General features: G+C 70.5%; 103 protein-coding genes (2 of these 103 running past the window's edge). 72 read left to right on the top strand and 31 right to left on the bottom strand.

The window, feature by feature from the left end:
* Together H9622_RS04220 and H9622_RS04215 are read left to right on the top strand one after the other, a co-directional pair.
* Positions 1–1,369, top strand: partial view of an ABC transporter ATP-binding protein gene (locus H9622_RS04220; RefSeq protein WP_404802844.1) — the 3' portion only. Its footprint begins 98 nt before the window's first position; the window shows 1,369 of its 1,467 coding nt (coding positions 99–1,467); its start codon lies off the left edge, out of view; it ends in the stop codon at positions 1,367–1,369.
* Positions 1,366–2,172: an energy-coupling factor transporter transmembrane component T family protein gene (locus H9622_RS04215; protein ID WP_191764530.1), complete on the top strand. Its 807-nt coding sequence runs from the start codon at positions 1,366–1,368 to the stop codon at positions 2,170–2,172. The genes H9622_RS04220 and H9622_RS04215 overlap by 4 nt, the downstream gene beginning before the upstream one ends.
* A 9-nt stretch (positions 2,173–2,181) precedes the next feature.
* On the opposite strand, the gene H9622_RS04210 is transcribed toward H9622_RS04215, so the two are convergent.
* Positions 2,182–2,712 (bottom strand): SRPBCC domain-containing protein, encoded by a 531-nt coding sequence (locus H9622_RS04210; RefSeq protein ID WP_191764528.1) that lies wholly within the window; start codon positions 2,710–2,712, stop codon positions 2,182–2,184.
* A 93-nt stretch (positions 2,713–2,805) separates the two neighbouring features.
* On the opposite strand from H9622_RS04210, the gene H9622_RS04205 reads away from it, so the two are divergent.
* The 3 genes from H9622_RS04205 to H9622_RS04195 are packed head-to-tail and all read left to right on the top strand — an operon-like array spanning position 2,806 to position 6,332.
* On the top strand, positions 2,806–3,564 hold the full coding sequence (locus H9622_RS04205) for a response regulator transcription factor (protein ID WP_191764526.1): 759 nt from the start codon (positions 2,806–2,808) through the stop codon (positions 3,562–3,564).
* A 9-nt stretch (positions 3,565–3,573) separates the two neighbouring features.
* Positions 3,574–5,232 (top strand): sensor histidine kinase, encoded by a 1,659-nt coding sequence (locus tag H9622_RS04200; protein ID WP_191764524.1) that lies wholly within the window; start codon positions 3,574–3,576, stop codon positions 5,230–5,232.
* Positions 5,229–6,332 (top strand): hypothetical protein, encoded by a 1,104-nt coding sequence (locus tag H9622_RS04195; protein WP_191764522.1) that lies wholly within the window; start codon positions 5,229–5,231, stop codon positions 6,330–6,332. The genes H9622_RS04200 and H9622_RS04195 overlap by 4 nt, the downstream gene beginning before the upstream one ends.
* Positions 6,333–6,357: 25 nt before the next feature.
* Here H9622_RS04195 and H9622_RS04190 read toward each other — a convergent pair whose 3' ends face one another.
* Positions 6,358–7,083, bottom strand: coding sequence for a phosphotransferase (locus tag H9622_RS04190; protein ID WP_191764520.1), 726 nt, complete (start codon positions 7,081–7,083; stop codon positions 6,358–6,360).
* A gap of 4 nt (positions 7,084–7,087) precedes the next feature.
* On the bottom strand, positions 7,088–7,432 hold the full coding sequence (locus H9622_RS04185) for a DUF488 domain-containing protein (RefSeq protein ID WP_191764518.1): 345 nt from the start codon (positions 7,430–7,432) through the stop codon (positions 7,088–7,090).
* Between the two features lie 109 nt (positions 7,433–7,541).
* On the opposite strand from H9622_RS04185, the gene H9622_RS04180 reads away from it, so the two are divergent.
* The 4 genes from H9622_RS04180 to H9622_RS04165 are packed head-to-tail and all read left to right on the top strand — an operon-like array spanning position 7,542 to position 10,362.
* A complete protein-coding gene (locus tag H9622_RS04180) occupies positions 7,542–8,303 on the top strand; it encodes an SDR family NAD(P)-dependent oxidoreductase (protein ID WP_191764516.1) in 762 nt (253 codons plus the stop codon).
* 13 nt (positions 8,304–8,316) lie between these two features.
* Positions 8,317–9,105 carry an enoyl-CoA hydratase/isomerase family protein gene (locus H9622_RS04175; protein ID WP_191764514.1) on the top strand — a complete coding sequence of 263 codons (789 nt, stop codon included), beginning with the start codon at positions 8,317–8,319 and terminating at the stop codon, positions 9,103–9,105.
* Complete coding sequence (locus H9622_RS04170; protein WP_191764512.1) at positions 9,102–9,956, top strand: SDR family oxidoreductase; 855 nt, start codon at positions 9,102–9,104, stop codon at positions 9,954–9,956. Before H9622_RS04175 ends, H9622_RS04170 begins: the two co-directional genes overlap by 4 nt.
* 22 nt (positions 9,957–9,978) lie before the next feature.
* A complete protein-coding gene (locus H9622_RS04165) occupies positions 9,979–10,362 on the top strand; it encodes a VOC family protein (protein WP_191764510.1) in 384 nt (127 codons plus the stop codon).
* A gap of 42 nt (positions 10,363–10,404) precedes the next feature.
* On the opposite strand, the gene H9622_RS04160 is transcribed toward H9622_RS04165, so the two are convergent.
* Together H9622_RS04160 and H9622_RS04155 are read right to left on the bottom strand one after the other, a co-directional pair.
* Positions 10,405–11,043, bottom strand: a complete 639-nt coding sequence (locus tag H9622_RS04160; protein WP_191764508.1) for a LysE family translocator — start codon at positions 11,041–11,043, stop codon at positions 10,405–10,407.
* Between the two features lie 18 nt (positions 11,044–11,061).
* Positions 11,062–12,009 (bottom strand): hypothetical protein, encoded by a 948-nt coding sequence (locus H9622_RS04155; protein ID WP_191764506.1) that lies wholly within the window; start codon positions 12,007–12,009, stop codon positions 11,062–11,064.
* Positions 12,010–12,067: 58 nt separating this feature from the next.
* Here H9622_RS04155 and rlmN point away from each other — a divergent pair, with 58 nt between their 5' ends.
* Positions 12,068–13,312: a 23S rRNA (adenine(2503)-C(2))-methyltransferase RlmN gene (gene rlmN, locus H9622_RS04150; protein WP_191764504.1), complete on the top strand. Its 1,245-nt coding sequence runs from the start codon at positions 12,068–12,070 to the stop codon at positions 13,310–13,312.
* On the opposite strand, the gene H9622_RS04145 is transcribed toward rlmN, so the two are convergent.
* Positions 13,293–20,015 carry a PD40 domain-containing protein gene (locus H9622_RS04145; RefSeq protein WP_191764502.1) on the bottom strand — a complete coding sequence of 2,241 codons (6,723 nt, stop codon included), beginning with the start codon at positions 20,013–20,015 and terminating at the stop codon, positions 13,293–13,295. The genes rlmN and H9622_RS04145 overlap by 20 nt on opposite strands.
* A gap of 410 nt (positions 20,016–20,425) precedes the next feature.
* Between H9622_RS04145 and H9622_RS04140 the strand changes: the two genes are divergently transcribed.
* Together H9622_RS04140 and H9622_RS04135 are read left to right on the top strand one after the other, a co-directional pair.
* Positions 20,426–21,439 carry an aldo/keto reductase family protein gene (locus H9622_RS04140; RefSeq protein WP_191764500.1) on the top strand — a complete coding sequence of 338 codons (1,014 nt, stop codon included), beginning with the start codon at positions 20,426–20,428 and terminating at the stop codon, positions 21,437–21,439.
* A 3-nt stretch (positions 21,440–21,442) separates the two neighbouring features.
* Positions 21,443–21,919 (top strand): NUDIX domain-containing protein, encoded by a 477-nt coding sequence (locus H9622_RS04135; protein ID WP_191764498.1) that lies wholly within the window; start codon positions 21,443–21,445, stop codon positions 21,917–21,919.
* Between the two features lie 72 nt (positions 21,920–21,991).
* Here H9622_RS04135 and H9622_RS04130 read toward each other — a convergent pair whose 3' ends face one another.
* The 4 genes from H9622_RS04130 to H9622_RS04115 are packed head-to-tail and all read right to left on the bottom strand — an operon-like array spanning position 21,992 to position 25,603.
* Entirely contained in the window at positions 21,992–22,522 is a 531-nt protein-coding gene (locus H9622_RS04130; protein ID WP_191764496.1) for a ribonuclease H family protein, read from the bottom strand.
* A gap of 10 nt (positions 22,523–22,532) precedes the next feature.
* Positions 22,533–23,006: a GbsR/MarR family transcriptional regulator gene (locus H9622_RS04125; RefSeq protein WP_191764494.1), complete on the bottom strand. Its 474-nt coding sequence runs from the start codon at positions 23,004–23,006 to the stop codon at positions 22,533–22,535.
* 21 nt (positions 23,007–23,027) lie between these two features.
* A complete protein-coding gene (locus H9622_RS04120; protein ID WP_191764492.1) occupies positions 23,028–24,647 on the bottom strand; it encodes an ABC transporter permease in 1,620 nt (539 codons plus the stop codon).
* Positions 24,644–25,603: an ABC transporter ATP-binding protein gene (locus H9622_RS04115; protein ID WP_191764490.1), complete on the bottom strand. Its 960-nt coding sequence runs from the start codon at positions 25,601–25,603 to the stop codon at positions 24,644–24,646. The genes H9622_RS04120 and H9622_RS04115 overlap by 4 nt, the downstream gene beginning before the upstream one ends.
* A 165-nt stretch (positions 25,604–25,768) precedes the next feature.
* Here H9622_RS04115 and H9622_RS04110 point away from each other — a divergent pair, with 165 nt between their 5' ends.
* The 13 genes from H9622_RS04110 (at position 25,769) to H9622_RS04050 (ending at position 41,785) form a co-directional block, all read left to right on the top strand.
* Positions 25,769–26,407, top strand: a complete 639-nt coding sequence (locus H9622_RS04110) for a GntR family transcriptional regulator (protein ID WP_191764488.1) — start codon at positions 25,769–25,771, stop codon at positions 26,405–26,407.
* On the top strand, positions 26,404–27,930 hold the full coding sequence (locus tag H9622_RS04105; RefSeq protein WP_191764486.1) for an MmgE/PrpD family protein: 1,527 nt from the start codon (positions 26,404–26,406) through the stop codon (positions 27,928–27,930). Before H9622_RS04110 ends, H9622_RS04105 begins: the two co-directional genes overlap by 4 nt.
* Entirely contained in the window at positions 27,930–28,829 is a 900-nt protein-coding gene (gene prpB, locus H9622_RS04100; protein ID WP_191764484.1) for a methylisocitrate lyase, read from the top strand. The genes H9622_RS04105 and prpB overlap by 1 nt, the downstream gene beginning before the upstream one ends.
* 23 nt (positions 28,830–28,852) lie before the next feature.
* The gene (locus H9622_RS04095) at positions 28,853–30,043 is read left to right on the top strand and encodes a bifunctional 2-methylcitrate synthase/citrate synthase (protein ID WP_191764482.1); all 1,191 of its coding nucleotides are present in this window, start codon (positions 28,853–28,855) and stop codon (positions 30,041–30,043) included.
* A complete protein-coding gene (locus H9622_RS04090) occupies positions 30,040–30,495 on the top strand; it encodes a hotdog fold thioesterase (protein WP_191764480.1) in 456 nt (151 codons plus the stop codon). Before H9622_RS04095 ends, H9622_RS04090 begins: the two co-directional genes overlap by 4 nt.
* A 48-nt stretch (positions 30,496–30,543) precedes the next feature.
* The gene (locus H9622_RS04085) at positions 30,544–30,735 is read left to right on the top strand and encodes a hypothetical protein (protein ID WP_191765610.1); all 192 of its coding nucleotides are present in this window, start codon (positions 30,544–30,546) and stop codon (positions 30,733–30,735) included.
* A 307-nt stretch (positions 30,736–31,042) separates the two neighbouring features.
* Positions 31,043–37,111, top strand: coding sequence for a pullulanase-type alpha-1,6-glucosidase (gene pulA / locus H9622_RS04080; RefSeq protein WP_191764478.1), 6,069 nt, complete (start codon positions 31,043–31,045; stop codon positions 37,109–37,111).
* A 155-nt stretch (positions 37,112–37,266) separates the two neighbouring features.
* Positions 37,267–37,440 carry a hypothetical protein gene (locus H9622_RS04075; RefSeq protein WP_191765662.1) on the top strand — a complete coding sequence of 58 codons (174 nt, stop codon included), beginning with the start codon at positions 37,267–37,269 and terminating at the stop codon, positions 37,438–37,440.
* A 106-nt stretch (positions 37,441–37,546) separates the two neighbouring features.
* Positions 37,547–37,879, top strand: a complete 333-nt coding sequence (locus H9622_RS04070) for a YciI family protein (protein ID WP_191764476.1) — start codon at positions 37,547–37,549, stop codon at positions 37,877–37,879.
* Positions 37,880–37,953: 74 nt separating this feature from the next.
* Entirely contained in the window at positions 37,954–38,571 is a 618-nt protein-coding gene (locus H9622_RS04065) for a DUF1349 domain-containing protein (RefSeq protein WP_318247021.1), read from the top strand.
* 136 nt (positions 38,572–38,707) lie between these two features.
* On the top strand, positions 38,708–39,886 hold the full coding sequence (locus tag H9622_RS04060; protein WP_191764474.1) for an acyl-CoA dehydrogenase family protein: 1,179 nt from the start codon (positions 38,708–38,710) through the stop codon (positions 39,884–39,886).
* A gap of 1 nt (position 39,887) precedes the next feature.
* A complete protein-coding gene (gene mmsB, locus H9622_RS04055) occupies positions 39,888–40,793 on the top strand; it encodes a 3-hydroxyisobutyrate dehydrogenase (protein WP_191764472.1) in 906 nt (301 codons plus the stop codon).
* 215 nt (positions 40,794–41,008) lie between these two features.
* Positions 41,009–41,785, top strand: coding sequence for an enoyl-CoA hydratase (locus H9622_RS04050; RefSeq protein WP_191764470.1), 777 nt, complete (start codon positions 41,009–41,011; stop codon positions 41,783–41,785).
* 6 nt (positions 41,786–41,791) lie between these two features.
* Here the strand turns inward: H9622_RS04050 and H9622_RS04045 are convergent, their stop codons facing one another.
* Positions 41,792–42,328, bottom strand: coding sequence for a MarR family winged helix-turn-helix transcriptional regulator (locus tag H9622_RS04045; RefSeq protein WP_191764468.1), 537 nt, complete (start codon positions 42,326–42,328; stop codon positions 41,792–41,794).
* 242 nt (positions 42,329–42,570) lie between these two features.
* On the opposite strand from H9622_RS04045, the gene H9622_RS04040 reads away from it, so the two are divergent.
* The 5 genes from H9622_RS04040 to H9622_RS04020 are packed head-to-tail and all read left to right on the top strand — an operon-like array spanning position 42,571 to position 47,960.
* Complete coding sequence (locus H9622_RS04040) at positions 42,571–43,347, top strand: electron transfer flavoprotein subunit beta/FixA family protein (RefSeq protein ID WP_191764466.1); 777 nt, start codon at positions 42,571–42,573, stop codon at positions 43,345–43,347.
* A gap of 13 nt (positions 43,348–43,360) precedes the next feature.
* Positions 43,361–44,326 (top strand): electron transfer flavoprotein subunit alpha/FixB family protein, encoded by a 966-nt coding sequence (locus H9622_RS04035; RefSeq protein WP_191764464.1) that lies wholly within the window; start codon positions 43,361–43,363, stop codon positions 44,324–44,326.
* A 7-nt stretch (positions 44,327–44,333) separates the two neighbouring features.
* On the top strand, positions 44,334–46,106 hold the full coding sequence (locus H9622_RS04030) for a cytochrome b/b6 domain-containing protein (RefSeq protein ID WP_191764461.1): 1,773 nt from the start codon (positions 44,334–44,336) through the stop codon (positions 46,104–46,106).
* Between the two features lies 1 nt (position 46,107).
* A complete protein-coding gene (locus H9622_RS04025; RefSeq protein WP_191764459.1) occupies positions 46,108–46,917 on the top strand; it encodes an MBL fold metallo-hydrolase in 810 nt (269 codons plus the stop codon).
* The gene (locus H9622_RS04020) at positions 46,914–47,960 is read left to right on the top strand and encodes an MBL fold metallo-hydrolase (RefSeq protein ID WP_191764457.1); all 1,047 of its coding nucleotides are present in this window, start codon (positions 46,914–46,916) and stop codon (positions 47,958–47,960) included. The genes H9622_RS04025 and H9622_RS04020 overlap by 4 nt, the downstream gene beginning before the upstream one ends.
* Here the strand turns inward: H9622_RS04020 and H9622_RS04015 are convergent, their stop codons facing one another.
* Together H9622_RS04015 and H9622_RS04010 are read right to left on the bottom strand one after the other, a co-directional pair.
* Positions 47,961–48,815, bottom strand: a complete 855-nt coding sequence (locus H9622_RS04015) for a fumarylacetoacetate hydrolase family protein (protein WP_191764455.1) — start codon at positions 48,813–48,815, stop codon at positions 47,961–47,963. It lies immediately after the preceding gene.
* On the bottom strand, positions 48,815–49,840 hold the full coding sequence (locus H9622_RS04010) for a cupin domain-containing protein (RefSeq protein ID WP_191764453.1): 1,026 nt from the start codon (positions 49,838–49,840) through the stop codon (positions 48,815–48,817). Before H9622_RS04010 ends, H9622_RS04015 begins: the two co-directional genes overlap by 1 nt.
* Positions 49,841–49,983: 143 nt before the next feature.
* On the opposite strand from H9622_RS04010, the gene H9622_RS04005 reads away from it, so the two are divergent.
* Positions 49,984–50,757 (top strand): IclR family transcriptional regulator, encoded by a 774-nt coding sequence (locus tag H9622_RS04005; protein WP_191764451.1) that lies wholly within the window; start codon positions 49,984–49,986, stop codon positions 50,755–50,757.
* A 24-nt stretch (positions 50,758–50,781) separates the two neighbouring features.
* Here H9622_RS04005 and H9622_RS04000 read toward each other — a convergent pair whose 3' ends face one another.
* A complete protein-coding gene (locus H9622_RS04000; RefSeq protein ID WP_191764448.1) occupies positions 50,782–51,672 on the bottom strand; it encodes a LysR family transcriptional regulator in 891 nt (296 codons plus the stop codon).
* Positions 51,673–51,793: 121 nt separating this feature from the next.
* On the opposite strand from H9622_RS04000, the gene mdlC reads away from it, so the two are divergent.
* From mdlC to H9622_RS03970, 6 genes are all read left to right on the top strand, one after another.
* Complete coding sequence (mdlC, locus tag H9622_RS03995) at positions 51,794–53,371, top strand: benzoylformate decarboxylase (protein WP_191764446.1); 1,578 nt, start codon at positions 51,794–51,796, stop codon at positions 53,369–53,371.
* Between the two features lie 12 nt (positions 53,372–53,383).
* Entirely contained in the window at positions 53,384–54,499 is a 1,116-nt protein-coding gene (locus H9622_RS03990; RefSeq protein WP_191764444.1) for an ABC transporter ATP-binding protein, read from the top strand.
* Positions 54,496–56,316 (top strand): ABC transporter permease, encoded by a 1,821-nt coding sequence (locus tag H9622_RS03985; RefSeq protein ID WP_191764442.1) that lies wholly within the window; start codon positions 54,496–54,498, stop codon positions 56,314–56,316. The genes H9622_RS03990 and H9622_RS03985 overlap by 4 nt, the downstream gene beginning before the upstream one ends.
* 47 nt (positions 56,317–56,363) lie before the next feature.
* Positions 56,364–57,467 carry an ABC transporter substrate-binding protein gene (locus tag H9622_RS03980; protein WP_191764441.1) on the top strand — a complete coding sequence of 368 codons (1,104 nt, stop codon included), beginning with the start codon at positions 56,364–56,366 and terminating at the stop codon, positions 57,465–57,467.
* 78 nt (positions 57,468–57,545) lie between these two features.
* Complete coding sequence (locus H9622_RS03975) at positions 57,546–58,841, top strand: MFS transporter (RefSeq protein WP_191764439.1); 1,296 nt, start codon at positions 57,546–57,548, stop codon at positions 58,839–58,841.
* A 9-nt stretch (positions 58,842–58,850) separates the two neighbouring features.
* Entirely contained in the window at positions 58,851–59,603 is a 753-nt protein-coding gene (locus H9622_RS03970; protein WP_191764436.1) for an IclR family transcriptional regulator, read from the top strand.
* 37 nt (positions 59,604–59,640) lie between these two features.
* Here H9622_RS03970 and H9622_RS03965 read toward each other — a convergent pair whose 3' ends face one another.
* Positions 59,641–60,852 carry an FAD-dependent monooxygenase gene (locus H9622_RS03965; protein ID WP_191764434.1) on the bottom strand — a complete coding sequence of 404 codons (1,212 nt, stop codon included), beginning with the start codon at positions 60,850–60,852 and terminating at the stop codon, positions 59,641–59,643.
* 215 nt (positions 60,853–61,067) lie between these two features.
* On the opposite strand from H9622_RS03965, the gene H9622_RS03960 reads away from it, so the two are divergent.
* From H9622_RS03960 to H9622_RS03915, 10 genes are all read left to right on the top strand, one after another.
* The gene (locus tag H9622_RS03960; protein WP_191764432.1) at positions 61,068–62,306 is read left to right on the top strand and encodes a CaiB/BaiF CoA transferase family protein; all 1,239 of its coding nucleotides are present in this window, start codon (positions 61,068–61,070) and stop codon (positions 62,304–62,306) included.
* On the top strand, positions 62,306–63,175 hold the full coding sequence (locus tag H9622_RS03955; RefSeq protein WP_191764430.1) for an HpcH/HpaI aldolase/citrate lyase family protein: 870 nt from the start codon (positions 62,306–62,308) through the stop codon (positions 63,173–63,175). Before H9622_RS03960 ends, H9622_RS03955 begins: the two co-directional genes overlap by 1 nt.
* Complete coding sequence (locus H9622_RS03950; RefSeq protein ID WP_191764428.1) at positions 63,172–64,044, top strand: cyclase family protein; 873 nt, start codon at positions 63,172–63,174, stop codon at positions 64,042–64,044. Before H9622_RS03955 ends, H9622_RS03950 begins: the two co-directional genes overlap by 4 nt.
* Positions 64,041–65,465: an MmgE/PrpD family protein gene (locus tag H9622_RS03945; RefSeq protein ID WP_191764426.1), complete on the top strand. Its 1,425-nt coding sequence runs from the start codon at positions 64,041–64,043 to the stop codon at positions 65,463–65,465. The genes H9622_RS03950 and H9622_RS03945 overlap by 4 nt, the downstream gene beginning before the upstream one ends.
* 64 nt (positions 65,466–65,529) lie before the next feature.
* Complete coding sequence (locus tag H9622_RS03940) at positions 65,530–66,717, top strand: acyl-CoA dehydrogenase family protein (protein ID WP_191764424.1); 1,188 nt, start codon at positions 65,530–65,532, stop codon at positions 66,715–66,717.
* A gap of 5 nt (positions 66,718–66,722) precedes the next feature.
* Positions 66,723–68,117 carry an MmgE/PrpD family protein gene (locus H9622_RS03935; protein ID WP_318247020.1) on the top strand — a complete coding sequence of 465 codons (1,395 nt, stop codon included), beginning with the start codon at positions 66,723–66,725 and terminating at the stop codon, positions 68,115–68,117.
* Positions 68,114–69,262 carry a beta/alpha barrel domain-containing protein gene (locus H9622_RS03930; protein WP_191764422.1) on the top strand — a complete coding sequence of 383 codons (1,149 nt, stop codon included), beginning with the start codon at positions 68,114–68,116 and terminating at the stop codon, positions 69,260–69,262. Before H9622_RS03935 ends, H9622_RS03930 begins: the two co-directional genes overlap by 4 nt.
* The gene (locus H9622_RS03925; RefSeq protein WP_191764421.1) at positions 69,259–70,476 is read left to right on the top strand and encodes a CaiB/BaiF CoA transferase family protein; all 1,218 of its coding nucleotides are present in this window, start codon (positions 69,259–69,261) and stop codon (positions 70,474–70,476) included. Before H9622_RS03930 ends, H9622_RS03925 begins: the two co-directional genes overlap by 4 nt.
* Positions 70,473–71,276 (top strand): enoyl-CoA hydratase/isomerase family protein, encoded by an 804-nt coding sequence (locus H9622_RS03920; RefSeq protein WP_191764419.1) that lies wholly within the window; start codon positions 70,473–70,475, stop codon positions 71,274–71,276. Before H9622_RS03925 ends, H9622_RS03920 begins: the two co-directional genes overlap by 4 nt.
* Before the next feature lie 4 nt (positions 71,277–71,280).
* Positions 71,281–72,756 (top strand): aldehyde dehydrogenase family protein, encoded by a 1,476-nt coding sequence (locus H9622_RS03915; protein WP_191764417.1) that lies wholly within the window; start codon positions 71,281–71,283, stop codon positions 72,754–72,756.
* A 5-nt stretch (positions 72,757–72,761) separates the two neighbouring features.
* Here H9622_RS03915 and cofE read toward each other — a convergent pair whose 3' ends face one another.
* Positions 72,762–73,535 carry a coenzyme F420-0:L-glutamate ligase gene (gene cofE, locus H9622_RS03910; RefSeq protein WP_191764415.1) on the bottom strand — a complete coding sequence of 258 codons (774 nt, stop codon included), beginning with the start codon at positions 73,533–73,535 and terminating at the stop codon, positions 72,762–72,764.
* A gap of 8 nt (positions 73,536–73,543) precedes the next feature.
* The gene (locus tag H9622_RS03905) at positions 73,544–74,050 is read right to left on the bottom strand and encodes a GNAT family N-acetyltransferase (protein WP_191764413.1); all 507 of its coding nucleotides are present in this window, start codon (positions 74,048–74,050) and stop codon (positions 73,544–73,546) included.
* Between the two features lie 153 nt (positions 74,051–74,203).
* Here H9622_RS03905 and H9622_RS03900 point away from each other — a divergent pair, with 153 nt between their 5' ends.
* The gene (locus H9622_RS03900; RefSeq protein WP_191764411.1) at positions 74,204–74,764 is read left to right on the top strand and encodes a thioesterase family protein; all 561 of its coding nucleotides are present in this window, start codon (positions 74,204–74,206) and stop codon (positions 74,762–74,764) included.
* A 61-nt stretch (positions 74,765–74,825) separates the two neighbouring features.
* Here H9622_RS03900 and H9622_RS03895 read toward each other — a convergent pair whose 3' ends face one another.
* Positions 74,826–75,140, bottom strand: coding sequence for a hypothetical protein (locus H9622_RS03895; protein WP_191764409.1), 315 nt, complete (start codon positions 75,138–75,140; stop codon positions 74,826–74,828).
* Between the two features lie 80 nt (positions 75,141–75,220).
* The gene (locus H9622_RS03890; protein ID WP_191764408.1) at positions 75,221–75,535 is read right to left on the bottom strand and encodes a DUF7882 family protein; all 315 of its coding nucleotides are present in this window, start codon (positions 75,533–75,535) and stop codon (positions 75,221–75,223) included.
* A gap of 128 nt (positions 75,536–75,663) precedes the next feature.
* Here H9622_RS03890 and H9622_RS03885 point away from each other — a divergent pair, with 128 nt between their 5' ends.
* Positions 75,664–76,434, top strand: a complete 771-nt coding sequence (locus H9622_RS03885) for an EAL domain-containing protein (RefSeq protein ID WP_191764406.1) — start codon at positions 75,664–75,666, stop codon at positions 76,432–76,434.
* Between the two features lie 10 nt (positions 76,435–76,444).
* On the opposite strand, the gene H9622_RS03880 is transcribed toward H9622_RS03885, so the two are convergent.
* Positions 76,445–76,705 carry a hypothetical protein gene (locus H9622_RS03880; RefSeq protein ID WP_191764404.1) on the bottom strand — a complete coding sequence of 87 codons (261 nt, stop codon included), beginning with the start codon at positions 76,703–76,705 and terminating at the stop codon, positions 76,445–76,447.
* 49 nt (positions 76,706–76,754) lie between these two features.
* On the opposite strand from H9622_RS03880, the gene H9622_RS03875 reads away from it, so the two are divergent.
* Positions 76,755–77,060, top strand: coding sequence for a DUF7882 family protein (locus H9622_RS03875; protein WP_191764402.1), 306 nt, complete (start codon positions 76,755–76,757; stop codon positions 77,058–77,060).
* On the opposite strand, the gene H9622_RS03870 is transcribed toward H9622_RS03875, so the two are convergent.
* Positions 77,052–79,004, bottom strand: coding sequence for a bifunctional diguanylate cyclase/phosphodiesterase (locus tag H9622_RS03870; protein WP_191764400.1), 1,953 nt, complete (start codon positions 79,002–79,004; stop codon positions 77,052–77,054). The genes H9622_RS03875 and H9622_RS03870 overlap by 9 nt on opposite strands.
* Positions 79,005–79,268: 264 nt before the next feature.
* Between H9622_RS03870 and H9622_RS03865 the strand changes: the two genes are divergently transcribed.
* Together H9622_RS03865 and H9622_RS03860 are read left to right on the top strand one after the other, a co-directional pair.
* Complete coding sequence (locus H9622_RS03865; protein WP_191764389.1) at positions 79,269–80,000, top strand: hypothetical protein; 732 nt, start codon at positions 79,269–79,271, stop codon at positions 79,998–80,000.
* 81 nt (positions 80,001–80,081) lie between these two features.
* The gene (locus tag H9622_RS03860; protein WP_191764387.1) at positions 80,082–83,831 is read left to right on the top strand and encodes a proline dehydrogenase family protein; all 3,750 of its coding nucleotides are present in this window, start codon (positions 80,082–80,084) and stop codon (positions 83,829–83,831) included.
* A gap of 67 nt (positions 83,832–83,898) precedes the next feature.
* Here the strand turns inward: H9622_RS03860 and H9622_RS03855 are convergent, their stop codons facing one another.
* Positions 83,899–84,924, bottom strand: coding sequence for a LacI family DNA-binding transcriptional regulator (locus H9622_RS03855; RefSeq protein ID WP_225221544.1), 1,026 nt, complete (start codon positions 84,922–84,924; stop codon positions 83,899–83,901).
* A 170-nt stretch (positions 84,925–85,094) separates the two neighbouring features.
* On the opposite strand from H9622_RS03855, the gene H9622_RS03850 reads away from it, so the two are divergent.
* The 10 genes from H9622_RS03850 (at position 85,095) to H9622_RS03805 (ending at position 96,738) form a co-directional block, all read left to right on the top strand.
* Positions 85,095–86,066 (top strand): sugar phosphate isomerase/epimerase family protein, encoded by a 972-nt coding sequence (locus H9622_RS03850; RefSeq protein WP_191764383.1) that lies wholly within the window; start codon positions 85,095–85,097, stop codon positions 86,064–86,066.
* Entirely contained in the window at positions 86,063–87,808 is a 1,746-nt protein-coding gene (locus tag H9622_RS03845; protein WP_191764381.1) for a dihydroxyacetone kinase family protein, read from the top strand. Before H9622_RS03850 ends, H9622_RS03845 begins: the two co-directional genes overlap by 4 nt.
* Positions 87,809–87,811: 3 nt before the next feature.
* Positions 87,812–88,270 carry a ribose-5-phosphate isomerase gene (locus tag H9622_RS03840; protein ID WP_191764379.1) on the top strand — a complete coding sequence of 153 codons (459 nt, stop codon included), beginning with the start codon at positions 87,812–87,814 and terminating at the stop codon, positions 88,268–88,270.
* Complete coding sequence (locus H9622_RS03835) at positions 88,267–89,220, top strand: 3-hydroxyacyl-CoA dehydrogenase family protein (RefSeq protein ID WP_191764377.1); 954 nt, start codon at positions 88,267–88,269, stop codon at positions 89,218–89,220. Before H9622_RS03840 ends, H9622_RS03835 begins: the two co-directional genes overlap by 4 nt.
* A gap of 196 nt (positions 89,221–89,416) precedes the next feature.
* On the top strand, positions 89,417–90,781 hold the full coding sequence (locus tag H9622_RS03830) for an ABC transporter substrate-binding protein (RefSeq protein ID WP_191764375.1): 1,365 nt from the start codon (positions 89,417–89,419) through the stop codon (positions 90,779–90,781).
* Between the two features lie 71 nt (positions 90,782–90,852).
* Positions 90,853–91,779: a carbohydrate ABC transporter permease gene (locus H9622_RS03825; protein ID WP_191764373.1), complete on the top strand. Its 927-nt coding sequence runs from the start codon at positions 90,853–90,855 to the stop codon at positions 91,777–91,779.
* Positions 91,776–92,705, top strand: coding sequence for a carbohydrate ABC transporter permease (locus tag H9622_RS03820; RefSeq protein ID WP_191764371.1), 930 nt, complete (start codon positions 91,776–91,778; stop codon positions 92,703–92,705). The genes H9622_RS03825 and H9622_RS03820 overlap by 4 nt, the downstream gene beginning before the upstream one ends.
* Positions 92,706–92,756: 51 nt before the next feature.
* Positions 92,757–94,268: an arabinosylfuranosidase ArfA gene (arfA, locus tag H9622_RS03815; RefSeq protein ID WP_191764369.1), complete on the top strand. Its 1,512-nt coding sequence runs from the start codon at positions 92,757–92,759 to the stop codon at positions 94,266–94,268.
* 49 nt (positions 94,269–94,317) lie between these two features.
* The gene (locus H9622_RS03810; protein WP_191764367.1) at positions 94,318–95,700 is read left to right on the top strand and encodes a glycoside hydrolase family 5 protein; all 1,383 of its coding nucleotides are present in this window, start codon (positions 94,318–94,320) and stop codon (positions 95,698–95,700) included.
* A 12-nt stretch (positions 95,701–95,712) separates the two neighbouring features.
* Entirely contained in the window at positions 95,713–96,738 is a 1,026-nt protein-coding gene (locus H9622_RS03805; protein WP_191764365.1) for a LacI family DNA-binding transcriptional regulator, read from the top strand.
* 65 nt (positions 96,739–96,803) lie between these two features.
* Here H9622_RS03805 and H9622_RS03800 read toward each other — a convergent pair whose 3' ends face one another.
* From H9622_RS03800 to H9622_RS03790, 3 genes are all read right to left on the bottom strand, one after another.
* The gene (locus H9622_RS03800; RefSeq protein ID WP_225221543.1) at positions 96,804–98,378 is read right to left on the bottom strand and encodes an alpha/beta hydrolase; all 1,575 of its coding nucleotides are present in this window, start codon (positions 98,376–98,378) and stop codon (positions 96,804–96,806) included.
* Between the two features lie 386 nt (positions 98,379–98,764).
* Complete coding sequence (locus H9622_RS03795) at positions 98,765–99,646, bottom strand: PIG-L deacetylase family protein (RefSeq protein ID WP_191764363.1); 882 nt, start codon at positions 99,644–99,646, stop codon at positions 98,765–98,767.
* An 80-nt stretch (positions 99,647–99,726) separates the two neighbouring features.
* On the bottom strand, positions 99,727–100,383 hold the full coding sequence (locus H9622_RS03790; protein ID WP_191764361.1) for a DUF4386 domain-containing protein: 657 nt from the start codon (positions 100,381–100,383) through the stop codon (positions 99,727–99,729).
* Between the two features lie 96 nt (positions 100,384–100,479).
* Between H9622_RS03790 and H9622_RS03785 the strand changes: the two genes are divergently transcribed.
* From H9622_RS03785 to rocD, 5 genes are all read left to right on the top strand, one after another.
* Entirely contained in the window at positions 100,480–100,914 is a 435-nt protein-coding gene (locus tag H9622_RS03785; protein ID WP_191764358.1) for a hypothetical protein, read from the top strand.
* Positions 100,914–101,129, top strand: a complete 216-nt coding sequence (locus H9622_RS03780; RefSeq protein ID WP_191764356.1) for a helix-turn-helix transcriptional regulator — start codon at positions 100,914–100,916, stop codon at positions 101,127–101,129. The genes H9622_RS03785 and H9622_RS03780 overlap by 1 nt, the downstream gene beginning before the upstream one ends.
* A gap of 1 nt (position 101,130) precedes the next feature.
* Complete coding sequence (locus H9622_RS03775) at positions 101,131–102,162, top strand: NAD(P)-dependent alcohol dehydrogenase (protein ID WP_191764354.1); 1,032 nt, start codon at positions 101,131–101,133, stop codon at positions 102,160–102,162.
* A 131-nt stretch (positions 102,163–102,293) separates the two neighbouring features.
* A complete protein-coding gene (gene ddaH / locus H9622_RS03770) occupies positions 102,294–103,178 on the top strand; it encodes a dimethylargininase (RefSeq protein ID WP_191764352.1) in 885 nt (294 codons plus the stop codon).
* Positions 103,179–103,191: 13 nt separating this feature from the next.
* Complete coding sequence (gene rocD / locus H9622_RS03765) at positions 103,192–104,418, top strand: ornithine--oxo-acid transaminase (protein ID WP_318247019.1); 1,227 nt, start codon at positions 103,192–103,194, stop codon at positions 104,416–104,418.
* 2 nt (positions 104,419–104,420) lie between these two features.
* Here rocD and H9622_RS03760 read toward each other — a convergent pair whose 3' ends face one another.
* A complete protein-coding gene (locus tag H9622_RS03760) occupies positions 104,421–105,164 on the bottom strand; it encodes a FadR/GntR family transcriptional regulator (RefSeq protein WP_191764349.1) in 744 nt (247 codons plus the stop codon).
* Positions 105,165–105,230: 66 nt separating this feature from the next.
* Entirely contained in the window at positions 105,231–106,802 is a 1,572-nt protein-coding gene (locus H9622_RS03755; RefSeq protein ID WP_318247018.1) for a molybdopterin-dependent oxidoreductase, read from the bottom strand.
* Between the two features lie 83 nt (positions 106,803–106,885).
* Between H9622_RS03755 and H9622_RS03750 the strand changes: the two genes are divergently transcribed.
* The 3 genes from H9622_RS03750 to H9622_RS03740 are packed head-to-tail and all read left to right on the top strand — an operon-like array spanning position 106,886 to position 110,330.
* A complete protein-coding gene (locus H9622_RS03750) occupies positions 106,886–108,562 on the top strand; it encodes a circularly permuted type 2 ATP-grasp protein (RefSeq protein WP_191764347.1) in 1,677 nt (558 codons plus the stop codon).
* Positions 108,556–109,488, top strand: coding sequence for an alpha-E domain-containing protein (locus H9622_RS03745; RefSeq protein ID WP_191764345.1), 933 nt, complete (start codon positions 108,556–108,558; stop codon positions 109,486–109,488). The genes H9622_RS03750 and H9622_RS03745 overlap by 7 nt, the downstream gene beginning before the upstream one ends.
* The gene (locus H9622_RS03740) at positions 109,485–110,330 is read left to right on the top strand and encodes a transglutaminase family protein (RefSeq protein WP_191764343.1); all 846 of its coding nucleotides are present in this window, start codon (positions 109,485–109,487) and stop codon (positions 110,328–110,330) included. Before H9622_RS03745 ends, H9622_RS03740 begins: the two co-directional genes overlap by 4 nt.
* A 151-nt stretch (positions 110,331–110,481) precedes the next feature.
* Here H9622_RS03740 and H9622_RS03735 read toward each other — a convergent pair whose 3' ends face one another.
* Both H9622_RS03735 and H9622_RS03730 read right to left on the bottom strand, forming a co-directional pair.
* Positions 110,482–110,628 (bottom strand): hypothetical protein, encoded by a 147-nt coding sequence (locus H9622_RS03735; RefSeq protein WP_191764341.1) that lies wholly within the window; start codon positions 110,626–110,628, stop codon positions 110,482–110,484.
* Positions 110,629–110,698: 70 nt separating this feature from the next.
* Positions 110,699–111,520: an alpha/beta hydrolase fold domain-containing protein gene (locus tag H9622_RS03730; RefSeq protein ID WP_191764340.1), complete on the bottom strand. Its 822-nt coding sequence runs from the start codon at positions 111,518–111,520 to the stop codon at positions 110,699–110,701.
* Between the two features lie 127 nt (positions 111,521–111,647).
* On the opposite strand from H9622_RS03730, the gene H9622_RS03725 reads away from it, so the two are divergent.
* Positions 111,648–112,892: a D-arabinono-1,4-lactone oxidase gene (locus H9622_RS03725; protein ID WP_191764338.1), complete on the top strand. Its 1,245-nt coding sequence runs from the start codon at positions 111,648–111,650 to the stop codon at positions 112,890–112,892.
* Positions 112,893–112,922: 30 nt separating this feature from the next.
* Here the strand turns inward: H9622_RS03725 and H9622_RS03720 are convergent, their stop codons facing one another.
* Both H9622_RS03720 and H9622_RS03715 read right to left on the bottom strand, forming a co-directional pair.
* On the bottom strand, positions 112,923–114,272 hold the full coding sequence (locus H9622_RS03720) for an MFS transporter (RefSeq protein WP_191765598.1): 1,350 nt from the start codon (positions 114,270–114,272) through the stop codon (positions 112,923–112,925).
* A gap of 5 nt (positions 114,273–114,277) precedes the next feature.
* On the bottom strand, positions 114,278–114,742 hold the full coding sequence (locus tag H9622_RS03715) for a MarR family winged helix-turn-helix transcriptional regulator (protein ID WP_191764336.1): 465 nt from the start codon (positions 114,740–114,742) through the stop codon (positions 114,278–114,280).
* Between the two features lie 93 nt (positions 114,743–114,835).
* Between H9622_RS03715 and H9622_RS03710 the strand changes: the two genes are divergently transcribed.
* A protein-coding gene (locus H9622_RS03710) for an alpha/beta hydrolase (protein WP_191764334.1) crosses the window boundary here: on the top strand, positions 114,836–115,343 show its 5' portion. 344 nt of this gene lie beyond the right edge of the window; the window shows 508 of its 852 coding nt (coding positions 1–508); the start codon lies at positions 114,836–114,838; the stop codon falls past the right edge of the window.

Raw genomic sequence — 115,343 nt, 5'->3', positions numbered from 1 at the left:
CGAGCCCGGCGAGCGCGTGCTGCTGCTCGGAGCGTCGGGCGCCGGGAAGTCGACCCTGCTCGCAGGCATCGCCGGTCTGCTCGGCGGCGCTGATGAGGGTCATGAGTCGGGACGGCTCCTGATCGACGGCGAGCGGCCCGACGCGCATCGCGGTCGCGTCGGCCTGGTGCTGCAGGATCCGGACGCCGGCGTCGTGCTGTCGAAGGTCGGCGACGACGTGGCGTTCGGCTGCGAGAACCTGGGCATTCCCGCCGCTGAGATCCCCGGACGCGTCGCCGAGGCGCTGGCGGACGTCGGACTCGACGTGCCGCTCAGCCGTCCGACCAAGGCGCTCTCCGGAGGTCAGAAGCAGCGGCTCGCCCTGGCCGGGGCGCTTGCCATGCGCCCGGGTGTGCTGCTGCTGGATGAGCCGACCGCGAACCTCGATCCCGACGGGGTCCGCGAGGTGCGCGACAGCGTCGAGCGCGCGGTGTCGCAGACCGGTGCCACGCTCGTCATCATCGAGCACCGCACCGCGGTCTGGGCGGATCTGATGACGCGCGTGATCGTGGTGGGCGCCGACGGCGGCCTCCTCGCCGACGGACCGCCCGACGTCGTGTTCTCGCGGCTCGGCGACGCGCTCGCAGCCGCGGGCGTGTGGGTGCCGGATCATCCGATCGACCTTCCTGCGCTCGACCGCCGCGCGGATGGTCCGGCAGCGCTCGAAGCCGCCGGGCTCGCGATCTCCCGGGACGGGCGCACACTCGTGCGCGCGGGGCTGGACCTGCGCGTTCCGAAGAGCCGAGCGACCATCGTCACCGGGCCCAACGGCGCCGGGAAGTCCACGCTCGCGCTCACGCTGGCCGGTCTTCTGCCCGAGTTCGACGGCACCGTGCAGGCGGCGCCCGAGCTCGCGGCGAAATCGGGCCGTCGTCCGTCGGAGTGGAAGTCGCGCGAGCTGCTCACCCGGATCGGCACCGTGTTCCAGGAGCCCGAGCATCAGTTCCTCGCCTCGACCGTGCGTGACGAGCTCGCGATCGGACCGCGTGCGCGGGGGGTGGAACGCGCCGCCGTCGATGTCATCGTCGAGGAGCTCCTCGAGCGACTGCACCTCGCAGCGCTCGCCGAGGCGAACCCGTTCACGCTGTCGGGCGGCCAGAAGCGGCGTCTCTCCGTCGCCACCGTGCTCGCCGACGCGCCGCCCGTGATCGTGCTCGACGAGCCGACCTTCGGTCAGGACCGCCGCGGCTGGATCGAACTCGTCCGGCTGCTGCAGTCCGAGATCTCTGCGGGCACCACGGTGATCGCAGTCACCCACGACGCCGAGGTCGCGCGTCATCTGGGTGGCCACCGCATCGAGCTCGCCGCGCCTGCAGGAGTGCTGCGATGACGGCCCTCGACGCCGGCGCGGCCGGCGCGATCACCCGCGAAGAGAAAGCGGCCTGGCTCGACGGCGTCAATCCCGTGACCAAGGTGGTGCTCGCGCTGCTGCTCTCGGTGCCCCTGTTCGCATCGATCGACGTCGTGAGCGCTCTCGCCGCCATCGCGCTGCAGCTCGCCTGCGTGCCGCTCACGGGCCTGCCGATCGCCACGGTCGCCAAGCGGCTGCTGCCGATCGCGCTGTTCGCGCCCGTGGCGGGAGTGAGCATGCTCCTGTACGCGGAGCCCGGCGGACAGATCTACGCAACGTTCTGGTACGCCACGATCAGCGACGACTCCATCGCCCTCGCGATCGCGGTCAGTGTGCGAGTCGTCGCCCTCGCCCTGCCGACCATCCTGCTGTTCGGCCGCACCGACCCCACCGAACTCGCCGACGCCCTCGCCCAGGTCGCGAAGCTTCCTTCACGCTTCGTGCTCGGTGTGCTCGCCGGCACGCGCACGCTCGGGCTCTTCCTCGACGACTGGCGCAGCATGCAGCTCGCACGCCGCTCCAGGGGGATCGGCGACACCGGCGCCGTGCGCCGGTTCTTCTCGATGGCATTCGTGCTGCTCGTGTTCGCGGTGCGTCGAGGCGAGAAGCTCGCGACCGCCATGGAGGCGCGCGGGTTCGGGTCGGGCATCCCCCGCACGTGGTCGCGCCCGTCACGGCTGCACGCTCGTGACGCCGTCGCGCTGCTCGGCGGCATCGTCATCATGGCGCTCGCCATCACCGCAGCCGTCGCGACCGGCAGCTTCCGCTTCGTGTGGTCCTGACCCGCGCGGTCAGCCGGCGGCGACGAGCGTCTGATAAGCCGGCTGCATGGCGGGGAAGTAGGCCTCCCACGCGATGGTCGAGGCATCCCGCCCCTTCGTCACCGCCACCAGCCGATCGAGGTAGTACTCCCAGCCCGGGCCGATCGAGCCGACGTCCTCGCCGGGGTTGAGCCGCTGACCGAACACCAGGAGCGTCGCCTCGCCCTTGTCGACGAGCTCGAACCACAGGTGCCACGAGCCGGTCGCGGCCGAGGTGTCGCCGGCGAACCGGCGCGGGGGATCGCACTCGAGGATCGTGTACTCCTCGGGCGGGACATCCTCGCCCTCGGCGGTCATGAAGAATGCGACGCGACCGGTCTTCGGGTCGCCCTCCCACCGGCCGATCCACCGCTCCAGGCGGGCGGAGTCGGTGAGCTCTCGCCAGAGCTCGGGCGCGTGCAGCGGGAAGGCCCGCGTGAGCACGAGGTTCGGGTGGCCGTCGATGTCGGTGACGGTGCCGGTGATGGCGGGGCGCGCGTTCTTCTCGGTGCTGTCGGTCATGTCGCGTTCCATGCTGGCACTCGCTGGCCGGGCGCGCTACGGTCCGTGCCCGGCGGTGTATAACGGATCCAGGCCAGCCGCGGAGGAGTCACAGTGAACGCCGCCATCACGTCGTCCACCGCAGTGGTCATCGAAGACGACGAGATCGTACGGGAACTCCTCGTCGACATCCTCGACGGTGCGGGGCTGCACACGATCGCCGTCGACAACGGCGCCGACGGTGTGCGGGCCGCCGTCGAGCACAACCCCCTCATCACGACCGTCGACATCAACATGCCGGGCATCGACGGCCTCGAGGCCACCCGGCGCATCCGCGCGCGGAGCGCGACGCACATCATCGTCGTGTCGGCGCTCACCGATGAGGCCGACGCCGTGCTGGCGCTGTCGGCGGGGGCGGATGACTTCGTCGCGAAGCCGTTTCGCGCCCGCGAATTCCGCGCCCGCATCGACTCGGTGCTCCGGCGCGTCCGCCAGCCCGACGCCGCGGCTGCGTCGACGCAGCGCACGGATGCAGCGGACGACACCGTGCTGCGGCACCAGGATCTCGTGGTCGACCGCGCAACGCGGGTCGTGCGCCGCGACGGAGCCGAGGTGGCGCTCACGCGCACCGAGTTCGACATCCTCGTCGCCCTCCTTCAGACCGGGCGCCGTGTGCGAGCCAAGAGCGAGCTGGTCATGGTGGTGCGCGGCGACCGTCAGGACGCGGCGCCGATCACCGACGTCGATCTGCGCACGATGGAGACGCACATCGCCAACCTCCGGCGCAAGCTCGCCGAAGACTCCGTGGCCCCGCGGTACATCGAGACCGTGCGAGGCGTGGGCTATCGGCTCACCGAGGACGAGTCGGCTTAGACTGCGGCCATGGGGGCCTGGGACACGACCGGTCCGGTCAGGCTGAGCTCTCCCGCGCTCGACCTCGCCGAGGCGGACGCCCGTGTGCGCTCCATCTGGATCTGGCAGCTCGCGCTGTGCGCCGTGACCGGGATCGTCATCGTGGGTGTGGCGATCCTCGACGCGAGCGTTCTCGCGATCGGGTCGGTGGCGATCGGCACCACGGGCATCTTCCTGACGACCATCGGGTCGCTCATCGTCCCGTGGCGCGGCCTGCCCGACTCCGCGCCCGCCGTGCTGCCGTACCTCGACATCGTGTGGATCGCCCTTCTCACCTTCAACACCGACCTGCGCCTCTCCCACCTCTGGGTCTTCCCGATCGCGTGGCTCGCGACGCAGTTCGGCCTGCTGCGGCTCGCGGGGGGTCTGGCGGTCGTCGCCGTCGCCGCCCTCGTCGAGGTGCTCGTGAACGAGGTGTCGCGCGCCAGCGCGCTGCGCGTTCTCATCGCGCTCCTCGCACTCGCGTTCATCGGGATCACCGTCAACAACGCGGCGCGCCAGGCGGCCGCCTACCGCACGCTCCTGCGCCGGCAGGCGCGCCGGTCGACGGCGTCGCTCGAGCAGGTGTCGATCGAGAAGCGCCGGGTGAGCGACACGCTCGACGACGTCAGCATCGGCATCGCGCGCGTCGCCCCGGATGGCGAGCTCCTCTCGGCCAACGCCGCCTATCGCGGGCTGTACGCACTCGACGTCGCCGACCCCGGCCAGCCGGCGCACTCAGTCGAGTACGACTCGCTGCGCGGCACCGCCCTGCGCACGCGCGATCGCACGTTCGCCCGCGCCGCGCGCGGCGAGTGGCTCGATGAAGAGCGGATCTGGCTCTACGACCCCGACGGCCGCTGGCATGCGCTGGCGGTCACGACGCGACCGCAGCCGGCGCACGGCGAGGAGGAGCCGAGCACCGTGCTGATCGTGCGCGACGTCACCGACGTGCTGCAGGCGCAGCAGCGCCGCGACGCACTGGCCTCGGTGGTCTCGCACGAGCTGCGCAATCCCCTCACGGCCCTGCTCGGCCAGGTGGATCGGCTGCTCGACCGCGACGACCTGGACGACGACGCGGTCCGCCGCATCCGCATCATCGAGGAGTCCGGCGAGCGCATGCGCAAGCTCGTCTCGACCATCCTCAGTGCGCCGGTCGAGCAGGTCGCCGACCCCGACCGGGGCCCGCGGGCCGTGACCGACCTGCGCAAGATCCTCGACGCCTCGGTCGACTCGTTCGAGCCGCTCGCGGCGGAGCGCGACATCGCTCTCGACCTCGCTCCGGGGGATCCGTTGGAGGTGTGGGCGGATGCCTTCCGCCTGCGCCAGGTCGTCGACAACCTCCTCAGCAACGCCGTGAAGTACACCCCCGCGGGTGGCTCGGTCACCGTCATCGCGCGCGCGGTCGGCGCCGACGTCGAGTTCGTGGTGACCGACGACGGCATCGGAATCCTGCCCGCCGACCTCCCGCGCATCTACGAGGACTTCTACCGCTCACGCGCGGTGCTCGACAGCGGCATCCCCGGCACCGGTCTCGGCATGCGGATCGTGCGCGAGATCGTCGAGGACCACGGCGGCTCCATCGGGGTCGAGAGCATGCCGGGGGTCGGCACCACCGTGACCACCAGAATCCCGAGGGAGGCCGGATGACGTCGTCCACGCTGGAAGGCGAAGCGCTGCTGGCGGTGTTCGCCATCCTCGCCGCGCTGCTCATGTTCGGTCTCGGCTTCCTCTACCGCCCGACCTGGTCGACCCTGCTGTGGTCGATGGTGTTCTTCCTCGTCACCCTCGGCACGTTCGGGGTCATCGTCGCCGACGCGACGACCCTCGACTGGATCGACGACATCGCGGTGGGACTCATGCTCGGCGCGCCGGCACTGGTCTGGTCGGGCCTGCGCGCCGAGCGCGCCGCACCGGCCCGGTCGTGGATCGCCGTCGCCCAGGGCGTCGCGAGCGCGGGCCTGCTGCTGGCGACGGCGGGGCTGCCGGTTCACTCGCTCGCATACTCGGTGGCCTACTTCGGCTCCACCGTGATGGCCGCGCTGTCGGCCGTCGAGCTGCTGCGCCGCCCGGAGCGCGGAGGAGGGATGCTGCTGCCGCTGACCGTCGTGTCGCTCGTGCTGCCTCTGATCGGCGTCGCCAGCGTCTCAGCCGCCCTGCTGGCCGACGGCGGCACGCAGCACACGGCCCTGCCGGACGTGAAGGTGGTCGGCCAGGTCGTGTACCTGACGTGCGCGCTGATCTCGCTGCTGTTCCTGACGCGGTTCGCCGACTCGGTCGCCGAGGTGAAGGGACAGACGGAGTTCGCGCACATCGCAGACGACCGGCTGGCGCGCGCGGCGACCGCCGAGGACCGCAACTGGGCGATGCTGTCGCTGTCGCTCGACGACACCGGGCCCCTGCGGGTCGCCGTGGGGGAGCCCGGACTGCAGCGGATCATGGCGCGCTTCGCGGCGGACGTGCGAGCCTCCTTCCCCGTCGAGGCCGACATCGGCCCGGACTCGCCGTACGGCTTCCTGGTGCTGCTGTCACGACCGGACGGGGTCGTGCGCGAGAGCATCCGCGACCTGCTGGAGCGCATCGGCACGGTCACCCCCGATCAGCCGATCGAGACCGAGCTGTCGGCGAGCGTGGGCTGGGCCCCCGTGCGCACCGTCGGCTACGACGCGGTCCAGCTGATCGACGCCGCGCATGCCGCGATGGCTCGGGCCCGCGGGGCGGGCGGGAACCGCTGGGAGCGTGTGGAGTGACGAGTCGCCCCGGCGATCGGGGCCTTCAGGTCGCGTTCCAGAGGTCGCGGTAGTAGGTCACGCGGTCTCGGTCGGGCTCGACCCCGTACGCCTCGATCAGCGCATCCTCCCAGCCGGGGCCGTAGTTCCACTCCGTGCTCATCGACGCCACGGCGATGTCGCCCCAGCGATCGCCGGTCCCCAGCAGACCCAGGTCGACGTGCGCGAGCCACCGTCCGTCGTCGCCGAGGAGCGTGTTCGGGCAGCAGGCATCCGCGTGACAGACCACCAGCCGGTCGATCGGCGGCGCCTCGCGGAGGGAGTCGGGGATCCGGATGCCGCGGCCCGCCGCGTTCGCGATCCGCGACGGCACCGACCAGTCGAACGGGCAGTCCTCGACGGGCAGCGCGTCGTGGAGCGCGCGCAGGCCCTCGCCGACGGCCCGGACGGCGACCGCCGGCTCGGCCAGCCACCGTGCGGCGGCAGCGCTCTCTCCGGAGATCGCCCGGGTCACGAGCCACTCCTCGGTGTCGTCGGCACCGGCCTCGAGCACGTGCGGCACGAGGATCCAGCGACCCGCCCACTCGAGGCGCACGGTCTCGTCCGCGAGCGAGGACTCCGCGTTGCGCGGGCCGTGCTTGATGTAGCGCTCGTCGTCGGTGCGGAAGGTGACGCCGCCGTGGTTGTTCCGCCAGACCGGCGTCAGCGCGGCACCGTGCGCCAGCGTGCGGACACGCTCGGGCACGGGCACATCGCCGACGGGGATGGACACCGCGTCAGAGTCCCAGCACGTCGAGCAGGATCACGGCGTGATTGCGCAGCGCGTCGTTCACGCTGAACAGGAGCGTCGACGTGGGCCGCGCCGCGAGCTCCGCACGCAGCGCCGCGACCGCCGGGTTGCCTGTCAGCTCGCGGCGGTAGGCCGCCTCGAACTCCTCCCAGGGGAGGTCGCCCTGGTGGTACGCCCGGCGCAGCTCGGCGGAGGGGGCCGCGTCCTTCGCCCAGCTGTCGACGGCGGCGCGCTCCTTCGTCAGACCGCGGGGCCACAGGCGATCGACCAGCACGCGGTACCCGTCGTCGGGTGAGGGATCGTCGTAGACCCGCTTCAGCTTCACCGCCATGCCACCATCATGCTCCGCCCACTAGCCTGGACGTGGCATCCCGGTCGGATCTGAGACTCAGTCCCGCGTATGGTGGGATGCAATGTCTTGGCTGTTCGAAGGAGAACGCATGGATCTCACGGGTGCCTCCGCCCTCGTCACGGGCGGTGCAAGCGGGCTCGGGCTCGCGACGGCGCGCCGCCTGGCCGCAGCAGGCGCCGCCGTCACGATCGTCGACCTGCCGCAGTCCGCCGGTGCCGACGTCGCTGCCGAGCTGGGCGGGTCCTTCGCTCCGGCCGACGTGACCGACCCCGGTCAGGTCGCCGCCGCCGTCGAGACCGCGTCGGCGGCCGGACCGCTGCGCGTGGTCGTGAACTGCGCCGGAATCGCCCCGCCCGCGAAGATCCTCGATCGTGAGGGCGCGCCGACACCGCTCGAAGGCTTCGAGCGCATCATCCGCGTGAACCTCATCGGCACGTACAACGTGGTGGCGCAGGCGTCCGCGGCGATGGCCCGCACCGAGCCCGAAACGGACGGAGGGCGCGGCGTCATCGTCAACACCGCGAGTGTCGCGGCGTTCGACGGCCAGATCGGTCAGCCCGCGTACGCCGCGAGCAAGGGAGGCGTGCACGCGATGACGCTCCCGATCGCCCGCGAGCTGGCGCGCTACGGCATCCGCGTCGTGACGATCGCCCCCGGCATCATGGAGACGCCGATGCTGATGGGGCTGCCGCAGGCCGCCCAGGACTCCCTCGGCGAGCAGGTCCCGTACCCGCAGCGCCTCGGCAGGCCCGACGAGTACGCGCGACTCGTCGAGTCGATCGTCGACAACGGCTACCTGAACGGCGAGACCATCCGCCTCGACGGCGCCATCCGCATGGCTCCCAAGTAGAACCAGGACTCTGATGAGCGATTCGATCCTCCTCCACGTCGAGCGCGGGCTCGCCCGCGTGACCTTCAACCGGCCGGCGTCGCTGAACGCGATGGACTTCGAGATGGGCGGCCGCTGGCGCGACATCGCCCGCGCGGTGACCTCCGACCCTTCGGTCGGTGCGGTGATCCTGGATGCCGCCGGCCCGGCCTTCTGCGCCGGCGGTGATGTGGTCGCGATGGCGACGTCCGGCGCCGGCGGTGCAGCCGTCACCGAGACGGCTCACGTCATCCACGAGGGCATCCGCACGCTTGCGCTGTCGGACAAGCCGATCGTCGCCGCGGTGCAGGGCGCCGTCGCGGGCGGCGGGCTCGGCCTGATGCTGACCGCCGATTACATCGTCGCGGCCGACTCGGCGAAGTTCGTGAGCAAGTACGCCAACATCGGGCTGACTCCCGACCTCGGCGTCTCGACCCTGCTCCCGGCGGCGGTCGGTCAGCGACGCGCGCTGCAGCTCCTGCTGCAGGACCGCACCCTGAGCGCCGAAGAGGCGCTCGAGTGGGGGCTGGTGGCCGAAGTGCTCCCCGCCGCAGAGGTCGCCGGTCGCGCGGAGGAGATCGCGGGCTTCTGGCTCGCGAACGCGACCGCGGCGTTCGGCCACGCCAAGCGACTCGTGCGCATGGGCGCCGACCGGCCGTTTGCCGAGAACCTCGACGATGAGGCCGCCTCGATCGGCGCCCGCTTCGACACCCCCGAGTCGCAGATGCGCGTGGCCGCCTTCGCCGCCGCATCGCGCAAGGCTTCAACCAAGGAGAACGCGTGACCCCTTCGACCGGTCCGGCCCCGACCCTCGCCGGCAAGACCATCCTGATGTCGGGCGGCAGCCGCGGCATCGGCCTCGCGATCGCGCTGCGCGCCGCCCGTGACGGCGCGAACATCGCGCTGCTCGCGAAGACCGACACCCCTCACCCGAAGCTCGAAGGCACCGTGCACTCCGCCGCCGAGCAGATCCGCGAAGCCGGCGGCGAGGCGCTGCCGATCGTCGGCGACGTGCGCGACGACGACGACGTGACCGAGGCCGTGCTCAAGACGCAGGGAGAGTTCGGCGGGATCGACATCGTCGTGAACAACGCCAGCGTCATCGACCTCTCCCGTTCGCTCGACCTCGCCGCGAAGAAGTACGACCTCATGCAGGACGTCAACGTGCGCGGCACCTTCATGCTCAGCCGCGCGGCCGTGCCGATCCTGAAGGACGCCGAGAACCCGCACATCCTGTCGCTGTCGCCGCCCCTCAACCTGTCGCCGAAGTGGCTCGGCGCGCACACCGGCTACACGCTCGCCAAGTACGGCATGACGATGACGACCCTCGGCTTCGCGGCGGAGTTCGCGAAGGCTGGCATCGCCGCGAACACGCTGTGGCCGGCGACGACCATCGCGACGGCCGCGGTGCAGTTCGCCCTCGGCGGCGACGCGATGATGAAGGTGAGCCGCACCCCCGAGGTGTACGCCGACGCCGCCTACGAGGTGTTCCTCAAGCCGGCGACCGAGTACACCGGCCAGACGCTCATCGTCGAGGACGTGCTGCGCGAGGCGGGCGTCACCGACTTCTCGGGCTACGCCGCCGTGCCGGGCACGCCCGACGATCAGCTCTTCCCGGACATCTTCCTGGACTGACCGCCGCGCGTAGGGTGGGGGGATGGGCGTGCGGAGTCTGTTCCCCATCCTGCTCACGCGTGACCTGCCGCGGCTGGTCAGCTTCTACGAGCACGCACTCCACGCTCGGGTGAGCTACCGCTTCGGCAGCGCCGACGAAGACGACTATGTCTCGCTCGCGATCGGCGGGGCGTCGCTCGGCATCGCCCGCGATCCCGCGACGCCCGGGCGCGGCGCGGGGGATCGCATCGCCCTGTGGTTCTACGTCGACGACGTCGATGACGCCTTCGCGCGCTGGCGCTCCGCCGGTGGCGACACCGTGGCCGAGCCCGCCGACATGCCGTGGGGCGAGCGGGTGGCGCAGGTGCGCGACCCCGACGGCACTCTCGTCAACCTCGGGCTCGCGGCATCCGCTTCGACAGATTGATCCGCGCGCGGACCGCCGGAGCAGACGAGCGGATGCTGCGGGTCAGTGGTCTCCGCCGGTGAAGAGCAGGAGCCCGCCCAGGCCGATCATCAGCCCGCCGCCGGTCGCCGACAGCCGTGCGATGCGCTTCGGCGACTTGCCGAACCACAAGCGCGCCGACGCGGCGACAAGCGCCCAGATGCCGTCCGAGACGAGCGCGATGGCGAAGAACACCAGGCCGAGCTGCATCATCTGCAGCGGCACGGCGCCGGCGTTCAGATCGACGAACTGGGGGAGCACCGCGACGAAGAAGGCGATGGTCTTCGGGTTGGTGATGCCGACCAGGAATCCCTCGCCGAGCTGACGCCAGGCCGAACGGGGTGCGATCGCGCCGCCGGCCTGGTCGGCCGCGCGGTCGCGATGCCGGATCGCCTGGACGCCGAGGTAGATCAGGTATCCCGCGCCGACGACCTTGACGATCGTGAAGAGCACGACCGACTTGGCCACGATGCCGCCGACGCCCAGGGCGACCAGTCCGACGACCGGAAGGAGCCCGAGCGCGTTGCCGAGCACGCTGAGCAGGCCTCCCATCCGGCCGAGCGCGAGCGCGCGGCCGATGGTGAAGAGCACACTCGGGCCGGGGATGACGATGAGGACGATCGAGGCGAGGACGAAGGCGAGGAGGTTCTCGGGAGGGACCACGAGGAAACCATAGTCCCGTCATCGCACGGGATCGTCGCCGAGCAGCACCGTGACCGCTTGGTCGCGACGCCACCAGAACCCCAGACGCTGGTCCTCCTGCATCCCGATCGGGCGGTCGTCGGCGGGCATGAAGGTGTACGGCACGTCCACGAGCAGCGCGCTCTGCGAGCGGATCGACGCCGGCACGCAGCGTCCTCGGGTGACGTCGCCGCGTTCGACCAGCACGCAGTGGTCGCGACGGAAGCCCGCGGTGTCCACCATGGCGCCGGCGATCCAGGCATCCCACCCGAAGTACTCGCCCAGGTGCACCGCCCATTCGACCTCGCCGGTGGTCGGGAACTCGGGCACGTGCCCATCGGAGGGAAGGTCGATGAACCCGCCGAATGAGCCGTCCAGCGGGATGTTCAGGAGCGTCACCGCATCGGTGTCGCGCGCGAACGAGTAGGCCGCGCGCGAGGCCTGGAAGGCGGGCGAGAGCGTCGAGCGGGCGTCGGGCGTCTCGTCCGGCGCGGTCAGCAGCCGGATGCCGATCACCGCGGCGACCGCCACCGCGAGCCCTCCGCCGACGAGGGCGAGGGTGAGGCCGAGCCGGCGTGGCCGGCGCGGCGCGGGAGGGGGCGATGCCGCCTCTCGTGCGCCGCTCGGCGGGAGAGCGCTCCGGGCGGCGGGCGTCGCCGCGGTGTGCGGTGCCGCGCGCGTCGGGGGTGACGGCCGGCGCAGGGGCGGAGCGGTCCGGGAGGGCTTCGCTGCGGCATGCGTCGCCGCGGCGGCCGGTGCCGCTGAGCCCGGAGCCGCTGAGCCCGGTGCCGCTGAGCCCGGAGCGGTCGCGGCGAGGTTTTCGCGCCGCACGAGATCCTCGAGTTCGACGAGGCGCAGCAGTGCCTCCGCGTCGCCGTCGATGTCAGCCCCGGGGCCGTAGGCGCGGCGACGCAGACCGGCGAGCTCGACGCGGGTCGCGGCGTCCACACGTCAACGGTAGCCCTGATTCGGGCGTGCGTTCAGGTGCGTCCCCTACCCTCGGATCATGACAACTGAGCCTCCCGTGCGCACCACGAAGCCCCGTCAGGTGCGTCCCGCCACGGAAGGCTGGTCGCAGAAGAAGGACGCCGAAGGGCGGCCGCTCCTCCAGTTCGCGAGCCCGAAGCGCGGCAAGCCCCCCGTCCACCTCGCCGACCTGACCCCTGAGCAGCGCGTCGAGAAGGTCAAGGAGCTCGGGATGCCCGGCTTCCGTGCGAAGCAGCTCGAGAAGCACTACTTCACGCACTTCACGCACGACCCCGCCGACATGACCGATCTCCCGGCGGAAGGACGCGAGGAGTTCGTGCACGGCATGCTCCCGCCGCTGCTCACCGAGGTGCGCCGGCTGGAGACCGACCGAGGCGACACGATCAAGTTCCTGTGGAAGCTGCACGACGGCGCGCTCGTCGAGTCGGTGCTCATGCGCTACCCCGGCCGCATCACGCTGTGCGTCTCATCGCAGGCAGGCTGCGGCATGAACTGCCCCTTCTGCGCCACCGGGCAGGCGGGTCTCACACGCAACATGTCGGCGGCGGAGATCATCGAGCAGATCGTGCGCGCGAACCGCGTGATCGCCGACGGGCAGCTGGGCGGCAAGAAGCGCGACGACCACTCCGCCGAGCGGGTGTCGAACATCGTCTTCATGGGCATGGGCGAGCCCCTGGCCAACTACGCCCGTGTGATGCAGGCGGTCCGCGTGATGACCGACAAGGCCCACGGGCTGGGCATGAGCGCCCGCGGCGTGACAGTCTCGACCGTGGGCCTGGTGCCGGCCATCACGAAGCTCGCGAACGAGGACATCCCCGTGACGTTCGCGCTGTCGCTCCACGCGCCGGACGACAGGCTGCGCGACGAGCTCATCCCGGTGAACTCGCGGTGGAAGGTCGACGAGGCGCTCGACGCCGCACGGGCGTACTTCGACAAGACCGGGCGCCGTGTCTCGATCGAGTACGCGCTCATCAAGGACATGAACGACCACGCGTGGCGGGCCGACCTCCTCGCCGAGAAGCTCAACGCCCGCGGCCGGGGCTGGGTGCACGTGAACCCGATCCCGCTGAACCCGACGCCCGGCTCCATCTGGACGGCGTCCGAGGTCCCCGTGCAGAACGAGTTCGTGCGCCGCCTCAACGACGCCGGCATCCCCACCACGCTTCGCGACACCCGCGGCAAGGAGATCGACGGCGCGTGCGGCCAGCTGGTCGCGACCGAGGATGACCAGGCGGTCGCCGCCGTCACTCCGCTCGAGGACTAGGACCGACGCCCACGCCGGGTGACGGGCGGTCGCCGCCCGGCGCCGTGGACCCGATCGATCCGGCGGGACCGATCACGGTGTACGCGACGGTGGTGACTGCGCTGTTGCCGGCGACATCGGTCGCACGGCAGGTCAGTCTCTTGGCGCCCTCGACAGCGGTGACCGGCTGATCGCAGGACTGCACGGCGACTCCCGAACCGGTGTCGACCGCTGCCGGGACGGCCGTGGCGGTGCCGCCGACGGCGACCGGATCAGGGGAGACGGACGGGGAGAGCGATGGGGCGGTCGCGTCGCGCCGCACCGTGATGCCCGCAGTCGCCTGACGTCCCTGCACATCGGTGATGGTGCGCTCGACCCGCGTGCCGTCGGTGTCGGCGGAGGCGGTGACCGGCACCGGACACGAGACGCCTCTGCCCGTGCACGTGAACGACACGACGACGTCTTCCGACGCCCACGATCCGTCGTTGTACGTGCCGCCCCCCGACGTCGCCCAGGCAGCGATCGTCGGAAGCGCGAGCTCGTCTCCGACGACGACCTCGGCGGAGGCGGCGTGGCCGTCGGTATCGCCGTCGTTCGGGACCACTTCGACGCGGATCACGTCGCCCGGACGCGCGATGCCGTCGAGCGAGAGCATCGCGACCTCGGCACCGTCGAGCGGCACGCCGTTGCGCAGCCAGCGATACGCCAGGGTCACGACGTCGCCGCTGTCGGGGTCGGCACCGGTCGCCTGCGCCGTCAGCAGGCTGCCCGGTGTCACTCCCTCGCGGTCGAGCGAAACCGATGCCGTCGGCGCCGAGTTGCGCGACTGCACCGTCAGGTCGAACGCGACGGGCTCGCCGCAGTCCTGGCCGCCGCTGCAGGCCGTCACCGAGACCTGGAACGTGCCGGGGGTGTCGGCGATGAGGTCGACCTCGGCGTGCATCGCGCCGTCGACGTCCGTCGCGACGGTCACGGGGCCCGCCGCGCGCTCCCGGCCGTTGGCGTCGAGGAGGAGGTACGACCCGGTGACGAGAGCGCCGGGTGCGGCATCCGTGATCGGGATGCTGCGCACCACCGGGTCGCCGGCGTTCACCGTCAGCGGGCCGCCGGGCTCGCCGAGCACGGGCCCCGCGGCGCGCGCGACCTGGATGCGCCCGCGCGCGCTGTCGGTCGCGACGTTTCCGGAGGCGTCCACGGCCTGCGCGATCCAGCGGTACGGGCCCGAGATCGAGGACGGGATGGCGCCGCGCCACACGCCCTCGGCGTCGACGTCGAGCTCGACGGCCTCCCAGTCGCGCGTCGCGTCATCCGCCGGGGCGTCGGCACCCTGCACCAGGAGAACCACGCGGGCCACCTCGCCGCCGGCGTCCTGGGCGGCGACGGCGACCTCGCCGTCGCGGTGCTGCGTCCAGCGGATCATGGGCGGCACGACGTCGCCGCCGTCGGGACCGTAGAGGATCTCGAGGCCCATCGACGGGAAGGTCTCGATACGGCCGAGACCGCCCGTGGTCGACTGCACGTTGGCCGGTGCCGCGACCAGCAGGCTGACGGCGCCGATCGGCGTCTGCTGCCGCGAGATCGAGGTGAAGGAGGAGGGGAAGGCGAGACCGTCCTTCACGACCGGCGCCCGCTCGACCCCGATGCCGGGGTCGCCGATCGCGGGGCGCACCGTGCCGGTCCACGCGGAGGTGAGGCTCGTGATCAGCGCGCCACGGGGCACCTTGCCCGCGCCGTCGGACGACGGGATCTGCGTCACCAGCCTCGGCAGCAGGGGCTGGCCGGGAACGGCGATCGGCTGCTCGTCGCCGACGGTGACGTAGGTGATCTGTTCGCCGGTCAGGTCCTCCCTGGTCACGGTGGCGAAGGACGGCGTCAGCGTCAGCGAGGCCGACGACAGCCCGGCCGGCCCGTCGGCGATCGGGAGCTCGGGCGCCGCAGGGAGCGGAGCATCCTTCGTCGAGTCCTCGAACGTGTACATCGGCATGCCGTAGTACACCGACTGCATCAGGACCTTCTCGTCGTAGCCGGAGTACAGGCCGAGCGCGCCGGCGTACGCCTGCTTGGCGTAGGCGAGTGCAGCGCCGGACGAGACCGCCCCCCGGGCGCTCTGCACGCCGATCCAGTCGGCGTAGAGGCCGAGCAGACGCTCGCTGAACGCGGTCGCGGCGCCGTTCGCGAGGCCGAAGCCGGTGTTGCCCACGAAGCCGCCCGCCGGCGAGAACACGTCCGCCCAGTCCGTGACCTCGCCGTAGTAGGCGGCAGGAAGGTTGTTGCCCGCGTGTCCGCCGATCATGAAGACCACCGAGCCGTCGAGCGGACTCGTCGGCGCGCGCGGGTCGAAGACCTCCTCCGCGCGCGGGACGGCCGGGGGCGCGTGATCGCCGGCGTCGATGACGGCCTCGTCGTCGACGGCCCCGGTCGCGGCGTCCTCGACGCCGGCCACCAGACGCCGCTCGTCGGAGTGCGCGTTGAGCGACACGATCCGCGGCGCGTCCGCGCCGCGGGGGAAGAGACGAGACTCGGCGTCCTCCCTGGACCACGGCTGCTCCAGCGACTCGTCGGCGCCGAGCCGCCAGGCGAGCTTCTCGCTGACCAGCTGCGGAAGCTCCGCCCACGCGCCGTAGGCGCCGGTCAGAGCGGAGTCTCCCGCGAGGACGCCGTCGGCGTAGCGGAATCGATCGAGCTGGCCGCGGATCTGGTCGGCGGTGTCGACCAGGCGCCCCACGGCGACGGTCGGCACGTAGAGGTGGCCGCCGAAGGACGGGTAGGCATCGGCGAGGCCGTACGGGTCGTCGGTGAGGATGACGCCTGCCGCCGCGGCGGCGGAGAGAGGCGTGGCGCACGGGTCGACCTCGCCCGGCGGGAGCCCGGCAGGGCAGGGGGTGCCGTCGGGCTGTGCGGGGAGTCTGAGCTCGGCGGCGTGGCCGGCCTCGGTGAACTGAGCGGCGTGCTGGGGCACGGGGGCGAAGGGCACGATGTCGTCGCCGCCCACGATGACGATCGACTCGATCTGCTCGGTGGCGGCCCCGACCGCGGCGGTGACGAATGCCGTGATCGCGGCGGTCAGGGAGCCGCGGGCGCTCATCGAGCACGGCTCCTGGTCGAGCGCCGCGCGGGCCGCCACGACGGCGGGATCGGTGTCGATCGAGAGGATCGCGCCGGAGATCGTGCCGTCGCCGACCGCGCCCGTGCCGTCGAGGGCCCGGATCGCGGCGACGACCTCGTCGGTCGCCTGCAGGCCGTGGGTCAGCCGGAAGCGCGTCGTGTCGATGAGGTAGAGCGTGTTCGTGGCTGCGCCGACCGGGTCGCTGACGACGAACGGCCACGGATTGTCGGGGTTCTGCGGCTCGACGTCGAGAGGCGGCAGCCACGGCGCGCAGCGCTGCTCCGGCGGCTCCGGGAGGTAGGCCGCGCGCAGGGAGTAGGGCTGTGAGGAGGCGAGTCCGTTCCCGCTCGTCACCCGCACGAGCCAGTTCGCCTCGCCCTCGGCGAGGGCGGAGGATGCCTGCACCGTCACCGCGCCGTCTCCGCCGACGGTCGCCTGGTCGAGGAGCACGTGGCCGGGCACGGTCGTGCCCGAATCCGCTCCGGACTCGGCCGGGGCTGCGGCATCCCTCCCCTCCTGCTCGGCGACGGGGATGCCGGGCGCGACGCCCACGCTCGCCACGCCCAGCGGCGACACCGCCTGCGCGGGCTTGAGGAGCGTGAGCGAGATCCGGCCGTCCGCGGCGTCCGACGACACCACGAGGCGCTGCCCCGGCTTCGGGGGTGCGACGGAGAACCAGTCCTCGTCGTCGGCAGGGGACGGAAGCTGCCGACCCTCGTCGTCGAGCTCGATCGACGCGGGCGAGATCCACTCGTAGCGGAGAGCCCCCTCCGCCAGTGTCTGAGGGGTGCCCAGCCACCGGCCGTCCGGCGTGCGGTTGTGGTCGGCGACGTCGTAGTACTCCTGCGAGGCGCTCAGGAGGACCTCATCGTCCGCACGCAGGTCGCCGCTGGTCAGCTCGGCGCGGGAGCTCCACGCGCCGGGCTGCCGGCTCGCCGTGTACTCGAGCGACAGCGACCGCACGGTGCCGCCCGCCGTGTCGGGCAGCGGGAACCGCACCAGCGATCCCTCGGCCTGCACCGGACCGTCGTAGACCTCGTCGCCGTCCGGAGTGACGCGGGGGCCCGAGCCGGTCGCCCGGACGAGCGAGAGGCGCGACGACGCCGGCAGCGTCACCGATGCGGTGGGCGCGGGGAACGTGGTCGACTCACCCGGACCGGGGTCGAACGTGAACTGGAACTGTGCGACGCGGCCGCACCGACCGCCTCCGTCGCAGCCGTGATCGGCGGTCTGCCCGACCGTTGCGCCGGCGGGGATGACGGTCGGGTCGATCTGCTCCCACGGATAGGCGGCACGATCGATGAGCGAGAACAGCACTGTGCCGACGGTGACCGAGTCGGGCGCACCGGCCGCCAGGTCGGCGAGTGTCGCCGACGGGCGCAGTGCGCCGGCACTGTCGGCGAGCGTCCCCGACCGCGTTCCGCCGAAGAGCGCCGTCTGCGCACCGGGGCTCAGCGAGTCGACCTCGAGGGCCCCGAGCGGCGTGCCGGCCAGGAACAGCCCCGGCTGGCCGTCGGAGGCAGCCATCGTGATCTCGTCGAGCATCGTGGCGTCGAGGGGCAGCTGGTTGAGGGGGACCGCGTCGATGCCCGTCCGGCTGAGATCGAGTCCGGCGGCGTCGAGCTCGGCGAGGAAGATCGCGTCGTCGGCGGTGACGCCGAGGCCCTGTGCGTCGGCGAGGGCCTGCCAGCGCTCGAGGGGCGAGCCGGTGCCGGCCACCTCGACCTCGGAGAGCGGCGCTGCGCCGAGGAGGAGCGACCCGACCGAGAGGGCGTCGATGCCCGACCCGTCGAGGTCGACGTCGCCCAGCGACAGGCTGCGGATCAACGTCGCGGCCTCCTTCGCGGCACCCGACGACCGACTGGGGAGCGCCTCGTCCGCCCAGCCGAGAACCTCGGCGAGCGTCACGCTCTGCGTGAGCCGGCCGGCGAACGGGGTGGCCGCGAGCACCTGCTGCCAGCCGCCCGGGATGTCGAGGCGCTGGAGGGGCACCCGGTGAAGCGCCAAACGGTCGATCGGCACGCGGTGGAGCGTGGCATCGTCCGCCTGCTGGCGATAGATGGGCGAGTCGCCGTTCAGCAGGCGGTAGACGGGCAGCCGGTGGATCGGCAGCGCAGTGAGCGGGAGACGGTAGACGGGCAGTCGATGGAGCGGCACGTCCGCCAGCGCCCCGGCGTACTCGGCGACCGCCGACACCGGGATCTCGGAGATCGCCACGCTCGTGACGTAGCCGGGGACGGTCAGCCCGCCCATCGTGTTCGAGACCCAGAGGCCGCCGTGGGTCTGGCGGTCCACGGCGGTGACCGAGGTCTCCGCCGTGGTCATGTCGCTGGGCCCGCCGAACGCGACCGTGCGGCCGGACGCCGACAGCGTCGGCGCATCGCCGACGCCGAGCTCGGTGACGTCGTCGTGGTCTCCCGCGCACGGCACCTCGCCCGCGCGGGCATCCTGCCACGCCGGCTCGGCCACGCGCACCACCGGGTCGGCGAGCGGTTCGGACAGGCCGGCGTCCGGCTGCGTGCTCGCCCACGCGACGGTCGACCCGTCGGCCGAGATCGCCGGCGCCCAGACACTGCCGACGCCGCGCTCCACCTCGTTCCAGCCGATGCCCACCGCGAACGGGGTGCCGGCGGCGTCGAGCGTCACGCCGGCGACGACGGGATCGCCCTGGCAGTCGTCGACGACGGCCGCGTAGGCGCTGCCGGTCGCGTCGACCGCGCCGTGGTGGGCGCCCGCGACGAGCATGCGCGTCTCGGCCTCGCTGCCGCGACGGGTGCGGAACACCGACGAGACGTCGCCGGGCGTGGCGGACGCTGCGGTCGGGTCGGTGACGAAGGCGGTGAACGCGATCCACGCGCCGTCGCCGCTGATCGCCGGCTGGGCCGTGCCGCCCTGCACGCTGCGCGAGCCCAGCAGCCGGGTCACGGAGACGTCGCCGAGGGCTCCGTCACCATTGCTGTCGAGGTCGGCGACGAACACGTCGGGAGCGCCGTTGGTGTCGCCCGGTGCCAGATTCGTCGCGGTGGACGTGAAGACCAGGTGACGGCCGTCGTCGCTCAGGTCCGGTTCGTAGGCGGCGCCGTTCGGCTCGGTGCCCGCGTCGACCCGGAACGTGGTGCCCGCGCGCATGTCGCGAACGTAGACGGCCGCGCGACCCGGGGTGCCGCCGTCCGGCACGAGGTTCGTCGCCTGGCTGACGAACGCGACGTACCGGCCGTCGGCGCTCGTCACGGGGTCGTAGCTCACGTCGTTCGCCGGCTCGTCGGGCAGCGACGCGTCGGGACGGCTCACGAGGCGGGGCCGGCCCGAGAAGGGGTCGCCGGATCCGCGGATGGCCGTCGCGAGGAAGATGTTCGGCGTCGCGACCTGGGTGCCCTCGACCAGATCGCCGGCGTTGGACGCGTACGCGACCCGCTGGCCGTCGGGCGTGATGTACGGCGTGCCCGACGATCCCTCGTCCGTGCGCGACACCAGATAGACGTCGGCCTCCGAGGGAGGCGAGGGAACCGCCGACGCCGGTGACGGCAGGCTCACGAGTCCGGCCGCGATCACGGTCGCCGCAGCCGCGAGGCCGATGGCCCTGCGGGTGCTGCGTCGCGGCGACGGGACGGCGGTCATGACGGCTCTGATTCGTGTGCGGACCGAGGGGTCGTCGCGTCGCCGGCGGCGACGAGACCGGTGACGTCGGTGACACCGAGTCCGCCGAGGACAGTATCCGCTTTCCCGCTGTGAACCGCATGGGCTGCGGGGCCGCCTGTGCACAGCGGACGCCCCCTCTGCCCGTCCTGCTCGGCGAGCAGGCGGGAGACGAGGTCAGACGTCGTCACGCGAGCTGCCATGCGACCCGCTTCCCCAGTGAACCCCTCCCGGCACTGAGCCGTCGCGGAGGGCGATGTCGTGCTGATGTCACTATCTCATTGCGCGCGCAGGTAGCGCTATGGGCGGCAGCCGGGGACAGGTTCGCCGACGGACATCGCGGTCCGGTTCGATCCGGCCCCGCGGCATCCCACCGCCGATAGCGTTGTCTGATGGTCAACTATCGGTATCTCGGCAACAGCGGTCTCAAGGTCTCGGAGATCACCTACGGCAACTGGGTGACGCACGGATCGCAGGTCGACGACACGGCGGCCATCGAGACGGTGCACGCGGCGCTGGATGCCGGCATCACGACATTCGACACCGCCGACGTGTACGCCAACACCGCCGCCGAGACCGTGCTCGGCAAGGCGCTCGCCGGCCGCCGGCGCGAGTCGCTCGAGATCTTCACGAAGGTGTACTTCCCGACCGGACCCCGTGGGGCCAACGACACCGGGCTGAGCCGCAAGCACATCATGGAATCGATCAACGGGTCGCTGACGCGGCTCGGCACCGACTACGTCGACCTCTACCAGGCTCACCGCTTCGACTACGAGACGCCGCTCGAGGAGACGTTCCAGGCGTTCGCCGACATCGTCCGCCAGGGGAAGGCACTGTACATCGGCGTCTCGGAGTGGACGGCCGAGCAGCTGCGCGAGGGGCACGCCCTCGCCAAGGGACTCGGCATCCAGCTCATCTCCAATCAGCCCCAGTACTCGATGCTGTGGCGCGTGATCGAGGGAAAGGTCGTGCCGGCGGCGCAGGAGCTCGGCATCTCGCAGATCGTCTGGTCGCCGATGGCGCAGGGCGTGCTGTCGGGCAAGTACCTGCCCGGCCGGCCGGTGCCCGAGGGCTCACGGGCCACCGACGAGAAGAGCGGCGCGCAGTTCATCAAGGACTTCCTGCGGGACGAGGTGCTCGAGGCCGTGCAGCGGCTCAAGCCCATCGCCGAGCAGGCGGGGCTCACGATGCCGCAGCTCGCGATCGCGTGGGTGCTGCAGAACAAGAACGTCGCCTCGGCCCTGGTCGGCGCGTCGCGCCCGGAGCAGCTCGCCGACACCGTGAAGGCCTCGGGCGTCGTGCTCGACGCCGACACGATGGCCGCGATCGACACCGCGCTCGCCGGCGCCGTCTACGACGACCCCGAGGACACCTACACGGTGTCGCCGAAGACGCGCGTCGTCTGAGCCATGGCGACCACCAGCGCCGGCATCCTCCTCTACCGGCTCGGACCCGAACCCGAGGTGCTCATCGCGCACATGGGCGGGCCGTACTGGGCTTCGAAGGACGCCGGCGCCTGGTCGGTCCCGAAGGGCGAGTTCGACGAAGGGGACGAGCCGGCGCTCGACGCGGCGCAGCGCGAGTTCCGCGAGGAGCTCGGCATCGACCCGCCGGACGGCCCGTACGCCGAGCTCGGCACCTTCGCCTACTCGTCGGGAAAGCGCGTCACGGTGTTCGTCGCCGACGGCGCAGCACTGTCGCTCGACGGGCTCGAGTTCGGCGAGTTCGAGCTCGAGTGGCCACCGCGGTCGGGCCGGACGGCCTCGTTCCCCGAAGTGGACAGAGCGGAGTGGATGCCGCTTCCCGACGCGCGCGAGAAGCTCGTCAAGGGCCAGCGCCCCGCCCTGGACGCGCTGGAGGCCCACCTCGCGGAGGCCGGGGTCTGAGGGCTGGTGTCAGCGCCCGTTCTTCGGTGCCCGGTCGTTCGAGCGGGCGGAGCGGGACGAGACGTGTCGCGGTCAGCGCCCGTTCTTCGGTGCGACTGAGACGTCGATCGGATCCTGTGCACCGAGCGACGACCAGGCGCTCGCAACTCCCTTGGCCGCGTGCTCGGATGCACGCACGGCGCGCTCGTCGGCCCAGGCGTTGAGCACATGGCCCGAGTGCCCGCGCACGTGCTCGAGCACGACGTCGGGCAGGCCGGTCGCGCGCCGGGCGTCGCGCACCGCGATGAGCTGCTCGAGCAGGTCGACGTTCTTGGTCGGCGCGCCGGTCGAGGTCTTCCAGCCGCGGCGGCGGTGCCCGTCCATCCACTTCGTGTAGGTGTCGATGGCGTACTTCGAGTCGGCCTGCACCACGAGGTTCTCGACATCGGGGTGGTCCTCGATGGCCTTGAGCAGCCCCATCAGCTCGCCGATGTTGTTGGTGCCGACCGGGATCGACCCCGCCGCCCACTGCCCGTCCTCGCCGACCCACGCCCAGCCCGCCGGTCCGGGGTTGCCCTTGCAGGCGCCGTCGGTGGCAACGATGTAGCGGGGGAAGTCGGTCACTCGGGCAAGGCTACCCGGACCCTGCCCGCCACTCGTCCACGAGCTGGGGCATGCGCTGGGTGAGATAGCGCAGGAAGTCGGCGATCTCCCGAGCCCGCGCGACGGATACGGGGGCGTCGGCGTTCTCGTCGGCGATGCGGTCCATCTGAGTCGCGAGCGCGGCATAGAGAGGCGAGTTCGATGTGATCATGCCGCCCCACGCGTCGTCGACCAGGTCGTAGCGGTCACGGCGATCCCCCGGGCGCGAGAGGCGCTGGATCAGCCGCATCGAGATCAGGTAGCGCACGGCTCCCGACACGGCAGCAGCCGACACCCCGAGGCGCTCCGCGAGCTCAGCCGCGGTGTACCCCTCGTCGGGTGAGCCGACCAGCGCCATCATCACCCGGGCCGGCATGCGCGGCATCCCGGCGGCGGCGAGCATCGCGGCCGCCTGCTCGGCCGCCTCGACGCCCGGATGCGCGGCATTCGCGTGTGCGTCCCCCATTCGGATCCTCCCGTCTCGAACCTATCCTCCCGGCGCAAGGTCCCGGCGGCGCATGAGCACGACGGATGCGACGGCCCCGACCGCGGCCGCAGTCACCAGCCACAGCACGCCGTTCCCGTCGACGCCGTCGCCCGAGGGCAGGGGTACGGCCGCGAACGGCGACAGCGCGACGATGTCCTCGTCGATCCCGAAGATCGTCCCGAACAGCGCGAGGCACGCCGCCACGAGGACGAGCCCCCAGCTCAGCGGGATGGTCAGTCTCGGGGCCAGGGCGAAGATGAGCGCGGTGAGCGTGGCGAACACCGCGGCCGCGAGCGTCTGACCGGCGGCGACCACCAGGGCGTCGGCGAGCAGTGACCCGTCTCCGTCCGTCGCCGCCAGTGCGATCCCCGCCCCGGCGACCGCGGCGCCTGTGATGACGAGGATGCCGAGGAGAGCGACGAGCAGGAACGCGCCCAGCCAGCGCTCGCGGGCGAGCGGCGTCGCGAGTGCCGCCTCGGCCGTGCCGTGCGTCTCCTCCTGCCGGGCGCGCTGCACGGTCTGGACGCCGAAGCACGCTGCGAGTACACCCGCCATGACGAAGAACGTCACGAGCAGCCCCTGATCCATGGATCCTTGAGCGGCGAGTCGCTCGAGGATCGCCTGCACCGACGGGTTCTCGGTGCCCACCTCTTCGACCACAGTTGCCAGCGAGGTCGAGAGCGCCCCCACCACCGCGCTGCCGAGCGTCCACGCGACCAGGGATCCGGCGCTCAGGCGCCATGCCAGCCCCACGGAGCCGGACAGCAGCGGTCCGGCCTGAGCCTTCGCGCGGCGCGCGGGCAGCACCCCGGATCCCACGTCGCGCGACGCCTGCATGGCCAGCGCCAGTCCGGCCAGGGCGACGGTCACGGCCGCGGCGAGCAGCAGGGGGCGGATGTCGTCGTCGGCGAAGGGCCGGCTGTTCTCGGCCCAGACGAACGGAGACACCCAGGCGAGGCCACTGCTCGTCATGCGGGTGAGCGTGGAGTCGGGCGTGCCCAGTGCGTTGCCCACGCCCCCGATGATGAAGGACGCCACGAGCAGCGAGACGGTGAGCGAGTTGGCTGCCCGGGAGCTGTGGAACAGCTGCGCGGCCACGAGACCCACCGCGAGGAACACCAGTCCCGTGGCCGTGATCGCCGCGCCGGTCATCAGGCTGCCTGCGGGGGCGAGCCCGCTCAGCACCAGTCCGAGGGCACCGGCTGCTCCGAGGAGGAGACAGGCGATGATGCCGTGGACGAGGGTGGCGGCGAAGGGCACCCTGCGGCCGGCGCGCGTCGCGGCGACCATGTCGGCGCGACCCGACTCCTCATCGGCACGGCTGTGGCGCACCGCGAGGAACGCCGCCATGAGCGCGGCGAGCATCGCCAGGAAGGGAAGCACGAGGAACACGATGAACGCACCCTCGGCGGTGCCCGAGGGCAGCCCGCGGAACAGCAGGATGACCGGGTTCGCCAGGGCGAGCGAGAGCAGCGAGGTGCGCTCCTCGAGGCTTCCGAAGTTCTCGGCGACGCCGACGCTCGACCCGTACGCCAGGATCAGGACCGCCAGAGTCCAGATCGACACCTGCACGGCGTCCCGCCGTGCACGCAGCCGCAGCAGCGCCCAGAATCCGCTCATTGCGCGTCCTCGAGCTGGGTGCCCCGCACCCGCGCGGGGGCCGATGGGGTCGCGCTTCCGAGCTCGTCGCCGTAGTGACGGAGGAACAGCTCCTCGAGCGACGGCGGTGCGATACGCAGTCCGACGGCGTTGCGGTGAGCCAGCTCGGGTAGGGCGGATGCCACGGCTGCGCTGTCGATCGTGAACCGGACCCTCCCGTCCTCGGCCGCCACGTCGTTCGCGCCGGCGATGCCGATCGCGGCCGAGGCATCCGCTGCGTCGAACGAGATCTCGGTGCGGGTGAGGTGGCGCAGCTCGGCGAGGGTGCCGGACTCGACGATCCGTCCTGCGCGGATGATCGAGACGCGGTCGCAGAGCTGCTCGACCTCCGAGAGGATGTGGCTCGACAGGAGCACCGTCGCTCCGGCTGCGCGCACGCGGGCGATCTCTCGACGGAACATCACATCCATGAGCGGATCCAGGCCGCTCGTGGGCTCGTCGAAGATGTAGAGGTCTGCCGCGACCGCGAAGGCGGCGATGAGCGCGACCTTCTGCCGGTTGCCCTTCGAGTACGTGCGGCCCTTCTTGCGCGGGTCGAACTGGAAGGCCTCGATCAGTCGCGCGCGCTCCGCGCGATACGTCGCATCGTGTCGTGTCGCGCCCCTCAGCCGAGCCAGGAGGTCGATCGCCTCGCCCCCCGACAGGTTGGGCCAGACGCTGACATCGCCCGGCACGTACGCGACGCGGCGGTGGAGGCGGACGGCCTCGCGCCAGGGGTCGGCGCCGAAGACGGTGGCCTCTCCGCCGGTGGCCCGTGCGAGCCCGAGGAGGATGCGGATCGTCGTGGACTTGCCGGCGCCGTTGGGTCCGAGGAAGCCGTGGACCTGCCCCTCGTCGACCTGCAGGTCGAGACCGTCGAGGGCGTGGACGCGACCGTAGTGCTTGGTGAGTCCGCTCGTGCGAATGACTGTGGTCATGCCGGGAAGCTACACCCATTTCACGAATTTGTGAATTGTCTTCACTGTGACCTGCCGCTCGGCGGGGCTCTATGTATACGAATGGGCCGGAGATGCGGCATCCGCTCGCCCTTCTATCGCCTTATGTATACACTGGGTCGAGTTGTGAACGAGGAGGTGCGGACGATGCGGGCAAGTGACCGGGCGTACGCGACCCTCCTCGACGAGATCCAGAACGGCGCTCTGCCGCCCGGTGCGGTGCTCGGCGAGGTCGAGCAGGCCGCTCGTCTCGGCGTCAGCCGCACGCCGCTGCGGGAGGCGCTCGGGCGCCTCGTCGCCGACGGGCTCGTCGCCCAGCAGTCGCCGCGCGTCACCGTCGTCACGCCGATCGACGCCGGGGACATCCGCGAGATCTTCGAGGTGCGCCGCGCGCTGGAGGAGTCCGCTGCCCGGCTCGCCGCCGAGCGGGGGGATGCCGCGGCCTTCGCCGACCTCGCCGACGAGTTCGCGCGCACCGACGTCGCCGGCGTCGCCGGTCCTGACGCCTACTACGCCCTCATCGCCCGGTTCGACCGCCGCCTCGACGAATCGGTCGCCAACGAGTACCTCACCGCGGCGCTCAAGACGGTGCGCACTCACCTCGTGCGGGTCCGGCGTCTTGCGCGCGACAATCCCGACCGGCTCGCGGTCTCGGCCGCCGAGCACCGCCTGATCGCGTCGGCCATCGCTGCGCGCGACGCCGATCTGGCCGCGCACGCCACGCACGTGCACCTGCACAACGCGCTCACGAACATCCTCGAGTCACTGAAGTTAGGACGATCATGACCGTCAACCACCACCTCCGCGTCCACCGCAGCGATGAGAACCTCGCGCGCGAGGGGCAGCTCGCCTGGCACATCGCCGAGGTCGCCGCCGATCCCGTCGAGGTCGAGCCCGACGTCGTCGACATGATCATCAACCGGGTCATCGACAATGCCGCCGTGGCCGCGGCATCCCTCACCCGCGCCCCCGTCAGCGCGGCCCGACAGCAGGCCCTCGACCACGCCGTGTCGGTCGGCGGCAACGGCGCGACCGTGTTCGGCTGCGCTCTCGACCGCCGCACGAGCCCCGAGTGGGCGGCGTGGGCCAACGGCGTCGCCGTGCGCGAGCTCGATTACCACGACACCTTCCTGGCCGCCGACTACTCGCACCCCGGCGACAACATCCCGCCTATCCTCGCGGTCGCCCAGCACGTCGGCGCCGATGGCGCGGCGCTGGTGCGCGGCCTTGCGACCGGCTACGAGATCCAGATCGACCTCGTGCGCGCGATCTGCCTCCACAAGCACAAGATCGACCACGTCGCCCACCTCGGTCCCTCGGCGGCGGCCGGCATCGGCACGCTCCTCGGCCTCGACGTCGAGACGATCTACCAGGCCGTCGGCCAGGCGCTGCACACCACCACCGCCACGCGCCAGTCGCGCAAGGGCGAGATCTCGACGTGGAAGGCGCACGCCCCCGCATTCGCCGGGAAGATGGCGGTGGAGGCCGTCGACCGCGCGATGCGCGGTGAGACGTCGCCGAGCCCGATCTACGAAGGCGAGGACGGCGTCGTCGCCTGGATGCTCGACGGACCGGACGCCTCGTACGACGTGCCGCTCCCGGAAGCCGGCGAGCCCAAGCGCGGCATCCTCGACTCCTACACGAAGGAGCACTCGGCCGAGTACCAGGCGCAGGCCTGGATCGACCTCGCCCGCAAGCTGCACGGCGAGCACCCCGAGCTGACCGACCCCGCCAACGTCGAGTCGATCGTGCTGCACACCTCGCACCACACGCACTACGTCATCGGCTCCGGAGCGAACGACCCGCAGAAGTACGACCCGAAGGCGTCGCGCGAGACGCTCGACCACTCGATCCCGTACATCTTCGCCGTTGCCCTGCAGGACGGCGGCTGGCACCACGTCGACTCGTACGCCCCCGAGCGCGCGGGCCGCGAGGACACCGTCGCGCTGTGGCAGAAGATCACCACGGCCGAGGACGCGGAGTGGACCCGTCGCTACCACTCGGACGACCCGAACGAGAAGGCCTTCGGCGGTCGCGTCGAGATCCGCCTCACGGGCGGCGAGACCATCGAGGACGAGATCGCCGTCGCCGACGCGCACCCCCTCGGCGCCCGTCCCTTCGCCCGTGCGGACTACATCCGCAAGTTCCGCATCCTGGCCGAGCCGGTGCTCTCCGCCGAGGAGATCGATCGGTTCATCGACCTCGCCGAGCGGCTGCCCGAGCTCACGCCGGAAGAGGTGCAGCAGCTGTCGATCGTCGCCGAGTTCGGCGTGCTCGCCGCGGCGCCTGCGCCCAAGGGACTGTTCTGATGCTGTACTCCGGCGTGACGGCCGCCGAGAAGCGGCGGCTGCTCCGGGAGCGGCTCGCCTCGGGCGAACTGCTCCGGTTCCCCGGCGCGTTCAACCCGCTCAGCGCGCGGCTCATCGAGCGCAAGGGCTTCGAAGGCGTCTACATCTCGGGTGCCGTGCTGTCCGCCGACCTCGGATTGCCCGACATCGGACTGACGACCCTCACCGAGGTGGCGGGGCGCGGGCAGCAGATCGCCCGCATGACCGACCTGCCGGCGATCATCGACGCCGACACGGGCTTCGGCGAGCCCATGAACGTCGCCCGCACGATCCAGACGCTCGAGGACGCCGGGCTCGCCGGCACGCACATCGAGGATCAGATCAACCCGAAGCGCTGCGGCCACCTCGACGGCAAGTCCGTCGTCGACGAGGACACCGCCGTCAAGCGCATCAGGGCGGCCGTCGACGCGCGTCGCGACCCGAACTTCCTGATCATGGCGCGCACCGACATCCGCGCCGTCGATGGGATGGATGCCGCGATCGACCGCGCGAAGGCGCTGGTGGATGCGGGCGCCGACGCGATCTTCCCCGAGGCCATGCGCGACCTGGGCGAGTTCGAGGCGATGCGCGCCGCGCTGGACGTGCCGATCCTCGCGAACATGACCGAGTTCGGCAAGAGCGACCTCTTCTCGACCGAGCAGCTGCGCAGTGCCGGTGTCAACATCGTGATCTGGCCCGTCTCGCTGCTGCGGATCGCGATGGGCGCGGCATCCCGCGCTCTCGATACGCTCATCGACGAGGGGCACCTGACCTCGAAGCTCGGCGAGATGCAGCACCGCGCCGATCTGTACGACCTGATCGACTACGAGCAGTACAACCACTTCGACCAGGACGTCTTCAACTTCCAGATCCAGCGCTGAGTCACTGACCCGAAGGAGCAGTCATGACCGAACCCGACATCAAGAAGGGCCTCGCCGGCGTCGTCGTCGACTACACGGCGGTCTCGAAGGTCAACCCCGAGACGAACTCGCTGCTGTACCGGGGCTACCCCGTGCAGGAGCTCGCCTCCACCCAGCCGTTCGAGGCGGTCGCGTATCTGCTCTGGCACGGCGAGCTGCCGACCGAGGTCGAGCTCGCGCACCTCCGCGCCACCGAGCGGTCCTACCGCGCGCTGCCGCCGGACGTGCGCGCCGCCATCGACCTGGTCCCCGTCGACGCCCACCCGATGGACGAGGTGCGCACCGCCGTGAGCCTGATCGGCGCGCGCGACATGGCGGGCATCGGCTCGGTGCTCGACGCCAGCGGCAGCGCTGAGGACAACCTCGCGCGCAGCATCCGTCTGTTCGCCGTCCTCCCGGCGATCGTCGCGTACGGCCAGCGCCGTCGCCGCGGTCAGCAGCCGATCGCCCCGCGCAACGACCTCGACTACGCGGCCAACTTCCTGTGGATGACGTTCGGCGAGGAGGCCGACGAGGTCGTCGTCGACGCGTTCAACCGGTCGATGATCCTGTACGCGGAGCACTCCTTCAACGCCTCGACGTTCACCGCCCGCGTGGTCACGTCGACCCTCAGCGACCTGTACTCGGCTGTCGTCGGTGCGATCGGCGCGCTCAAGGGCCCGCTGCACGGCGGCGCCAACGAAGCCGTCCTGCACATCTTCGACGAGATCGGCTCGGCGGAGAACGTGGGGCCGTGGCTCGACGAGGCACTCGCCGAGAAGCGCAAGATCATGGGCTTCGGGCACCGTGTCTACAAGAAGGGCGACTCGCGCGTCCCGACGATGAAGAAGGCGCTCGACACGCTCGTCGAGCACTACGACCGGGCCGATGTCGCCGCGCTCTACGACACCCTCGAGTCGGAGTTCGTCAGCCGCAAGGGCATCTACCCGAACCTCGACTACCCGTCGGGTCCCGCCTACAACCTCATGGGCTTCGACACGCTCACGTTCACGCCGCTCTTCGTGGCGGCGCGGGTCACCGGCTGGACGGCGCACATCATGGAGCAGGCCGCGTCCAACGCGCTCATCCGCCCGCTGTCGGCCTACAACGGCCCCGACGAGCGCCACATCGCGGGATACGTACCCGACGAGGCCGAGCTTGCCGCCGCCGAGCGCCGAGAGGAAGCCGCGGGGTGAGCCTCTGGTTCGGGGACGTCGCCGGCATCGACCTGACGGCGATGGCCTCGGGCACGCTCATCGAGAACCTCGGCATCGAGATCGTCGAGGTCCGCGACGACGCGCTGGTGGGACGGATGCCGGTGGACCGGCGCTCCGTCCAGCCGGCGGGCGTCCTGCACGGCGGCGCGTCGGTCGCGCTGGCCGAGACACTCGCGTCGTGGGCGGGATACCTGGCGGTGGACCGCGAGCGCTTCCACGTCGTCGGTCAGGAGATCAACGCCAACCACATCCGCCCGGTGTTCGCCGGGTGGGTGACCGCGACGGCGACGCCCGCGGCGATCGGCCGCCGGTCGCAGGTGTGGGAGGTGCGCATCGTCGACGACGCCGGGCGGCTGGCCTGCATCTCGCGCTGCACGCTCGCCGTGATCGAGCAGCGCAGCACGTACGGGAAGCCGGAGGAGCGGGGCTGAGGGTGGCTGCGCGGCCGAGGCTGCACTAGCGTGTCGCGCGTGAAGCGCATGTGGCTGTTTGTGGTCCTGGGTGCTGTCCTCGTGCTCGTCGGGGCGGTGTGGGCGCTGCAGGGCTTCGGCATGCTCGGCGGTTCGGCGATGACCGGTTCGACGCTGTGGGCGGTCATCGGTCCGATCGTCGCACTGGTGGGTTTGGCGCTCATCGTGATCGGCATCGCGCGGCGATCGCGCAGCAGCTGAACTCCCCGGGATCGGCGGCGCGCCCGCCCAGACTCGTGAAGCGTCGGATCGGCGACAAGACCCTGTCTGCCGGACGCTGTCTCGCCGCGAATGACGTGTTTCGTCGTGCAACGGGTGGTCCCTAACCGCAGTGCAAGCGGTTGCGCGGAGACACCTTCCACCACAGCCTGCGGCGGCGCGGCATCCGGAAATGAGTCGTTTCTCATAATGTAAGCGCTTGCAGTTTCGGGGGTGTCCTTGCTAGCGTCGCGTGCACACTGCACCACTCGGCACGTTGTCGTGCCCTGCCTCCCCCAGGAGTTCCTCCGTGTCGAAGCCGACATCCGCACGTGTCCGTCGTACTGCCGCGATCCTCACCGCCGCGGCCCTGATCCTCACCGGGGGCCTGGTCGCCGCCGCCCCCGCCGCCGCCGCAGAGCGCTCCTTCGCGCTCGTCGGCAGTCTGCAGAGCGAACTGGGGTGCCCGGGCGACTGGCAGCCCGAGTGCGCCGCCACCGAGCTCGCGCTCACCGACACCGCGGGCGTCTATGCGGCCGAGTTCGAGGTGCCCGCCGGCTCGTACCAGTACAAGGTCGCCGTGAACGACGGCTGGGACGAGTCGTACGGCCTCAACGGCGGGAGCGACGACATCCCGCTCACGGTCGCGGGCCCCTCGACGCTGCGTTTCAGCTACGACGACACGACCCACCGCATCGGCATCGAGGTGCGCTCGCTCGCTGCCGGGTACACCGAGGCGGATGACGCGCTCGTCGCGGCTCCGGTGCGCCAGCCGGGCAGCGCCGAGCAGTTCTACTTCGTCATGACCGACCGCTTCGCCAACGGCGACACGTCCAACGACACCGGCGGTATCGACGGAGACCGCCTCGCACACGGCTTCGACCCCACCGACAAGGGCTTCTACCAGGGCGGCGACCTCGCCGGCCTCCACTCGAAGCTCGACTACATCGAGGGCCTCGGCACGACGGCGATCTGGCTCACCCCGAGCTTCAAGAACCGGCCCGTGCAGGGCGCCGGAGCCGACGCGAGCGCGGGCTACCACGGCTACTGGATCACCGACTTCACGCAGATCGACCCGCATCTCGGCACCAACGCCGAGCTCGAGGCGCTGATCGACGACGCGCACGACCGCGGCATCAAGGTGTACTTCGACATCATCACGAACCACACCGCCGACGTCATCTCGTACCAGGAAGGGTCGCAGACCTACATCACCCAGGAGGCCGACCCCTACCGTGACGCCGAGGGCACCGCGTTCGACCCGGGGACCTACGCCGGCACCGACGACTTCCCCGCGCTCGACCCGGCGACGAGCTTCCCGTATACGCCGGTGATCGCCGACGCCGACAAGGACGTCAAGGTCCCCGCGTGGCTCAACGACCCGACGCTGTACCACAACCGCGGTGACTCGACCTGGGCCGGAGAGTCGGTCACGTTCGGCGACTTCGTCGGGCTCGACGACCTCATGACCGAGCACCCGACCGTCGTCGACGGGTTCGTCGACGTGTACCAGGACTGGGTCGACCTCGGCATCGACGGGTTCCGCATCGACACCGCCAAGCACGTCAACTTCGAGTTCTGGGAGGAGTGGGCGACCGAGGTGCTCGACTACGCCCACGCGGCAGGCAAGCCCGACTTCTTCATGTTCGGCGAGGTCTACGACGCCGACCCGGCCAAGCTCTCGCCCTACGTGCGCAAGACCGACATGAACTCGGTGCTCGACTTCACTTTCCAGAGTGCGGCGACCGCCTACGCCAAGGGCACCGGCGCCGGCGCGAAGCCCACCGGCCTGCGCGCCCTGTTCGCGGGCGACGACATGTACACGACGCCGGACTCGTCAGCAACGGCGCTGCCGACCTTCCTCGGCAACCACGACATGGGCCGCATCGGCCACTTCGTCGCCGGAGCCGACGCGCTGCAGCGCGACGAGCTCGCCCACGAGCTGATGTATCTCACCCGCGGCCAGCCCGTCGTGTACTACGGCGACGAGCAGGGCTTCGCCGGCACGGGCGGCGACAAGGATGCCCGCCAGTCGCTCTTCGCGACGCAGACCGCCGACTACGCGAACCAGCCGCTCGTCACCGGCGAGCAGCTCGGCAGCACCGATCGCTACGACACCGACGCGCCGCTCTACACGCACATCGCTGCGCTCGCGGACCTCCGCGCGGGCCACCCGGCCCTCGAATCGGGCGCGCAGATCGAGCGCTTCGTCGACGACGCGGCGACCGGCGTCTACGCCTTCAGCCGCGTCGACCGCGACGAGAAGATCGAGTACCTCGTCGCGACCAACAACGCGACGGCTGACAAGACCGTCTCGATTCCGACTCTGACGACGGATGCGGCCTTCACCCCGCTCTACGGCGGCGGCAGCGGCTTCACCACCGACTCCGCCGGCGTCGCGTCGGTCACCGTCCCGGCGATGTCCGCCGTCGTCTACACAGCGGGCAAGACGGTCACGGCTCCGGAGCAGGCCGGCGACATCGCGGTCACCGTCCCCGCGGCCGGCGCCGGGCTCAGCGGCGTCACCCCGATCGCGGCCGACATCGCCGACGGCGTGTGGGCCGAGACGAGCTTCGCGTGGCGCGTGGTCGGCGACGACGAGTGGCACGCGCTCGGCACGGCCGAAGACACTTCGCCGCGCGTGTTCCACGACACGGCGGGCCTCGCGGCGGGCACGCTCGTCGAGTACCGGTCGGTGTCGACGGATGCCGCGGGCAACCGTTCGGCCGCATCGACGTTCGCCTCCGTGGGCAACCGAGTGACGCTTGCCGCACCTGAAGAGCCCGAAGAGCCCGAGGCCCCGGAAGAGCCCGAGCCGCAGGAGCCGACCGACTACGGCTTCGTCAGCGTGCCCGGCAGCTTCAACAGCGAAGCGGGATGCCCCGGCGACTGGCAGCCCGACTGCGACGCCGTGCAGATGGAGGAGCAGGCGGGCGGAATCTGGCGCCTCAGCATCGCGAACCTCGCGGCCGGCGATTACGCCTACAAGATCGCCGTCGAGAAGTCGTGGAACGAGAACTACGGTGCGGGCGGTGCGCAGGGCGGCTCCGACATCGTGCTGAACCACGCCGGCGGCGCGATCACCTTCTACTTCGACTCGCGCACGAAGAACATCTGGTCGACGGCCGACGGCCCCGTCATCACGCTGCCGGGCTCGCTGCAGAGCGAGCTCGGCTGCCCCGGCGACTGGCAGCCGGAGTGCCTCGCGACCATGATGTTCGACCGGAACAAGGACGGTGTCTTCCAGTACACGACCGACGACCCGCCCACCGGCTCGTACGAGGTCAAGGTCGCGCACAACCTGAGCTGGGACGAGAACTACGGGGCAGGCGGGGCACCCGGTGGCGCGAACATCACGTTCAGCGCGACCGCGGGCAAGGTCGTGACGTTCCGGTACAACCTCGAGTCCCACGTGCTGACGGTCAAGGCCACCGACCCCCCGCTCGTCGGCACCGGTGAGCTCCGCGCGCACTGGATCGACGCCGAGACCATCGCGTGGCCGGCCGACCTGGGCTCGACCGCCGCTGGCGCGACCTGGCAGCTGCACGCGTCGGACGCGGCATCCCTGGTTCTCACCGACGGCGAGATCACCGGCGGCGACGCGATCGACCTCACGCGTGTCGACGGCGGGCTCACCGCCGAGCAGAAGAAGCGGTTCCCCGCACTCGCAGGCTTCGTCGCGCTGCATGTCGAGGGAGCGGATGCCGCGGCCCCGCTGAAGGGCCAGCTCATGGTGTCGCAGCGCGACGCCGCCGGTGCGCTCAAGGCCTACACCGGAGTGCAGATCCCGGGCGTGCTCGACGACCTGTACGCCGACGCGGTGGCTGACACGGCCCTCGGCGTCTCGTTCAAGGCCGGCAAGCCGACGTTCCGGCTCTGGGCGCCGACCGCACAGCAGGCGACGCTGTTGACGTGGGATGCCGGCACCACCGACGGCGACCCCGTCCGTCACGAGGCGACGTGGGACGCGGCATCCGGTGTCTGGACGGTCTCGGGGGCGAAGTCGCTCAAGGGCGACGAGTTCCTGTGGGAGCTCGAGGTGTTCGCCCCTGCGGAGGGTGAGGTCGTGACGAACGTCGTGACCGACCCGTACTCGGTCGGGCTGACGCTCAACTCGGAGCGCTCGGTCGCGATCGACCTGAACGACAAGTCGTGGAAGCCCAAGCAGTGGGAGAAGACGAAGGCCCCGGTGATCGACCGCCCGGTCGATCGCGCGATCTACGAGCTGCACATCCGCGACTTCTCGATCACCGACGAGACCGTGCCGGCCGCGGAGCGGGGCACCTACCGCGCCTTCACGCGCGACAGTGCGGGCACGAAGCAGCTGCGTCAGCTCGCCGACGCGGGGATCAACACCGTGCACCTGCTGCCGTCGTTCGACATCGCGTCGATCGAGGAGGACCGCGCGGCACAGGCGGTTCCCGACTGCGACCTGGCCTCGATGGGCCCGGGAAGCGAGGAGCAGCAGGCCTGCATCGCCGAGGTGATCGACGCCGACGGCTTCAACTGGGGCTACGACCCGTACCACTACTCCGCGCCCGAGGGCTCGTACGCCGTCGACCCCGAGGGCGGGGCGCGCGTGCACGAGTTCCGTGAGATGGTCGGCGCGCTGCACGGCATGGACCTGCAGGTCGTGCTCGACGAGGTGTACAACCACACCGCCCAGTCCGGCCAGGACGCCAAGTCGGTGCTCGACAAGGTCGTGCCGGGGTACTACCACCGCCTCAACCTCGCCGGCAACGTCGAGACCTCGACGTGCTGCCAGAACGTCGCCACCGAGCACGAGGTCGCGCAGAAGCTCATGGTCGACTCGGTCGTGACGTGGGCGCGGGACTACAAGGTCGACGGCTTCCGCTTCGACCTGATGGGGCACCACTCGAAGGAGAACATGCTCGCGATCCGTGCGGCGCTCGATGAGCTCACGCTCAAGAAGGACGGTGTGGACGGCAAGGCGATCTACCTCTACGGCGAGGGCTGGAACTTCGGTGAGGTCGCGAACAACGCCCTCTTCGAACAGGCCACGCAGGGGCAGCTCGGCGGGACCGGCATCGGCACGTTCAGCGACCGGCTGCGCGACGCCGTGCACGGCGGCAGCCCGGTCGACGGCGCCTCGATCTTCTACCAGGGCTTCGGCACCGGACTGTTCACCGACCCGAACGGACGGCCCGACGTGCCCGGCGACCCCGCCGGGGATCTGGCGCACAAGACCGACCTGGTGAAGCTCGGCCTCGCGGGCAACCTCCGCGACTTCGAGATGACGACCTCGGACGGCACCGTGAAGGCGGGCGACGAGCTGGACTACAACGGCTCGGCGGCGGGCTACGCCGACCAGCCCGACGAGGTCATCACGTACGTCGACGCGCACGACAACGAGACGCTGTACGACCACCAGGTCTTCAAGCTGCCGGTCGACACGTCGATGGCCGATCGTGTGCGCATGAACACGCTGTCGCTCGCGACGACGACGTTCTCGCAGACCCCGTCGTTCTGGCACGCGGGCACCGAGCTGCTGCGCTCGAAGTCGCTCGACCGCAACAGCTACAACTCGGGCGACTGGTTCAACCGCATCGACTGGACCGGCCAGGAGTCGACCTACGGGTCGGGCCTGCCGCGCAAGGCCGACAACGAGGCCAAGTGGTCGTTCATGAAGCCGCTGCTCGAGAACCCGGCGCTCAAGCCCGGTGCCTCCGACATCGCCGCGGCCGAGGCATCCGCTCTCGATCTGCTCCGCATCCGCGAGGAAGTCGGCCTGCTGCGGCTCGGCTCGGCCGATCTGATCAACGAGAAGGTGTCGTTCCCGAACAGCGGACCGGATGCCACGCCCGGCGTCGTCGTGATGCTCATCGACGACCTCCTGGGTGAGAACGTCGACCGCGATCTCGAGGGTGCCCTGGTGGTGTTCAACGCGTCGCCCGAAGCGACGACGCAGGCGCTGCCCGACCTCGCCGGTCGCGGGTTCGCCCTCACCGCCGCGCAGGCGAACGGCTCCGATGCCGTGGTGAAGACGACGACGTGGGATGCCGCGACCGGCGCGCTCACCGTGCCGGCCCGCTCGGTGGCGGTGCTCGTCGACAAGGAGGACGTGCGCACCGCGGTGCTTGCGGCCCCCGACAAGCTCGTCGCGAAGCACGGCGCCACGGTGAAGGTGGTCGGCAAGGTCGTGGCGGCCGACGGCACGGCGCCCGTCGGGACGGTGACGGTGACCGACGGCGGCGTCGTGATCGCCACGGTCGAGCTCGCGGCGGCCGACAAGGGCAAGGTGCGCATCACGCTGCCCACGCTGAGTCGAGGGCTGCACCTGCTGCGCACGTCGTTCGACGGTGCGACGGGGTACAAGGACTCGCGGGCGATCGTGCCGGCGCCGGTGCTCATCCACTGAGTTCGTTCGACGAGCGGCGGGTGGCGACTGCGCCACCCGCCGCTCGGCGTCCGACGGGCCGGCTGCTGGCGCGGGCACGAGGTCATCCTGACGGCTGACCGGGATGAGACTTCCGGACGACGCGCCCAGCGGGGCTCGTCCGTAGCGTCGATGTGGTGACGGCAACCTCTCCGATCCAGACCACGCGCAGCGGGCTCTCCACCGCCGGCGCCCTGCTGCTGACGGTGGCGGGGAACATCCTCGTCGTCGTGATCGTGGGGATCGCGCTCGCGGCCGTCGCTGCAGCCGGTGCCGTCGTGTTCGGCCTTCCCGTCCTCGAGGGACTCTGAGCCGGACGCGCAGAAGGTCCGGTGCGAATTGTCGATGCGTGCCGCATCCGTCCGACGCCCCGTACGAGGGTGGTGTTCGGCCGCCCCGCCACGGAAGGATCAGACCATGAAGTTCATGATGTTCGTCGTCAGCGACGCCCAGCCCGACCAGCCCTCCGACGACTCGGACATCGACCTGTGGGTCGACCCGCTCGACGCGAGCGGCAAGCGCGTCATCGGCGAAGTCCTCGCGCCCGTGTCGGATGCCACGGTCGTGCGGGTGCGCGGCGGCAAGGTCCTCACCACGCGGGGGCCGTTCGCCGAGACGAGCGAAGTCATCCTGGGCTTCGACATCCTCGACGTCGACGGCCTCGAGGAGGCGATCGAGATCGCGTCGCGGCATCCGATGGCCCGCAACGGCCAGATCGAGCTGCGCGCCTTCGCGCCGTGGGACGAGTAGTCCGACGCTGAGGACGACCCCGGGCAGCGCGTCCCGGGGTCGGCCGGGAACGGCGGTCCGGAATACTCGTCGCTGTGACTGCTCCGATCGCGATGCCCGCCATCCCCTTCCCGCTCCACGCCTCCGATGACCGGCTCTGGACCATCGGCGCCGACGACGTGACGGTGACGGCCGCCCCGCACAGCGACCTCTTCGCCGATCCCAGCGGCGGGGGCCAGACCGCCGCCGAGTCGCAGATGAACGCGGCCACCCTCCTCGGTGAGCCGCCCGCAGGGGACTTCACCTTCTCGGCGCGCGTGCGGGTGGGGTTCGCGTCGACCTTCGACGCCGGCGTGCTGCTCGTCTGGATCGACGAGCACTACTGGGCCAAGCTGTGCTTCGAGCTCTCGCCGGATCGCGAGCCGATGGTCGTGTCGGTCGTCACCCGCGGGGTCTCCGACGACGCGAACGCCTTCGTCGTGACCGGCGAGGACGTGCACCTGCGGGTGTCGCGCATCGGTCGGGTGTTCGCGTTCCACGCGTCGTCGGGCGACGGCCGCTGGGTGTTCGTGCGGGCATTCTCGCTCCCCGGGGCGGAGTCCGCCCGCGTCGGATTCGAAGCGCAGAGCCCGATGGGCGACGGCTGCGAGGTCGCCTTCAGCGACGTCGACTTCTCGCAGCGCACCCTCGGGAATCTGCGCGACGGAAGCTGACCTCGCGGTCGACAAAGACGGGGTCCCTCGCAGATACATGGAAGTCCATGTAAAATCGGCAACGTGCCAACGATGGCACGGTGACTTTCATCAGGATGCCCCACGAAGGCGTTCCGGTGAGGCCGAAGGAGCAACGATGTCCATGACGATCACCACCCCGAGCGAAGCGCTCTCCGCGGACGAGCGCGCCGCGATCATCGAAGCGGTCCGCGAGTTCGCCGAGTCCGAGCTCGCGCCGCATGCGCTCGAGTGGGACGAGAACAAGCACTTCCCGCGCGACACGCTGGAGCGCGCGGGCGAGCTCGGCCTCGGTGGCATCTACGTGCGCGAGGACGTCGGGGGCTCGGGCTTGACCCGATCCGACGCCGTGGCCATCTTCGAGGAGATCGCCGTCGGCGACCCGTCGATCGCCGCGTACATCTCGATCCACAACATGGTCGCGTGGATGATCGACACGTATGGCACCGATGCGCAGCGCCAGGAGTGGCTGCCCACGCTCACGTCGATGCAGGGCTTCGGCAGCTACTGCCTCACCGAGCCGGGCGCCGGCTCCGACGCGGCCGCGATCACCACGAGCGCGATCCGCGACGGCGAGGAGTTCGTGCTGACCGGCGTCAAGCAGTTCATCTCGGGTGCGGGCGAGGCATCCGTCTACATCGTCATGGCGCGCACCGGTGAGCCCGGCGCTCGCGGGATCACGGCGTTCCTCGTGCCGGCCGACACCGAGGGGCTCTCCTTCGGCGCGAACGAGAAGAAGATGGGCTGGAACGCCCAGCCGACCCGCCAGGTGATCCTCGACGAGGTGCGCGTGCCCGCGGCGAACATGCTCGGGACCGACGGCCAGGGCTTCAAGATCGCGATGTCGGCGCTCGACGGCGGCCGCATCAACATCGCGGCGTGCTCCCTCGGCGGTGCCCGATGGGCCCTCGACCGCGCGACGCGGTATGTGCAGGAGCGCTTCACCTTCGGCGAAGCGCTCGCCGCGAAGCAGTCGGTCGTCTTCACGCTCGCCGACATGGCGACCGAGCTGCGCGCTGCGCGAGCGTTGGTGAGGGATGCCGCGGCCGCCCTCGACGGCGACGGCTCGGGCACGAAGGCCCCCGACGCGTCGATGCAGTGCGCGATGGCCAAGCGCTACGCGACCGACGCCGGCTTCCGCATCGCGAACGAGGCGCTGCAGCTGCACGGCGGCTACGGCTACCTGCACGACTACGGCATCGAGAAGGTGGTGCGCGACCTGCGGGTGCACCAGATCCTCGAGGGCACGAACGAGATCATGCGCGTCATCATCGGCCGCGAACTGCTGGGAGCCTGACATGCGCATCGCCTTCCTCGGACTCGGCCACATGGGCCTCCCCATGGCCCGCAACCTCGCCACCGCAGGTCACGAGATCGTCGGCTTCGATGTCTTCCAGGGCGCGATGGATGCTGCGGCCCAGGGCGGCCTCGCGGTCGCCGAGTCGGGGCCGGCCGCCGTCACGACGGCGCGCGCCGACATCGTGATCACGATGTTCCAGTCGGGTGCGCAGGTGCTCGACGCCTACCGCGGCGCCGATGGTGCGCAAGGTCTGCTCGCCGTCGCAGCCCCCGGGACGCTGTTCATCGACTCCTCGACGATCTCCGTCGACGACGCCCGGGCGGCGCACGCGCTCGCCGAGGCCGCAGGACACCGGTCGCTCGACGCCCCCGTCTCGGGCGGCGTCGTCGGCGCTGAGAACGCGACGCTCGCCTTCATGGTCGGCGGAAGCGACGACGACTTCGAGACCGCGCGCCCGGTGCTCGAGGCGATGGGCCGACGCATCGTGCACTGCGGCGGCGCCGGCCTCGGCCAGGCCGCCAAGGTCTGCAACAACATGATCCTCGCGGTCTCGCAGATCGCGGTCGCCGAGGCGTTCGTGCTGGGGGAGCGGCTCGGCCTCTCGCATCAAGCGCTGTTCGACGTCGCCTCCAACGCGTCGGGCCAGTGCTGGGCGCTCACCACGAACTGCCCGGTGCCCGGTCCGGTTCCGTCGAGCCCGGCGAACCGCGACTACCAGCCCGGCTTCGCGGGCGCCCTCATGAATAAAGACCTCGGCCTCGCGGAGCACGCGATCATGTCGACGGGGGTCGACGCGCAGATGGGCATGCTCGCGCGCCGCATCTACCAGGAGTACGCCGACGGCTCCGGCGCGGGCCAGGACTTCTCGGGCATCATCAACACGATCCGCGAGTTCTCTGACTGATCCCGCCGCTCACCCCTGGGTTCCCTGGGCCCCGAGTTCCCCAGGTTCCCCTGTCGCACAATGCCGCCCCGGGCGGCCCTTTGCGACAGGTGAGCAGCACCACCCCGGGCTCGCCTGTCACGAAGTGCGGCCGCGGGCGACACAATGTGACAGGCGAGCAGCGAGCAGCGACCACCGAGTGTCCAGCAACGAGTGACGAGCGACCGAGGAGAGACATGGCCGAGTACGAGACGATCCTGGTGGAGACGCGCGGACGCGTCGGGTGGATCACCCTGAACCGTCCTGAGGCGCTCAACGCGCTCAATACGCAGACGATGCGGGATGTCGTGGCAGCGGCATCCGCTTTCGATCTCGACCCGGAGATCGGCGCGATCGTGCTCACCGGATCGGAGCGTGCCTTCGCCGCCGGCGCCGACATCAAGGAGATGGAGTCCAAGAACGGGCTCGAGATGCTGATGGGCGACCACTTCGGCGGCTGGGCGCAGTTCGCGGCCGTGCGGACGCCGGTCATCGCGGCTGTGTCGGGCTACGCCCTCGGAGGCGGCTGCGAGCTGGCGATGATGTGCGACGTCATCCTCGCCGCCGACAACGCGAAGTTCGGTCAGCCCGAGATCAACCTCGGGGTCATCCCTGGGATGGGCGGATCGCAGCGGCTCATCCGCGCGGTCGGCTATTACAAGGCCGCAGAGCTGATCCTGACCGGTCGGATGATGGATGCCGCGGAGGCCGAGCGCTCGGGACTCGTCTCGCGCGTCGTCCCGGCGGCGGACCTGCTCGACGAGGCCGGGAAGACGGCCGAGGCGATCGCGTCGAAGTCGCTGCCCGCGCTGTACGCGGCGAAGGCGACTCTCGACGCGGCCATGGAGGTACCGCTCGCGGAGGGACTGAGGCTCGAGCGGCACGTCTTCGCGAGCCTGTTCGATACTGCGGATCAGAAGGAGGGGATGGCGGCGTTCCGCGAGAAGCGCTCGCCGGACTTCCAGGGGCGCTGAGCCCGGTCAGAGGGGGTCGGGCTGCGGGCGCGGGTCGGTGAAGTCGCCGGAGTCCTTGCGGAAGCGCGCGATGATCCGCACCAGCTCAGCGGTGTCGTCGTCGGTGAGGCCGACGTCCTCGAACACGTTCTCGTTGAGCGCGACCGTCGCATCCTCGACGAGGTCGAGACCGGCGGGCGTGATGACGAGCATCGCCGCGCGTCCGTCGATCGGGTGGGGCTCACGCGTCACCAGCCCGTCGCGGGCGAGCCGGTCGACGGTGTTCGTGACGCTGGTCGGGTGTACTTGGAGCCGCGCGATGGCGCTGGCCATCGGCATCCGCCCCGATCTCGTGAAGGCGAGGAGGCGCAGCATCTCATAGCGGGCGAACGAGAGCCCGAAGGGCTTGAGCGTCGCGTCGATGCGGGCGAACATGAGCTGCTGCGCGCGGATGACCGAGGTGACCGCGGTCATGCCGGCCGCGGCGGGCTCCCAGCCGTGCGCGATCCACTGCCTCTTGGCCTCGGCGATCGGATCGACCGGAAGACGCTTGGGTGCTGCCATGACGACCTCCTCGCTCTTACCGTAGCGTGCGAGAACTCGCGCGCTCCGCTCACTCAGTGCGACGACGGCTTGCTTCCGGCGCCCTCGCGTCGCCAAGGTGGTTGCGCACTCTTCGGTTCGCGGAATCCGCTCTCTGTGTATACATTGACGGGGCTCCGCGCGACTCGTTACCTGCCTGCAACGCTCGATTGGGTACATTCTTCGCCGCGTCTTAGACTCGTGCCCAGCGTGAGGAGATCTATATGAGGATCGTCGTCCTGGTCAAGGAAGTCCCGGATACCTACGGGGACCGCAAGCTGTCTTTGGAGACCGGCTTGGCGGATCGAGGGGCATCGGAGGCGGTGCTGGACGAGATCGGCGAGCGGTCGATCGAGGTCGCCCTCTCCTACGCCGACAAGAACCCCGGCACCGAGGTCGTGGTGCTTTCGATGACGCCCCAGTCGGCGCAGGCGACGGTGCGCAAGGGCCTGGCGATGGGCGCCGCCTCGGCCGTGCAGGTCGTGGACGAGGCGCTGCTCGGCGCCGACCTGGGCCTGACGGCGGAGGTGCTGGCGGCTGCGGTGCAGCGCACCGGCTTCGATCTGGTCATCGCCGGCAACCAGTCCACGGACGGCTCGGGTGGCGTGATCCCCGCCATGGTGGCCGAGATCCTCGACGTGCCCGCCGCGACGTACCTGACGTCGGTCGAGATCGGCGAGGGCACCGTGTCGGGCACCCGCGCCGTCGAAGGCGCGACGATGAACGTCTCGACGACGCTGCCGGCGCTCATCTCGATCACCGAGGCACTGCCCGACGCGCGCTTCCCCAACTTCAAAGGCATCATGGCGGCGAAGAAGAAGCCGTTCGAGACGCTCTCGCTCGATGACCTCGGCATCGACCCGCACGACCCGAACGCCTCGCGGTCGATCGTGATCGGGCTGTCCGAGAAGCCGCCGCGCGAGGCCGGCACGAAGATCGTCGACGAGGGCGATGCCGGCGAGAAGCTCGCGGAGTTCCTGATCCAGAACCGGCTCGCGTAAGGGTGCGTGTGAGATGACGTTTGCTGAAGATTCGATTCTGGTCCTGCTCGACGTGATGCCTTCGGGCGAGCTGGCGAAGTCCGCCGCCGAGGTGCTGGGAGCGGCCGCGCAGGTCGGCACGCCGGTCGCCGTCGTGGTCGGCGACGAGAAGCTGGCGACGGATGCCGCGGCCCTCGGTGCCGGCACGGTGCTGGTCGCGCCCGCCGGCGACGGCCTGGTCGTGCCGATCGTGGACGCGCTGGACGCCGCCGCGACGCTCGTGCGCCCTGACGCGATCCTCGTGTCGCACTCGGTCACAGGACGCGAGGCCGCAGGCCGGTACGCGGCGCGCACGCGGTCGGCGATCGCGGTCGACGCCGTAGGCGTCTCACGAGACGACGAGGGCGTGGTCGCGCACCACTCGGTGTACGGCGGCGCCTACAACGTGCAGGCCGCGGTCACGTGGGGCGCGCCGGTGATCACGATCCGGCAGGGTTCTGTCGATGCCCGTGCCGAGGCCGTCGCATCGCCGCAGGTCGAGATGCTGCAGGTGACGCCGTCGGGCCGGAAGTCGGCGACGGTCGAGTCGGTGGATGCGGCAGTCGTGTCGTCGTCGCGTCCGGAGCTGCGCGGCGCGGCCAAGGTCGTGTCGGGTGGTCGCGGTCTCGGCTCGAAGGACCAGTTCGCTCTCGTGGAGCAGCTCGCCGATGCCCTCGGCGCCGCCGTCGGCGCCTCGCGCGCCGCCGTGGACGCGGGCTACGTTCCGCAGGCCGCGCAGGTCGGGCAGACCGGTGTCTCGGTGGCCCCGCAGCTGTACGTCGCGCTCGGCATCTCGGGCGCCATCCAGCACAAGGCCGGTATGCAGACCGCCAAGACGATCGTCGCGATCAACAAGGATGCCGACGCCCCCATCTTCGAGGTCGCCGACTTCGGCGTGGTCGGCGATCTGTTCCAGGTCGTGCCGCAGCTCATCTCGGCGCTCGAGGCGAAGAAGGCGTAGCGGCGTCATGGCGACCTACGGCACGACCCTGCGCCGCGGCCTGCCGCGCGTGGCCGGCGGCGAGCCCTGGCCGCCGAACGGCGAGGCGCCCGACGGCGTCGGCGCGCCCGCCGCGGCCGGAGCTCCGGCGGCCCCTGAACCTGTGGCTGCCGCCCCCGCAGCTGCCGCACCTGCCGCGGCCGTCGCGGATGCGACGCCTGCGGCTGCCGCTGACACTGTGTCCGCCGCCGCATCCGAGTCCGCCGCGGCCGCTGCGCCGGCTGTCGGGGATCCGAACGCCGCACCCGTAGTCACGGCTGCGCCGGCTGCGGCTTCGGGAGGGCGCGCGATCCGCCGCGGCCTGCCGCGCGTGCCGGGCGGTGAGCCGTGGCCGCCTGCCGGCGCCGCGCCCGCTGCCTTGCCCCCGCCGTCCGCTGCTGCGCCGGCTGCGCAAGCCGCTGAGGCTCCCGCGGCAGGTGCCGAGGCATCCGCTCCCGCCGCTGCCGTGGTCGAGGCCGTCGCGGCGGCAGTCGCGCCGGCTGCCGCAGCCCCCGTTGCCTCGGCTCCTGGTGGCGACGGCGGTCGCCCCGTGCGCCGCGGCCTGCCGCGAGTGCCCGGCGGTGAGCCGTGGCCCCCGGCCGGATTCGCCCCCGCCGCGCCCGCGCCCGCTGCGGAGGCGCCCCCGGCTGCGGAGGCGCCGCAGGCTGCGGCATCCGTCTCCGCCCCCGCCGCCCCGGCGGCTGCAGCCGTCGCCGTCGCTCCCGAGCCCGCACGCACGCCGTCGGGCGTCCCGCTGGACCGGCCCCTGCCCTTCACGCGCACGGTGTGGCCCGGAGCGTACGCGAAGACCCGTCAGACCCCGCGGCCGGAGCCCGAGCGCATCGGACCGTTCACCAAGGCCCAGTGGGCCGGTGCGGTGATCGTGGGCGGCGGTGGACTGCTGTTCGCCGCAGGCATGGCCGTACTCGCGGTGCGCTGGCTGCTCAGCACGCAGTGGGGAGCCGACTTCCTGGCGGCCTACCCGGGCGAATACCACCTGCCCGAGGGGGCTCCGGTCGGGTTCCCGGCGTGGCTCGGATGGCAGCACTTCTTCAATGTGTTCCTGATGATCCTGATCATCCGCTCGGGTCTGAGGATTCGCGGCGAGAAGCGGCCCACCGCATTCTGGACGCCGAAGTGGAACAGCAAGCGCAAGATCAGCCTGACGATCTGGTTCCACCAGTCGCTCGACATCCTGTGGCTGGTCAACGGCGTCCTCTTCGTGGTGCTGCTCTTCGTTTCGGGACAGTGGATGCGCGTCATCCCCACCTCATGGGAGGTGTTCCCCAACGCGATCTCGGCGGCGTTGCAGTACGTGTCGCTGGACTGGCCCACCGAGAACGGCTGGGTGAACTACAACAGCCTGCAGCAGATCGCCTACTTCACGACGATCTTCGTCGCCGCGCCGTTGGCAGCGATCACGGGAGCGCGCATGTCGGGCATCTGGCCGAAGAACGCGGCGGGGCTGAACAAGGCATACCCGGTCGAGTGGGCGCGCGCCGTGCACTTCCCGGTGATGCTCTACTTCGTGCTGTTCATCTTCGTGCACGTCGTGCTGGTGTTCGCGACGGGAGCGCTGCGCAACCTGAACCACATGTATGCGGCGCAGGGCTCGGTCGATCCGAACGCCTATGCCGACAACTGGGCCGGATTCTGGATCTTCTCCGTCTCGCTCGTCGTGATCGCCGCAGCCTGGGTCGCCGCCCGGCCGCTCGTGCTCGCGCCGATCGCCCGCTTGTTCGGCACCGTCTCGAGTCGCTGACATGACGCCGTCCGCCGATCACTGGACGCGGCTCGTCAGACGGCTGCTCGCGCCCAATCCGGGCCCGATGACGCTGGGCGGCACCAACTCGTTCGTCATCGCGGCGCCCGGGCACGACGGCGTCGTGGTCGTCGACCCGGGTCCGGAGGATGCCGCCCACCTGGAGCGCCTGGCGGGATTCGGGACGGTCGAGCTCATCCTCCTCACGCACCACCACGCCGACCACGTCGAAGGCGTCGACTCGCTCGTCGCTCTCACCGGCGCACCGGTGCGGGCGTGGCGGGCCGCACTGTGCCGGAATGCAGAGCCTCTCGCGGCGGACGAGGAGATCGAGGCCGCCGGCACGCGCATCCGCGTCGTAGCCACGCCCGGTCATACGACGGACTCGGTGAGCTTCCACCTCCCCGACGATGCCGCGATCGACAGTCCCGCGGCAGGGGGGACGATGCTCACGGGCGACACGATCCTCGGCAGCGGGACCACCGTCATCGCACACCCCGACGGCGCCGTCGGTGCGTATCTCGCGTCGCTGGACGCCCTGGAGGCGTTTGGCGCCATCCCGGTGCTGCCGGCCCACGGGCCGATGCTTCCCGACCTCCGTGCGGTCTGCCGCGCGTACCGGTCGCATCGGGAGCAGCGCCTCGACCAGGTGCGCGGCGTCCTCGCGGCGCTCGGAGTCGAAGCATCCGACGATCCCGCCCTCGTCGAGGCCGTCGTCGATCGCGTCTACGGCGAGATCGATCCCCGCGTGCGCTTCGCCGCGGTGGCGTCCACGCGCGCGCAGCTGGACCACCTCGCGGCCACGGCGTGATCACCCCGGTCAGCCAGGCGGAGTTCGTCGCGCAGGCGGAAGGGCGCCTTCCCGCGATGGAAGAGGTCGCCGAGGGTGTGTGGTGCCTGCCGCTTCGCATCGCTCCGGGGCGCATGCCGTTCTCGCTCTCGTATCTGGTGAGGGATGCCGAGGGCGGCGTGCACGTGGTCGATCCGGGCTGGGAGCTCGACGCCAACGTCGACGCCATCGACACGGCGGTGCGTGCGATCGCGGGCCGCGGCGCACGGATCGCATCGCTTGTGGTGACCCACCTGCACCCCGATCACCTCGGCCTCGCGGAGCGCCTCCGCCAGCGCGACGGCGCGCCGGTCATCTTCCACCGGGCGGAGCAGCGGGCTCAGGAAGTGGTCGCGACGCGCGCTTCCGATCCCGGTCCGATCCAGGCGGACATCGAGGCGTGGGGTGTGCCGGAGGGCAGCCGCGCGGAGATCGCGCGCTTCGCCCAGGCATCCGCTCGCCCCGTCGTCATCGCGGACGTGCTCGTCGACGACGACGACGTGCTGCCCATTCCCGGGCGCACCCTGCGCGTCATCCATACGCCGGGCCACACCCCGGGGCACATCTGCCTCGTCGATGAGGCGGGAGGCCTCCTCTACACCGGCGACCACATCCTGCCCACGGTCGCGCCGGGCGTGGGCCTCGGCGGCCCGACCGTCGACAACCCGCTCGAGGCGTACCTCGACGGCCTCGCCGCGATGCGTGCGTACGACGACCTCGTGGGGCTTCCCGGTCACGGATACCGGTTCCGTGGGATCGCCGAGCGGGCGACCGAGATCGCGCGGCGGCACCTCGGGCGGTCGTTCGAGGTAGCGCAGGCGCGCGAGGCGGATCCGGATGCCTCGGTGTGGGAGATCGCCTCGAGGCTCAGCTGGTCTCGCGGATGGGAGAACCTCGCGAGGCACCACATCGTCTCGGCCCTGCGCCAGACGGCGATGCACGTGCGGCTGATCGCCGACGGCCGCCTCGACGACATGCGAAAGGCCTGGGGTGAGGACGTACCCCACCCCAGACCCTCAGCGTGATCAGGCGCGCGCGACCACCGGCATGGTGAGCTCGCCGACCTCGGGGATCGTGAGCACGACGGTGTCGCCGGGGACGATCTGGCCGACGCCCTCGGGCGTTCCGGTGGCGATGATGTCGCCGGGCTGCAGCGTCATCACCTCCGAATACACCTCGATGAGCTTCGCGATGCCGTAGATGAGGTACGACGTGTTCGACTTCTGACGCTCCTCGCCGTTGACGGTGAGCCAGAAGTCGAGCTTCTCGGGATCGTCGACCTCGTCGGCGGTCACGATGTACGGGCCGATCGGCGTGAAGGTGTCGAACGACTTGCGGAACGACCGGTCCTCCTCGCCGCGGAGCGTGATGTCGAGCAGCGGGGTGTAGCCGAACACGTAGTCCAGCGCGTCGTCGGTCGACACGCGGCTCGCTTTCTTGCCGATGATGACGCCGATCTCGGCCTCGTGGTCGAAGCGGCGGTCCTCCCACGGCAGCTCGATGGCGCCGTCGGGCCCGACGATCGACGTGGCGGCCTTGAGGAAGCCCTTGCGAACCTCGGCCGTGAGGATCTGGCGGCCGACGTACACGCCGGCGTCGCCGCCCATCTCCTGCTGGTGCTTGTGGTAGTTCACCGGCGCGGCGAAGAGGTTGCGCGGACGGGGCTGCGGCGCTCGCAGAACGGCATCCGCCTCGGGCACTCCGCCGCCGGCGGCGACGCGCTCCGCGGCGGTCGGCTTGACCGCATCCCAGTTCGCGATCAGCGCGTTCATGCGCTCATCGGCCGGCGTGTGCCCGGGCACGAGGTCGGTGAGGTCGACGATCGTGCTGTCGGATGCAAGCGCGCCGACTCGGTCGTCGTCGTAGACGCAGACGCGCATCAGGCAGCGCCCCGCTCGCGCCAGAGGCCGAGGGCGGTGATCGCCGGACGGTCGGTGTAGGAGAAGAGCACGGCGTCCTCCGTCGTGTCGTTGTGGTGGGAGTGCTCGTACCAGAGCGGGATGGCCAGGGTGTCGCCCTTGGTCCACTCGATCTTCTGGCCGTCGACGATCGAGTAGCCGCTGCCCGAGACCACGTGGTACACGGTGCTGTGGGTGTGGCGGTGCGACTTGGTGTCGACGCCGGGGCGGATGAGCTGCAGGTAGGCGGAGATGGTCGTCATGACCGGGCCGCCCGTGGTCGGGTTCTTGTACTCGACGATGATGTCGTCGTACGGGTCGCCTTCGAGGTCGCGCAGGTACTCGAGCGCCTCCAGCGCATCGGCGAGCTTGTAGACGAGCGGCTGCGTGAGTGCGTGCGGCTCTCCCCAGGTCTTGGCCAGCATGCCCTGGACGTACGGGGCGGGCATGGGCTTGTCGACGGGCTGGAAGTCGCTCTCCTCGTCGATGATGTACTGGTTCAGGCGGCTGATCAGCGGCGAGTCCAGGCCGTCGAGCCAGATCATGGGGCCGTCGCCCTCGTGGCCGTGCTCGTGCCAGTGCAGGGCCGGGGTGAGCAGGAAGTCGCCCACCTCCATCGGGACCCGCTGGCCGTTGACGACGGTGTAGGCGCCCTCGCCCTCGACGATGAACCGGAGCGCCGAGGGAGTGTGGCGGTGGGGCGGCGCGATCTCCCCCGGGAGCACGAGCTGCAGCGCGGCCCAGAGCGAGTCGGTGGCACCGGTGCGCTGGTCGGGACGCGAACCCGGGTTGCGGAAGCCGAGTACGCGACGGAGGGCGTCCTCGAGCGGCACGACCTCGCCTGCCTGCATCATCAGCTCGCGGGCCTGCTCGTAACGCCAGATGTGCGGCACGAGGTTCGTCTTGGCCTCGGGGCCGAGCCCTCCCATGAGCTGCCAGAGCGGGGAGTAGTGGTTCTCCTGGAGCTCGGCGTAGAAGCGTTCGGTGTCGGTTGTGGTGGCAGTCATGGCGACTCCGTTCTGTTATGCAGACTCACATTCCTTTATCTAGAATTGTGCATCGTCGATGTCGGGCCGTCAAGCGCGGCGAAGGATTAGCATGTGAGTCGTCTGCGGGTCATCCCATCGGGCCGTGCGACCGGAGGGTTTCCATGTCGGAGGATGTCGAGCGCGACGACGGCAAGCGCAGCGTCCTCGGCCGGGCTTTCGACATCCTCGACTGCTTCGCCGGCGGCACCGAGATGACCGTCGCCGGCATCTGCGAGCGCACGGCGCTTCCGCCCGCGACCGTCCACCGCATGCTCGCCGCCCTCGTCGAATGGGGCGGCGTCGAGCGCGTCGAGCGCGGGCGCTATCGGCTCGGCACCCGCATCTGGCGCCTCGGCATCGGCGCCCCGCAGGTTCGCCGGCTGCGCGAACTCGCGCAGCCGTACCTGGTCGACCTGCATGTCGTCACGCGAGGCACCGTGTATCTCGGCGTCCGTGACGGAACCGACGCGATATTCGCGGACCGGATAACGCGCGTCAAGCCGACGGCGAAGTCGACCAGGGCGACCCGGCGCATGCCGCTGCAGAGCACGGGAGGCGGCCGCGTGCTGCTCGCCTACAGTGACGACGCCTGGGCACGCCTCCAGGAGGATGCCGAGCACTCGCCCGATCTGGCCGCGGTGCTGCCCGCGCTGCGCAAGGAGCTCGCGGAGATCCGCACCACGGGCGTCGGGATCTCGCGCAACGACGGGCTTCCGGGTCGCACCACGGTCGCGGCCCCCGTGTTCGGGGAGGATGCCACCATCGTCGCGAGCGTGGCCGTGTCGTTCCCCGACACCCGCATCGCCGACCCGCGGACGATCGTGCCGCGGGTGCTGATGACCGCGCGGGCGATCAGCGCTGACCTGTCACGGCGTTCCGGGGGCGAACTGCGCTGACGGCACGTCCCGGATCAGGTGAGATCAGCGGAGGGCCTCGACCAGGGCACCGCGGAACCAGTCGAACTCGGCGGACGGCAGCTCTCGACGCACGGTGTACAGCGCGATCTCTGTGATGGGCACGTCGAAGGGCAGTGCGAACGTCTCGACCTGACCGAGTCCGACCAGGCGGTTCGCGACGCTTGTCGGCGCATAGGAGAGCAGGTCGGTGCGCTCGAGCAGCGCCGGCAACGCGGCGAACGTGGGGACGATGAGGGCGACCCGGCGCTGGATGCCCGTCTCGCGCACGTGGCGGTCGAGCGCCGTGTGGCCGGTGGAGATCGCGACCGTCACGTGCTCCTCGGCCTCGTACTCCGGCAGCGTCGGCCTCTCGCCGATGCGCGGGTGCCCGACCGGTCGCAGCCCCGCGTAGGCCTGGGTGAACAGCTCATCGCGCTGCAGGTCGGGCTCGTCGAGCCGCGTCGTGCAGATCGCGGCGTCGGTCGCGCCGGATCGGAGGTCCTGGACGACGGTGGCGAGATTGAGCGACTCGACATCGAGCACGACGCTGGGCGCTTCGGCGCGGACGCGCTGCAGGATGCGCGGCAGCAGCCCGCTGACGCCGACATCCGTCATGCGCAGCCGGAATCGGCGCGTCGACGTCTCGGGGCGGAACGCCGAAGCAGGAGCCATGACCTCATCCATCGACTCGACGAGCCGGCGCAGCTTCGGGTACCGCTCCTCCGCCACGGGTGTCGGCTCGAGGCGGGTGCCACGACGTACGAAGAGGGGATCGCTGAAGTGCGCGCGCAGCTTGCGGAGCGTGTAGCTCACGGATGGCTGACTGAGGAAGAGACGCTCGGCGGCGGTCGTGACACTGCCCGTCTCATAGACGAGGAGGAAGACGCGCAGCATCCCGATGTCGTACTCTGCCATCGTCCAACCATAAATCCTCTCTATGGATGGATCAAAGGTCCGTTGTTCTGCTTTTGGCAATGACCTGCTTACTCTTGTCGCGCGGCGGGCGCAGAAGCCCCCCGCGTAAGGCGAGGAATCGATGACGACCATTCGTGACGCAGCGTATGGATTGCTGCGCAGGCACGGCATGACCACGGTGTTCGGCAACCCCGGATCCAACGAGCTGCTGTTCCTGAAGGAGTTCCCCGAGGACTTCACGTACGTCATGGGCCTGCACGAGGGTGCTGTCCTGGCCATGGCCGACGGCTACGCCCAGGCTTCGGGCCGGGCACCGCTGGTGAGCCTGCACTCGGCGGCCGGCACCGGCACCTCGATGGGCGTGCTCGCGAACACCGTGCAGTCGAAGTCACCCGTGGTGGTGCTCTCGGGCCAGCAAGTGCGCTCGATGGTCGGCCAGCAGATCATGGTGGCCAGCACCGACGCGGCGCAGCTCCCGAAGCCCTTGACCAAGCTCAGCCTCGAGCCGCTCTCGCCCAAGGACGTCGTTCGCTCGCTCGCGGAGGTCATCCATACCGCGAACCTGCACCCGAAGGGGCCGACCCATCTCTCCGTCCCCTACGACGACTGGGAGCACGACGCCGACGCGAACACCGAGCTCACCGTCGCCCGCGACGTGCTCGACGCGACCGGCCTGTCGGAAGCGCGCCTCGCCGAGATCGTCGACGCCATCGACGCATCCCGGTCGCCCGTGCTCGTGCTCGGCCCCGAGGTCGACGCGACCGACGCGAATGAGCACGCGGTCCTGCTGGCCGAGCGTCTCGGCTGCCCGGTGTGGATCGCGCCGTCACCTGCTCGCTGCCCGTTCCCCACGTCGCACGCGCAGTTCGCCGGCCTGCTCCCCGCGAATGTGGCCGGCATCGCCGAGCTGCTGTCGCCCCACGACCTCGTCGTCGTCCTCGGCGCGGCGGTGTTCCGCTACCACCACGATCGCCCGGGCCGGTACCTGGCCGAGGGGTCGCGGCTGATCCAGATCTCGCAGGACCCTTCGGAGATCTCCCGCGCCCCCATGGGCGACGCGTACCTCGCCCCGGTCGCCGACACCACGGCGCGCCTGTCGGAGACGGTCGCGGTCCGCGACGTCGAGCTGCCGGCCCGCGCGGTGCGCATCGCCGGCATCGACCGCGCCGACCGCATGCACCCCGACACGGTCTTCCGCACGATCTCCGAGATCGCCCCCGTCGACGCGATCCACGTGGTGGAGTCGACGTCGACGGCCGAGGCGTTCTGGAACAACGTCGAGCTCTGCGCGCAGGGATCGTTCTACTCGGCTGCCGCCGGCGGCCTCGGGTTCGGCCTTCCGGCCGCCGTCGGGATCCAGCTCGCGCAGCCGCACCGTCGCGTGATCGCCTCGATCGGAGACGGCTCGGCGAACTTCGGCATCACCGGCCTGTGGTCGGCCGCGCAACATGATGTCCCCGTCGTTTTCGTCGTGCTTCGCAACGAGACGTATGGTGCCATGGTGAGCTTCGGCCGCCGACTGGACGTCGAGGGCGCGCCTTCGTTCGACCTTCCGGGCATCGACTTCGTCCGCCTCGCCGAGGGCTACGGCGTGACCGCCGAGTCGGTAGCGACAGAAGCCCAGCTTCGCGACGCGCTCGAGCGCGCCCTCGCCACCGACGGCCCCGTGCTCATCGAAGCCCGCACCTTTCACGCCTGAGAGCAGGAGACCATGAAGATCACCATCGAGAATCTGCAGCTGCGGTACGGCAAGTTCACCGCCATCGAGAACATGGACCTCGAGATCGGCGATCATGAATCGGTCGTCCTGCTCGGCAAGTCCGGCTGCGGCAAGACCAGCACGATGCGCTGCATCGCCGGTCTCGAAGAGCCCACTGCCGGCCGCATCACCATCGGCGACACCGTCGTGTTCGACGCAGCCCGGGGTATCAACGTGCCGCCGAACAAGCGCAACGTCGGCATGGTGTTCCAGTCGTACGCCGTGTGGCCCCACATGACGGTGTTCGAGAACGTCGGATACTCGCTCAAACTGCAGAAGCTGCCGAAGGCCGAGATCAAGCAGCGCGTGCACGAGGTCCTCGAGCTCGTCGGTCTCGAGAGCTTCGCCAGCCGTGGCGCGAGCCTGCTGTCGGGTGGCCAGATGCAGCGCGTCGCGCTTGCACGCAGCCTCGTCATGCGCCCCGACGTCCTCCTCCTCGACGAGCCGCTGTCGAACCTCGACGCGCGCCTCCGAGACCGCCTGCGCATCGAACTGCGCGAGATCCAGCTGCAGCTCGGCCTCACGACGGTCTACGTCACGCACGATCAGCAGGAGGCGTTCGCCCTGGCCGACCGCATCGCCCTGATGCAGGACGGCGTCATCGTGCAGATGGAGGAGCCGTCGGCGATGTACACCCAGCCGGCGAGCTCGTCGATCGCGCACTTCCTCGGCGTCTCGAACGTCCTGCCCGCGACCTCCCGCACCTCGGGTGACTTCGCGCTCGGCGACGGGGCGGTCTCGATCTCGGCGACGGGCCGCCGACCGGCGCCCGGGGCGACCGACCTCAGCGCCTGCATCCGCAGCGAGGACATCCGCCTCTCCCGCGAGGGAGCGGCCGGCGTGAACAGCTGGCCCGGAATCGTCCGGGTCGCGAGCTTCCAGGGCAGCAGCATCCGCTACGCCGTCGAGCTCCCGGGCGGCACTCACCTCGACGTGCTCGCTCCGCTCGCCGCAGGCGTGCGCCACTCCGTCGGCGAGTCGCTGTGGGTCACGGTCGACCCCACCGCCGTTCAGGTGCTGCCCCAGACCGCCGTCGACCCGGCCGTGAACACGGCGGTGGCAGCATGACCATCACGCTGCCGCCGACGCCGACCGGGTCCGAGGATGAACTGAGCACGCGCACGGTCGTCACGCGGCGTGCGGTGCGATCGCCGAAGCCGGCCGGCCGGCGGCACGGGCGGATCGCGCTCAAGCACCTGCGCCGGGAGATCCCGAGCGGCATCCTCGCGATCGTCCTCTTCTTCCTCATCATCCTGCCGGTGGTGTTCATCGTCATCGCGGCGTTCTCGACCTCGGTCCCGCGCCCCGGCAACACCGACCTCGGGCAGTTCACTCTCGAGAACTTCGCGATCCTCACCACGCCGCAGGGCATCCAGAGCCTCGTCAACTCATTGGTGATCGGCGTCGGCGCCGGCATCCTGTCCCTCGTCCTCGGCGCGCTGCTGGCGTTCATCGCGGCACGCACCGACGCGCCATGGCGTCGCTTCATCTACATCGCCGGCATCGCCCCGATGTTCCTCCCCGCCCTGGTCGGCGCGCTGGCGTGGTCGATCCTGGCGAGCCCCAGCTCGGGCCACCTGAACCTGTTCCTGCGTTCGATCGGCCTCCCCGGCGAACTCAACATCTACTCGTACGCGGGCCTGATCTTCGTGCTCGGCATCTACTACGCGCCGTACACGTTCATGCTCACCTACAGCTCGTTCTCGATGATGAACGCCGACCTCGAGGAGGCCGCCGCGATCCACGGGGCGAGCCTGCGGAAGATGTTCCGCACGGTCACGCTGCCGCTGGCGGTGCCTGCTCTCGCCGGCGCGGCGATCCTCAGCTTCGTGCTCGCACTCGAGAACTTCCCGGTCAACGCGATCCTCGGCAACCCGGCCGGTATCGAGACGCTCCCGACCTACATCTACCGCCTGATGGCCGGCGACCCCCAGCCGAACGCGGCCGCGGGCATCGCCGTGGCGCTCACCCTCGCCGTCGTCGTCGTGACCTGGTTCCAGCAGCGCGTGGTCAACCGCAAGCGCTTCACGACGCTGACGGGCAAGGGCAACCGCCCGCGCCCGGTGCCGCTGCGGTGGATGCGCTGGGTCGCGACCGGCTTCGCGATCGCGTACTTCGCCGTCTCGGTGGCCCTCCCCATGCTGGCGCTGATCTTCACCTCGATGTCCGAGAACGTCTACATCAGCCAGTTCGCCGACCTGTTCGCGGGCTTCTCGATGGACCGCATCCTGCAGGCGATCGGCCAGAGCGACTTCCAGCAGTCGACGGCGAACTCGATCGTCCTGGCGATCGGGGCCGCGATCTTCGGAACGCTCATCGCCTTCATGGGCTCGTACATCCGCTTCCGCAGCACGTCGAAGCTGGGCCAGCTCCTCGAGCAGGTCGCGATGTCGCCGCTGGCGATCCCGCAGGTCGTGCTCGGCATGGGCATCCTGTGGGCCTGGCTGAGCCTGCCGTTCTCGATCTACGGCACGCTGCTGCTGCTGATCATCGCCACCGTGGCGGTGAACATGCCGCAGGGATACCGCAGCGTCTCGTCGTCGATGCTCCAGATGGACGGCGACCTCGAGAACAGCGCGGTGATGCTGGGGGCCGGCCGCCTGCGCGCCGTCCGCAACATCACCATCCCGCTGATGCGCACCGGCATCGTCTCGACCCTGCTGCTGCTCCTCATGCTCGGTCTGCGCGAGATGAGCGCGATCCTCTTCCTCTACACGTCGGACACGCGCGTGCTCTCGATCCTCGTCTTCCACAGCTTCGAGAACGGCAGCATCAGCTACTCCGCGGCCATCAGCCTCGTCTTCGTCCTGATCATCGCGATCATCGCGGTCGCCACCCAGCTCATCGGAATGCGTGAGCGGCGCTTCAAGGACATCCCCGCGTAAGAGGCAGAGCTGCCTCTTCGCCCGAACCCACCAGGGAAGGACCATCCATGCGAATCAGATACGGTGCGCTCGCCTCCGTCGCGGTACTGGCACTGGCACTGACCGCCTGCTCCAGCGGCGGCAACTCGAACTCGGTCGTCACCGACGAAGCCGAGGTCGAGGTCGAAGAGGGCCTCGTGATCGACGGTGAACTCGTCGCCGATCAAGAGACCTACGACGCGGCGCAGGAGCAGACCCTCACGCTCTACACCGGGTATCAGGAGGCGAACCAGGTCGCCTTCAACGACGCGTTCACCGAAGACACCGGCATCGAGGTGGAGTACGTCCGCGACGTCACCAACAAGCTGTCTGAGCGCATCCTCTCGGAGAACGGCGCGAACCAGCTCGGCGCCGACGTGATCATCACGTCCGACTACAAGGTCGCGCGCGAGTTCGACGAGGCGGGCATCTTCGAGCCCTACACCCCCCTCCCGATCGAGGAGGAGACCGAGCTCCAGCACGACGACGGCGCGTTCTCGACGTTCGCCAATGTCGCGGTGACGTTCGCGTACAACACGCAGCTCGTCGCCGAGGAGGACGTCCCCACGTCGTGGAACGACCTGCTCGACCCCGCCAATGCCGGAAAGATCGGCATCACCTCCGGCACGGCCGGCGGCTCGTCGATCGCCCTCAACCGGTTCATCCAGGAAGAGGTCGACCCCGACTATTGGACCAAGCTCGCGGCGCTCAACCCGACGATCTTCGACAGCGGCGGCCAGCGCCAGGAGGCCCTCGCGCGCGGTGAGCTGAACGTCGCCACCGCCGGCACCGCGGCGGTCAACGTCGCCGCCACGCAGGACAACGCCCCGATCGACTACGTCGTGCCCGACGAAGGTCTGGTGCTGTTCAGCTTCTTCATCGGCAAGGTGGCGGAGGCCGAGAACTCCGAGGCCGCGCAGGTCTTCATCAACTACGCGCTGTCCAAGCGCGGCCAGTCGGTGATCGCACAGGTCGGCGACTACGGCGCACGCGCCGACGTCGACCCGCCGGTCGCCAACGGCCGCGAACTGCCCCCGCTCGACTCCGACCAGGTGTGGGTCATGCCCGCGGAGAAGGAGCTCGAGTACGGCGAGGCGGATGCCGCCATCTGGAAGGCCGCGTTCGGCAAGTGAGTCACCACGTCGCCGGGGATCCGCACGGATCCCCGGCGACGTGCTCGTGCGCCCACCCTTCGACGACGAGGCAGGTCAGTGACAGCAGCAGCAGAGGCCCCGCGATCGTGGGGTGGGTCGCTCGGCGCGTTCCGCCACCGGAGCTACACGATCTTCTGGTTCGGTGCGCTCATCTCGAGCACAGGAACCTGGCTGGGCAACCTGACCGTCCCGTACGTCCTCTATCAGCAGACGCAGAGCGCGGTATGGGTGGGGCTCGCCGCCGCCGCGCAGTTCGGCCCTGCCTTCATCCTCGCCCCGCTCGGCGGCTCGCTGGCCGACACCCGCGACCGCCGGAAGCTGCTGCTGTGGACGCAGGCCGGCCTCGGCGTCATCGCTCTCCTGATGTGGGCGCAATGGGCGAGCGGGCTCCACGAGCCGCTGTTGCTCATCCTCCTGCTCACGTGCTTCGGCGTGCTCAACGGCATGAACAATCCCGCGTGGCAGTCGCTGGTCAACGACCTCGTGCCGCGCGAGGACGTCACCTCGGCCGTGACGCTCAACTCGCTGCAGTTCAACCTCGCCCGCGCGATCGGCCCTGCGCTCGGCGGCGTGCTGCTGGCGACGCTCGGGGCCACGTGGGCGTTCTTCTTCAACGCCCTCTCGTTCGCGATCGTCGTGGTCTCGCTGCTGTTCGTGCGCCGGCATCCGTCCCGCGCGATCACGCGTGCCGGCGGACGCTTCGCCGCGCAGTGGAAGGACGCGCTGGCGTACATCGGCGGCACGCGCGCGATGATCCTCGCGATCGTGCTGTGCTGCGTCGTCGGCGTGCTCGGCAACCCGATCTTCTCGCTCACCGTGGTGTTCGCCGAGACGGTGTTCGACACCGGGCCGGTGGGGCTGGGCCTGCTCACCGCGGCGCTCGGCGCCGGAGCGGTCGGCTACGCGCTGGCCGGCGCGATCGTCCGCTCGAGACGATCCCTCGGACGACGCGCGGCGGCCGCGATGATCGCCCTCGGGCTCGCGCTGTGCCTGATCGGGGTCGTCCCCACGCTCGTCCTCGGCATCGTCGCGGCCATGGCCGTGGGAGCGGCCTTCCTCGCGGCCTTCGCCACGCTCAACACGACGATCCAGCTGCTGGCGCCCGACCAGCTGCGAGGGCGCGTGCTGGCCGCGCGCCACATGGTCTTCTCCGCGTCGATCGCCGTCGGCGTGCTGCTGTGCGGCATCCTCACCGATGTGTGGGGCGTGCAGTGGGCGACGATCGCGTTCGGCGCGGCGCTGGTCGTCGTCGCGCTGCTCGTCGCCCTGCTGCCCGGGTGGCGGTTCTCGCTGCTCGATCAGGCGTCGGCGTCACCCGATGCGCCGATCTCAGAATCGGATTCTCCCCTCTAGAATCGGTCCATGGCAGAGGCAGTGCAGCGCGAGCAACCCGCATACCCGATCGGTTCGGTCGACAAGGCGCTCAGGCTCCTGCTGATGGTCGCCGAGAAGCCGGGCGGCGTGCGCATCGGAGACGCCGCCGCCGCGCTCAGCGTCGCCCCGTCGACGGCGCACCGGCTGCTGCAGATGCTGTCGCTCCACGGGTTCGCCCGCCAGGACCCGGCCACCAAGGCGTACCACGCAGGCGAGACGATCTCGCGACTGGCCGACCCGCGGGAGCGCGCCCGCCAGGCCGCATTGCCGCTCCTGCGCGAACTCGTCGACGAGTTCCAGGAGACGGCCCACCTCGGAACCCTCGACGGGATGCAGGCGCTCACACTGTTCTCGGTCGAGAGCCCGCACATGCTGCGGGTCGGCGACCGCTCGGGCCACACGCAGCCGGCGCACCTCAGCGGCATGGGCCGCGCCCTGCTGTCAGGGCAGGAACTGGCGGATGTCGCGGCCGCGGCGCGCGCAGAGGATCCGGCGCTCGACGAGCGCGCGCTTGCGAGCCACCTGCGCGACATCGCCGAGCGGGGCTACATCCTCCAGCACGGCGAGGTCGAGTCGGGCGTCAGTGCATTGGCCGCTCCCGTGCGCGGTGCCACCGGGTCGGTCGAGTACGCGATCGGCGTGACGTTCCCCACGGGGAGGATCGCGGATGCCGACGTGCCGCACCTGGCCGACGCCGTGAAGCACGCAGCGGCGCAGCTCGAGGAGGAGCTGCGCCGCTGATGCACTGCCCGGGCTGCGAGGGCCGGGGAGGATGGGGTCAGACCGGGTAGGAGCGCTCCGCCGGGGCCTTCGCCAGCGGCATGAACATCCAGTCGAGGTTCGCGTAGTCGTCGGGCTGATGGTCCTTGAAGCTGAAGTTGCGCAGCTCGCGGCCGATGCCCTCGATGTGGAACAGCTCACCCGCGACGCGCGCCAGGCGCTGGATGTTCCCGACATGCGTCAGGCGCTTGTCCTGGTACGCCTGAAACGCGGATGCCTCGTCCTCGTCGGACAGCAGGGCGTCGGCCATCGCGATCGAGTCGTCCAGCGACTGCGCACCGCCCTGGGCGAGGTACTGCAGCATCGCGTGGGCGGCGTCGCCGATGAGGGCGACGCGGTCGTCCACGAAAGTCTCGGCCGGCTCGCGGTCGTACATGGGCCAGCGGATGTCGCGGCTGAGGTACTTGCCGGCGTTGCGCACGGTCTCGCAGCACACCGCGAAACGCGCGTCGAGCTCCTCGGGCGTTCCCCAGTTCTCGTGGTCGGGGCTGTACGTGTCGGATTTGAACACCGCGACGTTGTTGTAGATCCTTCCCTCGCGCAGCGGGTACTGGATCAGGTGCATGTTGGGGCCGAGCCAGCACAACACGGCCGGGGAGGAGGTGACGTCTTCGCCCACGAGCTCGATCGGCACGGTGCCGCGGTAGGCGACGTACTTCGACGGGACGAGTTCGTCGTCGACGATGCTCTTGCGCAGGTTGGAGCGCACGCCGTCGGCGCCGACGACCGCGTCTGCGAGGTACTGCTGCCCACTCGCCGTCGTGACGAGGACGGTGCCGTCGGGCTGGTTGACCGCGCTCACCACCTCCTGGTCGTTCTCCAGGTCGACCAGTCCGCTCTCTCGGCAGCCCTCGAGGAGCGCGGCGTGCAGGTCGACGCGGTGTGCGACCACATAGGGGTATCCGTAGCGCTCGACGAACGCGGGCCCCAGGTCGATCGTGCCGATCGTCTCGCCGGTGACCGCGTCGATGTAGACCTTGCGCTCGGGGTGGACGGCATCCTTCAGCACCTTGTCGATCACACCGAGCGAGTCGAGGGCCGCCAGCGCGTTGGGGGCGAGCTGGATCCCTGCGCCCACCTCGCCGAACTCGGGAGCGCGTTCGAGCACGTGCGACCGTCGGCCGCCTCGCGCGAGTCCGAGTGCGGTCGCGAGTCCCGCGATGCCGCCGCCGGCGATGAGGATGTCGACTTTGATGGGCTGCTCTGACATGTGCCCTCCTCCTTTGGGGACGGCCCGCGAGGTGTACCGCGGCCGGATCAGAATTCTGTATCGAGGAATACGATTCGATATGACAGAATATGGACCATTGACGGGTTTCGTCAACCGGAGCGTCCGGAAGGTCTCTCAGACAGTGAGAGAAGCGTTTTCGCCCGGGGCCCGCGCCGCCATACGGTGGCCCGCAATATCGAGAGTCGGGAGCTCCTGTGAAAACGACACCCCGTGCCGACGCCACGACGGCGGATGCCGGACCGCCCGTGAGCGGCCCGTTCGACGATCTCCGCGTCATCGACATCGCGACCCTGTTCGCCGGCCCGAGCGCGGCGACGATCCTCGCCGACTTCGGTGCCGACGTGCTGAAGATCGAGCACCCGACGCGCCCCGACGGAGCACGCACGCACGGCAAGAGCAAGGACGGCAAGGGCCTGTGGTGGCTCATGCTCGGGCGCAACAAGCGCACCGCCACGCTCGATCTGTCCCGCCCTCAGGGCAAGGAGGTCTTCCTCCGCCTGGTGCGCGACGCCGACATCGTCGTCGAGAACTTCCGCCCCGGCACCCTCGAGAAGTGGGGCCTGGACTACGAGACGCTCGCCGCCGCGAACCCCGGCCTCATCCTCGTGCGCGTGACCGGCTTCGGCCAGACAGGTCCGATGGCCCGCCGGCCGGCCTACGGCACGCTCGCTGAGGCGATGAGCGGGTTCGCGTTCTCGACGGGTCAGCCCGACGGCCCGCCGACGCTGCCGCCGCTGGCGCTCGCCGACAACATCGCGGGACTCGCGGCCACCATCGCGATCCTCACCGCACTGCATTCGCGCGCGCGCACCGGCCGTGGGCAGGTCGTCGACCTCGCGATCATCGAGCCCATCCTCACGATGCTCGGACCGCAGCTGCTCGCCTACGACCAGCTCGGCTACATCACCCAGCGCGCAGGCAACCGGTCGGAGAACAACGCGCCCCGGAATACGTACCTCACGCGCGACGGACGCTGGGTGGCGATCTCCTCGAGCTCGACCTCGATCGCCGAGCGCGTCATGCGGCTCGTCGGCCGCGCCGACCTCGCCGAACAGCCCTGGTTCGGCTCGGGCGTCGAGCGTGCCCAGCGCGCCGACGAGATCGACGGCGCCGTCGCCGGGTGGATCGCCGAGCGCGACATGGACGAGGTCATCGCCGAGTTCGAGCGCGCCGAGGCCGCGATCGCTCCCGTGTACGACATGTCGCAGGTGATCGCCGACCCCCAGTTGAACCACATCGGCACCATCGCCACCGTCGAGGACCCCGACCTCGGTGACGTGCGCATGCAGAACGTGCTGTTCCGCCTGTCGGAGACGCCCGGCGCCATCCGGCACACCGGCCGGGGGCATGGCGCCGATACCGACGACGTGCTCGGCGAGGCCGGGTACGGCCCCGACGAGATCGCCGCCCTGCGCGCGGCGGGTGCCGTGTGATGGGGGCGGACTGGGAGCTCGCTCTCGCGTGGCTCTACGTGCCGGCCACGCGCCCCGACCGCTTCGCGAAGGCGGCCGCGGCCGCCGACGGCGTCGTGATCGACCTCGAGGACGCCGTCCACCCGTCGGAGCGCGCCTCCGCCCGTGACCGGCTCGCCGCGGCGCTCGGCGACGGGCTCGGCGTGCCCACCGTCCTGCGGGTCAACGCTCCGTCGACGCCCGACTTCGACCTCGACATCGCGGCCGTGACGCCGCTCGTGCGCCGTGGCGTCGTTCAGGCGATCCGCGTCGCCAAGGTCGACAGCGCCGACGAGGCTCGCCGGGCGGCGGCGGCCACGGCCGGCTGGGGCAACGACCGCCGCCTGATCTGCCAGCTGGAGACGGCGCGCGCGGTGCGCGACGCCCACGCGATCGCCGTCGTCGACGGCGTGCATTCGCTCATGCTCGGAGAGGCCGACCTGCGGGCCGATCTCGGACTGCCGCGCGGCACCTCGCACGCCGAGGGGCTCCTTCTCTCCCGGCTCACGGTGGTGCTCGCCTCACGCGCTGCCGGTCTGCCGTCTCCACTCGCGAGTGCCTTCGTCAACGTCGCCGACGCCGAAGGGCTGGCAGCCGACAGTGCGGTGCAGCGCGCGCTCGGCTTCCTCGGCCGCAGCTGCATCCACCCCGCCCAAGTCCCCACCGTGCGCGAGGCGTTCCGTCCCGCGGCGGCCGATGTCGAGTGGGCGAGCAGGGTGCTGGCCAGCGCCACGTCGATGGCGGACGACGGCACCGGCGTCGCCACGCTCGCCGACGGCTCGTTCATCGATGCGCCGGTGATCCGCCAGGCCCAGACCATCGCCGCCCTGACCGCGAGGACCGCCTCATGACGACCCCGTCGCCGACCCACGCCCGTCCGTCGACCGCCGCCCGTCCCTTCACCGGCGCCCGGGCGTCGGGCGCCCGACTCGACATCGTCGACCTCGGCCACGGCCTGCACCAGGCGATCCCGACGTCGCCCAGCCACCCCGGCTATCGCCACGCGCTGATGCGGCGCCACGGCGACGCCGTGCGGGTGGACGGCACGTCGGGAGCCAACGACCTGCTCGTGCTCGGAACCCACACCGGCACCCACGTCGACGCGCTCGCACACATCAGCGCCGACGGTCTGCTGCACGGCGGAGTCGACGCCGAGGCGGCGCAGCGCACCGGCCGCTTCACCGAGCACGGCGTCGAGGAGGTCGCACCGGCGATCGTCCCCGGTGTCCTGCTCGACGTGCCGCGGGCGGTGGGCGTCGACCGTCTCGGCGCCTCCCACCCCGTCTCGGCCGCCGATCTCGACGCCGCCGCGGCGCTGCTGCCCGGCGGAGCCGAGGACATCCCCGAGGGGGCCGCACTGCTCGTCCGCACCGGGTGGGGGCAGCTGTGGGATGAGGGTCCGACGTTCGTCGGACACGAGTCGGGCGTGCCCGGGCCGAACCTCGACGGCGGCGAGTGGCTCGCTGCGCGAAGGCCGCGCTTCGTCGGCAGCGACACGACCGCCTTCGAGCACATCCCGGCGGGCGAGGGGCACGCCCGACTGCCCGTGCATCGGCTGATGCTCGTGGAGCGCGGCATCCCGATCATCGAGATGCTCAGCCTCGAGTCGCTGGCCGCTCGGGGCGGACTCGTCTTCGACTTCGTCATCTCCCCCCTTCCCCTGCTCGGCGCCACCGGCTCACCGGTGCGCCCGCTCGCCGTCTTCGAGGTGCACGCATGACCGACGTCACGACCATCAGTGCGCGGCTGGCCGAGTTCGCCGTCGCCACGGCATCCAATCTCGATGACCGCATCGCTGCCGACTCGCTCGCGCGTATCACCGACACCGTCGGCATCTCGATCGCCGCCGTCGACACCGCGCCCGTGCAGGCCGCCCTCGCGCTCGCCCGCGAGTGGGGCGGCTCGCCGCAGTCGACGCTCCTCGGCTTCGCCGACCGCGCGCCCGCGCCGGTCGCCGCGCTCGTCAACGGCACCGCCGCCCATGCGCTCGACTTCGACGACACGCACCTGCCGTCGATCCTGCACCCGAGCGCGTCGGCGGTGCCCGCAGCGCTCGCGGCCGCAGAGCACGCCCGTGCCGAAGGTCGCACGTTGCTGGCTGCGGTCGCCGCCGGCAACGAGGTCGCGATCCGGCTCGGCAACGGGGCGGACGATCCCGAGGTCGGCAACAACGTGTTCTTCGAGCGCGGCCTGCATGCCACGTCCATCTGCGGTGCCATCGGCTCCGCGGTGGCGGCGTCCGTGGCGTTCGGATCGGATGCCGAGACCACGCGTCACGCGATCGGCATCGCCGCCAGCATGGGCAGCGGCATCCTCGAGGCCAACCGCAACGGGGGCTCGGTGAAACGCGTCCACTGCGGGTGGGCGGCGCACGCGGGGGTCACCGCCGCACAGTTCGCGCGGCACGGTCTGACCGCTCCCGACACGGTGCTGGAAGGCCGCTTCGGCTTCTTCAACGCCTTCACGGGCCTTCATCCGGTCGACGAGGGCTTCCTCTCGGGCCTCGGCGAGGAGTGGGAGCTCGACCGCTGCTTCGTCAAGCCCTACCCGACCAACGTCTTCACCCACACCGGCATCGACGCGGCGATGCTGCTCTCGCGTCGCGGCATCGACGTCGCGGCGATCGAGCGCATCGAGCTGTCCGTGCCGATGGCCGTCACCCGCACCATCGCCGAGCCGCGTGAGGCCAAGATCCACCCGCAGTCGCCGTACCACGCGCAGTTCAGCGGACCGCTGACGTTCGCGCTCGCTTGGCGCGGCGGGTCGGGGCTGGGGCTGCACCTCGACGACTTCACGCAGGAGAACCTCGACGACCCGCTCGTGCGGGCCATCGCCGAACGCGTCTGGTACGTCCGCGACGAGGAAGTCGAGTCCCTCTACCCCGAGCGCCTGCCCAGCGTCGTGCGCGTGCACCTGACAGACGGCTCGATCGTCGAGGAGCGGGTGATGGCCAATCTCGGCACGGCCGACCGCCCGATCAGCGCCGAACAGGTGCAGCTGAAGTTCGATCTCAACGTGCGGGGCCTCGGAGCGGAGCGTTCCGCCGCCCTCGCGCGCGTCGTCACCGACCTCGCGGAGACCTCCGACGTGCGCGAGACCCTCGCGTCGCTCGTGTGGGACGAACCGAATTCCACCCGGTGAGAACTGGGCTTTGACCGCCGGCGACCCTCGGGTTCGCTATTCCTGTACCGCAAAGGAGCACCCCATGGCAGAGATCATCGAGTCGTCGGCTTTCAGCCTGACCGAGGAGCAGATGGCGATCCGCGAGGCCATCGACGACCTGTGCACCCCGTTCGACAACGACTACTGGCGTGAGCACGATGCGAACAGCACGTACCCCGAGGAGTTCGTCGACGCGCTGTACGACGCCGGCTGGATGAACATGCTCATCCCCGAGGAGTACGGCGGCGGCGGCGCCGACATCCGCGACGCGGCGGTCGTCCTCGAGCAGATCGAGCGGAACGGATGCCACGCGGGTGCCGCCCGCGCCGGCATGTACACCATGGGCGCCATCCTGCGCCACGGCTCTCCTGAGCAGAAGGAGTACTGGCTGCCGAAGATCGCCTCGGGCGAGCTGCGCCTGCAGTCCTTCGGCGTCACCGAGCCCGACGCCGGCAGCGACACCACGCGCATCAAGACCTTCGCCGTGCGCGAGGGCGACGAGTACGTGGTCAACGGCAACAAGATCTTCATCTCGCGTGTTCAGCACTCCGACCTGCTCCTGCTGCTGACCCGCACCACCAAGCGCGAGGACGCCGCCAAGCCGACGGATGGCTTCACCGTGCTGCTGGTCGACCTGCGCACGGCCATCGAGAGCGGCCAGATCGTCGCCACTCCGATCAAGACGATGGTCAACCACGAGACGAACGAACTCGCGATCCGCGACCTGCGCGTCCCCGTCGCCAACCGCATCGGCGAGGAGGGCAAGGGCTTCCGCGTCATCCTGTCGGGCATGAACTCCGAGCGCATCCTCGTCACGAGCGAGTACATCGGCGGTGGATTCGACCTGGTCGCCCGCGCGGTGAAGTACGCGAACGAGCGCGAGGTGTTCGGCCGGCCCATCGGCAAGAACCAGGCCATCCAGATGCCCCTGGCGCGTGCGTACGCGCAGCTGCAGGCAGCCTCGCTCATGCGCTGGCGCGCCGCGGAGATGTACGCCGCGGGTGAGAACCCGCGCTTCGAGGTCAACGGGGCGAAGCTGCTCGCGTCGGAGGCGCTGTGGGCCGCCGCCGATGCCGCCTTCGACACCTTCGGCGGTTACGCCGCGGCGGAGGAGTACGGCATCGAGCGCCGCTGGAAGGGCGCCCGCCTGCCCCGCACCGCGCCCATCAGCAACAACATCGTGCTCGCCGGCATCGCCCACGGCACGCTGGGTCTGCCGAAGTCGTTCTGATCGTCGTGACCGAGACCACCGCCGAGATCGGCGTCACTCAGACCCTCGCGGCGTTCGCTGCGGATGGGCCCGCGGCGGGCGTGGATCACCGCGACGCGGTGGCGCGCGCGCTGGTCGACACCGTCGGGGTCTCGCTCGGCGCCGCGGGCACCCCCGGTGAGCGCATCCTCGCGGACTGGGCACGAGCGGAGTCCTCGGCGGGGACGGCGACCGTCTGGACGACCGGCGAGAAGGCATCGCCGTCCGTGGCGGCGCTGGTCAACGGCACGGCGGCGCACGTGCTCGATTTCGACGACTACTCGCCGTCGATGCCGCTGCACCCGAGCGCGGTGATCCTTCCCGCCCTCGTCGCGGTGGCCGAGTCGGGCGATGTGACCCCGACGCGGTTCGTCGAGGCGTACGACGTGGGAGCGGCCGCGTTCCGCGCGCTGGCGGACGTGCTCCCGCAGCACGTCCACTACGCGCGCGGGTGGCATTCCACGTCTACGATCGGGCGCCTCGCGGCGGTCGCGGCGCTCGTCCGGCTGGTCGGGCTCGATCGGGAGTCGGCGCGTCACGCCCTCGGCATCGTGTCGTCGCTCGCGGCGGGCAGCCGCCCGAACTTCGGTTCGATGACCAAGCCGTTCCATGCCGGCTCGGCCGCTCGCGACGCCGTGATGGCGGTCGAGCTGGCCGGAGCGGGCTTCACCGGCAATCCCGATGAGCTCGAGGCACCGGGGGGCTTCCTCGAGCGCTATGGAGACCCGGATGCCGCGCCCGTCGGCTCCCTCGCCGAGACGCTGGACGAGCGGCTCGAGTACTGGCAGGACGCCTGGCCGCGTGACTGGGGCCTGAAGCGCTACCCGAGCTGTTACGGCACCCACCGCGGCATCGACGCGATGCTCCAGCTGCGATCTGAGGGCATCGCCGGCATCCCGACCCGCATCCGCGCCACCCTGCACCCGCGGGGGACGCGTCCGCTGCGCACCGCACCGCCGACCGACCCCACGCAGGCGAAGTTCAGCCTCGAGTACTGCCTCGCGTCCGCGTTCCTGCGCGGCGGCGTCGGCCTCGACGACTTCACTCTCGGCGCCTTCTCCGATCCGGAGGTCCGATCGCTCATGGGAGCCGTGTCGGTGGCCGAGAGCGCGGTGCCCCCGACCGGCGATCCCGTCTTCCAGACCGGCTACACCGTCGTCGAGCTGGAATTCGAGGACGGGTCCGTGCGCTCCGCCCGCGTCGAGGTGACGCGCGGCCAGGCGGGGGACCCGCTCAGTGACGCGGAGCTGCGCGCCAAGTTCGTCGACTGCTGCTCCGCCGGCGGTATCGGTGTCGCGGGCGCGGAGCGCATCTTCGCCTCGATCCAGTCCGCACCCGGCGCCGGATTCACATCCCTCATCCCCAGGAGGACCACCGCATGACCAACGGGAAGCCCACCGTCGTCATCCTCGAGGAGGGGATGCGCGAAGGCATGCAGATCGAGAGTGCCGACATCCCCGCGAGCGAGAAGGTGCGTCTTCTCGATGCCCTGTCGCGTACCGGCCTGAAGAAGATCCATGTCGGGTCGTTCGTCAGCCCGAAGTGGACCCCGCAGATGGCCGACGTCGAGGAGGTCATCGACGGCTTCACTCCGGTGGACGGCGTCGAGTACACCGCGATCGTCCTCAATCCGCGAGGCGTCGAGCGCCGCGCGGAGTACGCGCACAAGCTCACCATGCCCGACCCCTCGCTGGGTCGCACGAAGGTGCACCTGTGCGACGTGTTCGTGCGCCGCAACATCAACCGCAGTCAGCAGGACGAGATCGACTCGATCGCGCGGACGGTCGAGGCGGCCAAGGCCGGCGGCGTCGTCACGCACGCCGAGATCTCGGTGAACGCGGCGTGGGGCTCGAACTGGCTCGGCCCGTTCGACGAGGACGAACGCCTGCGCCTGCTGCAGCTCCAGCACGACGCCTGGACGGCGGCGGGCATTCCCGTCACCCGCATCCACATCGGCGACCCGATGAGCTGGAACACGCCCTCGGCCATGCGGTCGACGCTGCGGCGCGTGCGCGCCACGTGGCCCGACGTGCACGACTACCACCTGCACCTCCACGATGCGCGCGGAATGGCGATGCTCTCGGCGTACGTCGCCATCGAGGAGCTCGGCCCCGACGACACCGTCCAGATCGACACCGCGATCGGCGGCATGGGCGGATGCCCCTACTGCGGCAACGGCCGTGCCACCCGCATGATCCCCACTGAGGACTTCGCGCACCTGCTCGAGTCGGAGGGAATCGAGACCGGGCTCGACCTCGCAGCCCTCGTCGAGGCGGGGAAGATCGCCGAAGAGGTCGTCGGTCACGAGCTGTGGTCGAAGGTCACCGCGGCCGGTCCGCGGCCGACCGGGCCGGACGTCTATGCGATGGACATGCCCTTCGTCGAGACCTTCGAGGAGGCTCAGCACTTCCGCCTGGGCCCCTCGGTGTACCAGGGTGCCCTCTCGCCGTGGCGCGAGCCGGTGAGCTCGCCCGTGCGGGACGAGTACGACGCGCGCGTGGGCGCGCAGAAGGAGATGCGCTCGTGAGCGTGCAGGGATCCCTCGCAGGCATCCGGGTCGTCGAGATCGGCACGAGTGTCGCCGTGCCGTTCGGCTGCCAGATCCTCGGCGACTTCGGCGCCGAGGTCATCAAGGTCGAGCGGCTCGGCACCGGCGATGAGGCGCGCATGTGGGCGCCGCTCACCGAGGGCGTCTCGGTGACGTTCCTCTCACTGAACCGCAACAAGAAGTCCGTCGTCCTCAACTACAAGGCCGACGAGGGCAAGCAGGCGCTGGAGGAGTTGCTGCAGACCGCGGACGTGCTCGTGCAGAACCTGCGCCCGGGCGCGCTCGCCGCGGCCGGCTTCTCGTGGGAGAACCTGCGCGAGACCAACCCCCGCCTCATCTACGTCGAGATGACCGGGTACGGGCACGCCGGCCCCCGTCGCGAGCAGCCCGCGTACGACGCGATGCTGCAGGCCTACTCCGGCGTCGTCGCCATGACCGGCTCCGATGAGGGCGAGCCCGCTCGCGTGCCGCTGTCGATGATGGACATGGGCACCGGGCTGTGGCTCTCGCTCGGCGTCTTCGACGCGCTGCGCCGGCGCGAGCAGACAGGCGAGGGCGCGCACGTCCAGGTCTCGCTCCTGCAGACGGCGCTCGCGTGGGTCGGCACGCCGCTGATGGGCGTCGCCGCCGGCGGGCCGGTGCCCCAGCGGCTCGGCTCCGGGTTCCGGGGGAACGTCCCGAACGGCGCGTTCCCGGCATCCGATGGATATGTCTTCCTCTCCGTCGGCAGCAATGACGCGTTCTACCGCCTGCTCGACGCGATCGAGGCGCCGCACCTGCGCGACGACCCGGCGTTCGAGAACAACGTCGCGCGCGTGTCGAACCGCCAGTACGTCAATGCGCAGCTCGGCGCCGCGACCGCGAAGTTCACGATGCAGGAGCTGCTGGAGCGGTTGGATGCGGCGCAGGTGCCCCACTCGGCGGTCAACACCCTCGACCGGGTGCTGGAGGACGAGCAGGTGAAGGCCCTCGGTCAGCTCCAGCCGATCCCGCACGCCACGCTCGGCGACGTCACGATCGTCAACTCCCCGCTCACGATCGACGGGGAGTACCTCGCCCACCAGAACGGACCGCCGTTGCTCGGCGCGGACACCGTCGACGTGCTCGCGTCCGTCGGGATCGACGAGGGGCGCATCGACCGCCTGCTCGCAGACGGCGTCATCGAGACCCACACGGAAGGTGCCCGCGCATGAGCGACGGAATGCTGGCCGGCACGGCCGACGAGGTGCTGTACGAGGTCAAGGACCGCGTCGCCTGGATCACGATCAACCGCCCCGAGCGGCGCAACGCGATGAGCCGCAACACTGTGCGGCTGCTGACCGAGGCCTTCGTCGAGGCCGGCGAGGACCCGGACGTCTGGGCCGTGGTCATCACCGGCACCGGTGACAAGGCCTTCTGCGCCGGCGGCGACATGAAGGAGATGGACGACATCGCCAAGGCGGGTCGCCAGGTGCACACGCCCATGACCGGCATGTACCGCGCGCTCCTCGAGGTGATGCTCGAGACGTACAAGCCCGTGATCGCCGCCATCAACGGCCATGCGCTCGCGGGGGGCTGTGAGATCGTGCTCGCGAGTGACATCCGCATCGCCGTGGAGGGCTCGACCATCGGCCTGACCGAGGCGAAGCGCGGCATGGGGGCGAACTTCGGCTCCGTCGTGCTTCCGCGCCTCATCCCGCGCGCGCTCGCGATGGACCTCCTGTACACCGGGCGCATGGTACCCGTGGCGGAGGCCAAGGAGCTCGGTCTCGTCAACCAGGTCGTAGCCCGGGAGGAATTCAAGTCCGCCGTGCAGACCTACCTCGACGGCATCCTCGCCAACTCGCCGGTGTCGCTGCGGCGCTACAAGGAGATGGCCACGAAGAGCTGGGGGATGCCGATCGCCAGCGCTCTGCGCCTGAACGTCGGCCCGAACCCGTACACGAGCGAGGACCGTGCCGAGGGCGTGCGCGCATTCCTCGAGAAGCGCGCGCCCCAGTGGAAGAACCGGTAGGGCGATGACGCTCCTCGACAGTGCGGTGTGGACCGCGAAGATCTCCGTCGGCGGCTGGACCGACGGCGGGGGCGCCCCGCTGACGGTGCGCGACGCCGCGACCGGCGCGGCCATCGGCGAGGTCGGCGCGGCGACGCCCGCGCAGGTCGCCGAGGCCGCCACGCGCGCCGCCGCCGCCCAGAAGCACTGGGCTGCACTCATGCCTGCGGCCCGCGCCGCCGTGATGCGCCGCGCGGGTGACCTCTTCGAGCAGAACGCCGACGAGATCGCCGCCTGGATCGTCCGCGAGTCCGGTGGCACGTGGCTGAAGGCCCGCTCCGAGGTGCTCGCCGCCGCGGCAGAGTGCCGCGAGGCCGCCGCGCTGCCGTCCCATCCGAACGGCGAGGTGATCCCCAGTAACAAGCCGCGGTGGTCGTTCTCCCGTCGCCTTCCGGTCGGCGTCGTCACGGTCATCGCGCCGTTCAACTACCCCCTGACCCTCGCGATCCGCTCCGTCGCCCCGGCGCTCGGGCTCGGAAACGCCGTGCTCCTCAAGCCCGACCCGCGCACGTCGGTGGGCGGCGGCGTGGCGATCCAGCGCGTGTTCGACGAGGCAGGCCTGCCCGCCGGCGTCCTGCAGACCCTCACCGGGGGCGCCGAGGTCGGGATCGCCGCCGTCGAGGCGCCCGAGGTCCGTGTCATCTCTTTCACGGGCTCCACCGCGGCCGGTCGCCGCGTGGGCGAGACCGCCGCGCGACTGCTCAAGCGGGCGCACCTCGAACTCGGCGGCAACAACGCGATCGTCGTGCTCCCCGGGGCCGACGTCGAGCGGGCCGCGGCATCCGGAGCATATGGATCCTTCCTCCACCAAGGGCAGATCTGCCAGAGCGCCGGGCGCCACCTCGTGCACGAGGCGCAGCACGACGAGTACGTCGCAGCACTGGCCCGCATCGCGGACTCGCTCCGGGTCGCCGACCCGTACACGGATCACGACGCGCAGATGGGCCCGATCATCGACGACGGACAGTTCTCCGCGGTGTGCGGGATCGTCGACTCGGCCGTCGGCGAAGGCGCGGAGGTCGTCACCGGCGGACCGTCCGGGCAGCGCTTCTTCCGCCCGACGGTGCTGCGCGGGATGACGCCCGACATGCTCGCCTGGCGCGAGGAGATCTTCGGCCCGGTCGCCCCGGTGCTCGCCTACCGCACGCTCGACGAGGCGGTCGACCTCGTCAACGCGAGCGAGTACGGGCTTTCGGTGAGCCTCCTCGGCGACGTCGGCACGGCCATCTCGGTGGCCGACCGCATCGTGAGCGGGAAGGTCCACATCAACGACCAGACCGTCAACGACGAGGCGAACATCCCGTTCGGCGGGGTCGGCGCGTCCGGCAACGGTGCGCGCTTCGGCGGCGCCACGGCCAACCTCGAGGCGTTCACCGAGACCCAGTGGCTCACCGTGCGCGCCGAGATGGAGGCGAACCCCTGGCCCGTGCCCGTGCGCTGACGACCCTACGGGGCGGATGAGGGGGTGACGGATGCCGCGCCCGCGGCGAACCCCTCGGCGTAGGCCTCGTCGGCCCCGAGCCGGAACATGTCGCGCTCCAGCGGGCGCACGATGGAGCGCGCGCCGGGAAGGTCGAGTGAGCCGACGAGGTCGGCGCGCCCGCGCACCACGGCCACCGGCCGTCGAGCGGCCTTGCCCTTGACCAGGTCGGTCGCCGCGGCGAGCTCGTCGGCGACGCACGGCATCGTCACGACGAGGGATCGGCCCTCGGCATCGGTCTCGCCGCGGAGATCTTCGAAGACGTGGACACCGCCCGCGCCGATCGCGTGATCGGTCTGACCGTCGCGCCAGGCGCGGCCGAGGGTGTCGGACACGAGCACGCCGACCTCGACACCGAGCCGCTCGCGCAACCCGGCTGCGATCAGTCGTGCTGAGGCGTCGGGGTCTTCGGGGAGCAGGAGGATCGTGCCGTGCGGCGTGTTCGAGGCGTCCACGCCGGCGGCGGCCGACACCATGCCGAGCCGGTTCTGCACGATGCGGGTCGTCCCGCCGTTCGGCGTCGGGCGCGAGGCCACCACGCGGACCGTCTCGGCGGTGATCGCCTCCTCGCGGTCGTCGGCCGCCAGGATGCGCCCCTCGGCCTTCGACACGACCTTCGAGGTCACCACGATGATGTCGCCATCGGCGAGGCCGCCGGCCGCGGCATCCGCGATCACCGTCACCAGGTCATCGCCCGGCGTGATCTCGGGGATCCCGTCGAGAGCCCAGACCTGCAGCACGTCGGCGATCAGCGGACGAAGCGGACCTCGGTGAGCGTCTCACCCAGGAACGGCTCGGTGTGCGAGGCGCCGTCGAGCGTGAAGCCGTTGCGCGTGTAGAAGCGGTGCGCGCGCGGGTTGTCGTCGGCGACCCAGAGGTAAAGCTGCTCATCGTCGGCGACGACGGCGTCGAACAGCTTCTGGCCGATGCCCGTGCCGTGGTACTCGTCGAGGAGGTAGATGAAGTACAGCTCGCGGAAGCGCGGCGCGTCCTTATCGCGGGCGGGACCGGAGCCGGCGAACCCGACGATCTCGCCGCCGACGAGCGCGGCGAACATCTTGAAATCGGGGCCCTGGACGGCCCAGTGGGTCCACAGCTCGGCAAGACGCTTGGGAGACACCGCTTCGAGAGCGGCCTTGCTGATGAGATGGTCGTAGGTCTCGTGCCAGCAGGTGGCGTGAACACGCCCGAGGGCCTCTGCGTCCACGTCGCGCACCGGACGGACGACGATGTCGGTCTGGAGTTCGGCTTCCATGGCCAGACTCTACGCCGGGCCTCGCGCGAGACGAAATCGGCCCCACGGCGCCTGTGGACGCGTGGTCCCCGACGGGTGGGATGCCGCTGCTCGTGTGTCGGACATCCACAACCGAATGTCGCCTGCGCTCGTGGATCGCTACCATCACTCCCCGTGAACGTGATCTGGCGGACCCTGCTCGTGATGCTCGGCGCGCGGCGGCGCGTGCGGCGCGAGGGGCACCTTCCGCCGACCGGCATCGGCCGGGTCCGGCTGACGACCCTGCCGACCGACCTCGACATCCTCCTGCACATGAACAACGGCCGGTATCTCTCGCTGTTCGATCTCGGTCGCTGGGATCTCTTGGTGCGGACGGGACTCTTCGACGTCATGAAGCAGCGAGGCTGGTACGCGGTCGTGTCGAGCGAGACGGTCACGTTCCGAAAGTCCCTCGAGCTGTGGAAGCGGTTCGACGTCGAGTCGCGCATGATCGGCCACGACGACAAGGCCGTGTACCTCGAGCACCGCGCCGTGGTCGACGGCGAGGTCTACGCCCGGGTGATCGTCCGCGCCCGCATGATGAAGCGCAGCGGGGGCACGCTCGCGCATGACGAGCTGTTCGCGGCGGTCGGGTATCCGGACGGCATCCCCGAGATCGACCCGTGGGTGCACGACTGGGCCGCGGCATCCGCTCTGCCCCCGTCGCGTGGCGAGGCTCCCAGCGTCTGGAACTGACGCTTCAGCTCGCGAGTCGCGGGCTCGGTCGTGCAGCGGAACTCGGTCCCGCAGTGCAGGCTCAGCCCAGCAGCGTCGATGCGACGGCGGCCAGCGAGGCCACCATCGCCACATTGACGGTCACCAGGAGCGCAGTCCACACCTGGGCGGAGTCGACCGACGACAGAGGCGTGCGGCCCACCGCGTCGAGGGCTTCGGGCAGGGTGTCGAACTCGCCGACGGTGCGACCACGGGGCGTGCTGGCGACATAGACGCCGCGTTCGCGACGGACGGCGCCCACCTTGCGGCCACCTCGGCCGGCCTCCCAGTCGCCGCGGTCCAGGCTGCGCCACTGCACACGCCAGGACGCCGGAGCTGTCAGAGTGGGGAATGTCATGTCGGCAACGCTAGGCGGGCGTGCCGCGGTGCATCGGCCCTTGACTTCCTCGAGGAGCCAGGGTAGACGCGGGGACGGGCCTAGCGGGCGGCGGCGGGGTCGTCGGGCTCGGGAACGAGCGAAAGACCGGCGGGAGAGTTCGCGGCCTTGGTCAGCGCCTCCACCCACGCGGGGTTGAGCCGTGGCTGACGGCTGCCGAAGTACTCGAACGAGAGCGGCACGTGCGGGCTGAGCCACACCGAGGTGCGCCCCATCCCGCTGCGCATCGGGTCGGTCCACGTGAAGGGGAACTGCTCGCCGCGACGGAGCTTCGCCCAGACGACCGCCTGCAGGTGTGCGAGGACGCGGTCATCGATCGAGACGGCGATCTTCGAGTCGTAGGTGAGGGTGCCCATTCCGCCAGATTACCGCGCGCGCAGACGGTCCAGGGAACTCTGCGCCGAAGGGCGACGCAGAGTATACGCCTTCCTGGCGCCCGTGTCTGGTGTTGCACGCAATGTGCTTCAACCCCCAGGCTGTCACGGTGACCACTTCGGAGACGCTCGTCCAGGACCTGCGAGAGGCGGTGTCGTCGGGGGGACTGACGGTCGTCTACCAACCCCAATTCGCCCTCGACACCGGCGCGCCCGACGGCGCGCCCGTCGCAGTCGAAGTGCTCTGCCGCTGGACCCATGAGGTCGACGGCGAGGTCCCGCCGTCGACGTTCATCCCGCTCGCCGAAGATGCCCTGCTGGTCGAGGAGATCGACCTCCAGGTGCTCGAGCAGGGCCTGGAGCAGATCCTCGAGTGGCAGCGCACGGGCCGCGCCGTCGAATTGGCGGCGAACGCCTCGCCGTCGCACATCACGCTCGACTACGCCGAGGCGGTCATCGCGCGCCTCGCAGTGATCGGCATCGACCCCGCCTTCGTGACGATCGAGATCACCGAGACGCCGACTCCGCAGCTGCTTCCCGACATGCGCGGGGCGCTCGCGCGGCTTCGCGCCGCCGGCCTGACCATCGCGATCGACGACTTCGGCGCAGGAGACACCACGATCGACATGGTCGAGTCCCTGCCGATCGACGAGGTCAAGATCGACCGGTCGCTGACACAGCGAGCGGATGCTGCAGCCGACGCCATCGTGACCGATGTGGTCGCCCGGTCGAACAGCCAGGGCTGGCGGGTCGTCGCCGAGGGCATCGAGACGCCCGAGGACCTCGCCCGATCCATCGCCCGCGGTTGCCACCGCGGCCAGGGCTACCTGCTCGGCAAGCCGATGGGCGTGGCCGAGATCGAAGACCTCTGGCTGCGCTGAACGGGCTCGCCTAGAGCGTGAACTCGTCGGGCGCGTCGACCGGGGTGTCGTCTGCTGCCGACGGCGAGTCGCCGACGTCGATCTGCGACCACGTCACCGGCATGCCCGGCGAGAACAGGATGTCGATACCGGGACCACCGCGCAGCGGGGGGATGTTGACGTAGCCGCCGCCCGCTTTGATCGCCTCGAGGATCTGGGTCTTGAGCCCCGTCACCGGGTCGGGCAGGAAGTAGTCACGTCCGTCGACAGTGAGCCGGTTCACGATGGCCATGGGCCCCAGCGTACCCGTCGCGCGGGCTGTCGAGATTAGGATTGAACTCGTGGGCACACTTCACTACGGTTCGCCGGCCACCGGCTTCACGCTCGACGACCGCACGCTCGCCCACATCGAACTCGTGATGATGGCCAAGCTGCGACGTCAGGAGAGCTTCGCGTTCGCGATCACCGACGAGAAGTCGCAGCTACGCCAGGCGGTGTGGATCTCGCCGGTCACGGCACTGCGGTTCGAGTACGACGCGCCCATGCCCGAGATCAACCGCCTCTGGCTGCAGGACCTCGTCGACACCGCGAACTCGTCGGGCGGGCTGCGCATCGTTCCCGAGCCGGACCCGGCCGCGTCACGCTGAGACGCGGCCACCGCCCTCGCGCTTCGAGCGGTACATCGCCGCGTCCGCCGCGTCCAGCAGCTCTGACGACGCCATCCCTGGCGCCGCGGCCACGACGCCGGCGCTGACCGAGAGGCTGAACACCGCGTCGGCGACCGCGACCGGCCGCCCGATCGCGCGGATCGCGCGCTGCGCCACATGGCGCGCATCCTTCTCATCCGCGCCGACGCACACGATCACGAACTCGTCGCCGCCGAGACGCACCACCATGTCGGAGGCCCGCGCGATCCCCGCAAGGCGATTGCCCACCGCGGCGAGCACGGCGTCGCCCACCTCATGGCCGCGGGTGTCGTTCACGACCTTGAAGTCGTCGAGATCGAGGAAGATCAGTGCGAGGCGCGGCGCGACGCCGGCGAGCAGGGCCTCCAGCCGATCGTCGAGGAACCGTCGGTTGTGCAACCCGGTCAGGGCATCCCGCAGGGCGAGTTCCGCGAGCTCCGCCTGAGCGCGGGCGACGAGCGCCGCCTGGATCTCGAAGCCGAGTTCGCGTGCGTCCTGGGCGTGCTCGCCCCAGGGCAGGCTGCGACCCGTCACGCTCTCGCGCCAGGCCGAGAACGATCGGCGGGGGGAGAGGGCGTCGACGCGGTTGTCGGCGCGCTGGTCGCCCAGCCAGTCCACCGTGCGCGCCACCTCGCTGCGGAGGAAGACCAGGCGGTCGCCCTCGGTTCCGATCGGCACGTCGAGCAGCCCCGCGACACCGGGCATCTCGACCGCGAGCTCGGGGCGCTCGAGGGGGAGCGCCTCCCACATCGGCCGCTCGGCGGCCAGCTCGTCGACGATGTCGAGGACGGTGTCGTACGGGGGCACGGTGCCGAGACCGACCACGGAATCGCCGATACGCAGGATCACTCCGTCGGCCGGCACGACGTCGAGCACCGTGCGGTCGCCGCCGAGCAGCACGGCCGCGGCGTCGCCGCGCCCGTAGAGGGGTGCGACGATCGCGACCCGGCGCTCGCGTGCTTCGAGGCGTCGGCGCAGTTCGTGGATCTGGTGGGCGGCGGTGAGCTGCATCGTCACCTGGCTCGCGAGCACCTCCAGCGCGCGGCGCAGGAGCACGGGAACCTTGCGCGGTGAGCGGTGGGCGCACGTGAACATCCCGACCAGCCGGTCGTCGGCGACCAGCGCGAGCGACAGCGTCGAGGCCTGACCCATGTTGCGCATGAACTGCAGGTGGTGGGGCGAGGCCGACCGCAGCTCGGTGGCGCCGATGTCGAGCGGCGCCTGTTCGGGCAGCAGCGACGAGATGGCCACGCCGGAGTCCTCGGTGTCGACGATCACCCGGGAGCGCTTCTCGAGGTAGAGCGCCCGGGCCTGCGACGGGATGTCGGAGGCGGGGAAGTGCAGCCCGAGGTACGGCTCCATGTCGGGCTCGCGCTCGTCGGCGACGACCTGGCCGTGGCCATCGTCATGGAACTCGTAGCACATCACCCGGTCGAACCCGGTGATCCGCTTGATCTCGGCTGCGGCCCGCGTGCGCAGCTCGTCGGGATCGGTGATGGCCGCGAGGCCCTGGATCGCCCCCACCACTCCGGTGCGCACGTATTCCAGATCGGCGTGCACCGGCTCCAGATCGATGAGCAGCGGCGATCCTCCGCGGTGCACGATCACGTCGTAGGTGACGCCGTCGATCTCGGCGCGCACGGGGTCTATGGCGGCGGCGTGCGAGGCGGCCCAGCTCAGCGTCTCGCTCCCGAGCTCGTGGACGCGCCGGCCGAGCCACGCTCCGGCGTTGTCGCTGGCGGCGACGATCGTGCCGGTCTGCTCATCGACGGCCAGCAGGATTCCGTGTGACTGGATGCGGCCGATGATGCGGATCGGCTCGGCTGCGCACTCCTGCAAACGGCGGGCTTCGGCCTCGTCCCTCTCACGAGCGTCGTCGTAATGCAGAACTGTGGTCTCGGTCAACGCGCCTCCTCGGACATCAGCCCCGAACGGTCGGATGGCTGGCCGAGGAACGTCAAGCCTACGTCGCCATCCGCAAAGGCGGGCCGGGGGATGCGTGAAGGCGTGGATTCATGCGCTCAGCGGGCCGCGCATGCGCAATCGGGATCAGGGACGGCGTACCGGACGGCGGGGCGCGGCGCAAGGGCGTTGCGTCCGGCCGGAGGTTCCGGTTGCGTGCAGTCATGCGCTGGCGCCCCCCGCCCGCGCAGGGAGGAGGAACGAGCCATGGACACCGCAACCCTCATCTGGATCATCGTCGCGGTCATCGTCGTCGCGATCATCGTGGTGGTGGCGCTCGCGCTGACCGCGCGAGGACGCGCCGAGAAGAAGCGCCAGGCCGAGCACGAGAAGGCCGAGAGGCTTCGCGAGCAGGCTCGCGAAACCGAGCTCGCCGCTCGTGAGAGCGAGGCGCGTGCCGCGCAGACCAGGGCTGATGCCGCGTCCGCGGCGGCTGCCGCACAGCAGGCGAAGGCGCAGGCCGCGCAGGCCGAGGTCGACGCCAACCGTCTCGCCGACAGCGTGAGTGAGCACGACGCCGAGGCGGCCCAGCGCCGCGCCGAGCAGGAGGAGACGCTGCGCAAGGCCGACGACGTCGATCCCTATGTCTCCACCGAGGCCGACGCCGGCGACCGGGGCCGCGACGGCCACGTCGACCGCGACCGGGACGGCCGGGACGACCGTGACGAGCGCGCCGCCGCGCGCGAGGACCGTGACGCCGCCGCGCCGGGGGCGACGACGGTGCGCGACGACCGGGCGACGGCCTCCGACGGCGTGCCTCCCGCTCCTGACGGAGTGACGGGTCGAGATGCCTCGGCGCACGACTCGGCGGCCGCGGACGGCGCAGCGATCACGCGCCCGCCGGCGACGACGACCGATGAGCGCTCGGTCGTCGTCGACGAGCACACGGCCACCGCCGACGACACGGTGCCGCCGAGCACCCGTCGGGATCACGCCTGAGGACCGGAGCCGTCTGCCCGGCGAGACACCCGTGCACAGGCAGGGTGAGCACGCCGGGCGGGCGGCTCTAGGCTTGACGGCATGGTGACCGACCCTTATCAGGGGGACACCGACCTGACGGCTCCCGGCGACGACCTCGCCGAGCGTGCCGTGGTGCTGGCGCAGCGGTGGATCACCGAGAGCGCCGAGGTCGATGTGGACCCCGCCGCCGAGCGACTCGCCGGCGTCCTGAAAGACCCCAACGGGCTGCCGTTCACGATCGGCTTCGTCGACGGCGTCATGCGGCCCGAGAGCCTCACGGCTGCGGCATCCAATCTCAGTCGCGTCGCCCCGCTCGTGCCCGGCTTCCTGCCCTGGTACCTCCGGGGCGCGGTGCGTGTCGGCGGCGCCGTCGCTCCGGTGCTGCCCTCGCCCGTGGTGCCGATCGCGCGGCGCGTGCTGCGCGAGATGGTCGGACATCTCGTGGTCGACGCGCGACCCGAGAAGCTCGGCCCCGCCATCGCCGGCATCCGCGAGTCGGGCGCCCGACTGAACCTCAACCTGCTCGGCGAGGCGGTGCTCGGCGAGCAGGAGGCGCTGCGCCGCCTGGACGGCATCCACGAGCTCATCCGCCGCGACGACGTCGACTACGTGTCGGTGAAGGTCTCGGCGATCGCCAGCCACATCTCGATGTGGGCGTTCGACGAGGTCGTCGCCAAGGTGGTCGACCGCCTGATGCCGCTCTACCTGACGGCAGCGTCCGACGGCACCTTCATCAACCTCGACATGGAGGAGTACCGCGACCTCGACCTGACGATCGCGGTCTTCACGAAGATCCTCGAAGACCCGCGGCTGCGGGGTCTCGAAGCCGGCATCGTGCTGCAGGCATACCTGCCCGATGCCCTGCCGGCGCTGCAGCAGCTCACCGCGTGGGCGCAGCAGCGCGCGGCGGCCGGGGGCGCGCGCATCAAGGTGCGGCTCGTCAAGGGCGCCAACCTCGCCATGGAGCGGGTGGATGCCGTGATGCACGGCTGGTCGCTCGCCACCTATGACGCCAAAGTCGACTCCGACGCCAACTACGTGCGCTGCCTCGACTTCGCGCTGCGGCCCGACAACGCCGCCGCGGTGCGGGTGGGGGTCGCCGGCCACAACCTGTTCGACATCGCCTACGCCTGGCTGCTCGCGGGCGAGACCGGCGTGCGCGACCAGATGGAGTTCGAGATGCTCCTCGGCATGGCCCAGGGGCAGGTCGCCGCTGTGGCCCGCGAAGTGGGCCACGTGCTGCTCTACGTGCCGGTCGTGCGTCCGGACGAGTTCGACGTCGCCATCAGCTACCTCGTGCGCCGGCTCGAGGAGAACGCGTCGAGCGACAACTTCCTCTCCGCCGCGTTCGAGCTCGCCGACGTGCCCGCGATGTTCGAGCGGGAGCGCGACCGCTTCCTCGCGTCGCTCGAGCGCGCCGCCGACCCGACCCTCGGCGTCGGTCCGAATCGCACGCAGGACCGCACGACCGAGCCCGCCGGGGCCCCCGTCACCCGCGCGCGACTGCGGGGCACCGGGGCGATCGGCGAGGGAGACGGTCTCACCGAGGCCGTGATCGGCATCGCGCGCTCCGCGGCGGGGGACCCCGGCGACACTGCGCCCGTCGCGCCGTCCGTCGAGGAGCAGCTGTTCGCCGGCGAGGCGTTCGTCGAGACCGCCGTCTTCGCGCCCCGCGAGGCCAGCGACCGCGCGCTGGGCGCACCGGGCTTCCGCAACGCCCCCGACACCGACCCGGCGCTCCCCGCCAACCGTGCGTGGGCCCGAGGCATCCTGCGCCGCATCCACACCTCGCGTGCCGGTGACGAGACGATCGCCGCTGCCCGCATCGACGACGCCGACGCTCTGGAAGCCGTCGTGAAGACGGTGACGGATGCCGCGGCCCGATGGGGCGCGACGCCCGCGGCCGAGCGTTCCGCGGTGCTCGCCGCCGCCGGTCGCGCGCTCGAGGAGCGACGCGGCGAGCTCATCGAGGTCGCCGCGTCCGAGACCGGCAAGATCTTCGCCGAGGCCGACGTCGAGGTCAGCGAGGCCGTGGACTTCGCGAACTACTACGCCGCCACCGCCCGCGAGCTCGACCGGGTCAGCGGCGCGGTGTTCGAGCCCGCGAAGCTGACCGTCGTCACCCCGCCGTGGAACTTCCCGGTCGCAATCCCCGCGGGCGGCGTGCTCGCCGCGCTCGCCGCGGGATCCGGCGTCGTGTTCAAGCCCGCTCCGCAGGCGCGCCGGTGCGCGGCCGTCGTGGCCGAGGCGCTGTGGGAGGCCGGCGTGCCGCGCGACGTGCTGGCCCTCGTCGACATCGACGAGGGCGGGCTCGGGCAGGCGCTCGTCTCGCATCCCGCGGTCGACCGGGTGATCCTCACCGGCTCGTTCGAGACCGCCGCGCTGTTCCGCTCGTGGCGCCCCGACCTGCCGCTGCTCGCCGAGACCAGCGGCAAGAACGCGATGATCGTGATGCCGTCGGCCGACCTCGATCTCGCGGCATCCGATCTCGTCAAGAGCGCCTTCGGCCACGCCGGTCAGAAGTGCTCGGCGGCGTCGCTCGCGATCCTCGTCGGCCCCGTCGGGCACTCAAAGCGGTTCGCCCGCCAGCTCGTCGACGCTGCGCAGTCGCTGCGCGTCGGCTCGCCCACCGACCCGCTGTCGGAGGTCGGGCCCGTCGTCGAGCCGCCGCGCGGCAAGCTCGAGTGGGCGCTCACGACCCTCGACGAGGGCGAGCAGTGGCTCGTCGAGCCGAAGCCGGTCGACGCCGGACCCGATTTCGCGGGCCGCATGTGGACGCCGGGCATCCGCACCGGCGTGATGCCGGGCTCGCGCTTCCACCACGAGGAGTTCTTCGGTCCTGTGCTCGGTGTGATGCACGCCAGCTCCCTCGCCCACGCGATCGAGCTGCAGAACGCCGTCGCCTACGGACTCACTGCGGGTCTGTACACGCAGAACCCCGACGACCTCGCACTGTGGCTCGACCGCGTCGAGGCCGGCAACCTGTACGTCAACCGGGGCATCACCGGCGCGATCGTCCAGCGCCAGCCCTTCGGCGGCTGGAAGCGCTCATCGGTCGGAGCCGGCACGAAAGCCGGAGGACCGAACTACCTCGTCGGGCTCGGCTCGTGGCGAGCCACGTCGGGCGGTGCCGCGTCGACGACGCTGCACCTGCGCGGACTCGACTCGCGCATCACGTCCGTGATCGAGGCCGCCCAGCCGTCACTCGACTACGACGCGTTCGAGTGGCTGCGCCGCGCCGCGCTGTCTGACGCGATCGCGTGGGACCGCGAGTTCGGCCAGGTGAAGGACGTCTCGGCCCTCGGCATCGAGCGCAACCTGTTCCGCTACCGACCGATCTCCGAGGTCGCGCTGCGCGCCACCGCAGACGCATCGTGGCAGTCGGTGCTGCGCGTCGCCATCGCGGGCATCCGGGCAGGGTCTGCCCTCACGCTCAGCGCGCCGGTCGGCCTGCCCGGCGCCGTGCGCCGCGCGCTCAGCGACCTCGACGTCGCGGTGTTCGTCGAGACCGACGAGCAGTGGCTGCAGCGCATGGCCGCCCCGACTCCGGATCTGACGGCGGCGGTCGCGGGCGAGGCATCCGCTGCCCGACCGCCGCGTGTGCGGCTCATCGGACCCGGCGAGTCGGTCGGCGCGCTGCACCGCGCGCTCGCCGTCGCGATCGGAGGAGACCCCGATCTCGCGGTCTACGACAACGAGGTGACGACGGCCGGACGGCTCGAGCTGCTGCCGTTCCTGCACGAGCAGTCGATCACGATCACCGCGCACCGGTTCGGCAACCCCGATCCGTGGTCGGAGGACGTGATCTGATCCGGGCGGGCGCTCAGACGCGCAGCATCCGCTCTGCCCGATCCGTCACGGGTCGTGGCGGGAGTGGTCAGGCTTCGGTGCCGGGAAAGCCCGTCGACTCTCGCGCGACGATGTGGAACTCCGGCTTGATCGTCTCAGGCGGGCGCCGCTCGCCCTTCTCGTTGATCCGCTGGACCAGTCGATCGACCGCGATCGCGGCGATCTCGGCGCGACCGGTGTCGACCGTCGACATCGACGGGACGGAGTATCTGCTCTCGTCGATGTTGTCGAAGCCGATGACCGCGACGTCGTCCGGCACGCGAACGCCCTCTTCGCGAAGGGCGCGCAGCACGCCGAGCCCCAGCGTGTCGTTGAGGGCGAACACCGCGTCGAACTGGACCCCCTCCCTCACCATGAGGTGGACCGCCTCGGCGCCCCCTGCGCGACTCCATCGCTGCATCGACGTGGGGCGGACCAGCGCCCGGTCGAGCGCGATGCCGGCCTGATCCAGCGCGCGCTTGTAGCCCTCCAGTCGCAGACTCGCCGAGCTCGTCTCATCACCGTGCTCGAGGTCGGCGCCGACCAGGGCGATACGTCGCCGGCCGATGCCGAGGAGGTGCTCGACGGCTGCCTGGGCCGAGGCGGTGTTGTGCATCGTGACGTGGTCGGTCGGGCCGCCGAAGATGCGCTCTCCGAGCAGGACCAGTGGTCCGTCGACGTCGAGCGCGTCCGCGTCATCCTGACCGAGGCTGACGGGGCTGAAGAGCATGCCGTCCAGGAAGCGGGGCCGGTTGCCTGTCACGGCGCGCAGCTCGGCATCGCGGTCGCCGCTGGTCTGCTCGACCATGACGCCCAGTCCGCGCTTCTCGGCTGCGCGGATCACCTCGTCGGCGAGCTCGGCGAAGTAGTTCTCGCGAAGGGACGGCACGGCGAGCCCGATGACCCCGGTACGCCCTGACCGGAGGCCACGAGCCGAGAGATTCGGCCGATAGGCGAGCTGACGGATCGCGTCGTTGACCCGGTCGCGCGTACCCGGACGCACGTGCGGGTAGTCGTTGATGACGTTGGACACCGTCTTGATCGAGACGCCGGCCACACGGGCGACATCATGCATCGTCGGTCCCATCGAATGCCCCCGTCTTTCCACTTCGATGACTGCACTCTACTGCGCTCGCAGAACCGTCCACGCAACGGAAGGGCTCGGCCGAGTCAGCGCGCCCTCACGCAATGCAACGTTGTAAAGTTAGTGTATCGTGCCGATGTGCGAGTCACCGAGGACCGACGATGCTGACTGCCGACGACTGGCCCATCGCGGCCGCCCTGCTGTCACAGGGCGATGCCCACCCCGCGAATGCGTCCGGGTCGCCGGTCGAGCGCTGGCGGGCGGACCTTCTCGAGGTCTCCGACGCCGGGTTCAGCGAGGTGGATCTCACCGATTCGTGGGTGCGCTACGGCGAGCTCACTCCGCAGCAGGCGAGAGACCTCCAGGACTGTCTCCGCTCCACCGGCCTCGTCGCGGCGTCGCTCTCCGCGATCCGGCGCAGCATCATCGACGAGCGGTACGGGGCCGAGAACCTGGCGTACGCGCATCGCACCCTCGACCTCGCGGCGGAGTTCGGCGTGCCGGTGGTCTCGGTCGGCCTGCATCGTGCGCTCACGCCCGAGCAGCGGGAGCAGCTGTGGTTCTGGACGGTCGAGGGTCACCGCGACCCGCCCGACGACGAGGCCTGGTCGCTCGCGGTCACGCGCTTCCGCGAACTGGGGCGTCATGCCGCCGAGCTGGGCCTTGTGCTGTCGCTCGAGCTCTACGAGCACACCTACCTGGGCACCGCGGCGTCGGCGGTGCGCCTCGTCGAGGACATCGGCCTCGACGCCGTCGGCTTGAATCCGGACGTCGGCAACCTCATCCGGCTGCACGAACCCGTGGAGGACTGGCGCGCGATCGTCGAGGCGACGATGCCGTACGCGAATTTCTGGCATGCCAAGAACTACACGCGCGACGAGGATGCCGCGGCCGGGCTGGTCTCGACCGTCCCCACCTCGCTCGAACTCGGCCTGATCGACTACCGCGAAGCAGTGAAGATCGCGGTGCGCAGCGGGTTCCAGGGCGTCATCTGCGTCGAGCACTACGGCGGGGACGGTCTCAGCGTGAGCGCAAGCAACCGGGACTACCTCCGAGGACGCATCCTGCCGCGCCGGGAGTACGCCCCGGGCGCCAGTCGCGTCCGGCAGACGCACGGGAAGGTCGAGGGATGACGAGGATCTTCGCGGACCCGGATTCCTTCGTGGCGGACGCCCTTCGTGGCTTCGCCGCCGCGCACCGCGACGAGGTGGCGCTCGTCGACGGCGGCGTGGTGCGCGCGCAGCCGCTCGAGCCGGGCCGGGTCGCCGTCCTCATCGGAGGCGGGTCAGGGCACTACCCGGCTTTCGCGGGTTTCGTCGGTCCCGGTCTCGCAGCGGGAGCCGTGTGCGGGAACATCTTCACGTCGCCATCGACCGCGCAGGCGCTGCGCGTCGCCCGGTCCGCCGACGCGGGCGGAGGGGTGCTCTTCACCTATGGCCGCTACGCGGGCGACGTGATCCACTTCGGCGAGGCGGAGCGCCGGCTGCGCGCCGAGGGGGTCGACGCCCGCACCGTCCTGATCACCGACGACGTGGCGAGCGCGCCGCCCGAGGCCCGCGACGAGCGCCGAGGGATCGCCGGGATCCTGTGCGTCTTCCACATCGCCGGTGCCGCGGCGGAGCGCGGTGACTCCATCGATGACGTCGAGCGCCTCGCAGCGCACGCCAACAGCAGGACGCGCAGCCACGGCGTCGCCTTCGCGGGGTGCACGCTGCCGGGTGCGGACCACCCGCTGTTCGAGGTTCCGGCCGGTGTGATGTCGATCGGCCTCGGGATCCACGGCGAACCCGGGGTGAGAGACGTGCCCCTCCAGCGGGCGCCCGAGCTGGCGGCGACGCTCGCCGCGCCGCTGCTCGCAGAGCGACCCGATGGCTGCGCCAGGGCGGCCGTCATCCTCAACGGGCTCGGGTCGGTCAAGTACGAGGAGCTCTTCGTCCTCTTCGCCCACGTCGTCGAGCATCTGCGGGGGCACGGCATCGAGATCGTCGAGCCCGAGTGCGGGGAGTTCGTCACGAGTCTCGACATGGCGGGGGTGTCCCTGACGGTCCTCTGGCTCGATGAAGAACTCGAGGAGCTGTGGCGGGCCCCCGCTTCCTCCCCGGCGTTCCGCAAGGGCGCTGTCGGCGGACCCGCTCCTCACACAGCACGCCGAGCGCCTGCGACGCCGCGCGCGGGGACTGAGGCCGCTGCGGTGCCGCAGGTGGCGGCATCCGCCACCGACGCATCCCGCCGTGCGGCCGCCATCGCGCGCAGACTCACACGCGTGGCGCGCGACGCCGTGGCGGCGCAGGTCGACCTCCTGGGTGAGCTGGACTCGATCGCCGGCGACGGCGACCACGGCATCGGGATGCTGCGTGGGCTCAACGCCGCCGCCGACGCGGTCGAGACGGCCGACGTGGGCGCGGGCGTGCGCGAGCTGCTCGGCGGCGCCGGAGACGCCTGGTCGGAGCGGGCGGGCGGCACGTCGGGAGCACTGTGGGGGGCGGCGGTCGCAGAGCTCGGGCGGTCGCTCGGGAACCCCGATCACTTCACGGCCGAGGACGTCGTCGCCGCTGTCGCCGCCGCGAGCGCCCGGGTCGCAGAGGTCGGGGGTGCTGGGCCCGGCGACAAGACGATGATCGACGCGATCGCGCCGTTCCGAGACGCCTTGGCCGCCCACGTGCAGGCGGGCGAGGACCTCGCCGCGTGCATGGTCGCCGCGGCCACCGCGGCACGGGTGGGAGCGGATGCGACCGCCGCGATGAAGCCTCGTCTCGGGCGTGCGCGTCCGCTGGCCGAGCGCAGCGTCGGGCATCCCGACCCCGGAGCCACGTCGTTCTGGATCATCGCCGACGCCATCGCGCGCGACGCCGTCGGCGGCCGGGAAGGGGAATGAGAGATGGGCCTGAGGATCGTCGTCGGTGCGGATGACGCCGGCTATGAGTACAAGGAGGCGCTGCGCGAGCTGCTGTCCGAAGACCCGCGAGTGAGCGACGTCATCGACATCGGGGTCACCAGCGCGGACGCCACGCCCTACCCGCGGGTGGCGGTCGAGGCGGCACGACTCGTGGCGAGGGGCGAGGCCGACCGGGCGCTCCTCGTCTGCGGCACCGGGCTCGGCGTCGCCATCACGGCCAACAAGGTGCGCGGCATCCGCGCGGTGACCGCGCATGACAGCTACTCCGTCGAGCGGTCGGTCAAGAGCAACAACGCGCAGGTCCTGACGCTCGGAGCGCGCGTGATCGGACTGGAGCTCGCGAAGAAGCTCGTGCGCGAGTGGCTGGATCATCGATTCGACCCGGCATCGGCGTCCGCCGAGAAGGTCGAGTTGATCGATCGACTCGAGGGCGAGCGATGATCGCGAAGGTCGCCGTGGTCGGATCCGGGTACATGGGCGGCGGGATCGCCCAAGTGCTCGCCCTGGCCGGACGGGATGTGGCCATCGCGGACGTGAGCGCCGACCTCGCACGGGAGAACCGCGAGCGGATCATCCGCGAGGCGGCCGACTACGCGGAGCGGGGGATCTTCCCCGCCGACGCCCGCGAGACGGTCGCGTGGCGCGTCACCGCGGCGCCGTCGATCGAGGAGGCCGTGGGTGCGGTGGACTTCGTGGAAGAGGCGGTGCCGGAGGTGCTCGGCATCAAGCACGAGACACTCCGGCGCATCAGCGAGAACGCACCCTCCGCTGCGCTCATCGGCAGCAACACCTCGACGATCTCCATCGCCACTCTCGCCGAAGCGGTCACGTCGCCGGATCGCTTCCTGGGAGTGCACTTCAGCAATCCGGCGACGTTCGTGCCCGGCGTGGAGGTCATCCCCCATGCGGGCACACGCGAAGGCGCCGTGACCGAAGTGGTCGCTCTCCTCGACGAGTGCGGCAAGGTCGGCGTGCCCATCGCCGACGTCACCGGCTTCGTGCTGAACCGACTCCAGTACGCGCTCTTCGGCGAGGCGGCGCGGCTCGTGGAGGAGGGAGTCGCCACGGCACAGGCCGTCGACCTCATCGCCCGCACCACCTTCGGATTCCGGCTGCCGTTCTTCGGCCCCTTCGCCATCGCCGACATCGCCGGGCTGGACGTCTACCAGTTCTGCTACCAGTCGCTCCACGGCGCGTATCCCGACCGCTTCTCCGGGCCGGCCATTCTCGAGGAGCGCGTGGCGCGGGGCGAGAAGGGCGTGAAGACCGGCCGGGGATTCCTTGCGACGCCCGCCGATCGCGCTCCCGAGCTGGCGGCGTACCGCGATGAGGCGTACGCGGCGCTGCGCGATCTCCTCTTCCGGCTCGGTGAGCCGCCGGTCGACTATTGAGGCCGCGGAACTTTCGTGAGTCGCCGGGAAAATTGCGTCCCACTCTTGACAGTCGGTCGGCGCCGGTGGAAAGGTGTCTACAACGTTGCTCTACAACGTTGTAGACCAGCCGGAGGACGAGGCGTTCCATATCAGCTCGCTCGTCCCCGACGGTCGCGCACCGACGAAGAAGTCCCGCAAACCGAAAGGAACTCCAGTGAAGACGAAGCCTGTCCTTGCTGCGATCACGATGCTCGCAGTTGTCGGCGCCCTGGCCGCCTGCACCGCCGGAGATGGCGGCGACGGTGACGGCGGCGGTGGTGGTGACGCATCGAACTGCACCAACGAGATCAAGAACCCCGACGCGCCCGTCATCACGCTGTGGGCGTGGTACCCGAACTCCGAAACCGTCGTCGACAACTTCAATGAGGCGAACGACGACGTCCAGGTCTGCTGGACGAACGTGGGAGCAGGCGGCGACGCCTACGACAAGTTCCAGACGGCCATCTCGGCCGGAAGCGGCGCCCCCGACGTCATGATGGTCGAGGCCGACCGGATCGCCACGTTCCAGGCGCAGGATGCCCTCGTGGATCTCTCCGACCTCGGCTACGAAGATGTGAAAGACAACTTCAGCGACGGCGCATGGAAGGACGTCTCTGTCGGCGACGGCATCTACGGCGCCCCGATCGACGGCGGACCGATGGGCATGATCTACCGCACGGACGTCTTCGAGGAGTACGGCGTCACGCCGCCCACGACGTGGGAGGAGCTCGAGGCGACCGCTCAGCAGGTCAAGGATGCCGGAGGGCCGGTCTTCGCGAGCTTCGCGGCGAACCAGCCCGCCACGACCACGGCGTACTTCTATGGCAACGGCGCCGAGCCGTTCACCTACGACCCCGCGAACGAGGGCGAGATCGGGATCAACCTCAACAGCCCCGAGATCAAGGAAGTCCTCGACTACTGGGACGGCCTGGTCGACAAGGAGCTCGTGGGCACTGAGGACCAGTTCACCCCCGAGTACATCTCGGCCGTGATCGCCGGCGACTACGCCACCTACCTCTCGGCCGCGTGGGCTCCCGGCTACCTGCAGGGCGCCGGAGTCGGCGAGGGAGCGGACGCCGGCGTGTGGGCGGCCGCCCCCATGCCGCAGTGGGACCCGAGCGACCCCATCGCGATCAACTGGGGCGGTTCGGCCTTCTCGGTGAGCAGCCAGACCAGCAACCCGGAGCTTGCGGCCAAGGTGGCCTTCGGGGTCTACGCGGACCCGGCGTCTCTCGACGAGGGATGGAAGCAGCAGATCATCTTCCCGCTCAACGTGAACGTCCTCGACTCGCCCGAGTTCCAGGACTACGAGGTCCCCTTCTTCGACGGCCAGCAGGCCAACAAGGAGGTGTACGTGCCGGCGGCCAATGCGTACGAGGGCATGACCTACACGCCGCTCGGACAGTACTACTACTCCGCGCTGACGAAGCAGCTCGCCGCCATCATCGATGGTTCGGCAACCGGCTCCGAGGCCGCCGACGCCCTCCAGGCGGACGTCGTGGGGTACGCGGAGGAGCAGGGGTTCACCGTCACCCAGTGATCTGAGATCGGGGTCGGTTCGTGCGTGCGCGGACCGGCCCCATCTCTCCCTTCGCAGACCCGGAGAAAACAATGTCCGTCTCGACCGACACGCCCGTCTCGACGAAGCGCCGCAGATCCACGACCATTCGCCAGAATCTGACCGGCTGGGCCTTCGTCGGACCGTTCGCGATCGTCTTCCTCGCGCTTCTCGTCCTGCCCATCGGCTACGCCTTCTACCTCAGCCTCTTCCAGAAGTCCCTCATCGGCGGGACGAGATTCGTCCTCTTCGGCAACTACGCCAAGGCATTCAGCGACCCGTCGTTCCTCGACGGCGTCTGGTTCGTCATCCGCTTCTCGCTCGTGCTGATCCCGCTGCAGATGGCGGTCTCGCTGGCCATCGCACTGATCCTCGACATCGTGGTCACGCGGTTCGCCCGCTTCTCGCGCCTGATGATCTTCATGCCCTACGCGATTCCCACCGTGATCGGCGCCCTGATGTGGGGGTTCCTCTACAGCGACAACTTCGGTCCGCTGGCGGAGATCTTCGAGAGTCTCGGCCGGCAGGCGCCTGATTTCCTGAGCAGCAGCCTGATCTTCTACGGCCTGCTGAACATCGTGACGTGGCAGTGGGCGGGCTACTACATGATCATCCTGTACGCCGCGCTCCAGGGCATCGACCCCACCCTCTACGAGGCTGCGCGCATCGACGGGGCATCCCAGTGGCAGATCGTCCTGCGGATAAAGATCCCGCTGGTCGCACCGGCGCTCGTACTGATCCTCGTGTTCGCCCTCATCGGGACCCTCCAGTTCTTCAACGAGCCGAAGATCCTGCAGGACCTCGCGGCGGGCGCGATACCCAACGACTTCACGCCGAACATGTACGCGTACCAGCAGGCCTTCTCGCTCGCCAACTACAACTACGGCGCGACGATCTCGTTCGCCCTGGGAGCGGTCGTCTTCGTCTGCGTCTTTATCTTCCTGTTCGCGACGCGCAAGCGAGGGAGCTTCATGTCATGAGCGTCACCCCCATCGAGGCGACAGACTCCTCTCGCAAGCCGCGCAGCGTCGTCGAGCGCCGCCGGTCCACCCCCCGCACTCGCCGCCGTGTGTCCCTGAACATCGTGCTCGCGCTGTTGATGATCTACTTTCTGGTCCCTTTCTGGTGGCTCATCGTCAACAGCTCGAAGAGCTCGGCCGGACTGTTCGGCGGAGGCAGCTCGCTGTGGTTCGCCGACGACATCAACTACCTCTCGAACCTCGTAGACCTCTTCACCTACGACGGAGGCATCTATGCACGGTGGCTGGGGAACTCCGCCCTCTACGCCATCGTCGGGGGCGTCGGTGCGACGGTGCTGGCGGTGCTGGCCGGCTACGGCTTCGCCAAGTACCGCTTCGTCGGGCGACGCTTGTCGTTCTCGATCCTGCTCGGGGCGGTCATGGTGCCCATCACGGCGCTCGTGATCCCCACGTTCGTCCTGTTCGCGCAGGCGGGGCTGACCAACACGATCTGGGCCGTCATCCTCCCCACGCTGCTCAACCCTTTCGGCGTGTACTTGATGTGCGTGTACGCCCGTGACGCCGTGCCCGACGAGCTGCTCGACGCTGCTCGCGTGGACGGCGCGGGGGAGTTCCGGTCGTTCTGGGTGGTCGCCCTGCCCCTTCTGCGCCCTGCGATCGTGACGGTGCTGCTGCTGTCGGTCGTCGCCTCCTGGAACAACTACTTCCTTCCGCTCGTGATGCTCTCGAACAACCGGCTCTTCCCGGTGACCGTCGGCATCGGACTCTGGCAGTCCACTGCCTCGACGTACGGCGCAGCAGGCGGGCAGAGCCTGTGGAGCATCATCGTGCTCGGCTCGCTCGTGTCGGTGATCCCCCTGATCATCGCGTTCCTTGCGTTGCAGAAGTACTGGCGTGGTGGCCTCGCCATCGGAAGCCTCAAGTGACCCGTCGGCCGGCGGCCTCGCTGTGTTGCCCCTTGCCCTGAAAGTCGAAGCATGATCCGCGCACATCTCACCATCGACCCGCACTTCACCATCGGGCCCGTCAATCGGCGACTCTTCGGCTCCTTCGTGGAGCACTTGGGTCGCTGCGTCTACGACGGAATCTACGAGCCGGGGCACGAGAGCGCGGGCGAGGACGGCTTCCGCGCCGACGTCATCGAACTGGTGCGTGAACTCGGAGTATCCACGATCCGGTATCCCGGCGGCAACTTCGTGTCGGGGTACCGGTGGGAGGACGGCGTCGGGCCACGCGATGCGCGACCGCGGCGGCTGGACCTGGCCTGGCACTCGACCGAGACGAACGAGATCGGCCTGGACGAGTTCGCGACGTGGATCCGCAAGGTCGATGGCGAGCTGATGTACGCCGTCAACCTCGGTACGCGCGGCGTGCTCGAGGCTCTCGACGTGCTCGAGTACGCCAACCACCCCTCCGGCACCGAATGGTCGGATCGACGCGTTGCCAACGGGCATCCCGAGCCGCACGGCATCCGCATGTGGTGCCTCGGAAATGAGATGGACGGACCATGGCAGCTCGGGCACAGCACCGCGGAGGAGTACGCGCAGCTGGCGGCGAAGACGGCGAGCGCGATGCGTCAGATCGATCCGGACCTGGAGCTCGTGGTCTGCGGCAGCTCGGGGGCTCAGATGGCGACGTTCGGCGACTGGGAACGCACCGTGCTCGCGCAGACCTATGACGACGTCGACTTCATCTCGTGCCACGCCTACTACGAGCCGAAGGGCGGCGACTACGGCAGCTTCCTCGCCTCGGGCGTCAACATGGATCGGTTCATCGACGCTGTCGTGGCGACGGCGGACCATGTGAAAGCCGTCCGTCGCAGCGACAAGACGATCAACATCTCGTTCGACGAGTGGAACGTCTGGTACCAGTCGCGCTACAACGACGTCGACAAGATCACGGATGTCGCGGACTGGCCGGTCGCCCCCCGGCTGCTCGAGGATTCCTACTCGGTGCTGGACGCGGTGGTGTTCGGGAGCCTGATGATCTCACTCGTCCGCCACGCCGACCGGGTGACCGCGGCCAGCCTCGCCCAGCTCGTCAACGTCATCGCCCCGATCATGACCGAGCCCGGCGGGCCGGCGTGGCGCCAGACCACGTTCTACCCTTTCTCGCTGACGTCCAGACTGGCTCGGGGTACGGCGCTGGAACTCAAGCTCGACAGCCCGGTCTACGACACCGAGCTCTATGGCGAGGTGCCGGTCGTCGACGCGGTGGCCACCCGAGACGAGAGCGGCGGCCGGACGACGGTGTTCGTCGTCAACCGCAGCCTGACAGAGGAGGTGTCGCTCGACATCGATGTGCGCGCCCTCGGTCGCATCGCCGCCGCATCCGCGCAGTCCCTCTTCGACGACGACATCCATGCGGCCAACACGCTGAGCGAGCCGGAGCGGGTCGTGCCCAAGGGGAACCCGTCGCTTCAGGTCGGTGACGGGACCGTGTCGATCACGCTCCCCGCCGTGTCGTGGACGGTCCTGACGCTCGACTGATCGCGTGACATCGTCGGCGACCGCCGCTACGACACAGGAAGGAATCAGGATGCCGCAGCAGCACGTGCTCCGCGTCGAGGGCACCCGCATCATGGCGGGTGACGCTCCCGTGACCCTCCGAGGCTTCGGCCTCGGCGGGTGGATGAACATGGAGAACTTCATCACGGGGTACGCCGGCTCCGAGTCGCAGCAGCGGCGCGCGCTTCGCCGGGTGCTCGGTGAAGAAGGGTACGAGCGCTTCTTCGCGCGGTTCATGACCGCGTTCTTCGGACCCGAGGATGCGGCGTTCCTCCGGTCGCTCGGACTCAACTCGCTCCGCGTCCCGTTCAATTACCGCCACTTCGAGAGCGACGACGAGCCGTTCGTCATCCGCGCTGAGGGATTCCGCCTGCTCGACCAGGTCGTGGACGCCTGCGCGAGTCAGGGGATCTACACGATCCTCGACCTCCACGCCCTGCCCGGTGCCCAGAACCAGCACTGGCACAGCGACAACCCCACCCAGTGGGCGGGGTTCTGGGGCCAGCGGCAGTTCCAGGACCGCGTCGTGAATCTGTGGGAGAACATCGCCGAGCACTATCGCGACAACCCCTGGGTCGCGGGGTATAACCCCGTGAACGAGCCCGCCGACGCCCACGGCACCGCGATCGGACCGTTCTATCGCCGGCTCGAGGCCGCGATCCGTGCGGTCGATCCCGACCACATCCTGTTCCTCGACGGCAATCGGTACTCGACTCAGTTCGATCAGCTGGGCGACCCGCTCCCGAACTGCGTCTACACCGCGCACGACTACGCGCTTCCGGGCTTCGTGGACGGCGGACCGTATCCGGGGATGTCGCGCGGGCAGTACGTCGATCGGGATGCCGTCGAGCGGACGTTCCTGCAGCGCACGGCCTACATGCGCGAGACGGGCACGCCGATCTGGGTCGGCGAGTTCGGTCCGGTCTACACGGGCGATCCCGAGCGAGACGTCCAGCGCTACCGGCTGCTGGAGGATCAGCTCGAGATCTTCGCGCGCCACGACGCCAGCTGGGCGCTGTGGACCTTCAAGGACATCGGCCTGCAGGGCGTGGTCGCCGTCGAGCCCGACTCCGAGTACCTGCGGCGCATCGCGCCGTTCCTCGAGCGGAAGGCACGCTTCGGGGTCGACTCCTGGGGATCGACCGACGCGGGCGTGCGCGACATCCTCGAACCGATCGAGCGACTGTTCGAGACGGAGTTCCCGGACTTCCGGCCCTACCCCTGGGGTGCTCGCCGATGGATTCACGGGCACGTGCGGCACGTCATGCTCGCAGAGGCGATGGTGGACGAGTTCGCCCGGGCGTTCGAGGGGATAGGGCCTGATGAGGCTGAATCGCTCGCCGACGACTTCGCGTTCTCGAACTGCCGGGTTCGCGAGGACCTGACCGCGATCCTCCGGCGTGCGACGAACTAACCGGGTGGCGACATGGCACGAACCCAGCGGGTGACGCTCAAGGAGATCGCCGCTCAGACCGGGTTGTCGCTCACGACCATCTCGAAGGTGCTCAACGGCGGGACGGATGTGTCGTCCACGACGCGCGCGCTCGTCGAGGAGCAGCTCCGCCGAAGCGGCTACCGGCGCCGCAAGAGCAGGCAGCGACGAGAGTACCTCGAGGTCGTCCTCCACGAGCTCGAGGGCGAGTGGGCTCTGGCGATCCTCGAGGGCGTGCGCGAGAGCGCGGCGCAGGAAGGACTCGCCGTCTCACTGTCGGTGAGTGGTGATCGTCATGCACCGGGGCAGGAGTGGATGGACTCGGTCGTGCGACGCGCGCCCACCGGCGTCATCCTCCTTTTCGCCGACATCCCGCCGGACGGGCGAGAGAGGCTGAAGGCACGCGGCATCCCGTACGTGATCATCGATCCTGCCGGTGATCCCGCCGAGGACGTCCCCTCCGTCGGCTCGGCGAACTGGTCGGGCGGCTTAGCGGCCACGCGGCACCTTCTGGAGCTGGGTCACCGTCGCATCGCCGCGATCACCGGGCCCGAGACGGTGATGTGCGCCCTGGCACGGCTCGACGGCTATCGTGCGGCCATGGCGACGGCGAGGGTGCCGGCCGCACCGGAGTGGATCCGCTTCGGCGACTTCCAGCGCGATGCCGGCGAGCGGCACGCGCGGGAGCTGTTTCGGCTGCCCGATCCGCCGACCGCGATCTTCGCCGGCAACGACACTCAGGCGCTGGGGGTGCTGCACGCGGCCATGTCGCTCGGCATATCGGTGCCAGGTGACCTGTCGGTCGTCGGCTTCGACGACCTGGCGGTCGCAGAACTGGCCCATCCCCGGCTCACGACGGTGCACCAGCCCCTCCGTGAGATGGCAGAGCAGGCGACCCGGCTCGTCCTGCAGCAGCTCGAGGATCCGCACCCAGAGGTCACCCGGGTGGAGCTGGCGACGAGCCTTGTCGTACGGGACTCCACGGCCCCTCCGAGACGAGGTGTCGAGAGCCGCGGTTGACGCGCGATGCCAGAAGTCGGGGCTGCGGACAGAGGTGCTCTGTCCGCAGCCCGAATCTCTGCGAGCTACTGCCAGTGGCTCAGGTTGGTCGTGATCTTCTGAGCGTCCGCCGTCAGCGCGGTGGCCTGCTCCGCCGTCAGCTTGCCTGCTGCCTGGAACTCGCCCACCTGGGTGAGATAGCCGCCCAGCACCTCGAGGGCACCGCCGCTGTCTCCCTTGGTGACGAGCTTCAGCGCCTGGTCGAGCTTCACCGTGAGGGCGTTGGTGTTGCCCTTGTTCAGCCCTGCACCCGCGACGTTCGTCTTCAGCGAGCCGATCTCGTCCTGGATGAACGCCTCGGGGTGCCAGAGGTAGTCACGCGCCCAGATCGAGAACAGCTGATTCCACGCATTGAAGTCGTGCGCACCCGCCACCACCGTGTTCTCGATGAACCCGACGTTGTCGAGGTTCGCCACCGTGTTCGCGTTGGGCAGGCCGAAGTCCCATGCGCCGCCACCGAAGTGGATGTACGGGAAGACCAGGTCCGGTGTCGAAACGGGGACACTCGCGCCGCCGCTCCAGGGGCCGTAGTACCCGAAGAAGTCCGCGTCGTCCCGGATCAGGTTCTGGGTCACGGCGGAACCCGCCGACAGGCCTGCGAACGCCCGGTCGATCGCATCGGTCGACACGTTGTAATTCGCCTCGACGAACGGGATCACGACGTTGCGCAGGTTGGGGTACGCATCGCCCAGGGTGGTCTGGCTTCCGACGGGTCCGAGGGAGTTCGTGTTCGTCGTGATGACGACCGCGGGCTCGGTGGTGCCGTCGTCGAGCAGGTTGTCCATGATGACCGGGACGTTGCCCATGTTCATCCAGTCGGACTGGTCCTGACCGCCGCCGTGCTGCATGTAGATCGTCTTGTAGGGCTCTTCCCGGTCGGGGTCGTAGTCCGGCGGGAGGTACACGCCGATCGTGCGCGGGATGGTGCCGCCCAGGGGCGGCAGACCCGGAACCTCGACGTAGCTCCACGTCCCCTTCGTCGAGTCCTCCCGCGGGAGCTCGATCTGGCGGGCGGCGAGCGGCGCGAAGTTCTGCTTCTCGGCGTCGTAGGGCACGAAGACCTTGTTGAACGCGCGGCGAGCCGTGCCCGTCAGTCCGTCCGGCGCGTAGATCGGCGAGTTCGCCGGGTCGGCCAGCCAGAGGCTCGTGTTGTTGTTGACGTAGAACCAGTACTGGTTGGCGCCTGCCGCGAGCGGCACGTCGATCTCCCAGTAGCCGTTGCCGACCGGCGTCATCTGGGCGTCGTAGCCCCCGCCGCCGCGCATGAGGCCGGGTTCGTACTGCGACGGCTGGTACACCGTCGGGTCGGTCAGGTCCGCCCAGTTCCGCAACATGATGTCGGCGACGAAGCGGACGCTCGTGGCCGTCGGGTTGTAGTACACGAAGTGGCCCGTGTACCCCGTGGGAGAGTTCGGGTCCGCGACGACCGTGGGTCCCGGCGTGGGGTCGGCGGCCTGCGCGGTCAGCGGCACGGTGCCCAGCACCATGACCGCTGCCAGCCCCAAGGCCGCGAGGGGCTTCGCGAGCCGGGCACGGCGACCATGGGTGATGCCTGCCCGGGTGTCCTCTCCAGCGTCTTTGCTCCGTTGGAAAACGCTCATACTCTTCCTCCTTGAATCGCTGCCGAGCGCCCGAGGCGGCTCCGACCCCGCCAGGCTAGCGACGGTTTACGACGTTGTAAAGAAGAAGTTTACGACGTTGTAAACCCGGCTTGATCAGGACATCTTGGCGCACGGCATGAGAGCGCGCGGCGTGGCTGCCGATGGACGTCTTCCGCCCCCGGCAGCCTGCGTCGAGCAGGTGGATCGCGCTATGAGGTGATGCTGGGAATCGCGGCCTTCGGCACCGATGGCGAAGCGTGCATCACTCGTTCCTCCTCGAATTGAGGGCGAGCGTCCCCCCGCCCGAGGGCCAGGCTAGCGACGGTTTACGACGTTGTAAAGAGCGGCCATGAGACGTTGGGAGTGACGCCGGCGCGGCATCCGCTCTAGTCGATCGGATCGGTCGCGAGGTCGCGCACGTGGTAGAACTCCTCGTCCCAGAGCAGGTACACGAGCCAGGCGGGCAGGTAGTACGCCGACTGGAGGTAGTTCGCCTGCGACGCGTGGATGGCCCAGCCCTCGTGCTTCTTGCCGGTCTCGGCAGACATCGCGTACTCGGGGTCGGGCTGGTTCTCGACGACGAGCTCGCCCTGCTCGCCCCCGAACATCGACAGGGCCGTGGTCGGGCTGATCGTGTAGACGAGGTGGCCGGGCCCGTCGTAGGCCCCGCCCTCCTCCTTCAGCTGCGCGATCGCCAGCTCGGTCACGCGGCCCATCTCCATGTGGTCCTTGTGGCCGGTCGCACCGCTTGCCGGCCAGAAGCCCACGACGACGTCGGGCTCGATGCGCTTCATGGCTTCGACGAGTCGCTCGACGAGCTCGTCCTCGTCGACCTCGGGAACGCCGCCGTCGGGGTACTCCCACACCTCGTGCTCGTCGACGCCGAGGTTGAAGCTGTTCTTGAGCGCCTCGGCGGTGCGGACGACGCCGAGGTCCTCCTGGCGCGCGACGACCGGTACCTGGTGGCCGGCCTCCCCGGCGGTTGCGGTGATCATCGCGGTGTACGCCCCGTCGTGCTGTTTCGCGCGCCAGAACAGTCCGTTGACGGTCTGCTCGTCGTCGGGGTGGGCGAAGACGCCGAGCACGCGCTCCCCGCCGAGTTCGCCGACCACCGAATCGACGCCCTTCGCCGTGGGCATGTGGAAGAGGCTGCGCCCCGCCCAGTACAGGCCGGCCACGAGGACGACGAGGACGGACGCGATGACGATGAGCGCGATCCAGCGCTTGCGCATGAGGAACTCCGGGTGGTGCGCCGATCCGTCGGCCACGACAGGTCGGGGATGCTGTGTCCGTCGGCGGTGACGGGTCGAGGCATCCTAAACCGAACGACGCTCGGTGCCGAATCGCGTCACCCGACAGCGGCGGCGGCGCTCTCGGGCGTCCGACTCGGGGCGGCGGACCGGATCCCCACCGTGAGCAAGTAGCCGACCATCCACAACTCGCCGACGGTCGCCGGGAGGGCGACGAGGTCGGCGATGCCGGCCGCTTCGGGCAGTGCCGCCGAGATCACGGCGCTCGCGACGTAGCCGACGCCGCCGGCGATGAGCACCACGCCGAGGAGTCGCGGCATGAGTCGCGTGGCGAGGATGAACGTGCCCATCGGCACGAGCCACAGGCCGAAGAAGACGGCGCCCGTGGTCCAGAAGGCGTCTGCGACGGTGCGCAGCAGCGCGACCGTGCCCGGGTCGCCGCCTGCCTCCGTCGGCACCGCGAGTGCCGCGGTGAGCAGAGCGGCGCTGCCGAGGATCGCGATCGCGTTGGCGATGCCGAAGCTCGCGACCGCGTACGCCTCGGTGGGACGATCGCGGCGGTACAGGGCGAAGAAGCCGAGGGCGGCGAGCGACTGCGTGACCACCACGCCGAGCTCGAGCGCGACGCCGAGCCGCGCGTAGCCGGCGCTCTCGGCCGCGAGCGGTCGCACGAGCAGGAAGCCGAGCGCGCCGAGCAGCGCGAGCGCGAGGTAGGCGCCGCCGGTCCAGCGGGCGGTGCGGCGAAGATCATTCATGTCGAGTCCTCCAGGGATGTAAAAGATTCTTGACAGCGACCGTAGGCGCGGCTTACCGTGTGTGTCAAGAATCTTTTACAACCCACCGGGGGAGTCATGGTCTACGAAGAGCGCAACGTGTGGGCGGGCCTGATCGTCAGCATCATCGGCATGGCGATCTACACCGTGATCGTGCTGCAGCAGGCGGCGTCGCGGCCCGTCACCGAGATCGACTGGGTGCCCATCATGCTGTGGACGATCGGGCTCAGCATCGTCGCGACGATCGTGCTGAGCATCCTGTGGGGCATCCTCGCGGGCATCGGCGACCCCGACGGGGTCGGCAAGTCCGACCAGCGAGACCGCGACATCAGCCACATGAGCACGCGTGTCGGTCAGGCGTTCCTCGTGATCGCCGGTCTCGGCGTGATCATCGAGTGCGCCTTCCGGCTCGACTGGTTCTGGATCGCCAACACGATGTACTACGGCTTCGCCCTGGCGGCCATCGTGGGCGGCATCGCGAGCGTCGTCGCCTACCGCCGGGGGCTCGTCTGATGGTCAAGCCCACCAAGGTCACCAATTCCATCCGCAGCGTGCGCGAGTCGAGGGGCGTCACGCAGGCCGAGCTCGCCCGTCGGATCGGCGTCACGCGTCAGACGCTCATCGCCATCGAGCAGGGCCGGTACTCGCCGACCCTCGAGCTCGCGTTCCAGATCTCCCGCGTGTTCGGCGTGGGGCTCGACGATCTCTTCCAGTACCCGGAGGCATGACATGACCGCCACATCCCCCGGCGCGCGCGACGCGTCGATCTCGACCGACACCATGCACGCGTGGGTCCAGCGCACGTACGGCGGCCCCGAGACGGTCCGCCCCGAGCGGATCGACGTGCCCGCCCCCGGTCGCGGCGAGGTGCTGCTCCGCCTGCGCGCGACCGGCGTCAACAACGGCGACACGCGCGTGATGCGCGGCGAGCCGCTCCTCCTGCGTCTCGCGTTCGGACTGCGCAGGCCGAAGCAGCCGGTGCGGGGGATGGATGCCGCGGGCACGGTGATCGCGCTCGGTGACGGCGTCACCGGGTTCGCTCCGGGCGACGAGGTGGTGTGCGAGCTGCCCGGGGGCGGCGGGCTCGCGGGCTACGCGGTCGCACCGGTGAAGCGCCTGGTCCGGCGCCCCGCCGCGCTCGATGCCGTGGTCGCCGCCGCGCTCCCGATCGCCGGCGGTACGGCGTGGCAGGCTCTCGAGCGGGGCGGCGTCGCGGAAGGCATGAGGATCCTCGTGATCGGAGCCTCCGGCGGCGTGGGCACGTTCACCGTGCAGCTCGCCACACTGCGCGGCGCCGAGGTGTGGGCGCTGTGCGGAGAGCGCAGCCGCGAGCTGGTGGAACGGCTCGGCGCATCCCGCACCTTCGACTACCGCACCGTGCAGCCCGGGTCGCCCGAGCTCGGTGGCGAGGCGTTCGACGTCGTCATCGACATCGCCGGCACCTCGTCGCTGCGGTCGCTGCAGTCCCTGGTGCGCGACGGCGGCGCCGTGGTGCTGGTGTCGGGCGAGGGAGGTCGCTTCCTCGGCCCGATCGGCCGCATCCTCGCGGCCACAATCCGCTCGATCGGCTCGAAGCGCCCGCTGCGCCCCCTGGCGGCCGTGGCCAAGCCCGACGTGCTCGCCGAGCTCCTCGCGCTCGCCGCGGACGAGCGCCTCGTGCCGGTGATCGAGCGCACCTGGCCGCTGGCAGAGGCGCGTGAGGCGCTCGCGCACGTCGACGGTCGCCACGCGGTCGGGAAGACCGTGGTCACCATCGTCTGACACCGCGCTGAGGGTGATCCCAGGCCCTTCCCAGGTGACGTGAGACAATGGATCCGGCGTGCCCGGTTGCCGGCTTCCGCAGCTCCGCCGGGCCTCTGGACAGCGTCCGCCGCCCCTTCGTCAGGAGCAAGATGTCCACGCAGAACACCGCGCCCGCCACTGCCGCCACGGCCGAGGCATCCGTCACCCGCATCCAGCAGCACCGCAGCTACCTGATGTGCCGCCCCGAGCACTTCACGGTCAGCTACACGATCAACCCCTGGATGGAGCCGGCGAACCCGACCGACACGGCCAAGGCCGTCGAGCAGTGGCAGGCGCTGTACGACACCTACATCGCCCTCGGCCACGACGTGCAGCTGATCGACCCCATCGACGGACTGCCCGACATGGTCTACACGGCCAACGGCGGGTTCATCATCGGTGGCGTCGCGTACGGCGCGAAGTTCCGCTTCCAGGAGCGCGTGCCCGAGGGCCCGGCATTCATGGAGTGGTTCGCCGCCAACGGCTTCGAGGTCGCCGAGCCCGCCGAGGTCAACGAGGGCGAGGGCGACTTCCTGCTCGTCGGCGACACGATCCTCGCCGGCACCGGCTTCCGCTCGACGGGCGACAGCCACCGCGAGCTCGGTGAGGTGTTCGGCAAGGAGGTCGTGAGCCTGAATCTCGTCGACCCCCGCTTCTACCACCTCGACACCGCGATCTCGGTGCTCGATCCCGTGCAGGGCGAGGGCGGCGTCGAGAAGGCGAACATCGCCTACCTGCCCGGCGCGTTCGACGAGGAGAGCCGCCGCATCCTCGAGGAGCGCTACCCCGACGCGATCCTCGTGGCCGACGAGGACGGCGCCGTGTTCGGCCTGAACTCGGCCAGCGACGGCCTCAACGTGATCATCTCCCCCCGTGCGAAGGGCTTCGAGGCCCAGCTGCGCGAGCGGGGCTACAACCCGGTGCTCGTCGACCTCTCCGAGCTGCTGCTCGGCGGCGGCGGCATCAAGTGCTGCACGCTCGAGCTGCGGCGCTGACAGGAGACCCGACATGACTTCCACCTCGCCGGACGTCGACACCGCGATGGCCCGCGTCATCGCCGATGAGAACGAGCACGTCGCCCACAACTACCACCCGCTCCCCGTCGTCATCTCGCGCGGAGAGGGGGTGTGGGTCACCGACGTCGAGGGCAGGCGGTACCTCGATCTGCTGTCCGCCTACTCCGCGCTCAACTTCGGGCACGGGCATCCGGCGCTTCTCGCCGCCGCCCAGGAGCAGCTGAACCGCCTGACGCTGACCAGCCGGGCGTACCACAACGACCGGCTGGGCCCCTTCGCGGCCGCGCTGGCCGAGCTGTGCGGCAAGGACCTCGTACTGCCGATGAACACCGGCGCCGAGGCGGTGGAGACCGGCATCAAGGTCGCGCGCGCGTGGGGCTACCGCGTGAAGGGCATCGAGCCGGATGCCGCGACCGTCGTCGTCGCGCACGGGAACTTCCACGGCCGCACCACCACGATCGTCGGCTTCAGCGACGACCCGCAGGCACGCGACGGGTTCGGACCCTTCACGCCGGGCTTCGTGGGCGTGCCCTACGGCGACGCCGCCGCAATCGAGGCGGCCATCACCCCGTCGACGGCCGCGGTGCTCATCGAGCCGATCCAGGGCGAGGCGGGTGTCGTGCTGCCGCCCGAGGGCTACCTGCGGGCGGTCCGCGACATCTGCACGAAGCACGACGTGCTGTTCATCGCCGACGAGATCCAGTCCGGCCTCGGCCGCGTGGGCGAGACCTTCGCGTGCGATCGCGAGGGTGTGGTGCCCGACGTGTACCTGCTCGGAAAGGCGCTGGGCGGCGGCATCCTTCCCCTCTCGGCCGTCGTCGCCGACCGCGAGATCCTCGGCGTGATCCGTCCCGGCGAGCACGGCTCGACGTTCGGCGGCAACCCGCTGGCCGCCGCCGTGGGGCTGCGCGTCGTCGAGATGCTGCAGACCGGTGAGTTCCAGACGCGGGCGAAGGCGCTCGGCGAGCACCTCGAGGCGCGCCTGCAGTCGCTCGTGGGCGAGGGCGTCACCGCGGTGCGTGTCGCCGGGCTATGGGCCGGGATCGACATCGACCCGGCAGTCGGCACCGGTCGCGAGGTCGCCGAGCGGCTGATCGCGCGCGGCGTGCTCGCGAAGGACACCCACGGGCAGACGATCCGCATCGCCCCGCCGCTCGTGGTCCGCGCGACGGAACTCGACTGGGCGGTCGAGCAGCTGCGGTTCGTCCTCGCCGGCTGAGGCTAGCGCGCCACGACGTCGGCCTCGGCGACGTCGGCCGTGGTGACACCGGGTTCGGTGACGCCGGTGGCCGTGATGCCGGTGGTCGTGATGCCGAAGTGCCGGCGCATCGCGATGCGGGCGCCCTCGGGATCGCCGGTCGCGATCGCCGCGACGATGTCGTCGTGCGACAGGTCGAACTCGGTGCCCGAGCCGTCGCGGGTGACCGCCTCGCGGCGGGCGCGCATGTCGTCGTTGAGGGCGCGCTGGAGTCCCTCGCGCAGCAGGTCCAGCACGGGGTTGTCGACCACGTCGAGCAGACGCCGATGGAAGTCGGCGTCGGCCTCGTGCGCCCGCTCGATGTCGCCTGACGCCTCGGCGGCGTTCATGCGCTCGAGCGAGCACCGCAGGTCGTCGATCTGCGCCGGCGTCGCCTTGAGCGCGGCCGCTTCAGCGACGGCCTCCTCGACGAGCACGCGGGCTTCGGCGACGTGCGGGTCGGTGATGTAGCCCAGCGACTGCGCGATCGTGAAGTACATGCGGACGAACCCGTACGACGGGGTGTCGATGTAGGTCCCGCGTCCCTGCGTGCGGCGGAGGAACCCGAGACGCTCCAGCACCGAGAGCTGCTCGCGCAGCGCGCCCCGGCTCATGCCCAGCGCATCACCCAGCTCGCGCTCGGGCGGCAGCCGGCGCGCGCCGGTCTCGTCGTCGACCGTCGCGAGCTCGAGCAGACGGGCCACGAAGCGGTCGAGGGGTTCCTGCACCAGACCTCCGGGTGACTGGGGTTTTCCCGAATGCTACCGCCCGGTGCCCTCCGGTCAAGGCCGAGCTCACTCGAACACGGTGATGAACCGCTCGTGCCACCCGCTCGCGCCGTTCGGTGCCGGGCGCGCCCGCTCCGAGGTCTGCACCTCGCCGTCGCGATTCGTCGCGCGGCACCGCAGGAGGTGGTCGCCCGCCTCGGCCTTCCACGGAAGACTCCACTGCACCCACGTGTCGTCGGAGACGGCCGCAGCCAGCTCAGCCGGCCGCCAGTCGCCGTCGTCGATCTGCACCTCGACGGCCTCTATGCCGACTCCCTGCTGCCAGGCGACACCGGCGATAACGGTGTCGCCGGCCTTGAGGCCCTGCGCCCTCCGGGGAACGTCGATGCGGGATTGCAGCTTGATGGGCCCGCGCTCCGACCAGCCCCGCGGCGTCCAGTAGGCCTCGTCGGCCGCGAACGTCGTCACCTTGAGTTCGGTGATCCACTTGGTCGCCGAGACGTAGCCGTAGAGGCCCGGCACGACCATCCGCACCGGGAACCCGTGGTCGGCAGGCAGCGGCTCGCCGTTCATCCCGACGGCGAGGATCGCGTTGCGGTCATCGGTGAGCGCTTCGAGGGGAGTGGATGCCGTGAACCCGTCGATCGACCGCGACAGCACCATGTCCGCCCCCGGCGCCGGTCGTGCGCGGGCGAGCAGTTCGCGCACCGGATAGCCGAGCCACAGGGCGTTGCCGATGAGCGATCCGCCCACCTCGTTCGACACGCACGCCAGGGTCGTGAAGCTCTCCTCGAGAGGAAGCCCCAGCAGCTCGTCCCACGTGAGCACGACCTCCTCGGCGACCATCCCGTGGATGCGCAGCGACCACTCCGCCGGGTCGACGCGAGGCACGACGAGCGCGGTGTCGATCCGGTAGAACTCGTCGTTGGGGGTGATCACCGGCGCGAGGCCGGGGATGTCGAGCTCCGCCGTCGCCGGCACAGGCGGAGCCTTCGCCGCCGGGGTCGGCAGGACGACGGCCTTGATGGCGGTGAGCGCCGCGTCCGTCGCGCGCATCGCGCTCGCGGCGACGGCCGCGAGGATGCCCGCGGCCGCAGCTCCCGCCGACCATGCCAGGAAGCTGCGGCGGCTCGGGGCGCTCTCCGGTCGTGTGCCGGGTGGTGCGGGGTCGGTGAGCGGGGCGTCGTCGGGGCGCAGCCGCCGGATCAGCCACCACAGGGCGATCGCGCCGACCGCCCCTGCGAACGCGGACGGCAGCCACGACAGCGCGCCGGCGTCCGGACGTGTCATCGCGACGACGGCGCCCACCGTGCCGAACGCCAGCACCACGACGCGGCCCCATGGTGGACGCCGCGCTTCGAGCCAGCCCGCGAGCGCGGCGAGCGCGAGCACCACGAGTGCGATGCCGACGAGCAGCGCGATCTTGTCGGCGGTGCCGAACAGAGCGATCGCGGTGTCCTTCGCCCACGGCGGAGCCAGGTCGATGAGCGTGCCGCCCACCGCCACGAACGGGCCTGAGGCGGGTGCGATGAGTGCGGCCAGCAGTTCTCCGAGCCCGGCGCCGAACGCGACGGCACCCACTCCCGCCACCCACGTGAGGGGAGACGGGATGCCGCGTTCCCCGCGCGACTTCGCCACGGTGCCAGCGTACGGCCGTCGGCGGCGATCGGGGTCGTGGGAGCGAAACACGTCGGCAACACCGCCGCGACTAGGCTTTCCGCATGGGCGATCTCTTCGACGGCTACGGCTCCACTCTGGCGCCGCGCAAGACGGCCTCCGGAGTCCCCGCGTACGACGAGATGTTCGGGAGTCCGGCTCACCCGGGTGCGCTCGCGGAGTCCCGCGAGGCCTACCGCGAGCTGTACCAGGCGCTGGCGCAGATGACGCAGGACGAGCTGCGCGGGCGCACCGATTCGCTGGCCAGCTCGTACCTCGCGCAGGGAGTCACGTTCGACTTCGCGGGCGAGGAGCGGCCGTTCCCCCTCGACGCCGTTCCCCGCGTCATCACCTATGACGAGTGGTCGCGGATCGAGGCCGGCGTGAAGCAGCGCGTCAAGGCGCTCGAGGCGTTCCTCGACGACGCGTACGGCCGCCAGCACTGCGTGCGCGACGAGGTGCTGCCCGCCGGGCTCATCGCGTCGTCGCAGTACTTCTACCGTCAGGCCGCGGGCATCCACTCGGCGAACGGCGTGCGCATCCAGGTCTCGGGCATCGACCTCATCCGCGACGAGCACGGCGAGATGCGCGTGCTCGAAGACAACGTGCGCGTGCCGTCGGGCGTCAGCTACGTCATCTCGAATCGTCGCGTCATGGCCCAGACCCTGCCCGAGTTGTTCGTGTCGATGCGCGTCCGGCCCGTCGGCGACTACCCGAACAAGCTGCTCGCCGCGCTGCGCGCCTCGGCTCCGGCGGGCATCGAAGACCCGAACGTCGTCGTGCTCACTCCGGGTGTCTACAACTCGGCCTACTTCGAGCACACGCTGCTCGCGCGGCTCATGGGCGTCGAGCTCGTCGAGGGCCGCGACCTGCTGTGCGTCGGCGGCAAGGTCTTCATGCGCACGACCCGGGGTCCGAAGCGCGTCGACGTGATCTACCGCCGCGTCGACGACGAGTTCCTCGACCCGCTGCAGTTCCGCGCCGACTCCATGCTCGGCGCTCCGGGACTCATGCTGGCCGCACGTCTGGGCAACGTCACGATCGCCAACGCGGTCGGCAACGGCGTCGCCGACGACAAGCTGCTCTATACGTACGTGCCCGACCTCATCCGCTACTACCTCGCCGAAGAGCCGATCCTCAAGAACGTCGACACCTGGCGCCTCGAAGACCCGAACGCGCTCGAAGAGGTGCTCGACCGCCTCGACGAGCTCGTGGTCAAGCCGGTCGACGGGTCGGGCGGCAAGGGACTCGTGGTGGGCCCGGACGCCTCGCCCGCCGAGCTCGAGAAGCTCCGGCAGCGCCTGCTCGCAGACCCTCGCGGCTGGATCGCCCAGCCGGTGGTCATGCTCTCGACGATCCCGACGCTGGTCGAGGACGGCATGCGCCCGCGGCACGCCGACCTGCGGCCCTTCGCCGTGAACGACGGCGAAGACGTCTGGGTCCTGCCGGGCGGGCTCACGCGCGTGGCCCTCCCCGAGGGCCAGCTCGTCGTGAACTCGAGCCAGGGCGGCGGATCGAAGGACACCTGGGTCATCGGCGGCTCGGCCCCCTCGCACGTCGAGTACGGGCAGGGCAACGGCGTCTCCGGCCTCGTGGCCGACCAGGCCGCCACGATCACCGCGGCGATCCCGATCATCTACGACGGCCAGCCCGAGCCGACGCACTCGCCGCAGGACCGGCCGCGCTCCCGCTCGGAGCAGCAGGAGCAGCAGCAGCAGGCGAGCATGGAGCAGTCATGCTGAGCCGCATCGCAGAGTCCTTGTTCTGGATCGGGCGGTACATCGAGCGCAGCGACGGCACCGCGCGGATCCTCGACGTGCACCTCCAGCTGCTGCTCGAGGATCCGTGGATCGATGAGGACACCGCGTGCCGGTCGCTGCTGAGCGTCATGGGCTCGTCGCCGCCGGACGGAGTGGAGCATGTGCGGCGGGAAGACGTGCTCGCCCGCCTCGCCGTCGACCGCATGAACCCGTCGAGCATCGCCTACGCGCTGACGGCGTCGCGCGAGAACGCCCGCCGTGCGCGCGAGATCGTGTCGACCGAGCTGTGGGAGACGCTCAACACCACCAACGCGCGCATGCCCCGCCGGCTGCAGACCGACAAGGTGCACGAGTTCTTCCAGTGGGTGCGCGAGCGCGCGGCGCTCGCCGTGGGAATCGTCGACTCGTCGACGAGCCGGGATGAGGCGTGGCAGTTCTTCACGCTCGGCCGCAGCATCGAGCGCACCGACATGACGGCGCGTCTCCTCGCGACGAGGTCGCTGACCGAGGCATCCGGTCCCTCCTGGACCACCATCCTGCGATCGTGCGGCGCCTACGAGGCGTACCTGCGCACCTACCGCGGCATGCCGAGCGCCCGCAACGCCGCCGAATTCCTGCTGCTCGACCGGCTCTTCCCGCGGTCGATCATCTACTCGATCCAGCGCGCCGAGGAGTGCATGAGCGCCATCGACCCCCGCGCCGACCGCGTCGGCCACTCCAACACCGTGCTGCGCGCGCTCGGCCAGATCCGAAACGACCTCGAGTACCGGCCCGTCGGCGAGATCCTCGGTGAGCTGCCCCAGCACATGGACCGCGTGCAGAAGGTGACGCGCGAAGCGTCGGAGGCCATCCGGGGCCGGTTCTTCCCGACGCAGGCCGAGCCGAGCTGGATCGGGGAGATCTCATGAAGCGGCTCAGAATCGAGCACCAGACGGGCTTCAGCTACCAGGGTGACGTGTCGGCCTCGTACAACGAGGCCCGCATGCTGCCCGGCTCGACCGACAGCCAGTTCGTCCTCAACTCGTCGCTCGACATCGAGCCGTCGACGTCGGTGAACCAGTACGTCGACTACTTCGGAACGCGCGTCGCCGCGTTCGATGTGTTGTCGCCGCACTCCGCGCTGACGATCACCGCCAAGTCGCTCGTCGAGGTGCGCCCGCGCCCGCTCGAGCACGTCGACGTGACGTGGCACGGCCTCGCACGCGAGTCGGCGCGCTCGATCGAGACGGTCGAGCAGATGACGCAGACCGGCCGCACGCGCCCGCACCCCGAGGTCGCGGAGCTCGCGCGCTCGATCGCCTCCGGCCACGACCACCCGGGACGGGCCGCGCACGCGATCGCCACCGGGATCGGCGACGCCGTCGAGTACATGCACGGCATCACCGGCGTGCACTCCACGGCGCACGAGGCGTGGGAGGCGCGCAAGGGCGTCTGCCAGGACATCGCGCACATCACCCTCGGCGCGCTCCGCGAGGTCGGCATCCCCGCGCGATACGTGTCGGGCTACCTGCACCCGCGCCCGTCCGCCGACGTCGGCGTCGCGGTGACCGGCGAGTCCCACGCGTGGATCGAGTGGTTCGCGGGGGAATGGCAGGGCTTCGACCCGACCAACAACATCGAGATCGGCGACCGCCACGTGCTGGTGGGCCGCGGTCGCGACTACGGCGATGTGCCGCCCCTGCGCGGCGTCTACGCCGGCCCGTTCAAGAGCCACCTGCACGTGAAGGTGACAATCACCCGCGAAGCGTAGTCTCCCCCGTCCCATTCCTCACCGTCCCTCTCCCCACCCGGTTGAGTGTCCACGGATGACGGGTTCGACACCCCTCGAACCCCTCATCCGTGGACATTGAACGATCGGGGCTGGGCGCCGGAGCGACAGGTGGGCGCCGGGGGCGCCGGGATCAGGCGGGCGGGGCGTCGGGGTCCAGCGTCTTCAGGGTGTCCTCTTCGACCGGATTGTCGGCATCCAGCTGCTCCTCGGTCGTCTCGTCGCCGCCGACCGGTGCGTCCTGGTCTACGGGTTCGTCTTCGGCTCGGCGCTCGTCCATGCCCCCACGCTAGGCCCGACGGCCGCGAGCGGGACGGGGGTTGACGAACGCCGATGCGCGGGGGACGCGTTCAGAGCCCGGAGACCTCCGCTCGCGGGCTGAGGGAGCGCAGGCGTGCCGCGATGACGGCGAGGGAGTGGGATGCTGCCGGGTCGAGCGGGTCGTTGAGGTGACCGTGCGTCGTGCCGGGCTCGAACGTGACCTCGACGTCGCGACCTGCGGCCGCGAGGGTGGCGGCGAACACCTCCCCCGAGACCCGGAGCTCGTCGACCTCGCTGTTGATCATGAGCGTCGGGGGGAAGTCGGCCAGGTCGGCCGGTTCCGCGCGCCCAGGGACGGCGGCGAGGGGCGCGTCATCCACGGGGGCGCCGAGGAAGTCCTCGTACATCCGCCGCACGGCGTCGGGTCCGAAGTGGTCGGCTGCGGGGTCGGCGTCGAGCGCCGCGCGCAGTGCCGCGTCGGGCGCGGGCTGCACCGCAAGGAGAGTCGGATAGGCGAGCACGACGAGTGCGGGGGGAACCGGATGCCCGCTCTCGATCATGCGCAGAGTGGCGCCGGCGGCGAGGTTGGCCCCCGCGCTTCCGCCGCCGATCGCCAAGCGCGTGCGATCGAGCCGCAGCCGGTCGGCGTTGCCGGCCACCCACGTCCACGCGGTGATGACGTCGTCGGAGGGGGCGGGGTAGCGGCATCCCTCACCGGCCAAGCGGTAGTCGACCGAGACGACGGTCGTTCCCGCGGCGGCGAGTTCGCGGCCCACCCTGTCGGCTTCCGGCATGTCGATGCTGCCGCCGACGAATCCGCCGCCGTGGGCCCACACGAGGCCCGCGCCGTGCGGAGCGCGGGCGGGGTACACACGGACGAGGCCGTCGGCGGCGGGGTAGTGGTCGGCCATGGCGGGCTCGATTCTCTCGGCGGGCGCGCCTGTATCGTGTCACGCATCCCCGGTCCCCACGAGAAGGAACCTGATCCATGCCGGTCTTCCGCCCTGTGCCCGCGCCGCGCGTGATGCGACGACGACCATGACGCGCAACTGGGCGGGCACCTACGCCTACACCGCGCCGCGGATCGTTCCGGTGTGGAGCGAAGCCGATGTGCTGCGCGAGCTCGCCGGCACCGAAGGCCGAGTGCACGCCCTCGGCACCCGGCACTCCTTCACCGACCTGCCCGACACGACGGGCACGCTGCTCGACCTCGCAGGGCTCGAGGGCGGCTTCGCGCTGGGCGACGGCACCGTCCGGGTCGCTGCGGGAACCCGCTACGGCGTGCTCGCCGCCTGGCTCGAGGAGCGCGGTCTCGCCCTGCACAACCTCGGCTCGCTGCCGCACATCTCGGTCGCCGGAGCCACGGCCACCGGCACCCACGGGTCGGGCGACCGCAACGGGGTGCTGACCACAGCGGTGCGCGGCATCCGGTTCGCCGATGCCGACGGAGAGGTGCGCGAGGTCCGGCGCGGCGACGCCGACTTCGACGCGCTCGCGGTGGGGCTGGGCGCCTACGGCGTGATGCTGTCGGTCGACATCGAGACGCAGCCGTCGTACCGCATGCGGCAGGACGTCTATCGCGGAGTGTCGTGGGATGCCGCGCTCGCCGCCCTGGACGCGGTCACCGGCGCCGGCTACAGCGTCTCGGTGTTCACCCGGTGGGAGGAGGAGTCGATCGGGTGGGTGTGGGTGAAGTCCCGCATAGACTCCGACGACCAGCCCGTACCGGCCGACCTGCTCGACGGCGTGCTCGATGTCGACGCCGAGCCGCTCGGCGAACTCGCGGACGTCACCGAGCTGCGGGGAGTCCCCGGTCCGTGGATGCTGCGGCTTCCGCACTTCCGCCTCGACGGCACGCCCTCGTTCGGCGACGAGATCCAGAGCGAGTACTTCGTCGCCCGCGAGCACGCGCCCGGCGCCCTGCGGGCCGTGCGGGACCTCGGCGATGCCATCCGTCCGCTGCTGTTCGTGAGCGAGCTGCGCACGGCGGCGGCCGACGAGCTGTGGCTGAGTCCGGCGTCGGGGCAGGATGTCGTGGCGATCCACTTCACCTGGCGCAACGACCCGGCCGGAGTCGCGACCGTGCTGCCGCGCATCGAGGAGTCACTGCGCATGTTCGGTGCGCGTCCGCACTGGGGCAAGCGCCACGGGTTCGACCGCGCGGCGATCGAGCGCGTGCACCCGAGGCTGGCCGATGCCCGCGCGGTGTACGAGCGACTCGACCCGCGGGGGCGCTTCTTGAACGTCCACCTCGAGCGCGTGGGCGTGCGCGAGGAGCGCTGAGGTCACCCGCGCCGCCGCGGAGTGTGGTGCTCAGCTCGCGCGGCGGTCGCGCAGCAGGTCGGCGTCGGTGGGAACGCGCACGGGCGTGGTCGAGGCGACCTCGTCGCTGAACTCCTCGGGCGCGGGCTGCACCACCGAGAGCGGACGCGTCTCATCGATCGTGAGCCGGAAGCGGCGCTCCTCGTGCCGGTGCAGGCGCCCCGACACGACCAGCCAGGTCGCGCCGATCGCGAACGCGACGATGGCGGCGCCGGCTCCGAGCAGGATCGCCTGGCGGGGGCCGAACTCGGCGGCCACCCAGCCGACGATCGGCGCGCCGATCGGGGTGCCGCCCATGAGGATCGCCATGTACAGCGCGAGCACGCGGCCCCGCAGCGCAGGGTCGGTGGTCGTCTGGACGTAGCCGTTGGCGGTCGTCAGCATCGTCACCACAGCGAAGCCGGTGAACATGAGCGTGACGGCATATGCCCAGTACGAGGGCATGAACGCCGAGACGGCTGCGGCGCCCGCGAAGAGCAGGGTGCCTCCGATGACGACGCGGATGCGGGCTCGATCGCGCCGTGCGGCCATGAGGGCGCCCGCCAGCGAGCCGACCGCGAGGATCGAGCTGAGCAGACCGTAGCCGTCGGCCTCCTGGCCGAACTCGAGCGCCATGGTCGAGGCGAAGATCGGGAAGTTCATGCCGAACGCGCCCACCAGGAACACCATGGCGAACGTCACGAGGAGGTCGGGGCGACGGGCGACGTAGCGAAACCCGTCCGCCAGCCGCGACGCCCCGGTCGCCTTCACACGCGGCACGAGCTCGTCGGTGCGGATGAGCAGAAGCGCGACGATCATGCCGAGGAAGGTGATGCCGTTGACCAGGAACACCCAGCCGGTGCCGACCGCGACGATCACGACACCCGCGACGGCGGGGCCGATCATCCGCGCGCCGTTGAACGAGGCGGCATTCAGCGCGACGGCGTTGGAGGCGATCTCGCGCGACACGAGGTCGGAGACGAACGCCTGACGCGCGGGGTTGTCGAACGCGGCGATCACGCCGAGCCCGAGCGCGAACGCGTACATGAGCGGCAGTGTCATCAGGCCGAGCAGCAGCAGGATGCCGATCACGACGCCGACGAGCAGCAGGAGGCTCTGCGTCACGACGAGCAGCTTGCGGCGGTCGAACCTGTCGGCGACGAAGCCGGTCACTCCGACGAGCAGCAGCGGGGGAGCGAACTGCAGCGCCATCGTGACGCCCATCGCGGCGGCGTCGTTGGCGGTGAGCTCGGTCAGCACCACCCAGCTGAGGGCGGTCGCCTGCATCCACGCGCCCACGTTCGAGACGAGGGCGCCGATGAACCAGACGCGGTAGTTGAAGATCGAGAAGGATCGGAACATGGCGCTCACAGAGCGACCATCCGCTGCATGACCTCAGCCGCCTTCGCGAGCGTTTCCCGTTCCTCGGACGAGAGCTGGTCGAGCGCCGCCTCGACCCACGCATCGCGCCGGCGGGCGGTCTCGTCCACGACGGCACGGCCGGTGTCGGTCAGCGAGATCACGACCTTGCGTCCGTCGTTCTCGTCTGCGGAGCGCAGGACGTAGTCCGATTCCTGCAGGCAGTTGACGGTGCGGTTCATCGACGGGGCGGACACGCGCTCGCGCTCGGCCAGCTCGCCGAGCGTGTGCGGGCCGTGCACCCAGAGTGCGGCGAGCACGGCGAACTGCCCATCGCTCATCGAGTCGACCGCGCGCTGCGTGCGCATGCGGCGGGCGAGACGGAAGGTCGCGATACGGAGCGCGGAGGCCGCCGCGGAATGGTCGTCGGGTGGCTCTGTCGCTGTCGTCGAAGTCGTGGTGTCAGTGCTCATGCGTTTATTTAGCATAGCTCATTAGTCTTGCTAAACAAATTCCGGATGCCTCGGCCCGGGGCGGCGGCATCCGCGTCTCCTAGACTTCTCCGCATGCCCGAGTTCACCGATGCGCACGGCATCGCGATCTTCTACGACGTCCATCCCGCGAAGACCGAGCCCCGGGCGGTCGTGCAGCTCCTGCACGGTGTCGGGGAGCACGCCGGCCGCTACGGCACGCTGATCGAGGCGCTCACGGGCGACGGGTATGCGGTGTGGGCCGCCGACCATCGCGGCCACGGCCGCACCGGCATGACCCAGCACGGCGGCGATGTCGCGCGCCTCGGACACCTCGGCCCCGGGGGGCTGCGTGGCGCACTCGCCACGATGTGGCAGTTCACCGAGCTGATCCGCGCCGAGAACCCCGACCTTCCGCTCGTGCTGCTGGGGCACTCCGGCGGTTCGGTGCTCGCGCAGATGCTGGTGAACGCGCATGCCGACGCGTACGACGGCATGGTGCTGACGGGTTCGGCGCTGCGCATGCCGGGGTCGATCCACGCGAGCGGGCTCAACAAGCCCTGGGACGGCCCGGGGGCGATGGGCACGGAGTGGCTGGCGAGCG

The organism is Microbacterium gallinarum, assembly GCF_014837165.1.
Lineage (GTDB): Bacteria > Actinomycetota > Actinomycetes > Actinomycetales > Microbacteriaceae > Microbacterium > Microbacterium gallinarum.
The sequence above is the reverse complement of the archived record's forward strand: the minus strand, read 5'-3'. Positions and strand labels throughout refer to the sequence as shown.

Bases quoted from the DNA above. Each gene is read 5' to 3' on its own strand.
- H9622_RS04215 (WP_191764530.1), top strand. From the start codon at position 1,366: ATGACGGCCCTCGACGCCGGCGCGGCCGGCGCGATCACCCGCGAAGAG.
- H9622_RS04210 (WP_191764528.1), bottom strand. From the start codon at position 2,712: ATGACCGACAGCACCGAGAAGAACGCGCGCCCCGCCATCACCGGCACC.
- H9622_RS04200 (WP_191764524.1), top strand. From the start codon at position 3,574: ATGGGGGCCTGGGACACGACCGGTCCGGTCAGGCTGAGCTCTCCCGCG.
- H9622_RS04195 (WP_191764522.1), top strand. From the start codon at position 5,229: ATGACGTCGTCCACGCTGGAAGGCGAAGCGCTGCTGGCGGTGTTCGCC.
- H9622_RS04185 (WP_191764518.1), bottom strand. From the start codon at position 7,432: ATGGCGGTGAAGCTGAAGCGGGTCTACGACGATCCCTCACCCGACGAC.
- H9622_RS04180 (WP_191764516.1), top strand. From the start codon at position 7,542: ATGGATCTCACGGGTGCCTCCGCCCTCGTCACGGGCGGTGCAAGCGGG.
- H9622_RS04175 (WP_191764514.1), top strand. From the start codon at position 8,317: ATGAGCGATTCGATCCTCCTCCACGTCGAGCGCGGGCTCGCCCGCGTG.
- H9622_RS04165 (WP_191764510.1), top strand. From the start codon at position 9,979: ATGGGCGTGCGGAGTCTGTTCCCCATCCTGCTCACGCGTGACCTGCCG.
- rlmN (WP_191764504.1), top strand. From the start codon at position 12,068: ATGACAACTGAGCCTCCCGTGCGCACCACGAAGCCCCGTCAGGTGCGT.
- H9622_RS04145 (WP_191764502.1), bottom strand. From the start codon at position 20,015: ATGACCGCCGTCCCGTCGCCGCGACGCAGCACCCGCAGGGCCATCGGC.
- H9622_RS04140 (WP_191764500.1), top strand. From the start codon at position 20,426: ATGGTCAACTATCGGTATCTCGGCAACAGCGGTCTCAAGGTCTCGGAG.
- H9622_RS04135 (WP_191764498.1), top strand. From the start codon at position 21,443: ATGGCGACCACCAGCGCCGGCATCCTCCTCTACCGGCTCGGACCCGAA.
- H9622_RS04125 (WP_191764494.1), bottom strand. From the start codon at position 23,006: ATGGGGGACGCACACGCGAATGCCGCGCATCCGGGCGTCGAGGCGGCC.
- H9622_RS04120 (WP_191764492.1), bottom strand. From the start codon at position 24,647: ATGAGCGGATTCTGGGCGCTGCTGCGGCTGCGTGCACGGCGGGACGCC.
- H9622_RS04115 (WP_191764490.1), bottom strand. From the start codon at position 25,603: ATGACCACAGTCATTCGCACGAGCGGACTCACCAAGCACTACGGTCGC.
- H9622_RS04110 (WP_191764488.1), top strand. From the start codon at position 25,769: ATGCGGGCAAGTGACCGGGCGTACGCGACCCTCCTCGACGAGATCCAG.
- H9622_RS04105 (WP_191764486.1), top strand. From the start codon at position 26,404: ATGACCGTCAACCACCACCTCCGCGTCCACCGCAGCGATGAGAACCTC.
- prpB (WP_191764484.1), top strand. From the start codon at position 27,930: ATGCTGTACTCCGGCGTGACGGCCGCCGAGAAGCGGCGGCTGCTCCGG.
- H9622_RS04095 (WP_191764482.1), top strand. From the start codon at position 28,853: ATGACCGAACCCGACATCAAGAAGGGCCTCGCCGGCGTCGTCGTCGAC.
- H9622_RS04085 (WP_191765610.1), top strand. From the start codon at position 30,544: ATGTGGCTGTTTGTGGTCCTGGGTGCTGTCCTCGTGCTCGTCGGGGCG.
- H9622_RS04070 (WP_191764476.1), top strand. From the start codon at position 37,547: ATGAAGTTCATGATGTTCGTCGTCAGCGACGCCCAGCCCGACCAGCCC.
- H9622_RS04060 (WP_191764474.1), top strand. From the start codon at position 38,708: ATGTCCATGACGATCACCACCCCGAGCGAAGCGCTCTCCGCGGACGAG.
- mmsB (WP_191764472.1), top strand. From the start codon at position 39,888: ATGCGCATCGCCTTCCTCGGACTCGGCCACATGGGCCTCCCCATGGCC.
- H9622_RS04050 (WP_191764470.1), top strand. From the start codon at position 41,009: ATGGCCGAGTACGAGACGATCCTGGTGGAGACGCGCGGACGCGTCGGG.
- H9622_RS04045 (WP_191764468.1), bottom strand. From the start codon at position 42,328: ATGGCAGCACCCAAGCGTCTTCCGGTCGATCCGATCGCCGAGGCCAAG.
- H9622_RS04040 (WP_191764466.1), top strand. From the start codon at position 42,571: ATGAGGATCGTCGTCCTGGTCAAGGAAGTCCCGGATACCTACGGGGAC.
- H9622_RS04035 (WP_191764464.1), top strand. From the start codon at position 43,361: ATGACGTTTGCTGAAGATTCGATTCTGGTCCTGCTCGACGTGATGCCT.
- H9622_RS04030 (WP_191764461.1), top strand. From the start codon at position 44,334: ATGGCGACCTACGGCACGACCCTGCGCCGCGGCCTGCCGCGCGTGGCC.
- H9622_RS04025 (WP_191764459.1), top strand. From the start codon at position 46,108: ATGACGCCGTCCGCCGATCACTGGACGCGGCTCGTCAGACGGCTGCTC.
- H9622_RS04015 (WP_191764455.1), bottom strand. From the start codon at position 48,815: ATGCGCGTCTGCGTCTACGACGACGACCGAGTCGGCGCGCTTGCATCC.
- H9622_RS04010 (WP_191764453.1), bottom strand. From the start codon at position 49,840: ATGACTGCCACCACAACCGACACCGAACGCTTCTACGCCGAGCTCCAG.
- H9622_RS04005 (WP_191764451.1), top strand. From the start codon at position 49,984: ATGTCGGAGGATGTCGAGCGCGACGACGGCAAGCGCAGCGTCCTCGGC.
- H9622_RS04000 (WP_191764448.1), bottom strand. From the start codon at position 51,672: ATGGCAGAGTACGACATCGGGATGCTGCGCGTCTTCCTCCTCGTCTAT.
- mdlC (WP_191764446.1), top strand. From the start codon at position 51,794: ATGACGACCATTCGTGACGCAGCGTATGGATTGCTGCGCAGGCACGGC.
- H9622_RS03990 (WP_191764444.1), top strand. From the start codon at position 53,384: ATGAAGATCACCATCGAGAATCTGCAGCTGCGGTACGGCAAGTTCACC.
- H9622_RS03985 (WP_191764442.1), top strand. From the start codon at position 54,496: ATGACCATCACGCTGCCGCCGACGCCGACCGGGTCCGAGGATGAACTG.
- H9622_RS03980 (WP_191764441.1), top strand. From the start codon at position 56,364: ATGCGAATCAGATACGGTGCGCTCGCCTCCGTCGCGGTACTGGCACTG.
- H9622_RS03970 (WP_191764436.1), top strand. From the start codon at position 58,851: ATGGCAGAGGCAGTGCAGCGCGAGCAACCCGCATACCCGATCGGTTCG.
- H9622_RS03965 (WP_191764434.1), bottom strand. From the start codon at position 60,852: ATGTCAGAGCAGCCCATCAAAGTCGACATCCTCATCGCCGGCGGCGGC.
- H9622_RS03955 (WP_191764430.1), top strand. From the start codon at position 62,306: ATGGGGGCGGACTGGGAGCTCGCTCTCGCGTGGCTCTACGTGCCGGCC.
- H9622_RS03950 (WP_191764428.1), top strand. From the start codon at position 63,172: ATGACGACCCCGTCGCCGACCCACGCCCGTCCGTCGACCGCCGCCCGT.
- H9622_RS03945 (WP_191764426.1), top strand. From the start codon at position 64,041: ATGACCGACGTCACGACCATCAGTGCGCGGCTGGCCGAGTTCGCCGTC.
- H9622_RS03940 (WP_191764424.1), top strand. From the start codon at position 65,530: ATGGCAGAGATCATCGAGTCGTCGGCTTTCAGCCTGACCGAGGAGCAG.
- H9622_RS03930 (WP_191764422.1), top strand. From the start codon at position 68,114: ATGACCAACGGGAAGCCCACCGTCGTCATCCTCGAGGAGGGGATGCGC.
- H9622_RS03920 (WP_191764419.1), top strand. From the start codon at position 70,473: ATGAGCGACGGAATGCTGGCCGGCACGGCCGACGAGGTGCTGTACGAG.
- H9622_RS03915 (WP_191764417.1), top strand. From the start codon at position 71,281: ATGACGCTCCTCGACAGTGCGGTGTGGACCGCGAAGATCTCCGTCGGC.
- H9622_RS03905 (WP_191764413.1), bottom strand. From the start codon at position 74,050: ATGGAAGCCGAACTCCAGACCGACATCGTCGTCCGTCCGGTGCGCGAC.
- H9622_RS03895 (WP_191764409.1), bottom strand. From the start codon at position 75,140: ATGACATTCCCCACTCTGACAGCTCCGGCGTCCTGGCGTGTGCAGTGG.
- H9622_RS03890 (WP_191764408.1), bottom strand. From the start codon at position 75,535: ATGGGCACCCTCACCTACGACTCGAAGATCGCCGTCTCGATCGATGAC.
- H9622_RS03880 (WP_191764404.1), bottom strand. From the start codon at position 76,705: ATGGCCATCGTGAACCGGCTCACTGTCGACGGACGTGACTACTTCCTG.
- H9622_RS03865 (WP_191764389.1), top strand. From the start codon at position 79,269: ATGGACACCGCAACCCTCATCTGGATCATCGTCGCGGTCATCGTCGTC.
- H9622_RS03860 (WP_191764387.1), top strand. From the start codon at position 80,082: ATGGTGACCGACCCTTATCAGGGGGACACCGACCTGACGGCTCCCGGC.
- H9622_RS03855 (WP_225221544.1), bottom strand. From the start codon at position 84,924: ATGCATGATGTCGCCCGTGTGGCCGGCGTCTCGATCAAGACGGTGTCC.
- H9622_RS03850 (WP_191764383.1), top strand. From the start codon at position 85,095: ATGCTGACTGCCGACGACTGGCCCATCGCGGCCGCCCTGCTGTCACAG.
- H9622_RS03845 (WP_191764381.1), top strand. From the start codon at position 86,063: ATGACGAGGATCTTCGCGGACCCGGATTCCTTCGTGGCGGACGCCCTT.
- H9622_RS03840 (WP_191764379.1), top strand. From the start codon at position 87,812: ATGGGCCTGAGGATCGTCGTCGGTGCGGATGACGCCGGCTATGAGTAC.
- H9622_RS03835 (WP_191764377.1), top strand. From the start codon at position 88,267: ATGATCGCGAAGGTCGCCGTGGTCGGATCCGGGTACATGGGCGGCGGG.
- H9622_RS03825 (WP_191764373.1), top strand. From the start codon at position 90,853: ATGTCCGTCTCGACCGACACGCCCGTCTCGACGAAGCGCCGCAGATCC.
- H9622_RS03820 (WP_191764371.1), top strand. From the start codon at position 91,776: ATGAGCGTCACCCCCATCGAGGCGACAGACTCCTCTCGCAAGCCGCGC.
- arfA (WP_191764369.1), top strand. From the start codon at position 92,757: ATGATCCGCGCACATCTCACCATCGACCCGCACTTCACCATCGGGCCC.
- H9622_RS03810 (WP_191764367.1), top strand. From the start codon at position 94,318: ATGCCGCAGCAGCACGTGCTCCGCGTCGAGGGCACCCGCATCATGGCG.
- H9622_RS03805 (WP_191764365.1), top strand. From the start codon at position 95,713: ATGGCACGAACCCAGCGGGTGACGCTCAAGGAGATCGCCGCTCAGACC.
- H9622_RS03800 (WP_225221543.1), bottom strand. From the start codon at position 98,378: ATGAGCGTTTTCCAACGGAGCAAAGACGCTGGAGAGGACACCCGGGCA.
- H9622_RS03790 (WP_191764361.1), bottom strand. From the start codon at position 100,383: ATGAATGATCTTCGCCGCACCGCCCGCTGGACCGGCGGCGCCTACCTC.
- H9622_RS03785 (WP_191764358.1), top strand. From the start codon at position 100,480: ATGGTCTACGAAGAGCGCAACGTGTGGGCGGGCCTGATCGTCAGCATC.
- H9622_RS03780 (WP_191764356.1), top strand. From the start codon at position 100,914: ATGGTCAAGCCCACCAAGGTCACCAATTCCATCCGCAGCGTGCGCGAG.
- H9622_RS03775 (WP_191764354.1), top strand. From the start codon at position 101,131: ATGACCGCCACATCCCCCGGCGCGCGCGACGCGTCGATCTCGACCGAC.
- ddaH (WP_191764352.1), top strand. From the start codon at position 102,294: ATGTCCACGCAGAACACCGCGCCCGCCACTGCCGCCACGGCCGAGGCA.
- rocD (WP_318247019.1), top strand. From the start codon at position 103,192: ATGACTTCCACCTCGCCGGACGTCGACACCGCGATGGCCCGCGTCATC.
- H9622_RS03750 (WP_191764347.1), top strand. From the start codon at position 106,886: ATGGGCGATCTCTTCGACGGCTACGGCTCCACTCTGGCGCCGCGCAAG.
- H9622_RS03745 (WP_191764345.1), top strand. From the start codon at position 108,556: ATGCTGAGCCGCATCGCAGAGTCCTTGTTCTGGATCGGGCGGTACATC.
- H9622_RS03740 (WP_191764343.1), top strand. From the start codon at position 109,485: ATGAAGCGGCTCAGAATCGAGCACCAGACGGGCTTCAGCTACCAGGGT.
- H9622_RS03735 (WP_191764341.1), bottom strand. From the start codon at position 110,628: ATGGACGAGCGCCGAGCCGAAGACGAACCCGTAGACCAGGACGCACCG.
- H9622_RS03730 (WP_191764340.1), bottom strand. From the start codon at position 111,520: ATGGCCGACCACTACCCCGCCGCCGACGGCCTCGTCCGTGTGTACCCC.
- H9622_RS03725 (WP_191764338.1), top strand. From the start codon at position 111,648: ATGACGCGCAACTGGGCGGGCACCTACGCCTACACCGCGCCGCGGATC.
- H9622_RS03720 (WP_191765598.1), bottom strand. From the start codon at position 114,272: ATGTTCCGATCCTTCTCGATCTTCAACTACCGCGTCTGGTTCATCGGC.
- H9622_RS03715 (WP_191764336.1), bottom strand. From the start codon at position 114,742: ATGAGCACTGACACCACGACTTCGACGACAGCGACAGAGCCACCCGAC.